Consider the following 113,624-nt stretch of genomic DNA (forward strand, 5'->3'; position numbering starts at 1 on the left):
TGGAGCGGTCGGCCTGCTTCTTGAGCTTGGTGTCGAGTTCACGAAGCTTGCGGGTGCGCTCGGTGACGCAGGTGTCGTAGCCCCCGCAGTCCTGGCGGGCTCGCTGGTAGTTGGGATCGTTGTTGGACCGGTCGGCCTGCTTCTTCACCCTGGTGTTCAGTTCCCGGAGCTTGCGGGTGCGTTCGGTGACGCAGGTGTCGTAGCCGCCGCACTCGACGCGGGCCTGTCGGTACGCGGCGTCGTTGTTGGAGCGGTCGGCCTGCTTCTTGAGCTTGGTGTCGAGTTCACGAAGCTTGCGGGTGCGATCCGTGACGCAGGTGTCGTAGCCGCCGCAGTCCCGGTGCGCCTGGAGGTAGTTGCGGTCGTTCCTGGACCGCTCCGCGATGGTCTCGGCCTCCTGGTACTTGATCAGCGGCAGACCGATCCGCAGGGCCTCGGTCTGCCGGAAGCCCTTCGACGTGTCGAAGTCTCGCAGCGTCTTCTCCCACGGGCTGCGCTCGGCGTACTCCTTGTAGTCGTCGATGATGAGCCGGCGCAGCGCCGGATCCTCCATCGCACGGTGCAGCAGCTTCTCGTCGTTCACCCGGCCGTGCTCGCGGATCTCCTCGGCGATGCCCTGGCCGATCAGCTCGCTGGCCCCGCTGTCGACCCGCGGGCCGCGCGCCCGGAACACCGAGGGCAGGCGACGCGTGATCTTCGGGCCGACGGACTCCGAACGCTTCGGCTCGGTCCTGGTCGCGCCGGTCGGTGGCTTCTTCGGCCCCTTCGGTTCCTTGGGGCCACGGGCGGTGGTGCCGGAGGTGTCGCCGTCGTCGCCCCTGCGGCGGTCCCGGTCGGCCTTGTCCGCCTCGGCCTCGTCCAGTTCCGCCTGGGCGGCGTCGCGCTTCTTCGCCAGCTCCTGCTTAGCGCCCGGCAGCGCACCCCTCCGCTCGGCCTTGGCCAGGTCACGGTCCAGAGCCTTGACCGTGTTCCGCAGCCGCTTGATCTCGGCGTCGTGGTTGGGCTCGCCGGGCTTCGCCTTGAGGTAGTTCCGGCGAGCCTCCTCGAAGTTCTTCCGCTTCTGCGGCAGCTCGGCCGCGGCCCTGGCCCGCTCCTTCGCCGAGCGGGTCTTGTCGTTGGCGATCTTCGTCGCCTTCTGTAGCGCGCGCTCGGCCTGTGTGAACGTCTTCTTCAAGCCCTTGAGGCTCTTCTGCGACTTACGGTGAACCTCTTCGAGGTCCTGGACCAGGGGGTAGACGTCCTTCCAACTGAAGCTGGTCTTGCCCTCCGCCACCCATCCCTGGATCCTCTTGATGGCCTGGTTCGCGATGATCTTCTTCGTGTAGTTCGGGTCGTCCGGAGCCGGCGAGCCCAGGGTCGAGACGTCGTAACCGAGTTGCGCGAGCATCCGCCGAGCGCGCGACATCGGGTCCCGGGAGTCGGCCGGGTCCGGCGTCGGGCTGGCCGCCGCCGGGCGCTCGTCCGGGTCTCCGGGGGCGGCCGACGCTGCCGAGGCCGGGGCGACGAGCATGAGGCTCGCCGCGACGGCCACCACCGCGACAAGTGGCACCAGCCACCCGCGCACCACCACCGCCCACCGCGCCAACAGCCATCCGGTCCGCGTGGAACGGCCTTCCGCACGCCTGGTACCCATCACTGTCCTCCACCTTTCGCCTGCCACGGTCACCCGCCGCCCAGTGGCGGCCGGCCCGGATCACCGGGCCGGTGGGCGTCGACATCGCGGCCGACGCTCACCCGTTCCATGACAGCCGTCCCCACCTCGTCCGAGAAGGGCAGCCGCGGGTCGGGACAGTCCCGGACAGCCCTGGACCGGGTACGCGGCAAGCGGGGGACAGGTAACGACGTGACCGGGTCAGACCCGGCGTCAGCGGCCGTCGCGAGGGGCGAAGACGGCGAGCGCCTCGGCGTCGCTGTGCTGGGACCGCACGTACTCCTCGGCCCACTCGGCGGCGGCCGGGAAGGTCGATCCGGCGGCCACCCGGGCGCACGCGGCGTCGACATCGAAGCGGGTACGACGAAGCTGCACGCCGGGACCGAGCAGAGCCCAGTACGCCCCCGCGCCGCCGTACGGCATGCCGACGCTGCCCGGGTTGACCACCAGACGTCGATCGACAAGCCGGGTGAAGGGCATGTGGGTGTGGCCGCACACCACTGTCGTCACCTCGGCCGGCACCTCGGCGAACACCTCCGCCCAGCGCTCCATCCGGGAGTCGACGAGAACGACCTCCTCGTCGTCGCGCGGAGTGGCGTGACAGAACAGCGTCGGCCCGAGGCCGTCGATCTCGAACGTCGCCGTCGCCGGCAGGGCCGCGAGACGGGCCACCTGGTCGTCGCGGAGCTGCCCGGCGGCCCAGTTCGACACCTCGATGGAGGCGGGGCGGCCGGCGCAGGCCTCGACGAGCTCCCGGTCGGCGTTGCCGCCTACCCAGCAGACCCGGTCGCCGAGATCAGTGAGCAGGTCCAGCACCTCGACCGGTTGTGGGCCGGCCGCGATGTCCCCGGTGAGCACGATCAGATCGGCGGTGGCGACGTCCGGCTCGGCCAGCACCGCCTCCAACGCGGGCAGTACGCCATGGATGTCGGACAGCACAGCAACGCGGTTCGCCATGGCCCCACCCTCACCGCTGGCGTTGCGCCGGGTCCAGGAAATCCGCCCTCGGCAGACAAGAACGTCCCCGCCTACCGTCGCTGACGGAAGGCGGGGACGGAGTGCTGTGCGGTCAGACGCGGGCGCGACGTGCCAGGCGCTCGGGGTCCAGGATGATGATGCTCTTGCCGTCCAGACGCAGCCAGCCACGTGAGGCGAAGTCGGCCAGCGCCTTGTTGACCGTCTCCCGGGAGGCGCCGACGAGCTGCGCGATCTCCTCCTGGGTGAGGTCGTGGGTCACCCGCAGGACGCCACCGTCGCGGGTGCCGAACCGGCCAGCCATCTGGAGCAGGTTCTTCGCGACCCGACCCGGCACGTCCGTGAAGATCAGGTCGGCGAGCGAGTCGTTCGTCCGTCGCAGCCGTCGGGCGAGCACCCGAAGCAGTTGCTCGGCGATCTCCGGGCGGTTGGCCAGCCAGGGCCGCAGCGCCTGCTTGCGCAGTCGTACGAGCCGGGTGTCCGTTACCGCGGTGGCGGTCGCCGTACGCGGACCCGGGTCGAAGAGCGACAGCTCACCGACCATGTCCGACGGCCCCATCACCGCGATCAGGTTCTGTCGGCCGTCCGCTGCGCGGCGACCAACCTTGATCTTCCCGGACAGCAGGATATAGAGGCTGTCACCGGGCTCGCCCTCATTGAAAACGATCTCGCCCTTGCGGACCTCGATCGTCTCCATCTCCTTGGCAAGCGCCTCGGCAGCTTCCGGGTCGACACCCTGGAAGATCCCGCTGCGGGCCAGTACCTCGTCCATCGCGCACCTCCGGTTGCGCGTGCCGTCCGTCGGCCGGGGCCGCCGTCCGCTGATCCCCTCGCGCGCCGCCAAGTCTAGGCGCACGTGAGCTTGAATCAGAGGTCGGCCCTGGAATCTTGATCGTTGGGCGTAACCTGCCCGACGTGCTATGCGAGCCAACTCTGACCAGTCGCCCCGAGGGTGGGTGGGATATTCCGCTGCTCGTCTGGCACGCCGACGGACCCCTGCGAGCGGTCAGCAGCGGCCCACTGGGCGGCGGAATCGGAGTCCGGCACTGGGTGCTGAACGCGACCGTACCGATGTCGTACGACCGGGACGACCCGGCCGCCCACCTGGCCGGGCTGGCCGCCGACCTCGCTCTCGACGGACCCGGCGTTGGTCTGCTGACCGGCGTCGACGTGGCCGAGGTGGTCGCGCGGACCGACACCGGGGTGCGGGCCTGGGCGACGGTCGGGCTCGGCACGCCCGTGCTCGCGGCCGCGCCGGCGCCGGCCGGGCTCGTCCAGCGGGTCGGCACCGTCAACATCGTCGTGTACGTGCCGGCCCGACTCGCCGACTCGGCGCTGGTCAACGCGGTGGCCACGGCTACCGAGGCGAAGACCCAGGCGATCACCGAACTCGGACTGCCCGGCACCGGCACCCCGACCGACGCGGTCACCGTGCTCTGCCCGGTCGACGGGCCGGAGGCCGCCTACGGCGGGCCCCGCTCCACCTGGGGCGCGCCGCTCGCCCGAGCGGTGCACGCCGCGGTGCTCGGCGGGGGCGCGCGGGCCGTCGTGCCCTGGTCAGAGCAGCTTCCCGACTGAACTTCCGACCGATCGGCTGTCGTCGGCGCGTTGACGGCCCGGTAGGGTCGCCAGCGATGTATGCTCCCGCCCCTCTCGTGTCCCGCCCGCGCCGCCGCGTCGTCCTCGGCCTCGCCGCGCTGCTTGCCGCCCTGCTCGTCGCGGGCTGCGGCGACCCCGGCGGCGAGGCCCCCGCGTGGGAGCCAGGCGCCGGGGGCGGTGGCACCGGCGCGCCGGTGACCACGGCCGGTCCGGAGGCCACCGGGTCGGCGGCCTCCGCCGAGGGCGGCGCGATCTCGCTCTCCGCCACCGGCGACATCATCATGGGCAACGCGCCGAGCCGGCTGCCCGCCGCCGGCGGCAAGGGCTTCTTCACCTCGGTCACCGAGGCGCTCAAGGCCGACCTGGTGATGGGCAACCTGGAGGAGCCGCTGACCGTGGACACCGGCACCGGCAAATGCGGTGCCAACTCCACCCGCTGCTTCCAGTTCCGGGCCCCACCGGAGTACGCCGCACACCTGCGCGACGCCGGCTTCGACGTGCTCAACCAGGCCAACAACCACGGCTACGACTACGGGCCGAAGGGCTACGAGAACACCCAACGGGCGCTGGAGAAGTACGACCTGGAGCACACCGGCGCGCCGGACCAGATCACGGTCGTCGACGTCAAGGGCGTCAAGGTCGCGGTGGCCGGCTTCTCGTCGTACGTCTGGTCCAACAGCCTTGTCGACATCGCCAAGGCGAAGACCGTGGTCGCCAAGGCCGCCACCATGGCCGACCTGGTCGTGGTGCAGGTGCACATGGGCGGCGAGGGCGCGGAGAAGACCCGGGTCAAGCCGGGCACCGAGATGTTCCTGGGCGAAAACCGGGGCGACCCGGTCAAGTTCTCACACGCCATGATCGACGCGGGCGCCGACCTGATCGTCGGGCACGGGCCGCACGTGCTGCGCGGCATGGAGTTCTACCAGGGCCGGCTGATCGCGTACAGCCTCGGAAACTTCGCCGGCGGTGGCAACTCGCTGAGCAACGACGGCCGCCTCGGCTGGGGCGGGGTGCTGAAGGTGTCGCTGAAGCCGGACGGCAGTTGGGCCGGTGGCTCGTTCACCTCGACGTACATGAACGACGCCGGTAAGCCGACGATGGACCCGAACGGCCGGGGTCTGGGCCTGATCGGCGACCTGAGCCGCAGCGACTTCCCGAAGAGCGGCGGCCGGTTCGACGGGCAGGGCAGGATCTCCCCGCCGACGGGCGGCTGACCCGAGCAGGAACGTCCGGGGCGCGACGTAGGCTGACCGTCGTGACAAGTAGTCCCCCCGGCGCCGCCGAGACCGACCTCGGGCGCACACGCCGTGCCCGCAAGATCGGCCGGGTGCTGGCCGAGACGCATCCCGACGCGCACTGCGAACTGGACCACTCCAGCGCCCTGGAGTTGTCCGTCGCCACGATCCTCTCCGCGCAGTGCACCGACAAGAAGGTCAACGAGGTCACCCCGAAGCTCTTCGCCCGCTACCCGAGCGCCGCCGCGTACGCCGGGGCCGACCGTGGCGAGATGGAGGAGCTGATCCGGCCCACCGGCTTCTACCGGAACAAGACCGACTCGCTGATCAAGCTCGGCCAGGCTCTCCTCGACCGGTACGACGGCACCGTCCCCGGCCGGCTCGCCGACCTGGTGACGCTGCCCGGGATCGGCCGCAAGACCGCCAACGTGATCCTCGGCAACGCCTTCGACGTCCCCGGCATCACCGTCGACACGCACTTCCAGCGGCTGGTCCACCGGTGGGGGCTGACCGGCGAGACCGACCCGGTCAAGATCGAGCATGCGGTTGGGGCGTTGTACCCGAAGCGCGACTGGACCATGCTGTCGCACCGGATCATCTTCCACGGGCGGCGGGTCTGCCACGCCCGTAAACCGGCCTGTGGCGCGTGCACGCTCGCGAAGCTCTGCCCCTCGTACGGCACCGGCCCGACCGACCCAGCCGCCGCCGCGAAGCTGCTCAAGGGCCCTCGGGCGCGCGACCTCGCGGTGGCCGCCGGGGTCGACCCGGAGCTGGTGCCCGCCCAGGCGGTCGCCGCGGAGGTGCCGTGAACCGCGGTCCCGGCGCGGGTGCGGCGAGTCGGCGCCTCGCCCCGGTGATCCTGCCGCTGCTGCTGACCGTCGCCGCGTGCACAAGCGGCGCGGCCGACGACGGTCCGGCTCCCCGCCGGGCCGGGGCTGAACGCCCATCGCCGTTCCGGGACTGCTCCACCCTGAGCACCCCCGCCGCGGCCGCGTCGCCCGGCTCCGCCACGACTACCACCGGGTCGCCGCGCGCCACGGCTCCCGCCACACCCGGCGCGACGGCTCCCGCCGCCGGTGCCGCCTCGACGGCCCCCGCCACCGGCGCCGGCGCGACGGCCCCCGCCGCCGACGGTAGGGCGCTGCCGGAGCTGACGCTTGCCTGCTTCACCGGCGGCGCGCCCGTCGCCCTGCGGGACGTGGCCGGGCCGGTGGTGATCAACGTGTGGGCCTCCTGGTGCCCGCCGTGCCAGAAGGAGCTGCCCGCCTTCCAACGCCTCAGCGAGCGGGCCGCCGGTCAGCTCCAGGTGCTCGGCGTCAACAGCCGGGACACCCGCAGCGCGGCCCAGTCCACAGGTGAGGACATCGGCATCCGGTTCCCGATCCTGGTCGACCAGGGTGAGGCGCTGCAACGGGAGCTGAAGCGCAATTTCTTCCCCATGACCATCTTCGTCGGCGCCGACGGTCGGATCCGACACATCGACGCCAGCGGTGCGCTCGACGACGCCCAGCTCGCCAAGCTGGTCCGCCAGCACCTCGGCCTGACGGTGCCGGCGTGACCCGTCGACCGCCCGAATGGATCGAGCCGTTGCTGACCCGGCTCGGCACCGCCCGCGCCGAGGACTTCACCCGGCTGACCACCCCGGCGGAGGGCGGTCGGGAGAGCGCCGTGCTGGTGCTGCTCGGCGAACAGCCCGGCGTCGGCCCCGACGTGCTGGTCCTGCAACGCGCCGCCACCCTGCGTACCCACGCCGGCCAGCCGGCCTTTCCCGGGGGTGCGGCCGACCCGGAGGACGCCGACGTCCGGGCCACCGCCCTGCGGGAGGCGAACGAGGAGGTCGGCCTCGACCCGAGCAGCGTGACAGTGCTGGCCGAACTGCCGAAACTGTGGATCCCGGTCAGCGACTTCGTGGTCACGCCGGTGCTGGCCTGGTGGCACGACCCGCACCCGGTGCACCCCCGGGAGCCGGCCGAGGTGGCGCACGTGGCCCGCCTGCCGGTGAGCGAGCTGGTCGACCCGGCCAACCGGCTGCGGGTCCGTCACCCGAGTGGTTGGATCGGTCCGGCGTTCTCGGCACGCGGGATGCTCGTCTGGGGCTTCACCGCCGGGGTGCTGGCCACCCTGTTGGAGATGGGCGGCTGGGCCCGTCCCTGGCCACGTGGTCGGGTGGTGGAGCTGCCGCCGAGTGGAGCGACCCCAGCGCCGTCGGCGGGCACCGACGAGGCCGACGAGACAGCCCTGCGCTGACCGCACCCTCACTTTCCGCAGGCGACGGTCATCTGGCGGGCGCACTGCCCGTACGCTTGACCCGTGTCCGTCGTGGATCTGCTGCTGCTGCTGCTCATGCTCCTGTTCGCGATCAGCGGATACCGCCAGGGCTTCGCCATCGGCATCCTGTCGCTCGCCGGCTTCTTCCTGGGCCTCCTGCTCGGCCTTCAGCTCGGGCCGCTGCTCGCCCGGCAGTTCGTGGATCCCATCGCCCGGGTGCTGATCTCGCTGGTGGCGATCTTCGGGCTGGCCGTGGTCGGGCAGGCGCTCGCCGGCTGGCTCGGTTCACGCCTGCGCAAGACGATCACCAGCGAGGTGGGTAAGCGGGCCGACGACATCGGTGGGGCCGTCGTCTCACTGCTCGCGGTGCTCCTGTTCGCCTGGTTGATCGCCGTGCCGTTCGGTTCGTCCGCGGTGCCCTGGATCGCCTCCGCGGTACGCAACAGCGCGCTGATCACGGTGGTGAACCGGGCACTGCCGAACCAGGCCCACGAACTCACCACGGCGTTGCAGGACACGCTCGACACCGACGGGTTCCCGGACGTCTTCGGTGACCTCGCGCCCACGCGGGCCCGGCAGGTCGAGCCGCCCGATCCGGCGCTGGCCGGCTCCCAGGTGGTGGTCAACGGTCAGCGGTCGGTCGTCAAGGTGCTCGGCTCCGCGCCCAGCTGCTCACGTCGCATCGAGGGATCCGGCTTCGTGTACGCCGACGATCGGGTGATGACGAACGCGCACGTCGTCGCCGGGACCCGGTCGGTCGCGGTGGAGCTGGGCGGCGAGCGGTACGACGGCAAGGTGGTCGTCTACGACCCGGACCGCGACCTCGCCGTGCTGCTCGTGCCCGGGTTGCCCGGTCCGTCCCTGCGGTTCGCCGCCGGCAACGCGGGCAGCGGCTCGGACGCCATCGTGCTCGGGTTCCCCCTCGACGGCCCCTACAACGCGCAGTCGGCACGGGTCCGCGACGTCGATCGGATCAACGGGCCGGACATCTACTCCGCCAAGAAGGTCAACCGGGAGGTCTACACGATCCGGGCGCTGGTGCGCAGCGGCAACTCCGGCGGTCCGTTGCTCTCCGCCAACGGCCTGGTGCTCGGGGTGATCTTCGCGGCGGCGTCCGACAACCCGAACATCGGCTTCGCGGTGACCGCGGCCGAGGCCCGCCCGGTGGCGCTGGCCGGCGCCGAGCGCAACCGGCAGGTCGGCACCGGCGAGTGCACCTGACCGCCGCGGGTCAGCCGGTGGCCGGCGCGGCTCGTCGCGCCGTGGGCAGCTTCGCCCGTCCCCACCGCAGCCCACGGTCCAGTACGGCGCGGGCCATGATCGCGACGCAGGTGCCGCCGTTGAGGAAGGACGCCACCACGTCGCTCGGGTGATGCATCCCCCGGTACATCCGGGTCAACGCCACCCCGAGCGGCACCATCAGCAGCAGCGTCCACCAGGCGACCTTCGCGCCCGTGCTGCGTGCCCGCAGTGCCATCAGCACGGCAATGCCGACGTAGAGCGCCACCGCGGCGGAGGTGTGCCCGGAGGGGAAGCTCGACGTGGGCGGCGAGACGTCCATGTGCTCCACCGCCGGCCGCTGCCTGTCGATCGCCAGCGTGGTCAGCAGGAAGACCAGCGCCTGGGCGGTCACGGCGGCGCACAGGAACAGCGGTTCCCGCCAGCGCTTCAGCCAGAGCCGCAGCGCCAACGCCACCAGGACGGTGACCACGACGATCATCTGGGTGCTGGCCAGGGTGCTGAACACCAGCGAGACGTTGTTCCAGCCGCCGGTGCGGTCGCCGGCCAACTCCCGGTTCACCGCGTCCTCGACGGTGAACGGCCAGGTTCGCACGAAGACCCGGGTGACCAGCACCCCGAGCAGCACCATGACGCCGAGCAGGAGGGACACCGGCAGCAGCACCCGCCGGACGATCTGGACCACGGTGTCGGACATGGGTGGGCCAGTACCCGGTGGGGCTCGTCGGCACGCCTCAGGCCGCGCCGGGGTGCCGCTCGACCTCCGGAGCGACACCGTCGCGGGCCGGCTGGACGGGCCGAAGGCCGGTGTGCGCACGCCAACTGGTGAACGCGGCGGTGGTCGCCGCGACCACCGCCACCGCGAGCATCCAACCGCCCAGCACGTCACTCGTGAAGTGCACACCGAGGGCCACCCGGCTCAACCCGGTCACCACGGTGAGCAGTAGCGCGGCGACCCAGAGCGCGACCCGTGCCACTCCCCGGCCCACGTAAGGCAGAAACACCAGCAGCAGCACCCCGGCGGTCAGGGTGGCGTTCAGCGCGTGACCGGAGGGGAACGAATAGCCGGCGGCCCGCGCCACCGGGTCCAGCAGCTCCGGCCGGTCCCGGCCGACGAGCAGCTTCAGCAACGGGCCGAACAGCCCACCCACCACCATTGTCGTGGTGGCCCACAGGGCCAGTCGGCGGGCTCCCCGGCGCAGCAACCAGATCACCACGAGCAGGGTGGCGGCCCGCAGCGGCATCGGCGCGAACACCTCGCTCCAGGCCCGCATCAGCACGACCCAGGCCGGGTGGTGGGCGGCGTAGCCGTGCAGGGACTCGGTGACCGACGTGTCCAGTCGGTGCAGCGGCGCCCAGGCGCCGAGCACCAGCAGCGCGAGCAGCGTGAAGGGCACCAGCACCAGGAACGCCGCCGTCGCGGCGAGGGTCAGCCGCAGGCCCAGCGAGTGGTCCGGGTCGAGTCGGCGGTGCCGCCAGGACGGGTGCCGGGCGGTGCCGAGGGTACGTGGGCCGGGCGCGCTCATGCGAACGGTTCTACCCCACCGGCCAACCCGTCAGGCCTGCCGGCGGACCTCGATCATCGGGACCGCTGGCGGAACCGGCGCACCAGCAGGGTGGCGCCGCCGGTCAGGGCGACGAGAAACATGAACCCGGTCCACAGTTGCTCCGGTGCCGACGTGTCCTGGCCACCTGCCGCCCGGGCCGTCCATCGGCTCTGCTGCCGGGGAGCGGCGAGACCGAGCGGATTGCTGCCGGCCCCGGCCACCGAGTCGTCGGCCGAGCCGGGCGCCGGGCCGAAACCGGTCACCCCCGGGGACGTCTGATCGTCGAGCGGGTTCGCGGTCACCGGTGGCACCTCCGCGGTCAACGCGGCCACCGGGTCGACCATCCCGTACCCGAAGCGGTCGTCCCGCCCGGTCGGCCCGATGTCCCGGGCGGTCACCAGCAGACGGTTGACCACCTCGCCCGCCGACATCTGTGGATAGCGGGACCGGACCAGCGCGGCGGTGGCCGACACCAGGGGCGCGGCGAAGCTCGTGCCCTGCACCCGCCAGTAACCGTTCGGGGGTTTGGCGCCGACCAGCCCGGTGGCGGGAGCGCTGAGCACCGTCGCCCGGCCGGTGATCGACCCGGACCATAGGTCCTCGCTGCTGCGCTCCAGGCCGGCGACCGCGATCACCCCCGGCTCACGGGCCGGGTACCACACCTTCGTGCTGCTGGAGGTGGCCAGGTTGCCGGTGCAGGCGACCACGACCACGTCCCGGACGAACGCGTAGTCCAGGGCCGCCGCCAGGGCGGGGCTGTCGCCGCTGCCGCCCAACGACAGATTGATCACGCGGGCGCCGTGGTCGACAGCCCAGCGGACCCCCTGGGCCACGATCAGCGCGTCGTCGTAGCGGTTGTCCTCGTCGAGCACCCGGACCGGCAGGATCCGCGCATCCGGCGCGAGGCCGACCACGCCCCGCTTGTCGTCCTTGCGTCCGGCGATCAGGCCGGCGACGGTCGTGCCGTGCCCCACCGGATCCGGGCCCGCACCCCCGCTGACGCCGACGAGATCCTGACCGGGCAGCACCTGGCCGACCAGATCCGGATGGCTGCCGTCCACTCCGGAGTCGACCACCGCGACGGTCACGCCCCGGCCGGTCGAGCTGCGCCAGGCCGTCTCGGCCCGCAACTCGTCGAGCTGCCACTGTTCGTCGCGGACCTGATCGGTGCGAGCGACCGCGTCGCCGGGAGCGAACACCGTCGGCCCGCCGGCCAACTGCCCGCCCCGGCTGGGCGCGGCGACGGGCACGGCCGCCGCGGTCGGCGCGACGACGGCGAGCGCCGCGGCCACACCGAGCAGCGCCCGGACGGTCGCCCGTCGGGCCGCCGACGGACCGCTGTGCCGCACCCCTGTCACATCCCCAGCCATTCATCCCGACGGAACCATGACGATCGGAGATTACCGGTTTCCCCACCCGTCACGGGAAGAACCGGCGAGTCACGTCATTGCGGCGGCAATTGTGCGAGCTGAACAAGGCGTACGCCCTCCCGCCGGGTGACCAACCGACCACGCCCAGGCGGCAGCGGTCCCGGCCGCACCGGCCCGACGAGCGCACCCTCCTCCGGACTGCCCGCCATCACCAGACCGGCGGTGGACAGCTCCCGCAGCCGCTGCACGATCGGCTCGTACTGGGCCCGTCCCGCGCCACCGGACCGGCGGGCCAGCACCAGGTGGAACCCGACGTCGCGGGCGTGCGGCAGGTGCTCCTCCAGCGCCCGCAGCGGATTGGCCGGCCCGGCCGCCACCAGGTCGTAGTCATCCACGAGCACGAACAGCTCCGGCCCGGACCACCACGAGCGGTCCCGCAGTTGTTGTGGGGTGACCTCCGGCCCGGGGGCCCGCCGCTCCAGGTAACCGGCCGCCGACTCGACCAGGTCGGCGGTGTGCGCCGCGGCGGTGCCGTACCCGATCAGGTGCGGCGTCTCGATGGCGCCGAGCAGGCTGCGCCGGTAGTCGACGAGGATCACCCGTGCCTGCTCGGGGGTGAACCGGGTGATGATCGACGTGGCCAGCGCGCGCAGGAACGACGACTTGCCGCACTCCGAGTCCCCGAAGACCACGAAGTGTGGCTCGGTGGCGAAGTCGAGCAGCACCGGGCGCAGGTCCGCCTCCGCGATCCCGATCGGCAGCCGCAGCCCGGTCGTCGCGGCCAGGTCCAGATCGGCGTACGGGAGCACCGGCGGGAGCAGCCGCACCCGGGGCGCCGACGGGCCACCCCAACTGCCGGCGACCCGTTTGACCAGATCGGCGGTGTCCATGTCGTCGGCGAGTTGGGGCAGCGCGGTGAGGAAGTGCAGGCCCTCCGCGGTCACGCCCCGACCGGAGCGCTCCGGCACGTTGGCGGCGGCACGCCGAGCCACGAGCGAGTCGGACGGATCACCGAGGCGCAGCTCCAGCCGGGAGCCGAACAGGTCCCGGATCGCCGGCCGGAAGTCCAGCCAGCGCAGCGCGGTGGCGACCACGTGCAGCCCGTACGACAGGCCCCGGGTGGCCAGGTCGGTGACAAGCGGTTCCAGGTCGTCGTACTCGCCCCGGACCGTGCTCCACCCGTCGATCACCAGGAACACGTCACCGAACGGATCGGTGCCCGGCTGACTGCTCGTTCCCGCAGCGGCCCGGCGCTGCCGGTACGCGGCCATCGACTCCACGCCCAGCTCCGCGAAGCGGCGTTCCCGGTCGGCCAGCAGGGTGCTCATCTCGCCCACGGTGCGTCGGACGGCGGTCGGATCGGCCCGGCCGGTCACCCCGCCCACGTGCGGAAGCTCGCGCAGCGCGGCCAGCCCGCCGCCACCGAAGTCCAGGCAGTAGACCTGCACCTCGACCGGGGTGTGGGTGAGCGCCAGCGCGCAGATCAGCGTGCGGAGCGCGGTGGACTTGCCGCTCTGCGGCGCGCCGACCACCGCGACGTGCCCGGCGGCCCCGTCCAGCGCCAGCCAGAGCAGGTCCCGGCGCTGCTCCAACGGCTTGTCCACGACGGCCAGTGGCACTCCGAGCGCGCCGTGCAGCTCCGGGTTGCCCACGGTGAGCCCGCGCCTCGGGTCCACCTCGACCGGACCGAGCAGCTCGTCCAGGGCCGGTGGCGGACCGAGCGGCGGGAGCCAGACCTGGTGTGCCGGCGGGCCCTGCCCGACGAGCCGGTCCACAAGCAGGTCGAGCAGTGTCTCCCGGCCCTCCTCCTCCGCCACGACGGGCACGACCGGGGTCACCGGCTCGGGCACCGGCACGACGTGCGTGGTGAAGGTGAGCAGCCGGGCGCCGTCCTCGGCGGGCGCGCCGGCCGGCACGGCCCGACGTCGGACGGCGCCGGAGACGTACGCGGCCTTGAACCGGGCCAGGGGGTCGGTGCCGGAGCGCAGGTAGCCGTGACCCGGCGAGCGGGGCAGCTCGTGGGCGTCGGCCACCCCGAGCACGGTGCGGGATTCCAGCGCGGAGAAGGTACGCAACCCGATCCGGTAGGACAGGTGGGTGTCCAGCCCGCGGAGCCGTCCCTCCTCCAGTCGCTGGCTGGCCAGCAGCAGGTGGACGCCGAGCGACCGACCCAACCGGCCGATCTGCACGAACAGGTCGATGAAGTCGGGTTTGGCGGAGAGCAGTTCGGAGAACTCGTCGCAGATCAGCAGCAGCGACGGCAGCGGGGCCAGTGGGCTGCCGGCCGCCCGCGCCCGCTCGTAGTCGCGCACGCTCGCGAAGTTGCCGGCGCGACGCAGCAGCTCCTGGCGGCGGACGAGTTCTCCGTTGATCGCGTCGACCATCCGGTCGACCAGGGGCAACGCGTCGGCCAGGTTCGTGATCACCGCCGCGGTGTGGGGCAGCCTGTCGAACGACGCGAAGGTGGCGCCACCCTTGAAGTCGACGAGCACGAAGTTGAGCTGCTCCGAGCTGTGCGTGGCGGCGAGCCCCAGCACCAGCGTGCGGAGCAGCTCGGACTTGCCGGAACCGGTCGCTCCGATGAGCAGGCCGTGCGGGCCCATCCCGTCCTGGGCGGACTCCTTGAGGTCCAGCTCGATGGCACCGCCGTCCACGCCGACCCCGATCGGCACCCGCAGCCGGTCGCGTGCCGAGCGCGGCAACCAGCCCTGCTCGGCCGTGAAGCTCTCCGGGTCGCCGAGCCCGAGCAACTCGGGAAGACCCAGGTCGGCCTGGAGCGGGGCGTCCGGCCCGCGGGCCGTGCCGGCGAGCCGCAGCGGCGCCAACCGTCGGGCGATCGCCTCGGTGTCGGCGAGGTGGAGCTGGTCGGCGGTGCCCACCTCGGCGTGCCCGTCGGACGACCACGAGTGCAGCCGCCGGCCGTGCAACTCCAGCAGCAGCGCGTACCTGTCGAGCAGCCGGGGCGGCGGAGTGTCCAGGTCCACCACGGTGACCGCGTCGATGCCGCCGTCACCGGTCAGGTCACTGGCGCCGGTCAGGTCGCCGCCATCGAGCACCACCACCACGTGTGGCCCGTCGGTGGCCGGGCCGGCCGGGCTGAACCGCGACCGGCTGGCCAGCACGTCGGCCAGCAGCCGTTCCAGGTCGGCGGCGGAGCTGGTGACCAGCCGTACCGGGCCGAGCGCGTCGGTGCGGCTGGGGTGGTGGGCGTGCGGGAGCCATTTCACCCACTCCCAGCAGGTCCGGCGTTCCGGACCGGCGCAGACCGCGACGAGCAACTCGTCGGGGGCGTGGAAGACGGCGAGTTGGGTCAGCACCGCCCGGACCAGCGCCTGCGCCGCCGGGTCACCGGTGGGCGACCCACCCGTGGTCGGGGTGCCGCCCCCGCCGCGGCCGGCGGGCCGGACGTGCACCCGGGCGAAGCTGCGCAACGACAACGCCACCGGCAGGTCCGGCACCACGGAGTACGCGTCCAGAAAGCGGCGCAGCGCTCCCGCGGTCATCGGCTCCAGCTCCTCCAGCGGCCGGGTGACAGGTGGGACGAGCGGGGTGGCCAGGGTCTGCGGCCCGACGGCGACCCGCACCACCGCGAAGTCCGGGTCGGCGGGGCGTCGTTCCCAGACCCGGTGGCTGTCCACCGTCGACCAGAGCCCGCCCGGGTCCGGGTGCCGGTAGTAGAGCCCGGCCCGCTGCTGTCCCGCGGTCCGTCGGACCCGCCGCCGCAGCGTGGCCAGGTGCCGCAGGTACTCGCGGCGGGCGGCCATCATCTCGGACTTCTTCGGCGTGCCGGAGGCGCTGCCCCAGGAGGTCACCAGCATCGCCAACGAGGAGAGCCCGAACATCCCACCCACCACGTACGAGTAGGCGCCACCGCCCCGGCCGAACATCATCGCCATCGCCACGGTGCCGCCGAGCATGGGCAGCAGCATGAGCATCTGCTGCCACCGCCCGCCGGCCACCACGGGGATCTCCGGCGGCGCCTCGACCGGCAGTTCGCCGGCGGGGATCTCCGGCGCCGGTCTACGTGGCGGGCGCTTGATGACGACTGTCGACACTCGGCCTCCTGACAGCGGTAAGTAACCCGAGCCGGACTCATGGTAGGTAAAGTCCTGTCGTCCGCGCAGCCTCCGATCCCCCTCGATATGGAGTCCAGTCGATGACTACCGGTCTGGCCCGCGTCACGATCAGCGCGCCGCAACGACGGGTGGACGTCGCCCTGCCGGAGCAGGTGCCCCTGGCCGAGCTGCTGCCCGACGTACTCCGGCACGCCGGAGTCGGGCTGGCCGACGACGGCGAGCAGCACGGCGGCTGGGTTCTGCGCCGCACCGACGGCGCGCTGTTGGCGACCGCCCAGGCGCTGCTGCCACAGGGGGTCCGCGACGGTGAGGTGCTGCACCTCGTGCCGGCCCGCGCGCACTGGCCCGAGCTGGAGTACGACGACGTGGTCGAGGCGATCGCCGACGGTGCCCGCCGCCGCGGCGGCGCCTGGTCGCCCACCGCCACCCGGGCCGCCGGTCTGGCCGGTGCGGCCGTGCCACTCACCGTCGCCCTGCTCGCCCTGCTCGTCGGCGGCCCGACGTACCAGGCCGGCTGGCTGGCCGCCGCCGTGGTGGCGCTGCTGCTCACCGTGGCCGGTGCGGTCGCCTCCCGCGCCAACGGCGACGGCACCGCCGGGGCGGCACTCGGTGGCTACGCGCTGCCGTACGCGTTCACGGCCGGCGCCCTCGCGGTCGGCTCCGGCGACCCGGTCGGGCTGTTCGGGCCGGTCCGCTGGGTGGGCGCGCCCGAGTTGCTGGCCGGTTCCGTGGCGCTGTTGTTCGTGGCGCTGCTCGGCCTGCTGGGCGTGGCCAGCCGGCTACGGGTCTTCGTGGCCGGTGTCACGGTCGGCCTGATCGGCGCCGCTGCGGCGCTCGGTGGGCTGCTGCTGACCCCGGCCGGCACGGCGGCGGTGCTGCTCAGCGCACTGGTGTTCGCCGTCGGCGTGATCCCGCTGTTGGCTATCCGGCTGGGCAAACTGCCCCTGCCACCGATCACCCTGCCGACGTCGACCCCCACCGAAGGGCCGGAGCGGGCCCGGGACCTGCCGGACCGGAGCCGGGTACACGCCGCGGTGACCCGCACCGAGGAGGTGCTCACCGGGATGTTGATCGGGCACGCCCTGCTGGCGGTGGCCGCCGCGGTCGTACTCGGGGTTGCCGGGGCGACGGCCGGTCGGGTGCTGCTGGCGGTCACCTCGGCGGTGCTGCTGCTGCGGTCGCGGCTGTTCGTGGCGTTGCGGCACCGGGTCCCGACGGTGCTGGCCGGGCTGGCCGGCTACACCGTGCTGGGCGCGGTGCTCGTCGGCCGGGCCGACGACGTCGGGCGGCTGGCGCTGGTCCTGGGCGGTGCGGCGCTGGCCCTGGTGGCCGCCGCCAGCGGCACCGGATACGCCCGGCGGCCGGTCTCGCCGTACCTCGGTAGGGTCGCGGACCTCACCGACACGGCCCTGGCGGTCGCGGTGGTGCCGATCGCCTGCGCGGTGCTCGACCTGTACGACCGGGCCCGGGGGCTGCTCGGTTGAGCGGCCCACGGGCCCGGTGCGTCAGCAGTCGTCAGTGCATGGATTCGCCGCGCGCCTCGGCGTCGCGGGCCCGCTTGTAGGAGGCGTGGATCTCGGCCTCGGCCTCGGTGCGGCCGACCCAGGTCGCGCCCTCCACCGACTTGCCGGGCTCCAGGTCCTTGTACACCTCGAAGAAGTGCTGGATCTCCAGCCGGTCGAACTCGCCGAGGTGGTGGATGTCGCGCAGGTGCTCCTGGCGAGGATCCTCGTAGGGCACGCAGAGGACCTTGTCGTCCCCGCCCTTCTCGTCGGTCATCCGGAACATGCCGATGGTGCGGCAGCGGATCAGGCAGCCCGGGAAGGTCGGCTCGGGGACCAGCACCAGCGCGTCCAGCGGGTCGCCGTCCTCGCCCAGAGTGCCCTCGATGAACCCGTAGTCGGCCGGGTACTGGGTAGAGGTGAAGAGGGTGCGGTCCAGCCTGATGCGGCCGGTCTTGTGGTCCACCTCGTACTTGTTCCGGTGACCTTTGGGGATCTCAACCGTCACGTCGAAATCCATCTGCACGCTCCCTCGTCTGCCCACGCTGGCTAACGGAACCACTGGCGGCCCCTCCGGACAGGTGAATGCCCACCCGCCGACTCCGGCCGCCGCATAGTCTTCGGACCGAAGTAGTGTCACCCAAGCCGATTTTCGCTGGGGGAGGAGGGGGTCGTGGGGAGGGAAGATTCACACTACCGCCCGGACGGGGGCTCCGCGCACGGTACCGGACGATCCGGCCCCGGCGGCGCCACGGGTCGGGTCCCCGTACCCGAGGCCCACCTGCCCCGGGCGCCCGAGCCGGGGACGCCGGCACCCGCGACACCGCCGCCACTGCCCTGGCGTCCGCCGACCGGCGCACCCCCGAACAACCGTCGCTTCCCGGCGGTCGGCGCTGACCGGCCGACGAGCGGCCCACCGCGCGGCAGTGCGTCGGTTCCGGTGAGTCCGGCTCCGCCCGGCCCGGCCTCGGGTGGCCCGTCGCGCGGCAGTGCGTCGGTTCCGGTGAGTCCGGCTCCGTCCGGTCCGACCTCGGGTGGCCCGTCGCGCGGCAGTGCGTCGGTCCCGGCGGGCCCGGCATCGTCCGGCCCGGCCTCGGGTGGCCCGTCGCGCGGTACCGCGTCGGTCCCGGTGAGCCCGGCTCCGCCCGGTCCGTGGCCTGGCCCGAACGCCGCCCCTGGTGGCGTCCCGCCGCTGGGTCCGCCGATCTCCGCGCTGCCGTCGTCCGCCGGTGCCGCGCCGGCACCCACGCCCGATGCGGCACCTCGTCGTCGGCGGCTGCCGCTGGTGCTGGCCGTCGTGTTGCTGCTGGTGCTGGCCGGCGTCGGAGTCGTCGTCGCCCGACCCGGCCCGGTCGCCGGGTGGCTGGGCGACGATTCCGGGTCCGTCCCGAACGCCGCTGTCGTGCCCCCGGAGCCAAACCCGTCGGACGTGCTGCCCGGCCCGGACCCGAACGCTCCGATTCCCACCCCGGACGGGGTTCGTGCCGCTCTCGACCCGCTTGTCGGAGTCGCCGCCCTGGGCGATCGGGTGAACGTCTCGGTGGCCGACGTCATCTCCGGCCAGACGCTGTTCGGCAAGGGGGCGGACGACGGCACCGTGCCCGCCTCGGTGACCAAACTGGCGACCGCGGTGACGGCACTGGCAGCCCGAGGACCCGGCTACCGGATCCCCACCCGCGCGGTGGCCGGCACGAAGGCCGGCGAGGTGGTGATCATCGGCGGTGGCGATCCCACCCTCGCGATCGGCAAGAAGGGCTACTACCCGGGCGCGGCGCGGCTCGACGAGCTGGCCGCCCAGGTGCGTACGGCGCTCGGCGGCACCACCCCGACAAGCGTCACCGTCGACGGTTCGGTCTACTCCGGCCCGGTCTACGGCCCAGGCTGGGACGACGACATCCCCACCGGTGGGTCTGGTGGCGCGGTGACGGCGCTGATGACCGACGGCGCTCGCCGGGACCCCAGTGTCCCGCACGGGGCCGCGGAGCGGTTCGCCGAGCCGGATCTGGCCGCCGGCAGGTCGTTCGCCCGGTTGCTCGGCGTGCCGGGCGACGCCGTGAAGCGTGGCACGGCGCCAGCGCCCGCCGCAGCCGGTGGCACGTCCGCGCCGGGCACCGAGCTGGGTGTGGTGCAGTCTCCGCCGATGATCCGCCTGGTCGACATCATGATCAGCGAGAGTGACAACCTGGTGGCCGAGGCGCTGGCCCGGCAGGTCGCGTTGGCCCGCAACCAGCCGGCGTCGTTCGACGGCGGCGCTGCCGCGATGGACGCGGAGGTGGCCGAGCTGGGTCTGCCGGCCGACGAGATCACCCTCTCCGACGGCAGCGGCCTGTCCCGCAACAATCGGATCAGCCCGTCGTTGCTGACCGACCTGCTCCGACTGGCGGCCAGCCCGGACCATCCGGAACTGGCCGGTGTCTTCGGAGGTCTGCCGGTGGGGGGCTGGTCCGGGACCCTGAACGAGCGCTACCGCACCGCCGCCGGTACCGCCGCCGGGGCGGGCAGCGTCCGGGCGAAGACCGGCACCCTGACCGCCGTGCACTCCATTGCGGGCCTGGTCACCACCGCCGACGGTCGGCTACTCACCTTCGCGGTGCTCACGGATCGGGTGCCTGGCGAAAAGGAAACCGCCCAACCGGCGCTGGATCGGATCACCGCCGCGTTGGCCGGCTGCGGCTGCCGCTGATCGAGGTCTCCGGCCCCCTTGTCGGGGCGGCCATCGCCGTCGATCGCGGACGCGAGCCCGGGCCGGGGTGTCGCGGCGCGGGTACGGTGGGTTCATGGCGCAGTTCGTGGACTGGGATCTGGCCGCCGCCACCGCGGGGGCGTTGAGCAAGTCGGGCCCTCGGGTGTCGTATGCCGAGGCCACCGACGTGGTCGGTGACCTGCGCCGGCTGACCGAAGAGGCGGCCGGGCACGTGGCCGACTACACGGGGCTGCGGGCTCAGGTGGCGCATCCGCCGGTCCGGGTGGTCGACCGGCGCGACTGGGCCGCGACGAACATCGCCGGCCTCCGCGAGGTGATCACTCCACTGGTGAGCCGGCTGTCCGGCGACAAGCAGCCGAGCGCGTTGACCGAGGCGGTCGGCTCCCGGCTGACCGGGGTGCAGGCCGGCACCGTGCTGGCGTACCTCTCCGGTCGGGTGCTCGGGCAGTACGAGGTCTTCTCGGCCGACCCCGGCCAGCTGCTGCTCGTCGCACCGAACATCGTCGAGGTGGAACGCAAGCTCGGTGCGGACCCGCGGGACTTCCGGCTCTGGGTGTGCCTGCACGAGGTCACCCACCGGACCCAGTTCACCGCCGTCCCGTGGATGCGGGCCTACTTCCTCGGCGAGGTGCAGGCGTTCGTCGACGCCTCGTCCAGTGGCAGCGAGCATCTCGTCGAGCGGCTGCGGCGCGGGGTGGCCACGCTGTCCGAGGCGGTCCGTGACCCGGAGAGCCGCACAAGCGTGCTGGACATCGTGCAGACCCCCGCGCAGCGGGCGGTGCTCGACCGGCTCACCGCGTTGATGACCCTGCTGGAGGGGCACGCCGAGTTCGTGATGGACGGCGTCGGTCCGCAGGTGATCCCGAGCGTGGAGCGGATCCGAGCGTCGTTCAACAGGCGTCGGGAGGCCGGCAACCCGCTGGAGAAGGCGATCCGCAGGCTGCTCGGGGTGGACGTCAAGATGCGCCAGTACGCCGAGGGGCGCAAGTTCGTGCACGGCGTGGTGGAGCGGGTCGGCATGGAGGGTTTCAACTCGATCTTCAACTCGCCACTCACGCTGCCCCGACTGTCCGAGTTGGGTGACCCGGATGCCTGGGTGGCCCGGGTGCACGGCCCGGCCGGCACCATCCCGGCCGCTGGCTGACCGCCCGCCGGTGGCCGCGCTCGCCCCACCACTGGCCGCGATCCGGGTCGCGGTGCGTCGCGCCCTGACCGCTCTGCCGTCCGGTGGGCCGGTGCTCGTCGCCTGCTCCGGCGGCGCCGACTCGCTCGCCCTCGCGGCGGCCACCGCGTTCGTGGCGCCTCGACTGGGCCGCGCCGCCGTGCTGGTCACGGTGGACCACGGATTGCAGGACGGCTCCGCCGAGCGTGCCGAGGCGGTGGCCACCTGGGCCGCCGGGTTCGGGTTCACGTCGACGACAGTCGTGCGGGTGGAGGTGGCGGGGCGTCCGGGCGGGCCGGAGGCGGCCGCCCGGGAGGCCCGTTACCAGGCGTTGACCGAGGCGGCCCGGCAGCAGGACGCGGTCGCGGTGTTGACCGGGCACACCCGCGACGACCAGGCGGAGACGGTGCTGCTCGCGCTCGCCCGGGGCGCCGGCCCACGCGGGTTGGCCGGGATGCCCGCCCGGCGGGACCTGAACGGCGTGCCGCTGCTGCGTCCGCTGCTGGAGATCGGTCGGGAGCAGACGCGCGCCGCCTGTGCCGTGCTCGGGTTGAGCCCGTGGCAGGACCCGCACAACAGCGACCCGTCGTACGCCCGCTCCCGGGTCCGGGTCGACCTGCTGCCGGCGCTGGTGCGGGCGCTCGGGCCCGGCGTGGTGGACAACCTCGCGCGTACCGCCGGGCTGGTGGCGGCGGACAACGCCGCGCTCGACGACATGGCGGCGGCGGCGCTGGCCGGGGCACGGTGCCCCGACGGAGGGCTGTCCGTCCCCGCGCTTGCCGCTCTGGTTCCCGCGGTGCGCGGCCGGGTGTTGCACTCCTGGGTGCGTGAGGTGGGCGCCCGGCCGGGAGCGCTGTCGCACCGGCACGTCAACGCCCTGGACGCGCTCGTCACCGCCTGGCATGGGCAGGGCCCCACCGATCTGCCCGGTGGCGTCCGGGTGCTCCGCCGCGCCGACCGGCTGGCGGCGGTCACCCCCGCCTGACGCAGGTCCCACCGGCACCGGCCCGGATCTCAGCCGCTGTGCGCCCGGTCCCGGAAGGTGGTCCGGTAGCTGTGCGGGGTGGCGCCGACCCGGCGGGTGAAGTGGTGGCGGAGCGCCGCGGCGTCGCCGAAGCCGGACTGGTCGGCGACGGCCTCCACGCTCAACGGGGTCTCTTCGAGCAGTCGCCGGGCGAGCAGCACCCGTTGGTTGGTGAGCCAGTCGTGCGGGGTGGTGCCGGTCTCGGCGCGGAAGCGGCGGGCGAACGTGCGGGGCGCCATGCCGGCGCGGGCGGCCAACTCCTCCACGGTGGTCGTCCGGTCCAGGTGACCCATCAGCCACTCCAGCACCGGTTCCAGGGTCGGTGCCTCGGGCGCCTTCGGGATGGGTGCCTCGACGTACTGGGACTGGCCGCCGTCGCGGTGCGGCGGGACCACCATCCGCCGCGCCAGCCGGGTCGCGGTGGCCGAGCCGTGCTCCTGGCGGATCAGGTGCAGGCAGGCGTCGATGCCGGCCGCCGTGCCGGCGCTCGTGAGCAGCCGGCCGTCCTGGACGTAGAGCGAGTTGCAGCGCACCCGGGCGCGTGGGTGCCGGCGTTGCAGCTCGTCCACGTACCGCCAGTGGGTCGTGCACTCCCGGTCGTCGAGCAGCCCGGCCTCGCCGAGCAGGAAGGCGCCGGAGCAGACGCTGAACAGGTGCGCTCCGCGGGCGTCGGCCCGGCGCAGCGCGTCGAGCACGGGCCCGGGAACGGCGGTGCCCTGGCTGTGCGCGGGGACGGCCACCAGGTCGGCCTCCTCCAGGGGGCCGAGGTCGGCGTGCGGGGTGAGGTGGAAGCCGGACGACGTACGCACGGCCTCGCCGTCCGGGCTGCACAGCTGGAAGCGGTAGCCGGGAAAGCCGTCGGCGGTGCGGTCGGTGCCGAACACCTCGGCGAGTACGCCGAGCTCGAAGGGGGCGACCTGGTCGAGTGTGAGGACGGCGATGGACCGCAGCATGTGACGAGGGTAACCCGACAGGTGGCAGTAAATCGATGACCAATGGCATTGCTGCCACTGTCCGGTCGGCGCGGGAGGTCGCAGACTTGTCTCAGTCCGGTGCGCACCGGCGGCGAAACCGACAGCAATCATGCGAAAGCGAGCGCCGCCATGGAGTTCCTGCTCTTCCTCCTCTTCCTCGTCCTCCTCGTCGCCGCCTCGGCGGCCGGCCTGACCGTCGACAGTCACGATTCGGCGGACTGGAAGCCCAGTGACGACGGCCGCCGCTGGCGGTCACGTACCAACTGATGTCATTAGCGCTGTTTGTGCGGAAAATCCCGGGCGGGACCGCGCCAAAAGGTGCGGCCCCGCCGACGGAGGCCATCCGACGTACGGCAGGCTAGGAGTCATGGCTGACGGCTCCTGGTACGACGCCGACATCGACCACGTGATCATTTCCGAGGCGCAGATTCGCGAGAAGACGGCGGAGCTCGCCAAGCAGGTCTCCGCCGACTACTCCCACGTGAACGACGGGCTACTGCTCGTGTGCGTGCTCAAGGGCGCGGTGATGTTCATGGCGGACTTCGCCCGGGCGCTGGGCCGCAACGGCCCCCCGGCCGAGCTCGACTTCATGGCCATCTCCTCCTACGGCCAGGGCACCACCTCGTCCGGCGTGGTCCGCATCCTCAAGGACCTGGACCGGGACATCGCCGGCCGGCACGTGGTGGTCGTCGAGGACATCGTCGACTCCGGGCTCACGCTCTCCTGGCTGCTGCGCTACCTGGAGTCCCGCTCGGCGGCGAGCGTCGAGGTCGTCGCGCTGTTCCGCAAGCCGGACGCGGTAAAGGTGCCGGTCCCGGTCAAGTACGTCGGCTTCGACATCCCCACCGAGTTCGTGGTCGGCTACGGCCTGGACTTCGGTGAGCGTTACCGGGAGCTGCCGTACGTCGGGGTGCTCAAGCCCGAGGTCTACGCCCGCTCCTGACGCCTGTCGCGAGCCCGCCGGGGTGGCCCCGAAGGGGCGTGAGGTCGACTCGTATCGGCATTCATCGAGCCGACGTTCAGCGCGCTCTCAGCTCTTGCGGCTACCGTGGACCCGGTGGCCCGGAGGTTACTCCGCGCCCGACCCCCTCGGCCGCGTGATCGGGCTCGTCGGGTGGCCGGGTCGGACTCCCCGCCACGCCGGTTTCCACCCGGACCCGCCGTACGCGGGTCGCGGGGCTGGTGGGCCTGCCCACGGTGCGTGCCATCGATATGAAAGGTGCGCCCAGTGCGGGGCTCGCGAGCTCGCTCCTCGCGTACACGGTGTACCGTCGAATGACCGCGGCGCGGCAGTTTCAGCGTCTCGGGGTCGAGGCCGTCCCGCATGGCAGCTCCGACCGCCGCTCACCGCGGCGACACCAATCAGATGGTCAGGACGTCGATCAGGAGGATGCGGGCGCTCCGGCGCTCGACAACAGTATGGAACGTACGCGTTTCTTCCGCCGACCGGTGGTCTGGATCATCCTGGTCATCCTCGGCGCAGTTGTGCTCAGTCAACTGTTCACCGCTGGTCCCAGCTACCACCGCGTGGACACTTCCGTTGCGCTCGATCAGCTTCACACCGCCAAGATCAACAAGGTGGTCTTCCAGGACAAGGAGCAGACGCTCCAACTGGACCTGGCCCAGAAGACCAAGTTCGGCAAGACCGAGACCAACAAGATCGAGGCGCAGTTCCCGTACCAGGTCGGTGACGAGGTCTGGAACGAGGTGCTGGACGCCAAGGCGAACAACCGGGTCACCGGCCCGGCCGACGCCAAGGTCTCGTCGGACAGCATCTGGGTGAGCCTGCTGGTCAACCTGCTGCCGATCGCGCTGCTCGTCCTCCTGCTGCTGTTCTTCATGTCGCAGATGCAGGGTGGCGGCTCCCGGGTGCTCAACTTCGGCAAGTCCAAGGCGAAGATGATCACCAAGGACACTCCGAAGACGACCTTCGCGGACGTCGCGGGCGCCGAGGAGGCCGTCGAAGAGCTGTACGAGATCAAGGACTTCCTGCAGAATCCGGCGAAATACCAGGCCCTGGGCGCCAAGATCCCGAAGGGCGTGCTGCTCTTCGGCCCGCCCGGCACGGGTAAGACGCTGCTGGCCCGCGCGGTCGCCGGCGAGGCCGGGGTGCCCTTCTACTCGATCTCCGGCTCGGACTTCGTGGAGATGTTCGTCGGTGTCGGCGCCAGCCGCGTCCGTGACCTGTTCGAGCAGGCCAAGACGAACGCCCCGGCGATCGTCTTCGTCGACGAGATCGACGCCGTCGGCCGGCACCGTGGCGCCGGCATGGGTGGCGGTCACGACGAGCGCGAGCAGACGCTCAACCAGCTCCTCGTCGAGATGGACGGCTTCGACACCAAGGGCGGCGTGATCCTGATCGCCGCCACCAACCGGCCGGACATCCTCGACCCGGCGCTGCTGCGCCCGGGCCGGTTCGACCGGCAGATCCCGGTGGACGCCCCGGACATGGAGGGCCGCAAGGCCATCCTGCGGGTGCACGCCAAGGGCAAGCCGTTCACCCCCGACGTCGACCTCGACGCGGTGGCGCGACGCACCCCGGGCTTCAGTGGTGCCGACCTGGCCAACGTCATCAACGAGTCGGCCCTGCTCACCGCCCGCAAGGAGCAGCGGGCGATCAGCAACGACTCGCTCGAAGAGTCGATCGACCGGGTGGTCGCGGGACCGCAGCGACGGACCCGCGTCATGAGCGACAACGAAAAGAAGATCACCGCGTACCACGAGGGTGGGCACGCGCTCGTCGCCTGGGCGCTGCCGCACGCCGCGCCTGTGCACAAGGTGACGATCCTGTCCCGTGGTCGCTCGCTGGGCCACACCCTGGTGCTCCCCACCGAGGACAAGTACACCCAGACCCGCGCCGAAATGATCGACACCCTGGCGTACGCGCTGGGCGGCCGGGCCGCCGAGGAGCTGGTCTTCCACGAGCCCACCACGGGTGCCGGCAACGACATCGAGAAGGCCACCCAACTGGCCCGGGCGATGATCACCCAGTACGGCATGAGCTCCAAGCTCGGCGCGATCAAGTACGGCACCAGCGGAGACGAGCCGTTCCTCGGCCGCAACATGGGCCACGAGCGGGACTACTCGGACTCGGTGGCCGCCGAGATCGACGGCGAGATGCGGGCACTCGTCGAGCTGGCGCACGACGAGGCCTGGGAGATCCTGGTGGAATACCGGGACGTCCTGGACAACATCGTGCTCGAGCTGATGGAGAAGGAAACCCTCTCCACCGCCGACATGGCGCGGATCTGCTCCCGGGTGGTCAAGCGCCCGCCGCTGGCGCCGTACAACGGCTTCGGCAAGCGCCAGCCCTCCACCGAGCCGCCCGTGCTCACCCCCTCGGAGAAGGACAAGCTCAAGGCACAGGCCCAGGCCGACGGCGCGCAGGCGTCGGTTGGCGGTGGGGCACCGTCCAACAACTCGGACGGCACGCACTGAGCAACGACCCGACGGCCAGCTCCCCCCACCGGGAGCTGGCCGTCTCCGCGACCGAACCCGACGGCGACGACGAGCTCGACTACGTGGCCGCGCGGCTGATCAGCGGCAAGCTGACCGGCCGCCCGGTCGAGGACGCCGTCGACCTGGGCCGGATCGAGAAGGCCGTCCGCGAGATCCTGATCGCGGTCGGCGAGGACCCGGACCGCGACGGACTCCAGCAGACCCCGGCCCGGGTCGCCCGCGCGTACGCCGAACTCTTCGCCGGCCTGCGGGTCGACCCGGCCCAGGTGCTCAGCACCACCTTCGAGGCCAACCACGAAGAGCTGGTGATCGTCCGGGACATCGACGTGATGAGCCTCTGCGAGCACCACCTCCTGCCGTTCCGCGGCAGCGCGCACATCGGCTACATCCCCGGCCCCGACGGGCGGATCACCGGCCTGTCCAAGCTGGCCCGACTTGTCGAGGTCTTCGCCCGCCGGCCCCAGGTGCAGGAGCGGCTCACCTCGCAGGTCGCCGACCTGCTGATGAGCAAACTCGCACCCCGCGGCGTCGTCGTCGTGCTCGAGTGCGAGCACATGTGCATGGCGATGCGCGGCATCCAGAAATCCGGTGCCAAGACCATCACGTCGGCCGTGCGCGGCATCCTGCAGACGGACTCCAAGTCCCGTGCCGAGGCAATGGCCCTGATCATCCCCCGCTGACAACCCGACGTGCTCCGGCCGGCCGACCCCTGCGGGGGCCGGCCGGCCGTTGCCTTCCCGCCGTCTGCTCTCCTGCCCGGCGCCGACCAGCCGGGCAGGTCAGCCGGCGAGCAGGACCAGCAGCAGGCCCGCCGTCACCAGCACCGCCGGCACCAGGCACACAAGCGCGCCGAAGCGCACCGTGCGGTCCAGCCGCTCGGCAGGACTCACCCGGAACAACCGTCCGATGCCCACCCAACCGGCGACGAACGCGACCGCCGGCATCGGCAACCCACAGATCAACGCGGCGACACTCGCCGCTCCCACTCCCGTCGCCGCGTACACCGCCACCTGGATCAGCGGCACCACAAGCGCCAACGGCCCGTACACCAGAAGGTTGCGCAACCGCGCCGGCCACGACCCGGGCCGCAAGCGGCGCCGCGCCGCCAGGGCCGCGTCCGCCGCCTCGGCCCGACCCCGCGCGGCCCGCAGCGCCGCCAGCACGGCCGCCGGACCGCCCGCCATCGACCGGGACGCCTCGGTCAGCTCCGGCGGTGACGGCACCAAAGACATCGCTGGTACGCCCAACTCGCGCAGCCGTTCCTGCTGGCTCGCCAGCCCGGTACGGACCACCGTCAGCTCCTCCCGGGCGGTCTCCGCCGACCGGGCCTGCTCCCCGGCGGCAGCGGCCGCACTGCGGCGTACCCCGTCCAGCTGGCGGGCCGCGGCCAGGTATTCGGCCCAAGCGGTGCTGGGCTCGGCCGCAGCCTGGGTGACGGCCCCGCTCGCCGCGGCGACCCGCTGCCGTCCCGGCCCGGTCACCGTTGCCTCCGAGCTCATCTCGACACCCCCTGCCCGTGCCACCCGATCACCCGGCCTCGTCGGCGAACGGCACCAGGACCGTGCCCCGCTCGTCCGGACCGTCCCAGAGCACCGCCCGGTCCGGGCGGGCCCGCCACTCCACCGCCCGGCCGAAGACGGGGGTGAGCTGCGCGACCGGCACGTCCAGCACGACCACGGCGGCCAACTTGTCGACCTCGCCCGCCGGCTCGAACAGCGCGGCGAACGGGGGCACCGCACGCCACCAACCCAACAGGTGTCGCCCCGTCGGCGGCCCGTTACGCAGCAGCGCACGCAACCGCTCCACCGGCAACTCCCGGGGGCCCGGCCGGTCCAGCCCGAAGGCCACCAGATAGGTCGGCAGCTCGTCGGCGGGGGCCGCGAGCAGCGTCGGCAGATCCACCAGCTCGGCCGGATGCCGGGCGGCCAACTCCGCGGTCAACGCCTCCGCCAGCGCCCGCGCGCCCGGGTCCGGCACCGCCACCAGGAAACGTGCGGTGCCCGGCGCGTGATGGTCCGCGGTGCTCCGGGCCGCCGTCGCCAGCAACCCGCCCGCCGCGGCACCCGAGCCGAGCACCGCGAGGTTGCGGCCCGCGGCCGGACCCAACGGTACGGCGACAGTCGAGCGGGCCACGTCCACCGCGCGGCCCAGCAGGGCCGCCGGCCCGTGCGACTGCCCCGCCAACGCCGCCCGGTACCGCGGATCGTTGCCGAGCAGCGGGCGGGCATATCCGGCGAAGACGACCGGCGGCACCGACCCGGCCGGCCGTGCCGCCCACAGCTCTTGCCGCAGCCCCTCCACCACCGCCGGGTGGTCCTGCGGATCAGGGTGCCGGATCAGCCGTTCATGACCTCGGATCGCACCCCGGGGGCCTCCGAGCCCGCCTGCGGTGTTCACCACCGCGCTGCCCACCGGCAGCCCGGCGGCCGAGTCGTTCGTCGGCTCCAGCACCGGACTGCCGCCCGGCAGCGCCACCCGCACCGGAAACTGCCCGAGCACCGAATCCCGGTGACCCCCATCGGTACGGGCGCTCAACCCCAACTCGCCCGCACCGGCCAACACCAGGTGCACGCCGTACGCCCGACCAGCCCGAGCCAACCCGTCCAACTGGGCGGACACCTCGGCGGCCAGCCGGTCCCGCTCGGCGAAGAGCAACGGCACGTTGTCCAACACGCAGACGATCCTTGGCAGCGACCGGTGCTGACGTAGCTCGGCGAAGCGTTGACCGCCGGCCCGCGCCCCAGCCTCCGTCCTCCGCTGCACCTCGGCCGTCAACTCGTCGAGCAGGTCCCGGACGTACTCCCGATCGGCGGCCATCGCGGCCGCGCGCACCTGCGGAATCCACGACCGGTCCCGCTCGGTCTGCAGAAACTCCACGAACGACTCACCGTCGCCGAGATCCACCAGGTAGAGCGTCAACTCGTCCGGTCCGTAGCGAGCGGCCAACCCCAGCAACGCGGTGGTCAGGAACGCCGCGCGACCCGCTGCGGACCGTCCACTGACCAGCCAGTGCGGGGTCAGCTCGGTGAAACCCAACGGCACCGACCGGCCCCCGGCATCACCGACAGTTGTGGTCAGCCCGTCCGCGGAATCCGACTCCCACAGATGCTCACCCGTCGGCGGCAGCAGAGCCGCCAACCCCAACCGCGAGCCGGCCTCCACCTGCTCGGCCAGCCGTCGACACACCGCGTCGACCAACTCGACCGGCGGGTCCGCCTCGACGAAGACCGGTGAGTTCAGTCCGCCCGGCGGATCCGCGCCCGGACCCGCGAAGGACGCGCTCGGCGGGTCACCGAGCAACGCGTACGCGTTACGCAGCGCCAGCGATGTGGTGTGCGGCAGCGCGGTCCGGGTCGCGTACGGGCCGGCCGGAGGCCAGCCGGCCACCACCAGATGCAGACCCGCGGCGGGCCCCTGCTCGGCGAGCGCCTCGATGCGCGCCAGATCGGCCGGGCCCGTCGACTCCGGCAGAGCGGCGAACACGAGCAACAGCGTGCGGTCGTGCCGACGTCGCCCGCTGGCCCCCGGAGTCACCCACTGCTCCGCCTCCGTCAGCACCGCGCGCAGCCCCGCCACGTCCACCGCCGGCGGCGGCAGCAGGCCAGCATCAGCGAGCGCTCCGAACGGGGTCAGCGCCGCACCCGTGGCATCCACCGCGCGAATCAACAGCGCACCCGCAGGCGTCGCCGCCAACAACCGCAGGAGTACGGCCCGGAGCAACCCGGCCACCCGTGGCTCCCGAGCGTCAGCGTCCACGCTCAGATGACCGGTGCCCACAAGTGGCACCAACGCGGGAAAGCGGGCATCGTCCAACGGCGCCGCCGTGCCGACCCGGACGAACGGCGGCGGGCCGTCACCCGCCGGAGAGTCCACGGTGAGCGAGTCCAACGCGGCGCCCGCCCACCCCGGGGCCAACCGCGCGGCGGCCGTCCGAAGACGATCGGCCAGCTCGTACTGCCGGCGCTGGTCGGCAGGAGCTGGTCGCGTCTCGTCCAGAATGCCGGCGGCAGCGGTCGCGACGGCCGCCGCCCGGCGATGTAGGGCAGCGGCGCGGTTCGTGCGTGCCTTCGGACCGGCCACCGCATCCACCCCCTCTGCCCGAGGTTGGCAACCCCTCCCGAGCAGAGACGGTATCCCAGCCGAGGCCGCTCCTCCGGGAGGTACCACGGCGCTGCGCCGGTGATGTCGTGGATCTCACCGATGGGTAGGGGTCCGTCACGATCCGCTGGATCTGGGGCATTGGCTCCGGGCCGTCCAGCCGATAGCGTCAGGAGGTGGAATCAGTGCAGCCCCCCGCCGGTTCCCAGGTCTCCCACGTACCGGCCCAACGGGCACCATCCGAGCAGCTGCCACCTGCCCCGGCACCGCCGGCGCCGCAGCCGCCGCGCCGCCGAACGCGGACGGTGCTCACGGTGGTCGCCGGAGTGCTCGCGCTGCTCTGCATCGGCGGGCTCGCCATGGGCCTTGTGCTGTACCACCGCGCGTCCGCCCCGGACCGCAGCGCGCCTGACGTGGTGGTGGACAACTACCTGCGGGCGTTTCTCGTCGATCGCAACGACGCGAGAGCAGACCTTTTTACCTGTGGGGGCGATTCGCAACTGGAGTCGCTTCGCTCGCTACGAGCCGACCTACTGACTCGTGAGCAGGAACTTAACGTCACAATCTTGGTCAGCTGGGGCAGCCTCGAGGTCAAAGGCGAAGGCCATACCGCCTCTGTCGTAACGGTGATCCGGCGTAGCGCCACGGTCGATGGTATTCAGCAGAGCCTGACGGACAGGTGGCAGTTCGAGGTGAGGAAAGAGGATGACTGGCGGGTGTGTGGAGGGGTTGAAATAGGTTAATATCACTCAATCCACAACAGATGGACCGGAACCTCCAGGGTGGTGGGCGACTGGCCGCGCCAGGCCCAGCGGTACCACTCCACCTCCGGCGTGATCCGGACGCAGATGTCCCCCTCGGCACCCGAGTAGGTCTCGGTGACCGCCCGCAGATCCCGGCGCTCCTGACCGCCCTCGACGTGCACCACGCGGCGGCCGGTGACGGCGTCGGCCTCGAAGACGGGCGTGGGGGACCGGTGCGCCGGGCCGTCCAGCGAGACCAACCGGATGCCGGGCTCGCGAGGGCTCTCCGACTCCGGCCGGCTGCCAACGGTCTCGACCCAGACCCGTTCCACCGGCACCAGTGGTGCGAACACCTCGACCTGGTCGGCCTCGGCCCGGTACCACTCGTGCTCGGGAATCACCGGGACATAGGTCCGGGCGCTCTGCACCACCCGGTCGTCCGCGCGTAGGTCCCCTCGCCAACCCAACCCCGGCAGACCGACCAGCACCCGTCGCCCGCGTAGCTCCACCCGCTCGGTGGCGGGAACCATTGCCATCGGGCGGGGCGGCCGGGGCGCCCAGTCGGGCTGGTCGGCGAAGGGGTCCGGCATCGGTCCGGTCATGCCCGTGGTGGCCTCACTCGGCGGCGCGCAGCGGGGCACCCCGCTCGCGCATGAACGGGATCGGATCGATGGCACCGCGGCTGGACCGGTCGCTACGCAGGTGCACCTCGAAATGCAGGTGCGGGCCTGACGAGTTTCCGCTGCTGCCGACCTGCCCGATGACCTCGCCGGCCGGCACGATCTGGTCCGGTGCGACCCGAGGACGGACCACCATGTGGCAGTACCGGGTGATGTTGCCGCCGGCGTGTAGCAGGTCGACGAACCAGCCGCAGCCGCCCTTGCCGGGGTGCCCGTCCACGTCGCAGGTCCGCCGTCCCTGGTTGTCCGGGTCGCAACGAGCCACCAGCACCCGCCCGGCGGCCGCGGCTCGGATCTCGGTGCCCTTGGCCGCCCCGATGTCGACACCGTTGTGGCTGGGGCGTTCGGCGGTCCGGAATCCGGAACCGACGTCGCCGGGAATCGGGGCGGTCCAGCCGGAGGCGGCAATCTCGCCGTGCTCTGCCGCGTTGCACACCGCCTTGCCGTTGATCTCGACGGTGCGCGCCGCGCCGCCAGCAAGGGCGTCAACGATTCTGCTGGCCACCTCCTCGTGCTTGGCGTACGCGTCTGGATAGGCGCTGACCTGCACCTGCTGTGCCACCACGGTCAGCGGCCGGCGTTGCCAGCTCCGCACCTTGACGAGCTTCTCGTAGAACTTGCGAGCGGTGTACGCGGGTGTCATCCGCTCGGCGACCGACCCCCAGCCGGGCCGCTGCTGGAAAAGGCCCAGCGAGTCGTGGTCGGCACCGACTCCCTCGTGTGGCAGGGCCAGAGACTCGGGAACGCCGCTGTTCGCCAGGTTGCGCAGGGCGGACTCCTGCATGGCGGTGGCCAGGGCGACCACCCAGCCCCGCGAGGGCACCCCCAGATCCTGGCCGACCTTGATGATGATCGCGGCGTTGCGGACCTGTGCGTCGCCGTACTCGGTGAACCTCGGCAACTCGCCGGCGATTTCCACCGGACGAATCGGGCCGCAGCCCCAACCAGCCAGTGTGTCCCCGTTCTCCGCGTCGCCACCGAGCCCGCTGAGGAAGAACGCGGCGGTGCCGCCGGTGCAACAGAGCAGGAGCAGCACGCCGGTGAGGATCGTGGCGATCAACCCGATCCGCAGGGACCGGCGCGGGATGGCCGCGCCACCGCCGGCGGTCATTGCCGTTCCCAATCCACCACGTCGACCAGCCAGCCGTCGTCGACGACGACCAACTCCAGCCGGAGCCGACCGCTGTCGAGGGGCAGCAGCACCTCGACGAACGTCTGGGTGCGTGCCCGCACCTCCGGTGGCCCGGTCACCTTCTCGGCCGGAACCCCGCCGGGGTCGACGCCGGACAGCTTCTCGGTCAGCGCCGATGTCGACAGCGGGCGCAGGCCCGCCTGCCATTGTTCGGCGGCCATCCCGGGCTGGCCGAGCCAGGCTTTGGCGAACCGGTCGGCGGTCTGCTCGGGCGTGCGAGCCCCGGCCGGAGTGACCGGCGACGGCGCAGCTTCGGTGGCCTTCACGCCATCATCGCCGGCCGTCGGGTCCACGGTGGTGATCGGCCGCTCCGGTCGGTTGCTCAGCCCGTCCGCCGGACCCGGCGGACCGGAGACCAGGCGGGCGGCCCCGATCACGCCGAAGACGAGCACCGCGATCACCAACGCCACCCCCAGTCGGGACCGCAGCGCTCGGGTGAAGAGGAACTCCAGGGCCCGTCGCATCGCCGTCACCGGGCCTCTGAGCGCACCCGTGGTCCGGTACGGTCCGGCGCGCGCTCAGCGGAGCCCGGTCGGTAAACCACGAACGACGGGTTCTCGGCTGGCACGTCGGGTTCGGTCCAGGTCGCCGGCTGCCGCCGCCGAGGCTGGGGCGGAGCCTTACGGCCCCGGCCACCGGTCTCCTCCGTTGCCTCATCGGCGCGTTCCTGACCGTCCGGGCGCGCGTTGCCGGTCCGCTGGGCCGCCACCGGAGCGGCCGGCGTCGGCACCGGGTCCTCCCTGCGCGCCTCCGGGCGCAGCCGGGTCTGCTCGGCGTCCGGCGACCGACGACGTCCGCCCACCGGCTCCGCCGTGCCGCCGGGCTCCACCACGTCGAGCCGCGCCGCGACCCGCATGTCCCGGAAGAACCGACGGTGCCAGGAGCCGGCCGAACTGACCGCTTCGCTGTTGTCCTTACCGCCGAGCTGGGTTATCCGCCGGTACGGACGCAGCAACAGCCAACCGACCACCCCGCAGAGCCAGACCAGCACCACCTGAAGCCAACCCGCAAGGGTGGGCGTGCTCATGATCAGATCCACGGCAAACAAGTAGATCGCGGCGCCGGTGCCGAAGATGGCGATGTTGAAGATTGCGGCGACTACGGCGTTCGCCAAGCGCCGTAGTCCAGCGCTGGCCGGCCGGAGCAGACCGACCGTGCCCAGGATGGGTGCCGCGATCACCGCCCACCGGAAGATCAGGAAGCCCAGCAGGACCAGCAGCGACGCGGTCAGGTCGAACATGGCGAAGAGCACCGAGGCCAGCACGGCGATGAACCCGGCGCCGACCCGGTCCATGTCCCGCACACCCTGGAGGTACTCGTAGGCCTCCGGATCCTCGGTCTTTATTTGTTCGGCCACCCGCGCCCACTGCTGCTGCTTCGCCTTGATAGTGGGTTCGCGGGTGGCCGGGTTGGCGCGCAGCTTCTCGACCTCGTCCCAGGACAACGCCTTGGCGTCGTAGAGTGCGGGGCCATATTTGCGAGCGGTCTCACTGTCGGCTGAGCCGAGTACCCCTCGCACCCAGTTCCGATAAAGCATCGTCTCGGTCGCGGTGTCGCTGGCTCGGACAGCAGGGGTTCTGAGATCCTCGCATCGGTCGGGATCGATGCATCTTCCGGGAGCAGGTTCCTTCGCCTGCGGGCCGACTGCGTCGTGCACCACCCCGAGACTGGTGACAAGTGCACCATCGGCGACATTGGCCGACTTGACCGGCCAGGCGGCCAGCGCCGTAACCGCGACCATGACCAGCAGGGCCCACCCTGCGGTGGTCATCGCATTGCTCATGTCCGACTGACGGGATCGCCAAAGGAGGTACAGCCCCACTACGCACAGGGTGACGATCCCGAAGACACTGAATACCTTCTCGTACACGGCCTTCGTCGCTTGCTCCACCAGCGGGTCAGCCCAACCCCACATCGAACCGGGATCCCAGGCGCGCTCTCTGAGCGCGTTTGACGCACCGATGATGGCCGTGGCGGCCATGAACTCGCCGTTCGCGATCGTGGTGGTGAACTTGTAGTCCGGATGTAGCACGCTCGACGCGCAGCCACCGTCTATGTCGTAGGTGTTGTAGCTGTAGCCCGCATATCCGTAGAGGCTGTAGCGACCAGCTACTCCGTTCGCAGCCTCTGTTGGTGGTGCGGCGGCGAACCAGCCGGCGAGGCCGGAGTCTGGCGTGCCCGGGGTCGGCGCGTTACGGCACTTGACCTCGTCCTCGCTGACCGCCTGCAGTTTCCCCACGCAGGCACGGAAGTCGGCCTGCCACTCCTTGGTCGTGCAGAGGTCGGCGCGGGCCTGGGCGGCGGGCGGTGCGGCGGCTGCGGCGTCCGCGCCGATCAGCGGCCAGGAGAGGGTGGCCCCGGCCAGTACGCCGAGGGCGAGCAGGAACGACGCGATCCGTGCCCAAGCCCTCGCCATGTCACGCCTCCAGATCCGGCAGGGAGATGCTCGGTAGCACCCCGGCCGCCGCGGCGATCGCGGCGGGCGTGGTGTCGAGGTGGTCCAACAGCCCTTCGACGTACGAGACGTCGACGCGGACCTTCTGCACGCGGCCGTCGACGTCGCGCATGACGAACTCGCGGAAGCCGAGGCGGGTGGCCGAGCTGGTGTCGGCGGCGGAGAGCGAGGCGAGGGTGGCTTCGTACCCGTCGTTCACCGGCACCCGTAGCAGCCGTAGCGCTTCGGAGGCGATCTCGGCGTCTTCGGCGATCCGGCCGACGAAGACCGTGGAGACCAGGTTTTGCACGTCGAGGCCGAGGATGTCGCGCGGGTTCTGCGAGGCGACCAGGGCTGCGAGGTTCCATTTGCGGGAGTCCCGGGCGAGCCGGACGAGGAACGAACGCCCGGACCGCCAGCCCTCCATGAAGTGCGCCTCGTCGAGGCCGACGAGCTTGCGGGACGACATCGACCCGCCGTAGCAGCGGCGGACGGCGAGCCGGTGCGCGGTGTGCAGCATCGGCAGGGCCAGCGCCTCCTCGGCGGACCAGTACTCGCGTTCGATCTTGAGGTCGGGCAACCGCAGCCCAGCCATGGTGATCACGGTGAGTGCGGCGTCGGCACCGAGCAGCCCCTCGGGTGGCCTGCCGAAGAACAGCATGGCCAGTGGCATCTCGGCGGTGTCCAGCAGGAGGTTGGCCAGCTCCTTGCCGGCGTCGTCGTCGAGACGACCGAGGCAGCTCACCACGTCGTCCAGGGTGGACGTCTCCTCGGCGGGGACTTGTCGGACCGCGTGCCGGAACAGGGTGGCGGTCGACGCCTCGCGGGCCACCTGCGGCGGAACGAGCATCATGCAGATGTCCTGGACCAGCATCCGCCGCTCGGCCCGGGCGTTGGAGACCGCGATCTCGAACTCCCGGTCGCCGGCCGCGCCGGCGGCGAACTCGGTACGCAGTGGTGTGGGAATGAGTGAGTAGGGCGCCAGGGTGCCGTGCTCCGAACCGGTCAGGTTCAACACCCGGGAGTACGGTCGCAGCTCGGGCATCGCGCAGAGTCGGGCCAGCGGACCGGACGGGTCGAGCAGGGTCACCTGGACACCTCTGCGGGCTGCCAGGTAGCCCAGCGCGCCGAGCAGGGTCGACTTGCCGCCGCCTGGTTCGGCGACGAAGACCGCCAGCCCGGAGCGTTCGCGGACCTCCATGGGGAAGTGCAGGTCGAGGAAGACCGGCCGGCGGCAGGTGCCGGCGGTCCGGCCGATCAGGTCGCCCCGTCGGTCGCCCACGTTCGAGGCGGCCTGGGGGAGCGCGGCGGCGAGCAACGGCACCGGCATCCGGCGGACGTAGCCGGTGTTGGCGATCGGTTCGCCGGGGATGAACTCGCGGGCCAGCCAGTCCTGGTTCTTGGGGTGTTGCAGGGAGATGCGCAACTCCCGGGAGTAGAGCTGGATGAGCCGGCGGGCACGTTCCAGGCATTCCTCCCTGGTCCGGCCGCCGACGGCGATTCGGTGCCAGCCGTGTGCACGGGCCGAGTCGACCGGCAGGCCGGTGGTCATCTCGTCGCCGATCACCAGCGCGCGCTTGGCCAGTCGCTCCAGCTCCGGGGGTGCGTCGATGCCGTGCTCGGCGTAGTCGAGTTGCTGTGAGCGGATCATGCGCAGCCGGTGTTCGAGATTGCGGAAGGAGTCACCGGAGCCGAGGATGTCGACGCGGGTGGAGATCTCCATCGGCCACGGCAGCCGCTCGTGGAAGTGCAGCCAGGGCTCGTGCCGCTCGGGGATCTCCAGCGGCTCCATCCGGCCGACGGCGAGCACGGCCACGTGCCGTTCCTCGCCGGTCATCCGGTTGACGAGTTTCACCGTCGAGCCGTACGGGGTGCGGTAACGCTCCACCTGTTCGGTCAGGGCAAGCAGGTCACCGCGTTCCCAGTGCCCGTCGGTGACGGGAGAGAGGGTGCCGGGCGGGGACATGCACAGTGCCACCGAGCGGTAGAGCAGCCACTCCAACTCCTGGGCGGTGACCCGCCGGCCGCGCATGCCGAACGCGCCGAGCACCTCGTCGAACTGTTCCACGGTGCGGCCCAGCTTGCGGCGTTCGCCGTCGGCGGTGCCCCGGCCGAAGGTGCGCAGCAGCCGCTCGGTGAGCGAGTCGCCCAGGGAGCGGCGGGCGAAGGTGACGCCCAGGTAGGTCTGGCCCTCGGCGTGGTTGACAGCCATCAGGTGCCGCTGGGCGGCGACCAGGTGGTCGGCCCAACCGGTGGTGCCGGCGACGTCGGCGAGCGGCGCGGGGGTGTGTGCGTCGATGGTGCGCGCCCACTCGTCGGCGGGGAACGGCCGGGTGGTGCGGCGCAGGTGCAGCCGGAAGCCCGCCAGGCCGGCGTACTGCTCGGAGATGGCTGACAGCAGCGCTTCGCGTTCGGCGTCCGGCCGGAATGCCCAGCGGACCTCGGGCAGCCAGTACCAGGCGGTCACGGTGTTGGGGGTGAAGGTCAGGTGACCGGCGATCTCGGTGATGGCCAGCTCGACCGACGGGTCCCGATCACCAAATTTGATCTTCGGAGCGCGGACCCGGGTCGGTTTGGTCGGTCGGCTCGCGGCCCGCTGCCGGGACGGGGCGATCTCCCGGCCGGTCGGCTGGGTGTCAGGGCCCTCGGGCCGGTCCGAGTCCGCGGCGCGCCGCGACGTGCGCTCCAGCGCCGGCCGTTCGGTGGGCCCGGTGTTGGGCGGCTGCTCAGCCGGGGCGGTCGGCCGGGCCGGTTGAGCTGCCGGTCGGCCCGTCTGCGTCGTTGACCGACTCTCCGGAGCGGGCGCCGGACGGCGGCTCGGTGTGGTGCTCGCCGGCCCGCTGACGGGACCGGTGCTTGCCGGTGGTGTGGTGGGGGTCCGGTCGGGCTCAGCCGATGGACGGAGCATCGGCAGCCGGTCGCCGGCCTGGTGCGGCACCCGGGACTCGCTGGCCGGGTGGCCACCGCCGTGGCGTGGCTCGACGGGCCGGCGGCCGCCGCGGGGCTGGTCGTCGGGCGTCCATGGTGGTTCCAGCTCGGGAACCGGACGGGCCGGCGTCGCGCTGACCTGCGGCGGCGCCGCGCCGACCTGCGGCGGTGCCTGCGGTGGGCTCGCCGGCTGCTCCTGGGTGCTCGGGCCGGCCGTGACAGCTCGCGCGGCACCGGGCCGTGCCCCACCGAAGAGGTCGAGGAAGGGGGAGTCGATGTCGGCGTTCTCGCCGGCCGACACCGCGCTGGGCTCGGCGGGTGGCGTCCGGCGGGGGATCGGCCGGGGCGCCTGGAACACGCCCACCGCCCCGTGACCGGGCGACGTCACGAGCGCGGGATCGAGCGTCACCTCGTCCTCGTCTTCGGCGTAGTCGAACGATTGCGCACGGTGACCGGCTGGCACGGCCGGGTGGCCGGCCGGAGAGCCCGGCGTGGACGAGCGACTCATGCGACCGCCTTAAGGCCTGTTTCAGAAGAACTGGCCGCCCTTGTGAAACAGCCCCTGGTGTAGGGCGGCAGGCTCGCACCCGCGTCGTGTGACGAACCGATCGACGTACGCCCGGTCATGCCAGCTCCTCCCGGATCCTGATCCGGCTGCCGACCAGGCGCGGGTCGCGCTGCTCGATCGCCGGCTCCCGGGTGCGCCGCCAGTCGGTCAGCGCGGTGCGGATGACCACCCGCGCCGGCCGATCGGGGTCGACGTGCCGGAAGATGAACGACGTGGTCACGATGGCGAGCGCGATCTCCCAGGCCGGGAAGAGCTCGACCGTAAACGTGAACAGCCAGTGGATGAACATGTAGAGGGGGACCAGCAGCATGAAGAGCCCGTACTGGGCGTAGGGCAGGTGAACCGGAAGGGTGTAACCGGGCGGCCCGAGGTAGACCAGGCGGGCCCGGTAGATGTCGTCGTCGGTGCGCAGCCGCATCTGGTGAACGCGCCTATTCGAAGATCAGGTCGATCAGGTAATCACCGACGAAGAAGAGTGTTGCCGCGCCGGCGATGAAGGCGAGCCCGACGATGGCGATCGCGGAGCTGGTCAGCACCTTGGAGATCTCGCCCCGGCTGGCTCGGCCGATGAAGATGACGCCCAGGACGGCGAGCAGGATCGGCGCGATCTTGCCGGCGAAGAATTTGACCACACCGTCGGTGTCGATCCCCTTCGGAGCCGGCTCCGCGAGCGGAGTCGACGCCAGGGTGGAGAGCGCGTGGGCGACGCCTGACGACGCCGTCTCCATGAGCTCGAAGGCGATCACTGGAACCTCCCCATAGCGCGGCCGGCGGTGCCGCGGCGGTGCGATAGGCAAGCCGAACGGGAAATCTGCTCCACAGGGCATGGCGTTCTTGACCCTGCGTTCGTTACTCACCACGGAGGGTGGCGAGGTTTGGGCGGATTTTCCCCGCTTCGGCCCTCCCTCCAAGCTTCGCCATCTCGATGCTGGCCAATTCCAAAGCGTACGGGCCGCCCCGGATTGCGACAAGCCGCGAAGGGACGGCCCGATCCTGCCTGAATGACCGATCGTACACCTGTTCTAATGAGCACGTCAGGGGTGGTCGGGTGAGTCGACCCGGGCCGGTTGGCGCCGCCGCCGCGACCGGTACCGTCTAGTCGTGACCGATCTGGTGCGGGCCTCGGGCCCGGTGGTGATGGGCGTCCTCAACGTCACACCGGACTCCTTCTCCGACGGCGGACGGTACGCCGACCTCGACTCGGCCGTCGGACACGGCGTCCGTCTGCGCGACGCCGGCGCGCACCTGATCGACATCGGCGGTGAGTCCACACGTCCCGGCGCCGAACGGATCGACGCCGCGACCGAGGTCGCCCGGGTGTTGCCGGTCATCCGCGAGCTGACGGCCGCCGGCGTGGCGGTCAGCATCGACACCAGTCGCGCCCGGGTGGCGGAGGCCGCGCTGTCGGCCGGGGCGGCCGTGGTCAACGACGTCTCCGGCGGGCTGGCCGACCCCGACATGGCCCGCGTGGTCCGCGACGCGCGCTGCCCCTGGGTGTTGATGCACTGGCGGGGCCACTCCCGCGCGATGCGCGAGCTGGCCAGCTACGGCGACGTGGTGGCCGACGTCCGGGCCGAGCTGGCCCAACGGATCGACGCGGCGCTGGCCGCCGGAGTCGCCGCCGACCGGCTCATCGTCGACCCGGGGCTCGGTTTCGCCAAGACGGCCGCGCACAACTGGGAACTCAGCGCCCGCCTGCCGGAGCTGCTGGATCTCGGCTGTCCGCTGCTCTTCGGAGCCAGCCGCAAGTCGTACCTCGGTGGGTTGCTGGCCGCCCCGGACGGCACCCCACGACCGACCGCCCAGCGGGAGGCGGCCACAGTGGCCACCAGCCTGCTGGCGGTCGCCGCGGGAGCCTGGGGCGTACGCGTGCACGACGTACGAGCCACAGTCGACGCGCTGGCCGTCTGGGCCGCGACCGGCAGTCCGCGCCTGGCCCGGTCGTCGCGGGACACGGAGCGCGCACACCACGATCACGAGCAGGGGGTACGGCGATGACGACGGACCGGATCCAGCTGACCGGCCTACGGGCGCACGGCCGGCACGGGGTGTACGACTTCGAACGCGAGCAGGGGCAGGACTTCGTGGTCGACGCCGTCCTGGAGCTGGACCTCGGCCCGGCGGCCGCCAGCGACGACGTCGCCGACACCGTCCACTACGGCGAGCTGGCCGAACGCCTGGTCGCGGTGGTGACCGGCGAGCCGGTGAACCTGATCGAGACGCTCGCCGATCGGCTCCTGATGGTCTGCCTGGCCGACGAGCGGGTGCGCACCGCCACCGTCACCGTGCACAAACCGGAGGCCCCGGTGCCGCACACCTTCACCGACGTGGCCGTCACCATGACCCGGACGCGGACCCGTTGACCAGGGCCGTGCTGTCGCTCGGCAGCAACCTGGGCGACCGGCTGGGCCACCTACGCACGGCCGTCGCCACGTTCGGCGACGCCGTACTCGTGCTCTCCGGGGTGTACGAGACTCCACCGTGGGGTGACGCCGACCAGCCCGCGTACCTGAACGCGGTGTTTCTCGCCCAGGACGCGACCGCGACCCCCCGCGACTGGCTGGAGCGGGCCCGCGACGCGGAGCGGGCAGCCGGCCGGGTCCGTGACCCGCGGCGCCGGTTCGGGCCGCGCACCCTCGACGTGGACGTGATCGCGGTCTGGGGTGACGACGACGAGCCGGTGATCAGCGAGGACGAGGAGCTGACCCTGCCGCACCCCCGGGCGCACCTGCGGGCCTTCGTGCTGCGGCCGTGGATCGACATCCAGCCGTACGGTCGGCTGCCCGGCCACGGCTGGCTGACCGACCTGCTCACCACCGGCCCCGCGGCCGACGACGCGCTGGAACTGCGTCCCCGGCCGGAGTTGGCGTTAGAGTCGACGGCATGACCGAGCGGAGTCGGCCGGCATGACGCAGGCGAAGTCCCCACCACCGGGCGGGTCGGGCCCGGACCGGTCCCGGATGGGCCCCACCCGGATTTCGACACTCGTCGTGGCCGCCCTGGCCGCGGCGGCGGTGGCCTGGCTGCTGATCAGCGGCCTCTACTACAGCGGCGTCCCCCGGCTGCCCTGGCTGCCGGTGGTGACGCTGGCCGGGCTCGCCGTGCTCGAGGGGTACGCCGCGATCAACACCCGGGGCCGGATCGAACGCAAGCCCGGCCGGGACGCGGTCGATCCACTGCTGGTGGCCCGCCTCGTGGTGTTGGCCAAGGCGTCGGCGCTGGCCGGGGCCATCTTCGCCGGCTTCTACGCGGGGCTCACCGGCTGGCTCTTCCTGGAGACCACACGCGCGGCACTGGACGATCGACCGGCCGCGGGTGGGGGTCTGCTCGCCTCGCTGGCTCTGGTGGGCGCCGCGCTGTGGCTGGAGCGCTCCTGTCGGGTGCCGGAGCGCCCGGACGACGACCACGAGCAGGACCCACGGGAGAGCCGCCCCGGCCAGCGCTGAGCAGGGGGTTACGCCCGGCTCCGAGCGCGGGTACGGTGCCTGCGATCGGAGAGCAAGGGCCGCCCACGGTCCGTCCGCGCGCCGGACCGGGACGGCCGGCCACTGGGGAGGCGGCGTGATGGGGTACGAAGAAGCGGGCCGGGACCGCTCGGCCGAGCCCTCGTCCGGGGTGCCGGTCGCCGTTCTGGAGAACGTCTTCGACGACCCCACCCACGGTGAGCCCGGCCGGGACCGGATCGGTGTGCAGCTGGTCTGGGAGCTCGTGCTGCTGGCCGCGCTGGCCACGGTGGGCTGGCTGCTCTGGCAGGAGGACCAGAACGCCGTGCGCGCCGACAACCTGCGCGCGCTGCTCGTCGACGCGGTCGGGTTGGGGCTGCTCGCCCTGGCCGCCGGGTTGAGCCTGCGGACGTCGGCGCCGAACCTGGCCGTCGGGCCGGTCGCGGTCGCCACCGCCCTGCACTACGCTGAGCAGGGTGATCGGGGCCTGCCGGCGTCGGTCGGCCCGGCCGTGGCGGTCGCCGCGCTGGGCGGGCTCGCGCTGGCGCTGACCGTGGTGGTGCTGCACGTGCCGGGCTGGGCTGCCAGCCTGGCCGGCGCGGCCGGTGTGGTGGTGTTCATCGAACGCCGTTCGGCGCCCGTGCTGGTGCAGGGCGACTACGACCCGGGGCGCAGCGCCGGATACCTGTTCGCGGGCTTCGCGGCGGTGGCCGTCCTCGGCGGGTTGTTCGGCGCGACCCGGGCGATCCGCCGGCTGGTCGGCAGGTACCGGCCGATCGCCGACCCGGCTCGCCGGCGGGGCGCGGTGGCCGCCGTGGTCACCGGGGCCGCGCTTGTCTTCTCCACCGTGCTGGCCGCCCTCGCCGGTGTTCTCGTCGCCGCCAACCACCCCGGCTCGGCCACCGACCCCGGGTCGGTCGCGCCCACCTCGGGGCTGGACTGGACGGTCCTCGCGATCGGGGTGGCACTGCTCGCCGGCACCAGCGCGTACGGGCGTCGCGGCGGCGTGTTCGGCACGCTGCTGGCGGTCAGCCTGGTCACCGTCTTCCAGGCGTACGCGCCGGAGCGTGGTTGGACGCTGAGCACCTGGGCGGTGGGTGGCGCCGCGCTCGGCGTCGGGTTGCTCGTCACCCGGCTGGTCGAGACGTTCGGCCGACCCCGACCGGGCAGCACCGACCGACCCGAGCCGGTCACCGACGGCACGATCAGCACGGGTTGGACCATGCCGCAGTCGCAGTCGGTGGAGAACTGGCCGCCGACGTTGCCGACGCCGGCCGCGCCGCAGCCGGTGGACCCGTGGCGGGATCCGCGTTGGGAGGACAGCCCGCGTCGGTGGGACGCCGACGAGCGGTGATCAGGGCGGCGTCCGCCGAGCCGGAGCTGATCTCGACCGTTAGGCTCGGCGCATGACCGACACACCTGCCGCCACCCCCGGCGGAACCTCGTTCGCCGAGCTCGACGCGCTGTCCACCGAGGAGCTGCGGGAGCGGGCGTTCGCCCTGGCCCGGGAGCGTCGCGACGTCAAGTTCTACTGGTCGGTGCTGCGGCACCTGCCGAACGCGGACGAGGCCACGGTGCTGGACGGCGCACCGAACTCGATTGGCCCGACCATCGACGAGGCCAACGCGCTGTGGCGGGAGCTGACCGGTCACGGTTACGAGGAGTCCGCGCCGCTGCTGCGGGCCGCCTTCATCGACTACCTGCTGAAGCACTGAACCGCTCGGGGCAGCCCAGGTCCGCCCGGACGACGGGTTCGGGGCCTGGGCGGATGGCGTCGCTCTTCCACCGCTCCGGTCCGGTCAGCCGCTACGGCACGGCCGCCGGCACCGGTGCCCTCGCCGTGTTGTTGCTGGTCGGGATCTGTGGCAGCCCGGCGTACACCGGTTGGGCCGCCACCCAGACCGACCCGGAGTCGGCCGGTGCCTTCTATCTGCGCCTGCTGGCGTGGCCGGCCTGGCGGCTCGACGCGGACGGGCAGGCCGGCGGCCTGTTCGCCGCCGACCTGCGGGCCGTGCTGCTCGTGGTGTTCGCGGTCGCCCTGCTCTACCTGTTGCCCGCCGCGCAGGTGGCCCGGGTGCCCGGCTCGGTCAGCCAGTTCCTCTCCGGCTGGGCCGCCTACGTGCTCGCCGGCGGGCTCGCCGCCGTGCTGGCGGCGCTGCTCGGCCCGGATCCGTCGCTGCTGAAAGCCCTGCAGGACGCCAGCACCGGCGCCGGCTACGGCTTCCTCACCGGGTGGATCATCGGCACCGCCAGCCTCGGCGGTCGCGCCTGAGCTGGCCCGGCGTGGTCGCGCCTGAGCTGGCCCGGCGTGGTCGCGCTTGAGCTGGCCCGGCGTGGTCGCGCTTGAGCTGGCCCGGCGTGATCGCGCCTGGGGCGGTCGGGACCGGGCCGCCGGCGGCGGCAGCCCGGTCGCCGTCAGGTCAGTTCGCCGGTCGGCCCAGGTCGAGCAGGCGGTGTCGGCTGAGCGTGCCCACCGGTCGGCCGGCGTCGGTCACCACGAGCTGGTCCCGCCCCGAGGTGAGCAGCACCGCCAGCGCGTCGTAGGCGGTGCCGTCAAGTGCCACGGTGGGCAGGTCCGCGGCGGCGTCGCCGGGTACGGGCTCCAGCGACTCCCGGTCGAGTGGGGTTACCGCCAACCGGCGGATGCCCCGGTCGGCGCCGACGAACTCGCGGACGAACGGCGTGGCGGGTGCGCCGAGCAGTGCGGCAGGCGTGTCGTACTGCTCCAGGTGCCCACCCTCGGAGAGGACCGCGATCCGGTCGCCGAGCCGGACCGCCTCGTCGAGGTCGTGGGTGACCAGGACCGTCGTCTTGCGGACCTCGGCCTGGAGGCGGAGGAACTCCTCCTGTAGGCGGGTCCGGACGATCGGGTCGACGGCCGAGAACGGCTCGTCCATCAGCAGCACCACCGGGTCGGCGGCGAGCGCGCGGGCCACCCCGACCCGTTGTCGCTGCCCACCGGAGAGCTCGTGCGGGTAGCGCCCGCCGAACTGGGCCGGGTCCAGGCCGACCAGGTCGAGCAACTCGTCGACCCGGTCGCGGGTCTGGCGCTTGGGCCAGCGGAGCAGGCCCGGCACGGTGGCCACGTTGGCCCGGACCGTCTGGTGTGGAAAGAGGCCGACGTTCTGGATCACGTATCCGATGCGGCGGCGCAGCCGCACCGGGTCGACGTCGGTGACGTCCTCGTCGCCGAGCGTGATCCGGCCGGCGGTCGGCTCGATCAGGCGATTGATCATGCGCAGCACGGTCGACTTGCCGCAGCCGGACGGGCCGATCAGCACGACCAACTCGCCGGCCCGGACGTCCAGGCTGAGTTCCCGGACGGCCTCGGTGCCGTTCGGGTAGCGCTTCTGGATGCCCTGTAGGGAGATCGACGCCGCGCGAGGGGATCGGGCCGCGTCGGCAGCCTTCGGGGTAACGTCCACGTATGTCCTTCCGCCTGAGCTACCGGGCCGACCCGGGTAACCCCTGGTTCTCCTGGCAGTACGTGCGGGACAACTCTGACACGATCCTCGCCGCCGTGCGCGAACACGCCTCCCTCACCGGGCGGGCGGTGCTGCTCGCGGTGTTGATCGCGCTGCCGTTGTCCGTGCTGGCGTACTGGTTCCGGCCGCTCGCCGGTCCGATCCTGGCTGTCAGCGGGGTCGTCTACACCATCCCGTCGTTGGCGCTCTTCGCGTTCATCGCCCCCTACCTGGGCACCGGGAGCACCACAGTGCTTGTCGGGCTGGTCCTCTACGCGCTGCTGCTGATCGTCCGCAACGTGGTGGCCGGCCTCAACCAGGTGCCCCCGGAGGTCGGCGAGGCCGCCGAGGGCATGGGTTACGGCCGGTGGGGGCGGCTGTTCCGGATCGATCTGCCGCTGGCGCTCCCCGGCATCGTGACCGGCGTACGGCTGGCGACCGTCTCGACCGTGGCGTTGGTCACAGTCGGCGTGCTGGTCGGGCATGGCGGCCTCGGGCAGTTGATCTTCGCGGGCTTCCAGAACAACCTCTACAAGGCCGAGATCATGACCGCCGCGCTGCTCTGCGTGGCGCTCGCGCTCGTGCTCGACCTCCTGCTCGTCCTGGTCGCCCGGCTGGTGACCCCCTGGTCCGCCCGGAGGGCACGGTGACCGTCGCGGAGAATCCGATCGGCCAGGGGATCACCTGGATCAACGACCCACTCAACTGGACCAACCCCGGCGGCATGCTGGACCGGCTCGGTGAGCACCTCACCATCTCGGCCCTGGCGGTGGCGCTGGGCTGCCTGGTGGCCTGGCCACTCGGGCTCTGGCTGGGGCACCTCGGCCGGGGCGGTGGCCTGGTGGTGCTGGTGTCCAACGCCACCCTGGCCATCCCCACCCTGGCCCTGCTGACGATCCTGCCGGTGGCCTTCGCCAGCGGCTTCGGGCGGACGCCGGTCGTGGTGGCGCTTGCCGTCTTCGCCGTGCCGCCGCTGCTGGCCAACGCGTACACCGGAGTGCGGCAGGTGGACCCGGAGGCCCGCGACGCGGCCCGGGGGATGGGCCTGTCCGGCGGGCAGTTGCTGCGCCGCGTCGAGTTGCCGCTCGCGGTGCCCTACCTGGCGGCCGGCTTCCGGACCGCCGCGGTGCAGGTGATCGCGACCGCCGCACTTGCCTCGTTCGTCAACGGCGGAGGCCTCGGCCAGATCATCCGGACCGGCTTCGGCATCGGTATCGCGGCCGGTGGCGGGCAGATCGTCGCCGGCGGCGTGCTGGTGGCTGGCCTGGCGCTGCTGGCCGAGGTGGTCCTCGGCGGGGTCGAACGCCTGGTCACCCCCCGCCCGCTGCGACGCGGGCGACAGCGGCTGGGTCGGCCCCGCGCCGCGGACGCCACCGGGCGCGCCTGACCCGTCCGGGTGAGCCCCGCGTCAAGCCGGCCACCGACGCCGGTCCGATCGGTGACGATGAGGTGACGAAGTCCATCCCAGGTTGTCGGTCGGTTGCGGAGCATGTTGGGTGGATATTCGCGGGCGACCGACAGTCAGGATCGCCCGTCGGACACGCGGCCGGCCCGGGACGGGCCGCGCCGGGACACGGAAGGCGGGCACATGCGCGCACGTACACGTCTGGCGATCGGCGCGATAAGCGCCGTCGCCGGGGCAGCACTTCTCACCGGTTGCGGTGACGCCGGCTCGTCCGGCACCGACGCGCCCCAGTCGAGCGCCTCCGGCGCCGGCTGCGCCCCGGTGGCCGGCAAGCAGCTCATCGCTCTGCAGGACGACAAGAAGCTCCAGAACTCCGACAACGTCATTCCCGCGGTCAACAGCAAGGCGGCCAACCCGCAGTTGCTCGCCGCGCTGGACAAGGTCTCCGCCGTGCTCGACACCCCGAAGCTGGTCCAGCTCAACAAGGCGGTCAACGAGGACCGCAAGACCGCCAAGGTGGCGGCCGAGGAGTTCGCCAGCGCCAACAACGTCACCGCGGGCATCGCCAAGGGACCGGGCGGCGACATCGTGGTGGGCGCCGCCAACTTCGCCGAGAGTCAGATCCTGGGCGAGCTGTACCGGATCGCGCTCACGGCCGCCGGCTACCAGGTCAAGGTGCAGCAGATCGGCAACCGCGAGCTGTACGAGCCGGCGCTGGTGAAGGGCGAGATCCAGGTCGTCCCGGAGTACGCGGCGACGATGGCCGAGTTCCTCAACACCAAGGACAAGGGCGGCACTCCTCCGCCGATCTCCTCGCCCGACATCAACACCACGGTGACCGCGCTCAAGGCCGAGGGCGACAAGGTGGGCCTCACCTTCGGCACCCCGGCCGCCGCCCAGGACCAGAACGCCTTCGCCGTCACCAAGGAGTTCGCCGACAAGTACGGCGTGCGGACCCTGTCCGAGTTCGCCGCCAAGTGCTCCGGCAGCGCGACGAAGCTGGGTGGCCCGCCGGAGTGCGAGCAGCGGGCCTTCTGCAAGCCGGGCCTGGAGAAGACGTACGGGCTGAAGGTCGGCTCGTTCTCCTCCCTGGACCAGGGTGGACCGCTCACCAAGAGCGGTCTGCGGGACGGCTCGATCAGCGTGGGCCTGATCTTCTCCTCGGACGGCGCGTTCGCCACCAGCTGAGCCCTGCCCCCGGGCGTGCCGCGGACGCCCCCGCCCCGACCGGGCGGGGGCGTCCGCGCATCCCGGGACCCCGTTCCCTCCGGTGAAGCTCGTCGGTAGGCTGCACATCCATGCCAGCCCCGGCCACCTCAGACGCCCGGCGTCGACCATCGCTGCTGACCGTGCTCTTCTGGGCGGGGGTCGCTCTCGCCCCGGTGGCGGCGCTGATCCTGCTCGTCGCCGACGGTAACGGCCCGCTGCGCTTCGCCGCGGTGCTCGCCATCGTCGCGGTGGTGCTGATCGGCCTGTCCATCGCGCTGCGGCCCGACGACGAGGGCGCGCGAGCCGACGAGCTGCTGGATGAGATCGAGGAGCTTCGCCGGGAGCTGCGGACCGAGATCGCCACCGCCACGCAGCGCGGTAGTCAGGCGCTCGACCAGGCGCACCGGGCACAGGAGGGGATCGCCGCCGTCCGTCGCCGGCTGGACGCCAGCGGTGCCGCTCTCGCCGGTGCCGCTCCCGTCGGCGCTGCCGCCGCCGCTCCCGTCGCCGCCGCCGCTCCCGTCGCGGAGCCGCCGGGCCCCGGCCGGGCGCGGGTGCCGAGTGTCGCGCCGCAGGTGGACAACGCGCCGGTGGCCCGTAGCCGCGTCCAGGTGCCGGGTGACGCGCCGCCGGTCCGGGCCCGAGCGGCCGGCCCGGACGACGCGTCCCGGTGGGGCCGTCCCGCGCACCCGGACGACGACGAGCCGGCCTACCCACGGGAGGCCGCCGAGCCGCGGGCGGCCGCGAGGACGTACGGCGCGGCGCGCCCAGCCGACACCGCGCACGGCTCGGCGCGTCCCCGGGAGCACGACCGCCCCGAGCCGGCGCACCGGCCGGGCGGCGTGGTCCGGCACACCGAGACCGTGCACGTCACCACCCGGCACACGGTCGTGGACGGCGGGCCGGCCGAGCCGACCGGGCGTTACGACGGCGAGTACCCGGGCCGGTGGACGCCACCGGCGCAGGAGTGGACCCGGGGCGGCGGCGCGGACGAGCGTGGCCGTTCGGCCGGCCGATCGAGGGGCGAGCCGGTGGAGCACCCCCGAGCCGGGTACGACGCCGACCGGCACCCCGGCGACGACCGGGCACGCTCCGGCGACGACCGGGCCCGCTCCGGTGATGACCGCGCGTGGGAGGCGTCGGGTCGGCGTGCCGACCGGAACGGTCCGGACGGCAACGAGCCGGGTTGGACGGGTCGCCGCGACGAGCCGGAGTGGACCGATCCACGCGACGCGTACGCCGAGCCCGACGAGCCCGGCCCGGCGGCCAGGTCGCACCACGCGCCGGAGCGGCCGACCTCGGGCTCCTGGGACAGCCCGGACGATCGCGGTTGGCCGGAACAGCGTGATCGGGCGGGTGCGGCCGCTCCCCAGCCCGGTCCGGCCCTGCGGGCCGACGACACGGGCGAGTACTGGTCGCAGCTGCGGGCCGGTGATCGGTGGGCCGCCGTCCGCGACGACGAGAACGGCCGTGAGCTGCGCGTCGGCGAGCGCCGGGCCGAGGTGCGCGCCGACGCCACCGGCACCGAGTACCGGGTGGCCGACCGTTGGGCCGAGGTCCGCCATGAGGAACCCCGCCAGCACGAGCAACCGCGCCGCTACGAGGAGCCGCGCCAGCACGCCGAGCCGCGCCGCCCTGAGGAGCCGCGCCGGCGCGAGGAGCCGCGCCGCTACGACGAGCCGCGCCGCCCGGAGGAGCCGCGCCGCTACGGGGAGCCGCGTCGGCACGAGGAGGGCGAGTCGTACCACCGGGCCGAGCCGACGGACCGGCCGGCGCTGCCGGTGGGCGGCGTCCCGGTGCCGGACGAGTGGCGGCCACCGCGCCCGCGCGGTCAGCAGGCCGAACCCGCACCCGAGCGGACCGGTAGGCGCCGGGTCGACGAGCGCTACGGCTACCCGCCGCAGGACGACGCACCGCGCGCCGGCGGCACCCCGCCCGGCGACCGCTGGCGCTGACCGGTCAGCCGGCTAGCGTCACTTGTCGATGTCGCCGACCACGAAGAACATCGAACCGAGGATCGCGATCAGGTCCGGCACCAGGCAGCCGGGCAGCAGGGTGGCCAGCGCCTGCACGTTCGCGTACGAGGCGGTGCGCAGCTTCAGTCGCCACGGCGTCTTCTCACCCCGGGACACCAGGTAGTAGCCGTTGATGCCGAGCGGGTTCTCCGTCCAGGCGTACGTGTGCCCCTCCGGCGCCTTGAGCACCTTCGGCAGTCGAGTGTTGATCGGCCCGGTGAGCTGGTCCACCCGGTCCAGGCACTGCTCGGCGAGGTCCAGCGACGCGTACACCTGGTCCAGCAGCACCTCGAAGCGGGCGTGGCAGTCCCCGGCGGTCTTGGTGACCACCGGCACGTTCAGCTCGTCGTACGCCAGGTAGGGGTCGTCGCGGCGCAGGTCCAGGTCGAGCCCGGAGGCGCGGGCCACCGGCCCGGACGCGCCGAACGCGGCGGCGTCGGCGGCGGAGAGCACACCCACGCCCACGGTACGGGCCAGGAAGATCTCGTTGCGCCGGATCAGGTGGTCCAGGTCGGGCAGCCGTCGGCGAACCTCGCCGATCGCCGCGCGGGCCCGACCGGTCCAGCCGTACGGCACCTCCTCCTTGAGGCCACCGACCCGGTTGAACATGTAGTGGATCCGGCCGCCGGAGACCTCCTCCATCACCGCCTGGATGGTCTCCCGTTCCCGGAAGGCGTAGAAGATGGGCGTGATCGCCCCGATCTCCAGCGGGTACGAGCCGAGGAACATCAGGTGGTTGAGCACCCGGTTCAACTCGGCGAGGGCCATCCGCAGCCAGGTGGCCCGCTCCGGCACCTCCATGCCCATCAGGCGTTCCACCGCGAGCACCACACCCAGCTCGTTGGAGAACGCCGAGAGCCAGTCGTGCCTGTTGGCCAGCACGATGATCTGCCGGTAGTCGCGCACCTCGAAGAGCTTCTCCGCCCCCCGGTGCATGTAACCGACGATCGGCTCGCAGGCGACCACCCGCTCGCCGTCGAGCACCAGCTTCAACCGCAGCACACCGTGCGTGGAGGGGTGCTGCGGGCCGATGTTCAGCACCATGTCGGTGCCGAGCTGCTGATCGCCGGTGCCGGCGACCAGGCCGGCCCCGGTGCCGACGGTCAGTTCACGGAGGTCCCCGGCGTCGGTGGTCATGCCCGTCATCGTGCCACGGCCGGGCCGAGCGGGATGCCGACCGGTTGGCGCAACCACAGGTGCCCACCGAGCCCGGCCGGATCGGTCAGCTCGGCGACCGCCGACGCGGCGGCCAGCGCCCGCACGTACCCCGCCGGGTCGGTGCCGGCCATGCTCAGCGGGGGTCGGCCGCCGTCGGCCCCGAGCGCCCGCAGCGCCTCGGCCTGCGAGACCAGGGAGTACGCACACCTGGCGACCGCCGCACCGGCGGAGGCGACGGAGTCCATGGCCACGTGGGCGGTCACGTCACTCGACCCGTCCGGCACCGGAGGCACCTGCCGCCCGGCCCGGTACCCGGTCAACGTCCCGTGCACGGGCCTGTTCTCCCGCAGGTGCCCGTAGTCGACCGCGACCGCCAGCCCGCGTTCGATCCTGCCTATCGCGTCGGCCCACGCCTCATCTCTGCTGCGGCCGATCTCGGCTCGTAGGTGGTCACTGTGGGGGGTTTCGGGGCAGCCCGGCCGGCTCCGGGCGGTCAGGCTTGATCCCTGCGCCGGCCGGGCTGCCCCGAAACCCGACTCGCTTTCGCTGGTCGGGTCTGTCCCGGCCACCCCCGGACTCGGGTCGCTGTCCGTGCTGGGCGGGCTCGCGGGGTTCAGCCACCACCTCGCCAGCCACTCAAGATCAGCGGGACTGACCGGGTCGCCGATCGTCTCTGTGCCGCTCTCGGGGTCGACCAGTACGTATCGCCAGCCCTCTTCGGTGTGTGCCGCTATGTCCAGGGGGACGTTGTCCAGCCACTCGGTGGCCAGGAGCACTCCGGTGATCTTGGTGGGGATCTCGGCTGTCCAGTTGATCTCTTCGGGCAGGTTCTCGGGGCGGTGGGCGTACTCGACCGCTGTGAAGCGGACCCGCTGCGCAAGCGGCGGGCGGACGGTGACCGACGACGGCTCGTCGGGTGACGGACGGGCGGACGCCGTGGGAGTCGGGGTTTCCGGGGAGCCCGCCCGCGCAGGGATCAAGCCTGACCGCCCGGAGCGGGTGGGCTCCCCGGAAACCCCCACCGCGACCCCGACGGCCTGGTGGATCGCTCGCAGCAGTTCTCCTCGCCCGGCACCCACGTCGACCACGTCGAACCGTGGCGGGTGGCCGAGTGCCGAGTCCACCTCCGAGATCAGGCGCAGCAGGGCGCTCGTGAACGCGGGTGAGGCGTGCACGCTGGTGCGGAAGTGGTCGGCCGGCCCGGTGCCGGCGACGAAGAAGCCACCCGGCCCGTAGAGGGCTCTGCTCATGGCGTCCCGCCACGCGATCGACATCCACCCACTCCGATTCCGGCCCCACGTCACGATCATCCGCGCCCCGCTCGGCAGCGGAGGGCGCGCGGTGATCAGTTGCTGAAAAGTAGGTCAGGAAAGCTCCCGGTACCTACTTTTCATCATTTGATCAAGGTGGGCTCCCCGGAAATGTGTTCAGGCCTGGAAGTAGTGCCCCTCGTTCAGGTCGGCGATCAGGTCGGGGTGGGTGGGGACCCAGCCCAGCAGTTCGCGTGTGATCGCGGATGACGTCGGGTTGTCCATCTGCGCGAACGACCCGAGGAAGCCGAAGAAGTTGTCTGCCTCGTCGGGGCTGATGCTTCGGACCGGGATGTCCAGGTTGCGCCCGATGGCGGTGGCGATCTGCCGGAAGGAGACTCCTTCGTCGGCGGCTGCGTGCAGGCGTGCACCGGCCGGGGCCTTTTCCAGGGCGAGCCGGTAGAGCTCGGCCGCGTCGAGCGTGTGCACGGCCGGCCACCGGTTGGTGCCCTCGCCGACGTATGCGGCGTACCCGTGCTGCCGGGCGGCGGCGATGATGGCGGTGATGAAGCCGTAGTGGTCGAGCGTGCTGTGCACGGTGGGCGCGAGCCGGACGATGGAGGAGCGCACACCGCGGGCGGCGAGGTCGACGACGAAGTTCTCCGCGTCGATCCGGTAGCCGCTCGGGAAGGCGTCGCGCTCGGTGCCGGGGCGACCGACGATGCCGCCCATCGCGAGCATGGCTGTCCCGCTGGTGCCGACCAGGGGTTTGCCGGAGCCGTCCAGGCCGTCGGCGAGTGCCCCGAGGGCGGCCAGGTCGGTTTCGGCTGCGCCGGCCATGTCGCCGTTGATCATGAGGTCGTGGCGGAACGCCAGGTGGATCACCCCGTCGGAGGTGGCGGCTTCCTGGCGGAGCACGTCGAGGTCGGACAGGTCGCCGCGGCGTACGTCGGCGCCGAGCTTCTCGATCGCGGCGGCGGACGTGTCGGAGCGGGCCAGGCCGACGACGTCGTGTCCGGCGGAGATCAGCTTCGGTACGACCGCGGAGCCGAGGTGGCCGGAGGCGCCGGTGACGAATACACGCATGGCAGTTCCTTTGCGAGAAGCGGATGTCGCCTTGTGACATCACCGTAGCTCACGATGTCGCAAGGTGACATGGGTCAACGAAAATAATGTCGCAACGTGACATCGGATACCATCGCCGCATGGCCCGCTGGCAACCGGACGCGCGCGGCCGCCTGGAGGCGGCCGCCTTCGAGCTGTTCCGCGAGCGCGGCTTCGAGCAGACGACTGTCGCCGACATCGCCGCCCGGGCCGGCCTCGACAAGCGCACCTTCTACCGGCTCTTCGGCGACAAACGCGAGGCGCTCTTCAGCGGCGGCGAGCAGTTGGAGGAGGTTCTGGTCAAGGCGGTGGCCGAGACGGACGCCGGGCCGTTCGAGGCGGTCGTCGCCGCCTTCCGCCAGGTGGGGGAGCAGATCTTCACCGACCGCCTCGAACTGGTCCGGATGCGCCAGTCGATCATTGCCAGTAGTCCCGAGTTGCAGGAGCGTGAGCTGGCCAAGACGAGCTCGCTGACGGCCGCGCTCACCGCCGCTCTGCGTGCCAAGGGCCTCAGCGAGACGACCGCCGCCCTGGCGACCGAGTCCGGCGTCATGGTCTTCCGGGTCGCGCTCGCCCGCTGGGTCGCACCCGAGAGCGAGGGCGGCTCGCTAGCCGACCTGATCGCCGAGGTGGCCACCGAACTACGCACGATCACGTCGGCCCCGGTCTGAGCCCGACCCGTCACCACCGGGCCTTTCCTTCGGTGGTGAACGTTTTCACACCTCCTGTTTCGGCCCGTGACGCGGGCGCATACTTGCGATCGACCGGTACCCCTTCTCGAGGACTGGATCGTCGTCATGAGCGCACCGTTGCGCCCGCGCCCGGCCGCCCCGTTTGGGCCCCCCGCATCGCGGGATCGCGCCGTCATCGGCGCCCCCTCCTCCCGTCTGCTCACCGTCGGCGTCGTCGGCGCCGGTCGGGTCGGTGCCGTCCTGGGCGCCGCGCTCGCCGCCGCCGGGCACCGGGTGGTGGCCGTGGCGGGCGACTCCGGGGCCAGCCGCGCTCGTCTCGCCCTGCTGCTGCCCGAGGTGCCGCGCAGCCCGGTCACCTCCGTCGCCCGCGCCGCCACCGACCTGCTGCTGATCGCGGTGCCGGACGACGCGCTGGCCGGAGTCGTCGCCGACCTCGCCGACCGGGGCGCCCTGCACCCGGGCCAGGTGGTCGCGCACACCTCCGGCGCGCACGGCCTGACCGTGCTGTCGCCGGCCGTCGCGGTCGGTGCCCGCCCGCTGGCCCTGCACCCCGCCATGACCTTCACCGGTACGCCGGACGACCTGCCCCGGTTGGCCGGCATCTCGTACGGGGTGACCGCCCCGGCGGAGCTGCGCCCGCTTGCTGCCCGGCTGGTCGCCGACCTGGGTGGCGTGCCGGAGTGGGTGGCCGAGTCGGACCGCCCGCTCTACCACGCCGCGCTGGCCCACGGCGCGAACCACCTGGTGACCCTCGTGAACGAGGCGACCGACCGGCTGCGCGACGCCGGGGTGGCCCGGCCGGAGAAGGTGCTCGCCCCGCTGCTGCGGACCGCCCTGGAAAACGCGCTGCGGCTCGGTGACGACGCGTTGACCGGCCCGGTCTCCCGGGGCGACGCGGGCACCGTCCAGCGGCACCTGGCCCGGCTGGCCGCCACCGCGCCGGAATCCGTCCCCGCCTACCTCGCGTTGGCCCGGCGTACCGCCGACCGGGCGATCGCCGCCGGCCGGCTGCGGCCGGTGGACGCGCAGTCGCTGCTCGGCGTGCTCGCCGACACCGCCCGGGAGGTGGCCGCATGACACAGCTCGTCCACACGCGCGCCGAGCTGGCCGAGGCCCGGGCCGGGCTGAAGGGCACGGTCGGGGTCGTGATGACCATGGGCGCCCTGCACTCCGGGCACGAGACGCTGCTGCGTACGGCCCGGGAACAGGCCGACCACGTGCTGGTCACGGTCTTCGTGAACCCGTTGCAGTTCGGGCCGAACGAGGACTTCGACCGCTATCCGCGCACCCTCGACGCCGATCTTGAGGTGTGCCGGCGGGCGGGCGCGGATGTCGTCTTCGCCCCGTCGGTGGCGGACATGTACCCGGACGGCCAGCCCCGCGTACGCCTCGACCCGGGCCCGCTCGGCGCGGAGTTGGAGGGCGCGAGCCGTCCCGGCTTCTTCCACGGGGTGCTCACCGTGGTGCTGAAGCTGCTCCAGCTCACCCGGCCGGACCTGACGTTCTTCGGCGAGAAGGACTACCAGCAGCTCACCCTGGTCCGGCGGATGGCCCGGGACCTGGACGTACCGGTCGAGGTGGTCGGCGTGCCGACCGTCCGGGAGCCGGACGGGTTGGCGCTGTCCAGCCGCAACCGCTACCTGAGCGAGTCGGAGCGGGCCGCGGCGCTGAGCCTGTCCGCCGCGTTGCGGGCCGGCGCGAGCGCCGCCGAGGACGGCCTGGACGCGGGAGCGGTGCTGACCGCCGCGCACGCCGCGTTCGGCGCCGGCACGCCTGGTGCCCGCCTCGACTACCTGGTGCTCACCGACCCCGAGTTGGAGCCGGGGCCGGTCAGCGGGCCGGCGCGGCTGGTGATCGCCGCCTGGGTGGGCGCCACCCGCCTGATCGACAACGCGGCGATCCACCTCGCCCCCCGCCCCTGACCGGGCCGCACCACCCTCCACCACTTCGTGAAAGGCCACCCCGATGCTGCGGACCATGCTCAAGTCGAAGATCCACCGGGCCACGGTGACCCAGGCCGACCTGCACTACGTCGGTTCGGTGACAGTGGACGAGGATCTGCTCGACGCCGCCGACCTGCTCCCCGGCGAGCAGGTGGCGATCGTGGACATCACCAACGGCGCACGGCTGGAGACGTACGTGATTCCCGGCGTGCGGGGCAGTGGCGTGATCGGCATCAACGGTGCCGCCGCGCACCTGGTGCACCCCGGTGACCTGGTCATCCTGATCTCGTACGCCCAGATGGACGACGCCGAGGCGCGCTCGTACCGCCCCCGGGTGGTGCACGTGGACACCGACAACCGGGTGCTCGAGTTGGGTGTCGACCCGGCCGCGGTGGCACCCGGCACGGCCGGCCACCCGGTGCCCAGCCCGTTGGCCGTGTCCGGAGTCTGATCCCGCACGAGGCGATTCCGGTCTGTCACCGGAAGGTCATTTCCGGTTACCCTTGGCGCGCTGGCGAAGGCCGGTCGGTGGCTGGGGGAGGCCGCTATGCGCAGTGCCAGGACGACCGTGTTCGCCGCTGCCGTGACGGCGGTGCTGCTGGCGGGCTGCGCCGGGTCGGGTGACCTGGACGGTGACCTGACCGACGACTGGGCGGCGCTGCCGCAGGCGTCGGCGTTCACCCCGGCCGCAGGTGTCTGCCAGGCCGCCGACTTCACCGATGTGGTCACCCTTGCCGCCTACGAGCCGGTGGACTGCGCCGGCCCACACCGGCTGGAAACGGTGCATGTCGGGGCGTTCCCGGTCGAGCGGGCGAGCGCGCCGGCGGGTGGCTCGGCGGAGTTGCGGGGCGCGTTCACCGAGTGCGACACCCGGGCGACCGGGTACGTGGGCGACGACTGGCGGGCCGGCCGGCTGCGGTTGTCGGTGGCGTTGCCCTCGGGGCCGGGCTGGGCGGCCGGTTCCCGGTGGTTCCGGTGCGACCTCACCGAGCTGACCACCGTCGAGGCCGCGGCCACGGTCGTGGTCCGGTCGGGCAGCCTGCGGGACGCGTTGAAGGGGGCGGCCGGGCTGCGGCTCGGTTGCCAACAGACCCGCACCGGGGCCGGTGCCGGGGTGCGGACGCTGATCCCGGTGGAGTGCGCGCAGAAGCACGACGCGGAGTTCGTCGGGGTGTGGCGCGCGCCGGACATGGCGTATCCGACCCGGGACGCCGACTGGGCGCCGCTCTACGACGGCTGTCGCAGCGTCCTCGGCCGCTACGTGGGCGTGCCGGACGACGTCAACCTGCGCTTTCGGAGCGGGTTGGTGGTCCGCCCGCCGGGTGCGGGGCGCTGGCGGGTCGGTGACCGGGGTGTCCGCTGCTACCTGTGGCTCAGCGACCGTACGGTGACCGCCTCGCTGAAGGGCACGGGTCCGGCCGGCCTTCCGGTCCGGACGAAGTGACCACGGGCTGACGGTCGGCGCGGCGCCGGACGGGGTAGCCCAAAACACTCGTCCCGCCCCCGCCGCCCCGGCCGAGGATGGTTCGGGTTGACTGGGGGGATGGACCTTCCAACCGTCGACCTGCCGGCCCTGCCCGCGTTGCTGGCCGCGCCCGCGCCCGGCTGGGTGGAGACCACCGACGTGATCGTGGTGGGTTCCGGGGTGGCCGGGTTGACCGCGGCGCTGCACCTGCGTGAGGCGGGCCTGCACGTCACGGTGGTCACCAAGGTCAACATCGACGACGGCTCGACGCGGTGGGCGCAGGGCGGCATCGCCGCCGTGCTCGACCCGACGGACACCCCGGCGGCGCATGCCCGCGACACCCAGATCGCCGGGGTCGGGCTCTGCGACCCGGCGGCGGTCCAGGTGCTGGTCGAGGAGGGCCCGACCCGGCTGCGGGAGCTGATGCGCATCGGTGCCGAGTTCGATCGCCATCCGGACGGCTCGTTGATGCTGACCCGCGAGGGCGGGCACCGGGCGGACCGGATCGTGCACGCCGGTGGTGACGCCACCGGCGCGGAGGTGCAGCGGGCGTTGCACGCCGCCGTGCAGCGTGACCCGTGGATCCGCCTTGTCGAACACGCCCTGGTCCTGGACCTGCTGCGGGCGCCGGGCGACGGCCCGGACGGGCTCGGCCCGGCCTGCGGAATCACCCTGCACGTGCTCGGCGAGGGCAGCGAGGACGGCGTCGGAGCGCTGCTGGCCCGGGCGGTGGTGCTCGCCACCGGCGGGATGGGGCAGATCTTCGCGGCCACCACCAATCCGGCGGTCTCCACCGGCGACGGGGTGGCGCTGGCGATGCGGGCCGGCGCGGCGGTGACCGACGTGGAGTTCGTCCAGTTCCATCCGACCGCCCTGATCACGCCGCCCGGCGCGGGAGTGCCAGGTGCCGGGCACGCGCAGCAGCCGCTGGTCTCCGAGGCGCTGCGCGGTGAGGGCGCGTACCTGGTGGACGCGGACGGTAAGCGGTTCATGGTGGGCCAGCACGAGTTGGCCGAGCTGGCACCCCGGGACGTGGTGGCCAAGGGCATCCACCGGGTGTTGTTGGCCACCGGCGCGGACCACGTCTTCCTCGACGCGCGGCACCTGGGCGGGGACTTCCTGGCCGGTCGGTTCCCCACGATCGTGGCGTCCTGCCTGGCGATCGGCGTGGACCCGGCGACCGACCTGATCCCGGTGGCGCCGGCCGCCCACTACGCCTCCGGCGGTGTCCGCACCGACCTGCGCGGCCGCACCTCGATCCCCGGCCTGTACGCCTGCGGCGAGGTGGCCTGCACGGGTGTGCACGGCGCGAACCGGCTGGCCAGCAACTCGCTGCTGGAGGGTCTGGTCTTCTCCCGGCGGATCGCCGAGGACATCGCGGCCGGCCTGCCCGAGCAGGTGCAGCCGGCGGACACCGGCGCCTGGCGCGGGGGTGCGGGCTGGGTGCTGCCCGCGGCGGCGACGCCGACCCTGCAGCGGGCGATGACCCGGGGGGCCGGGGTGCTCCGGTCCGCGGCGACGCTTGCCGAGGCGGCCGGGACGCTGCGGGAGTTGGGCGTTGCCCGGGGCCGGCCCCGGCTCGCGGACTGGGAGGCGACAAACCTGCTCACCGTGGCGTCGACGCTTGTCGCCGCCGCGTACGCGCGTGGTGAGACCCGCGGTTGTCACTGGCGGGAGGACTTCCCGACGGCCGACGAGCGGTGGCTCGGTCACCTGGTCGGGTCGGTCGGGGCGGAGGGCCGGGTGGGCCAACTGTGGGAGGGGAACTCATGACGGGGTCGACAGAGGCGGCGTTGCGGGCGGCCGGGCTGGATCCGGCGCGGGTGCGGCAGGTGATCGAGACCGCGCTGGTCGAGGATCTGGGCCCCGACTTCCTGGACGTGACGAGCGTGGCCACCATTCCGGCGGAGCAGACCGACACCGCCGACCTGGTGGCCCGCGCGGATGGTGTGCTGGCCGGGATGGCGGTGGCGGCCGCCGTGTTCGAGCTGGTGGGCGAGGTGACCGGCTTCGGTCGTACGGTCGAGGTGTCGGTGTTGGCCCGCGACGGCGAGCGGGTGGCCCGCGGTGCGGTGCTGGCGACGGTGACCGGCCCGACCCGGCTGCTGCTGACGGCCGAGCGGACGGCGCTGAACCTGCTCTGCCGGATGTCCGGGGTGGCCACCCACACCCGCGCCTGGGCGGACGCGTTGGCCGGCACGAAGGCGATGGTGTTGGACACCCGCAAGACGACGCCGGGCCTGCGGGCGTTGGAGAAGTACGCGGTGCGGGCCGGCGGGGGCACCAACAAGCGGATGGGCCTCTACGACGTGGCCATGATCAAGGACAACCACAAGCTGGCGGCCGGGGGCATCACGCCGGCGTACCGGCGGGTCCGGGAGGCGTTCCCGGAGGTGCCGGTGCAGGTCGAGGTGACGACCGTCGACGAGGCGGTCGAGGCGGTGGAGGCCGGGGCGGATTTCCTGCTCTGCGACAACATGACGCCCGAGACGTTGGCCGAGGCGGTGGCCGCCGTGGGTGACCGGGCCGAGTTGGAGGCGACCGGCGGGTTGACCCTGGAGGTGGCGGGTCGCTATGCGGCGACCGGCGTCGACTTCCTCTCGGTGGGCGCGCTGACCCACTCGTCGCCGATCCTGGACATCGCCCTGGACCTGCGGACCGAATAGCGGGCCGGGGCCGGCGTCTCAGACGGTGGTGAGCGAGCTGGCGGCCAGGTTGAAGATCACCCGGTTCTCGGTGTCCTGCCGGCCGTCCAGGCCGTACTTGGCGCGGAAGAGCTCCAGCACCCGGTTGTAGACCTCCGGCGGCAGCTCGTCGGCCTCGCCGATGGCGAAGATCTCGCCGGCCGCCTCGGGCCGGTCCAGCACGACGGTGAGCCCGGCCAGGCCGTGCCGGGCCACGTTGCGCACCAGGTCGGTGCCGGCGATGTACCAGTCGCCGTCGGAGCGTACGTAGAGCGCGTCGCAGGTCTCCAGGTCCCGACCGGCCTGGCGCAGGCAGAGCCGCAGCGTGAGGCAGGCCGCCAGGTCCTCCAGCGGAGCGGTGTCCCACAGCTCGGCGAACCGGTCGTCGACGAACTCGCCCAACGGGGTCGAGACGAACGCCTCGATCTGCTGGGTGTCGAAGGTGCTGCCCTGCACCGGGAAGAACGAGATGAAGGCCTTGCCGTCCCAGCGGTACATCTGCACGGAGGGGGCGGCGCTGTAGACCCGGACCTGAAGCCGGGCGCGGGCCGACTCGGGCAGCTCCTCGCTGAGCCGCGCGAGGTGCCACAGGTTGTTGAGGATGGCGACCGAGGCGTCCCGCCGGCGCAGCTCCTCGCCGCGCAGCCGGACCGCCGGCGAGTCCGGGTCGAGCAGCAGCACCTTGACGACGGCGCCGTTGGCGAGCGCGGAGCGCAGCGCGGCCACGAACCGGGCCGCGTACGGGCCCTCCAGCATGCTGGTCCAGGTCTCCAGGATGGCCACGATCTCGCGGGACTGGGCGACCCGTTCGATCAGGGCGTCCCGGTCCAGGCGGGGATGCTCGATGATGCTCACCGTCTGGAGCTCACGGAAGAGCGGGTTGAGCACCACGTACGTCAGCAGCGTCATGATCAGCGCGGCGCCGATGTTGAGGTAGAGGTCGCCGGCGAAGCTGCCGGTCTCCCGAACGGACGCCCGCCAGGCCTGCACGACCATCCAGATCGCGCCGCCGGCCAACGCGATCAGCACGAACACGTGTCGTCGACGACGGCGCAGGGTGTTGCGGCCCCGCATCCACCACGTCCCCGACATGTCCGCTCCCCGTCCGGCCCCGCCGTGGATTGATCCATGCTCATGTCGCGATACGACAAGGATACGGTCCGTCGCCCGGTCCGCACCCGCCCGTACGGTCGTTGTCTAGGCTGCGTGCGTGCTGCTCTGCATCGACATCGGAAACACCAACACCGTGCTGGCGACCTTCGACGGTGACAAGCTCGTGCACTCCTGGCGGATCAAGACCGATGCCCGCTCGACGGCGGACGAGTTGGGCCTCATGTTCCGGGGCCTGCTCGCCGGGGACAACGTCGAGATCACCGGCGTGGCCGCCTGCTCGACAGTGCCTGCCGCGCTGCGCTCGCTGCGTACCATGCTCGGCCGTTACTACGCGGACCTGCCGAGCGTGATCGTCGAGCCGGGCGTACGGACCGGGGTGCAGTTGGCGATCGACAATCCGAAGGAGGTGGGCGCCGACCGGGTGGTGAACACGCTTGCCGCGTACTCCCTCTACGGCGGGCCGTCGATCGTCGTGGACTTCGGCACCACCACGAACTTCGACGTGATCAGCGGTCGGGGCGAGTTCCTCGGCGGGGCGTTCGCCCCGGGCATCGAGATCTCCTTCGACGCGTTGGCCGCCCGCGCCGCCCAGCTACGCAAGGTCGAGGCCACCAAGCCCCGTTCGGTGATCGGCAAGAACACCGTGGAGTGCCTCCAGGCCGGCCTCTACTTCGGGTTCGCCGGGCAGGTGGACCGCATCGTCGAGCGGATGACCGAGGAGTTGGGCGAGGTGAAGGCGGTGATCGCCACCGGTGGCCTGGCCTCCCTGGTGATCAACGAGTGCCGCACCATCACCCACCACGAGCCGATGATCACGCTGATCGGCCTCCGGATGGTCTACGACCGCAACCTGTGACCCGTCAGTGCCGCCGGGCGCGCAGCACCACCGTCCGGTACGGCAGCTCGACTGTCTCCCGGCCGGCCAGGTCGGGGTGGGTGGCCAGGAGTTCGGCCAGCTCCCGCTCGACCCGCCGCCGGTCCGCGCTGGAGGCGGTGAGCCAGTACGACCGGGTCCGGACCATCCCGAGCACCTCGTCCGGGGTGAGCGTCGTGCGGTGCGCGAACTCGTCCAACTCGATCGGCTCGAAGGCGGGGCCGAAGTCCTTGTACTTCTCGACCAGGTTGCCGGACCGGTATCCGATGTGGGCGATCCTGCTCAGCTCCGCCACCCACTCGTCCCGATCGTCCCGGACGTTCCAGATGGGGGCGAAGGTGCCGCCGGGGCGGAGGACCCGGGCGATCTCGGCGTGCGCCGGCTCCCGGTCGAACCAGTGGTAGGCGGTCCCGACCAGCACCGCGTCCGCCGCGCCGTCTGGCAGCGGCACGGCCTCGGCGCTGCCCGCGAGCGCCGTCGTGCCCGGCGTCGCTTCCGCGAGCTGGGCCCGCATCCCCGGATCGGGCTCCACGGGTACGACCTCGTGACCCAGGGCCTGCACGGCGCGGGTCAGGATGCCGGTGCCCGCGCCGAGATCGACGACCCGGGCGTTGCTCAACCCGTCGAGGGCCCAACCGACCGCCCGCTCGGGATAGCGGGGTCGAAACCGGTCATAATCGCTCGCTGCGGCCCCGAACGAGAGGGCGTGAGTGTGATCGACCATGGCGGGCAGGTTATCCGGTAACGGCCCCCGGACGGCTTGAGTACGCTCGGCCCTGACCCCCTGAATCTTCGTGACGAGGAAGCGTGCCGTGAGCGAGCAGAACGCCGTGCCAGTGGACCCCGCCGACGACCTTCCCGAGCAGATGAAGGTCCGCCGGGAGAAGCGGGACCGGATGCTCGCCGAGGGCGTCGAGCCCTACCCGGTCGGTTTTCCCCGGACGACCACCCTGGCGCAGGTCCGGGCCCGCTACGCCGACCTGCCGACCGACACCGCGACCGGCGACCAGGTCGCGGTCACCGGCCGGGTGATCTTCGTACGCAACACCGGCAAGCTGTGCTTCGCGACCCTGCGCGACGGCGACGGCACCGAGTTGCAGGCGATGCTCTCCCTGGACCGGGTCGGTCCGGAGCGGCTGGAGGCGTGGAAGCGCCTGGTCGACCTCGGTGACCATGTCGGCGTCACCGGTGAGGTGATCACCAGCCGCCGGGGTGAGCTGTCGGTGCTGGCGCAGCAGTGGGAGATGACCGCCAAGGCGCTGCGACCGTTGCCGGTGGCGCACAAGCCGCTCTCCGAGGAGGCCCGCGTCCGGCAGCGTTACGTCGACCTGATCGTCCGGCCGCAGGCTCGGGAGATGGTCCGTACCCGAGCCGCCGCCGTGCGCAGTCTGCGCGATTCACTGCACGGGCAGGGCTTCATCGAGGTGGAAACGCCGATGCTGCAACTGCTGCATGGTGGTGCGACGGCCCGACCGTTCGTGACCCACAGCAATGCGTTGAGCACCGATCTGTATCTGCGAATCGCTCCGGAACTGTTTCTCAAGCGCGCTGTGGTTGGCGGCGTCGACCGAGTCTTCGAGATCAACCGCAACTTCCGTAATGAGGGTGTCGACTCTTCGCACTCGCCGGAGTTCGCGATGCTGGAGACGTACCAGGCGTACGGCGACTACGACACGATCGCCGACCTGACCCGTAATCTCGTGCAACAGGCGGCGATCGCGGTCAGCGGTTCGACGGTGGTGACCCACGCCGACGGACGGGAGTTCGACCTGGGTGGCGAGTGGCGGTCGGTGACACTCTTCGGCGTGCTTTCCGAAGCGCTCGGCGAGGAGGTCACGGTCCGCACCGACCGAACCCGCCTGGTGGAGTACGCGGACAAGGTGGGATTGGCCGTCGACCCGAAGTGGGGGCCGGGCAAGCTGGCCGAGGAACTGTTCGAGGAGCTGGTGGTCCCCAGTCTGGTGGCGCCCACCTTCGTGCGGGACTACCCGGAGGAGACCAGCCCGCTCACCCGGGCCCACCGCAGTGAGCCGGGGCTGGCCGAGAAGTGGGACCTCTACGTGCTCGGTTTCGAGCTGGGCACCGGCTACTCCGAGCTGGTCGACCCGGTCGTGCAGCGGGAGCGGCTGGTGGCCCAGGCGCGGCTCGCGGCCCGGGGCGACGACGAGGCGATGCGCCTCGACGAGGACTTTCTCCGGGCGATGGAGTACGGAATGCCGCCGGCCGGGGGCATGGGAATGGGAATCGACCGGATGTTGATGGCCCTGACCGGCCTCGGAATTCGGGAAACGATCCTCTTCCCGTTGGTCCGCCCGGAGTAGGGGTTCGCCCGGCTCACCCCACGCCGTAACGGCATCCTATTGACGCGGCAAGCACTGCGGGGGTTATTGTGCTCTCGTTAGCAGGAGTGCCCTGCTCGAAAGGAATGTGGGACGTGGCCAAGCAGATCATTCACAAGCTGGTCGATGACCTGGACGGCGGGGACGCGGACGAGACCGTCAAGTTCGCCCTCGACGGCGTTCAGTACGAGATCGACCTGTCGAGTGCCAACGCCGCTAAATTGCGCGACGCTTTTGCCTCGTACGTGGGTGCCGGCACGAAGGTCGGCCGGGGCGGCGTCGTGATCGGTGGGCGGGCTGCCCGTGGTCGGGGTGGCGCGACCGCCGATCGGGAACAGAACAAGGCGATCCGGGAGTGGGCCAAGAAGGCCGGTAAGGACATCTCGGACCGGGGTCGTATCCCGCAGGAGATCGTTGACGAGTACCACGCGAAGCGCTGATCCATCAGCTTTGGTGGCCAGTCGCCACCGCAGGCGACACCGACGCCGGGCCGGAGGGGTTCTCCGGGCCGGCGTCGCCGTGTCCGGGTGCGGGACGGGGGTCGAGGGGCGGGGAAGCATTCCGTGCCCACCGACGTTGTCCACAACCAGTGGAGCAACTATCCACAGCCTGTGGACAACCCCGTCGCGGCCCCCGGCACCCCTCCGAGGGCTTCCGGAGCGCTTCCGAGGCCCGGATCGGGCTCCGGTCGTGCCAGTCGGATTTCGCTCTGCGCGTAGCGACAGGACTACCGGAACACCTCCTGAGCGCGGACGGTTGTCCAAAACGACGTGGAACTGACCCAGAGCAGAGACACACGACCTCAGCTGAGTCGGTCAGCGACGATAGAGTAAGGAGGCACGGACGCCCGTCCCGGACGTTCGTGCACCGGCCCCGCCAAGATCTTGACCATCAAGGCGCACGGCACGTGAGGAGCACGAGGGCATGTTCGAGCGGTTCACCGACCGAGCGCGACGGGTTGTCGTCCTGGCCCAAGAAGAGGCCCGGATGCTCAACCACAACTACATCGGTACGGAACACATCCTGCTGGGCCTGATCCACGAAGGTGAAGGCGTCGCGGCAAAGGCCCTGGAGAGCCTCGGCATCTCCCTGGAGGGCGTCCGCCAGCAGGTCGAGGAGATCATCGGCCAGGGTCAGCAGGCGCCGAGCGGGCACATCCCGTTCACGCCGCGGGCCAAGAAGGTGCTGGAGCTGTCGCTGCGCGAGGCGCTGCAGCTCGGCCACAACTACATCGGCACCGAGCACATCCTGCTCGGGCTGATCCGCGAGGGCGAGGGCGTTGCCGCCCAGGTGCTGGTCAAGCTCGGCGCCGACCTCAACCGGGTCCGCCAGCAGGTGATCCAGCTGCTCTCCGGCTACCAGGGCAAGGAGCCCGCCGCTGCGGGCGCCGCGCCGGGTGAGGCCGCGCCGTCGACAAGCCTGGTGCTGGACCAGTTCGGTCGCAACCTGACGCAGGCCGCCCGTGAGGGCAAGCTCGACCCGGTCATCGGGCGCGAGAAGGAAATCGAGCGGGTCATGCAGGTGCTCTCCCGCCGTACCAAGAACAACCCGGTCCTGATCGGTGAGCCCGGCGTCGGTAAGACCGCCGTGGTGGAGGGGCTTTCCCAGAAGATCATCAAGGGCGAGGTGCCCGAGACTCTCAAGGACAAGCAGCTCTACACGCTCGACCTCGGTGCGCTGGTCGCCGGTTCCCGCTACCGCGGTGACTTCGAGGAGCGCCTCAAGAAGGTGCTCAAGGAGATCCGCACCCGCGGCGACATCATCCTGTTCATCGACGAGATCCACACCCTGGTGGGTGCGGGTGCCGCCGAGGGCGCGATCGACGCCGCGAGCATCCTGAAGCCGATGCTGGCCCGTGGTGAGCTGCAGACCATCGGTGCCACCACCCTGGATGAATACCGCAAGCACCTGGAGAAGGACGCCGCTCTCGAGCGCCGGTTCCAGCCGATCCAGGTGGGTGAGCCGTCGCTGGCGCACACCATCGAGATCCTCAAGGGCCTGCGCGACCGGTACGAGGCCCACCACCGCGTGAGCATCACGGACGCGGCCCTGGTGGCTGCCGCAACTCTGGCCGACCGGTACATCTCCGACCGCTTCCTGCCGGACAAGGCGATCGACCTGATCGACGAGGCCGGCGCCCGGATGCGGATCCGTCGGATGACCGCGCCGCCAGACCTGCGTGACTTCGACGAGCGCATCGCCCAGGTGCGTCGCGACAAGGAGTCCGCGATCGACGCTCAGGACTTCGAGCGCGCCGCGCAGCTGCGTGACAAGGAGAAGCAACTCCTCGGTCAGAAGGCGCAGCGGGAGAAGGAGTGGAAGGCCGGTGACCTGGACGTCGTCAGCGAGGTTGACGACGAGCAGATCGCCGAGGTGCTCGGCAACTGGACCGGCATCCCGGTCTACAAGCTGACCGAGGAGGAGACCTCCCGCCTGCTGCGCATGGAGGACGAGCTGCACAAGCGCGTCATCGGTCAGGAGGACGCGGTCAAGGCGGTCTCGAAGGCGATCCGGCGTACCCGGGCCGGCCTGAAGGACCCGAAGCGCCCGTCGGGGTCGTTCATCTTCGCCGGCCCGTCCGGTGTCGGTAAGACCGAGCTGTCCAAGGCGCTCGCCGAGTTCCTCTTCGGCAGCGAGGATGCTCTCATCCAGCTGGACATGTCCGAGTTCCACGACCGTTACACGGTCTCCCGGCTCGTGGGTGCCCCTCCCGGCTACGTCGGTTACGACGAGGGCGGGCAGCTGACCGAGAAGGTGCGGCGTCGGCCGTTCTCGGTGGTCCTCTTCGACGAGATCGAGAAGGCCCACCCGGACGTGTTCAACACGCTGCTCCAGATCCTGGAGGATGGTCGGCTCACCGACGGTCAGGGTCGGATCGTGGACTTCAAGAACACGGTCATCATCCTGACCACCAACCTGGGCACCCGTGACGTCGCCAAGGCGGTGTCGCTGGGCTTCCAGCAGTCGGAGGACTCCGAGTCCAACTACGACCGGATGAAGCAGAAGGTCAACGACGAGCTCAAGCAGCACTTCCGGCCTGAGTTCCTCAACCGGATCGACGACACCATCGTCTTCCACCAGCTGCGTCAGAGCGAGATCCTCTCGATCGTGGACATCATGATCCAGCGGATCGAGGGCCAGCTGCGCAACAAGGACATGGGTCTGGAGCTGACCGACAACGCCAAGAAGTACCTGGCGGCGAAGGGCTTCGACCCGGTGCTCGGTGCCCGTCCGCTTCGTCGCACGATCCAGCGCGACATCGAGGACAACCTCTCCGAGCGCATCCTGTTCAACGAGCTGACCCCGGGTCAGATCGTCGTGGTGGACTGCGAGGGCGACCCGAACGACATCGACAAGTCCAAGCTCGTCTTCCGGGGCGCGGAGAAGCCTGTCGAAGTTCCGGACGCCGTGCCGGCCGATCTCGGTGGCACCGCCGCTGGCACCGCCGCAGCGGCCACGGACGAGGTGGCATAACCAGCAGCAAGGGCGGGGCCCCGGTGGCATGAGCCACCGGGGCCCCGCCTTCTTTGCGCCATCCCCCAGGACCCACACGCCCGCTCCGCCTGCCCCGCCTTCCCGCGCTGCCTGCGCCTGCCCGGATCGTGCTTGTGCTGGTGGGGCCTGCCGTGACCGTGTCGGCCTGATCGTGCTTGTGCTGGTGGGGCCTGCCGTGACCGTGCCGCCCCGATTGCGCTTGTCCCGATCGCCCCTGTCCCGATGGCGCGCCTGATCGCGCCCGCCCGGCCTGTCCGGGCCTTCCCGCACCTCTGCGCGCCCGCCCGGCTTCACTCGCCGTGCGGCGTCCCGCAAGATCCGCGCAACATCAGGGAAAGTGCTGGCTCACGACGTCCGGAGGTAGCAACTTCCCTGATGTTGTGGGGCACAGTGAGGCCTACGGCGTGGACTGGTCGGGGGCTTGGGCGTCCCGCGGAGGCTTGCGACCGCAAGATCGCGCAGCATCCATGATGTAGTGGCCTCCAGCCCGCGCGAGACCACTAATTCCAGGATCGAGCACGATCTTGTAGCCCAGCCCAGCCCAGCCCAGCCCAGCCCAGCCCACAGCGCGGCGCGCGGCGGGCGGCGCGCGGCGCGGTGCGGGGCACGGCGCGCGGCGCGGTGCGGGGCACGGCGCGCGGGCGGGGCGCGGCACGGCACGGCACGGCCCATGCGGGGCACGGTGCGTGGCCCGGTGCGGGGCACGGCGCACGGATCGGGGCGGGGCGCGGCACGACGCATGGCACGGGGCGGGGCACGGCGCACGGCGCGGTGCCGGACACGGCGCGGTGCGGCGGGGCGGCGCACGGGGCGGTGCCGGACACGGCGCGGTGCGGCGGGGCGGCGCACGGGGCGGCGGGGCGGCGCACGGTGCGGCGGGGCGGCGGGGCGGCGGGGCGGCGCACCATGCAGCCGGGTGGGACGCGGTGCGGCGGGGGGCGGCGCACGGCGCGCCACACGGTGGGGCCGCGGCGGCGTGGCCGGTCGGGGTGGTTCAGGTGGTCAGGTCGGCGGTGGGGTGGGACGGGCCGTCGCCGGCGAGGCGGAAGGAATCGGTGCCGGCTGGTTCGACCAGCCCGTCCTGCACCAGGCCGGCCAGGGCTCGGGCGCGCTGCACGTCATCGGTCCAGACCTGGTCCAGGCGTTGGTGCGGCACCGGACCGGTGGTCTCCCGAAGCATCTTGAGCAGCAGGCCGCGTACCTGCCGGTCGGTGCCCGCGTACCGCTGGGGTCGGCGGGTTGGCCCCGTTGGGGCCTCCTGGCCGGAGGCCCGCCACGCGCAGGTCGACTCGACCGGGCAGGCCGTGCAGCGCGGTGACCGGGCGGTGCAGATGACCGCGCCCAGCTCCATGAACGCGGCGCTGGCCAGCGCCGCCGCGGCCGGTTCCGCCGGGAGTAGCTCTTCGGTGGCGACCAGGTCGGCCGGTCGGGTGACCGGCCCGGCGTCGGGCTCGCCGGCTACCGCCCGGCAGACCACCCGCCGTACGTTGGTGTCGACCACCGGGTGCCGCTGCCCGTACGCGAACGCCGCCACCGCCCGTGCCGTGTACGTGCCGACTCCCGGCAGGGCCAGTAGTTGTTCCAGGCGGTCCGGCACCCGGCCGCCGTGTCGGTCGACGATCGCTACCGCGCATTCTCGCAGCCGGACGGCCCGACGGGGGTAGCCGAGGCGTCCCCACATCCGGATCGCCTCGGCGGGGGTGTCCGCCGCCAACGCTGCCGGATCCGGCCAGCGGGTCAGCCACGCCTGCCAGGCCGGCACGACCCGGACCACGGGTGTCTGTTGAAGCATGACCTCGCTGACCAGGATGGCCCACGGGCTGGTGTCCGGTGCCCGCCAGGGGAGGTCACGGGCGTGTTGCTGGAACCACCTGCTGACCAGGGTCGCGAAATCGGGTTGAGTCATGGCATCCCCGATGATGTCACGCGCCGTGGTCCCGCTGGGTGGGCGGCTCGGGCGGGGTGTCACGGCGGCGCTGCCCGGATCGGAGACAATGCGCGGATGAACGAGCTCGCGATCACCGTCATCGGTCGGGACCGGCCGGGCATCGTGGCCGACGTCGCCGAGGTGTTGGCCCGACTGGGCGCGAACCTCACCGACAGCACGATGACGCGGCTGCGGGGGCATTTCGCGATGACCCTGATCTGTACCGGGCCGGCCGCCGCCGAGGTTGAGGCCGCGCTGGTGCCGCTGGCCGCCGAGGGTCAACTGCTGGCGACGGTACGCGCGGTCACGCCCGACGGTGAGGTGCCGGCGGCGGGTGAACCGTACGTGCTGGCGGTGCACGGTTCGGACCGGATGGGCATCGTCGCGGCGATGACCCGGGTGCTCGTCGACGCCGGCGGGAATGTCACGGACCTGAGTACCCGCCTGGCGGGTTCGCTCTACGTGGTGCTGGCCGAGGTCGAGTTGCCGGCCGGCGTGGCCGACGCGCTTGTGGACCGGCTGCACCGGACGGCTGCGGAGCTGGGCGTGGAGGTCACGCTCCGCCCTGCGGACCCGGATCTGTTGTGAGCGGCGCGGAGAGCGTGCCGGCCGCCGAGACGTACGCGGGTCTGGGCGGTTGGACACCGGAGGCGCTTGCCGTGTCGGGCGCGGTGCGGGCGGTGTTGTCCGCCCCGCATCCGGTGTTGAGTCGGGCCGCCGGTGAGGTCGATCCGACGGCGGCCGAGACAGTCCAGCTCGCGGCCGATCTGGTCGCGACGATGCGGGTTTCGCCAGGCTGTGTCGGGTTGGCGGCGCCGCAGGTCGGGGTTGGTGCTCGGGTGTTCGCTGTCGATGTGACCGGGCACCCGAAGGCGGTGACGGTGCACGGGACCTTCGTGCTGTGCAACGCCCGCGTGGTGGAGGCGACCCGGTGGAGACCGGGCCGGGAGGGTTGCATGTCGGTGCCGGACCTGACCGGTGACGTGAAGCGGGCCAGCCGGCTGGTGGTGGAGGGTGACCTGCCGGGCACCGGCGGGCCGGTCCGGTTGGTGACCGACGGCTTCGAGGCGCGGGCGTTGCAGCACGAGATCGACCACTGCGCGGGGCTGCTTTTTCTGGATCGGGTGGCCGGTGCGCACGCCGTCTACCAGCGCAAGGTCTACCTCTGAGCGGGTGGCGGGCGACCGGGGCCTCCGTCCATAGGGGACGGTTGCGCCGGCGTCCCGGTGGGGCTCCGGCGCGTCGCGCCGTACTGGTGGGGGCAGCGCGGCTACGGTGGGGGGCATCATGCGTCTGACGGTCGGCCCCCTGCCACCCGCCGTGTACTGGCGGCGTCGCGTCGTCGTACTCGGAGCGGGGCTTCTCTTCCTGATTGTCCTGCTCTATTCCTGCACCAACTCGGGTCGCTCCGGCGACGACTCGAAGGCCGCGGGGTCGCCGACGGCCACGCCCACCGGGACGACCGGTCCGGGCGCTCCTGTGCTGACGCCGCAGACGGGTAGTCCGCAGCCGTCGGCGTCCGGCGATGCGGGCGCGGCGAATCCGGATGCGACGACCCCGAGCCCCGCGATCACCAGCAACGATCCTCCGCCGGATGCGGTGGGCGGTTCGGTGGACGACGGCACCTGCACCGACGCGGAGATCCGCGTGGTCTCGATGGCGAGCCCGACCTCGGTCCAGCGCGGGGCGCTTGTCGACCTGCAACTCAAGATCAAAAACACCTCGGACCGGACGTGCAGCCGCAACGTCGGCGCCGACCTGCAGGAGATCTTCATCAAGTCCGGTGCCGAGAAGGTCTGGTCCTCGGACACCTGCGGCAAGGTCCAAGGCTCGGACGTGGTGTCCTTCACGCCGAACATCGAGCGCTCCTACCAGGTGCAGTGGAACGGGCGGGACACCAGCCGGTGTGACGGCCAGTTGGCCGGTGGGCCATTCCCGCCGGTCGGGTCGTACGAGGTGTTCGCCCGGGTCGGCACGAAGCTCAGCGCGCCGGTGAAGCTCACCGTCACCGGCTGAGCCGGATCAGACGTACCGTTCCAGGATCGACGCCTCGGCGAGCCGGGACAGCCCTTCCCGGACACCGCGTGCCCGGGCGTCACCGACCCCTTCGACGGCCTGCAGGTCCTCCACCGTCGCGCCCAGCAGCCGTTGCAGGCTGCCGAAGTGCACCACCAGGCGGTCGACCACCGCCACCGGCAGCCGTGGCACCTTGGCCAGCAGCCGGAAGCCGCGAGGGCTGACCGCCGCGTCCAGCGCGTCGGACGCGGCCGGGTAGCCGATCGCCTTGGCCACCGACACCAGATCGATCAGCTCGGTGGCACCGAGCAGGTCCAGCTCGACGAGTGCCTCGTCCAGGGTGCGCGACTTGCGGCCGACCGGCAGGTAGTCGCGGATGACAAGCGTCCGGTCGGCGTCCACGCCGGCCATCAACTCGTCGAGTTGCAGGGCCAGCAGGCGGCCGTCGGTGCCCAGCTCGACCACGTAGCCGGCGATCTCGTCGGCGATCCGGCGCACCATCTCCAGGCGCTGCACCACGGCCACCGCGTCCCGTACGGTGACGAGATCCTCGATCTCCAGTGCGGAGAGCGTGCCGGAGACCTCGTCGAGCCGGAGCTTGTAGCGCTCCAGGGTGGCGAGCGCCTGGTTGGCGCGGGAGAGGATCGCCGCCGAGTCGTCGAGCACGTGTCGTTGACCGTTGACGTAGAGGCTGATGATCCGCATGGACTGGCTGACCGAGATGACCGGGTAGCCGGTCTGCCGGGCCACCCGCTCGGCGGTGCGGTGTCGGGTGCCGGACTCTTCGGTCGGGATGGACGGGTCCGGCATCAGGTGCACGGCGGCCCGGACGATCCTGGTGCCGTCGCTGGAGAGCACGACGGCGCCGTCCATCTTGCACAGCTCCCGGACCCGCGTCGCGGAGAACTCCACGTCCAGCGGGAAGCCACCGGTGCACAGGCCCTCGACGACCTTGTCGTAGCCCAGCACGATGAGCGCACCCGTGCGGCCCCGCAGAATGCGCTCCAGCCCGTCGCGCAGGGCGGTGCCAGGGGCCATCAGGGCGAGGTTGGCGCGCAGTGGGTCCCCGGCGCTCCCGGCGGCCCCCGCCGTCACGCTCACGCTGATCGGGCGGGCGGGCGAGCCCACGGCGCCGGTGCGGGCCTGGGGCGGCGCGCTGGCGGGCTTGGTGGTATCGCGGTCGATCGGCACGGACACAGTCTACGGACTGCCGTGCGGTGGGTGCTGTCGTGGTTACTGTGATGTGTCACGATGCGGCCCTTCCAACCCGTTTCCCGCTTGCGGCGTGCTGTCCGGTTTTGCCGTCCCCGTCGGCACGGTGGGTCACTCGGCGGACGCGCGGGCCGCATGGTGCAGCGCCGAACGGACGTCCGTGACCTCGGTCACCCGCATCTGCTCGGGACCGGCGCCGGTGCTCGCCGGGCCGCAACCGGGCGGCACCAGTGCCATCTTGAACCCCAGCCGGGCCGCCTCGGCCAGCCGGCGGGGCACCGCCCCGACCCGACGCACCTCGCCGGTCAGACCCACCTCACCGATCGCCACCAGGTGCGGCGCGATGGCCAGGTTGAGCCCGCCGGAGGCGACCGCCAACGCCACCGCGAGGTCCGCGGCCGGCTCCACCACCCGGATGCCGCCGACCGTGGCGGCGAAGACCTCCCGGTCGTGCAGGGTCAGCCGCTCGGTGCGCCGTTGCAGCACCGCGAGCACCATCGCCAGTCGTGCCGAGTCGAGGCCGGAGACGGTGCGCCGGGGAGAACCGGCCACCGTCGCGCCGATCAGCGCCTGCACCTCGGTGACCAGGGCCCGTCGCCCCTCCATGGCCACCGTGACGCAGGTGCCCGGGACCGGCTCCGCGTAGCGGGTCAGGAACAGCCCGGACGGGTCGGCCAGGCTGCTGATGCCGCCCTCGTGCATCTCGAAGCAGCCGACCTCGTCGGCCGCGCCGAACCGGTTCTTCACACCGCGCACCAGGCGCAGCGAGGAGTGCTTGTCACCCTCGAAGTGCAACACCACGTCGACCAGGTGCTCCAGCACCCGCGGCCCGGCCACCTGGCCGTCCTTGGTGACGTGCCCGACCAGCACGGTGGCGATGCCCCGCTCCTTGGCGACCGAGACCAGCGCGGCGGTGACCGCGCGCACCTGGGTCACCCCACCGGGCACCCCCTCGGTGCCGGTGGTCGAGATGGTCTGCACCGAGTCGAGCACCAGCAGGCCCGGCTTGACCGCGTCGAGGTGCCCGAGCACCGACCCGAGGTCGCTCTCCGCCGCGAGGTAGAGCCTGTCGTGCAGGGTGCCCATCCGCTCGGCGCGCAGGCGCACCTGACTGACCGACTCTTCCCCACTGACCACCAGCGAGGGGCTGCCGGCACCGGCCGCCCAGTGCTGGGCCACGTCCAGCAGCAGGGTCGACTTGCCGACGCCGGGCTCGCCGGCGAGCAGCACCACGGCACCGGGCACGAGACCGCCGCCGAGCACCCGATCGAGCTCGCTCACCCCGGTGGGCACGGCGCGGGCCGGGGCGGCGCTGATGGTGGCGATCGGCCGGGCCGGCTCGGACGGAAGCCGGGAGCTGACCACCCGACCGGCCACGGTCGGGCCGGTCACCGTGCTCTCGACCACCGCGCCCCACTCGCCGCACTCCGGGCAGCGCCCCACCCACTTGGGCGGCTGGTGCCCGCAGGCGTCGCACTCGTAGGCCGGGCGCGGCTCGCGGGCGGCGGACCGGCCACGGGCGGCGCCGGCCGTGGCGCCACGCGAGGGAGTCGATCGGGAGGTGGTCACATCAGGACGCTAGCCCTCTCGTACGACGAAAACACCCCGGCGTGGTGGTCACCACGCCGGGGCGTCCGTCGATACGGAGGTCGTGTCACCCGTGGGTCGTGCCGCCCTCGTCGCCCTCGTAGCCGCCCTCGCGCTCGATGAGCGGTGAGGGACGCGCCGCCGGGGTGAGCGGCACCGCGATCGGCGCCTGGCCGGTCACCGTGTTGCCGTTGCCGAAGTCGAAGGTCACCGAGACGTTCTGGCCGGAGCGCAGCGCCTCGGTCAGGCCGATCAGCCGCAGCTGCGAGGTGGCCTCGGAGTTGAGCTGGATGTAGCTCAGCGGAGCCAGCTCGATCCGGGCCAGCTGGCCGGGGGCGGCCGGGCTGGCCGAGCCCGATGCCCGCGCCGACTCCGGGGCGGACGGCGTGGCCGAGGACGAGCCGGTCTCGGACGGGGTCGCCGACGGGCTGGCCGAGCCGGACGCGGGCGTCGACGGGCTCTGCGAGCCGGACGGAGACGCGCTGCCGGACGGGGACGCGCTGGCCGAGGCGGAGCCGGACTCCGAGGCGGTCGGCGTCGCGCTCGCCGAGCCGTCGCTGATCCGCACCTCGCGAGCGGTCTCGGGGGCGACGGTGACGGTGACGGTGACCGTCTGCTTCGAGTCGTTGTAGATCACGGCGTTCAGCGGAGCGTCCTGGCCGGCCCGGTAGCCCTCGGTGCCCGGGTAGGCCACAAGCAGGCCGCGAACCGAGAAGGATCCGTTGTTGGTGGTGAGGTTGACGCCCTGGATCGACGGCTCCTTCAACGCGGTCTCGGCGATCTGACCGGTGCCGCATCCGGACGCCAGCAGGCCGGTTGCCGCAATCCCGGACAGCAACAGGGCCGCCCGCCGGGATCCCCTGATCGAGCGCGTCACGTCGGTCCTCCTCGTCACAATCCCCACCCGGGCCGCACGCCCGGGCACGGTGGCCATACCCGCGCAGACCGCGCTCCAGGGTAGTTGGGGCTGATCGAGGCCCGCACGCGGACCCGGCAATGCCACCTGGCCGGGTGCCGCTCACACCACCCGACCGCTCGCCACCAGCAGGACCACGTCGATCAGGGCCACCAACATGACCGCCCGGAAGGCCGCCACCGGCCGCCGGCCGGCCCGGACCGCCGAGCGTCCCGCGTACCAGCTCAGTGCCGGCACCACGGCGGCCGTGCCGACGGCGGCCAGCCCGACCGCCGACGGCGGCCCGGGTGGTCCGAGGACCAGGGTCGCGGTCGCCGCGAGGAGCAGACCGGCCGCCGCCGCCCGGCTGCCGGTGGACCCCAGCCGATGGGGTAGGCCGCGCACTCCGGTCCGGGCGTCGTCGGCCAGGTCGGGGAGCACGTTGGCGAAGTGCGCGCCGGCCCCCAGGCAGGCCGCCGCCACCAGCAGCCAGGTGGGTGGGGCCGGCTGACCGGGCAGCGCGAGGACCACGAAGGCGGGCAGCGCGCCGAAGGAGACGGCGTACGGCACCACCGAGAAGGCGGTGGCCTTGAGCGGCCAGTCGTAGAGCAGCGCCGAGATCAGGGCGATGGTCAACCAGAACGCCGCCGTCGGGTTCGTGGTCAGCGCCAGCAGCGGACAGGCCACCGCGGCCGCCGCCGCGGCCCAGGCCGTGGTGCGCCGGCCGACCGCGCCGGCGGCGACCGGTTTGTCGGTACGCCCCACGGTGGCGTCCCGCTCGGCGTCCAGCGCGTCGTTGGTCCAGCCCACGGCGAGTTGGCTGGCCAGCACGGCGAGCACCACCGAGACGATTCCCGACGGCCGGTGGCCCACTCCCCACGCCAGCAGACCGGCGACCGTGGTCACCGCCGCGGCCGGTTCCGGGTGGCTCGCCCTGACCAGCCCTAACACCCTCGGCGACATAAGGGAAGTCTGGTCGTTACCGAGCAGTCGTGCCACTCTCGGTGCCATGCGAGACGTGGCTGCGTCCGCGGCGTCCACCGGCCCCCGGGTGCTGCCGCGAAACGACCCGCGCCAGTACGACGACCTGGCCGGTGAGTGGTGGCGGCCGGATGGCGCGTTCGCGATGCTGCACTGGCTGGCCGCGGCACGCGCGGCGCTGGTGCCACCGGCGACCCGCCCCGGCGAGCTGCTGGTGGACCTGGGCTGCGGCGCCGGCCTGCTCGCGCCGCACCTGACCGGCAAGGGCTACCGCCACGTCGGTGTGGATCTGACCCGCTCGGCGTTGCTCCAGGCGGCCGAGCACGGAGTACGCGTCGTCCAGGGTGATGCGACAGCGGTCCCGCTCCCGGACGGCTGCGCCGACGTGGTCTCCGCGGGCGAGTTGTTGGAGCACGTGCCGGCCTGGCCGCGGGTGGTCGCCGAGGCGTGCCGGCTGCTGCGTCCGGGCGGCCTGTTGGTGCTGGACACCCTGAACGACACGGCACTGGCCCGGCTCGTCGCGGTACGGATCGCCGAGCGGCTGCCGACGGTGCCGCGCGGCATCCACGATCCACGGTTGTTCGTGGACGCGCGGGAGTTGGTGGCCGAGTGCGCCCGGCACGGCGTCGACCTGCGGGTGCGCGGCATCCGTCCGCAGGTGGGCGGCCTGGTGGTCTGGTTGCTGCGGCGAGCCCGCATGGGCCGGCCGGGCACGATCTCGACCGGCCGCGGACCGCGCATCGTGCCGACCCGGTCCACCGCGGTGCTCTACCAGGGGTGGGGGGTCCGAAACGGATAGTCGGGCCGGGACGGGGTACGGCACTGTGAGGAGGAGGCGACATGACGGTGCACGCGCTTGAGGCGGCCCGCCGGTTGGCGCCGCGGTTCGCCGCGCGGGCCGCGCAGCACGACCGGGACGGTTCCTTTCCGGTGGACGACTTCCGCGATCTGCGGGAGGCCGGCCTGTTCGGGTTGATGGTGCCCCGCGCGCTGGGAGGCATGGGAGCCACCTTCGCCGAGTACGCCGCAGTGGCCACTGAGCTTGCCCGGGGCAACGGGGCGACCGCCCTGGTGTTCAACATGCACGCCTCGGTGACCGGCGCGCTGGGCGCGGTCACCGAGGAACTGGCCGAGGCGTTGGGTGTCCCGGACGAGGCGCTTGCCGCCCGGGACCGCCTGCTCACCGCCGCCGCCGAGGGCTCCTGGTACGCGGTCGCGATGAGCGAGCGAGGGGCCGGCGCCCGGCTGTCCCAACTGAGCACGGTCTACGAGGCCACCGACGAGGGCTGGCATCTCAAGGGCAGCAAGACCTTCTGTTCCGGTGCCGGGCACGCCGACGGTTACCTGGTGGCGGCGCGCAGCGTGGCCGACCAGTCGGTGGTCTCGCAGTTCCTGGTGCCGGCCGGCGACGGTCTGACCGTGGAGCCGACCTGGGACGCGCTCGGCATGCGCGCCACCTCCTCACACGACCTGCACCTGGACGTCACGGTGCCCACGGACCGGCTGCTCGGCGGGGTCGAGGGCCTGGCGTTGGTGGTGGCCCAACTGATGCCGCACTGGCTGGTGGCCAGCTACGCGGCCGTCTACGTGGGGGTCGCCCGGGCGGCGATCGACGCGGCGGTCGAGCACCTCAACGAGCGCCGGCTGGCCGGTCTGCCGGCGGTGCGGGCACGACTGGGCCGGGCGGACGCGGCCACGGCGGCCGCCCAACTTGTGGTCGCCGAGGCGGCCCGCCGGGTGGACGAGGTGCCGGGCGACGAGGAGACCAACCGCTGGGTGTGGCGGGCGAAGCTGCTCGCCGGCACTACGGCCGCGGAGGTGGCCGCGTCGGTGTTGGAGGCGGCGGGCACCTCGGCGACCCGCCGTGGCCACCCGTTGGAGCGGCTCTACCGGGATGCCCGCTGCGGCTCACTGCACCCGGCCACGTCGGACGTCTGCGCCGACTGGCTCGGCATCGCCGCGCTGGGCGGCGACCCGGATCGTGACGGATCGGCACCGCGTTGGTGAGCCGGCCGGACGAGGCTCGCAGGAAAGAACGGCCAGCCGAGGTGGCTGGTGGGACGGCCAGGGGGAGGACAGCATCTGACGAGAGGTGGGGATCGTGTCCGTACCAGTGATCGCGGGGCTCGGGGCTGCGCAGCCGCCGTCCGCTTCGCAGGACGAGTTGTGGGAGGGCTTCTTCTCCCGGCACTTCTCCGGCACCACCCGGTCGTTGGCCCAACGGATCTTCGCCAACTCGGGGGTGACCCGGCGGCAGGCCGCGGTCAATCCCCTGCTGGAGGACGTCTCGGACTGGCCGACCGAGCGCCGGATGCGCCGCTACCAGGTGGAGGCGCTGCCGTTGGGCAAGGAGGCGGTGGGCCGCGCGTTGACCGCCGCCGGGTTGGGCGCCGGTGACATCGGGCTGTTCATCGTCTGCTCCTGCACCGGCTACGCCACCCCAGGGCTGGACATCCTGCTCGCCCGGGACCTCGGCATGGCGGCGGACACCCAGCGGATGGTCATCGGCCACATGGGCTGCTACGCGGCGCTGCCGGGGCTCGGCGCGGCGAGTGACTTCGTCACCGCGCGGGGGCGACCGGCGCTGCTGCTCTGCGCGGAGCTGACCAGCCTGCACATCCAGCCGTCAAGTGCCAGGGTGGACACCCAGCAGATCGTCTCGCACGCGCTCTTCTCGGACGCCGCGGTCGCCGCCGTGGTCGTGCCGGGTGGTCCGGGGTACGCGTTACGCGAGGTCACCTCGGTCACCGACACCTCGACCGCCGACCACATGACCTGGGACGTCACCGATGCCGGCTTCCGGATGGGGCTGTCGCCGAAGGTGCCGCAGGTGCTGTCGAAACACGTACGCGGGTTGGTCGACGACCTGTTGGCCCGGCACGGCGTCACCAGTTCCGAGGTGGATGGGTGGGCCGTGCACCCGGGCGGGCCGCGGATCCTCAACGTGGTGGAGCGGGAGTTGGCCCTCCCCCCGGAGGGGCTGGCGGCGTCCCGGGCGACGCTCGACGAGCACGGCAACTGCTCGTCGCCGACCGTGTTGCTGATCCTGGACCGGTTGGGCCGCTCGACGCCGGCGGCTCGACGCGTCGTCATGCTGGCCTTCGGCCCCGGCCTCACCCTCTACGCTGCTCTGCTCGATCGACAGGAGTAATCATCCGGCGGCCGCGGCGTTACGCTCGATGGATGGGTACGACGGTGGACGAGCGGCTGCGCTCGGCGGTGCTGTTCGGTGCGACGGTGGCCGTCCTGGTCGGCGGTGGCTGGTGGTGGCGCTCGGCCGCGCCCTCCCCGGTGACCCGGCTGCCTGGCGCGGCGGTGACACCGATCGCGGGGCCCGGCGTCAGCTCGTCCTTGGCTCGCGTCCTGGTCCGGGGTGACGAGGTGACCGCGCGGGTCGATGGAGAGACGGGGGCGGTCGACCGGGCGGTGAATGTCCCGCGGGCGGTGATCGACCCGGGCAGCGGTGAGATCCTCGACATCGAGGGTGATCCGAGCTGGCTCTTCTTCCTGGGTGGGCTGCCCTCGTTCCGCGAGACGATCTGGCGGGAGCAGAAGACGCTCGTGCCGGGGCAGCGCGTCGTCCGGCAGGGAGGAGGCGGTGACTCCCGATACCTCCTGCAGTACCGGTGTACCAGGCCGGGCACCCTGATGGTGACGGTCTTCGACGCCGAGCTGGACGGGCCGTCCGAGATCGACTGCGACGGCACGACCACAGGTGCCCAGCTGTTCTCGCACGGCAGGCCGTTCCGGGTGTCGCTGTCGACGGTCGGGGTGCGCGAGATCGACGTCGAGGCGCAACTCGTCGGCCTGCCCCGCTAGGGCGTGTGTCAGAGCCCCTGGCCGGCCTGCGGCGGGCCCAGACGACGACCGGCCGCGTTGGAGATTGGTCCGGATACAACACCGGTATCCGGACCAATCTCCGCCTTGCCGGACCGCCGCCTGGACTCCGCCTCGGCTCGACCGAGGACTTTGACACACGCCCTAGGGCGGGTTTTCGGCAGTCGTGGCGTCAGCCGGCGAGGGCGCTCAGGTCGTCCCGGTAGGAGTCGACAGACTCCAGGTCGGGCAGCACCCGGGTCACTGTGCCGGTGCGATCGACGAGCAGCGCGGTCAAGGTGCCGGGGTGGACCGGTTGACCCAGGAACGACCGCAGGCCGCCGGCGGGGTCGGCAAGTGCCCGGACGCCCGTGCTCGCCGGCGGCGGGGTCGCGACCGTCCGCCCTCCGGCGACGGTGATCACCGCGATTCCCGGGGGCGCGGCTGCCACCGCCTCGTCGATCCGCTCCGGGCAGGGGCAGCCGTCCACCAGGATGATCATGGCGGGGAGCAGGCCGCGCAGCGGCACCGGCGCCTGGGCTGCGTCGACCAGGTCCAGCGCGGGCAGTGCCCGGCCGGCGACGGTCGCGGGAGGCGCGTACGGGGCCGGTGTCGGTCGGTCGGTGCTCCGGCTGGCGCGGGGCCAGGCGACGGCGAGCAGGCCGGCCATCGTGGTGAGCAGGGCGACAAGCAGCACCAGCGCTGGCAGGGCCAGGCGGCCGGGGTGGTCGCCGGCGGCGCGGCGCAGCTCGCGACGAAGCTGGGCGGCCTCGTCGGCGAGCGCGGAGGCGTCGTCCGGGACCACGATGCGGCCCCACTCGGGCGGTAGGCCGGGCAGGCCGTCGGCTGGCCCGTGACCCTCGGCATCCGGCTTGCCCATCGGACCTCCTGGAAGGGGCTCGAGAGCGGTGTGCGGCTCGGCCTCCAGGGTCCCGCACCAGGGGCACCTCCCGCTACACCTGGGCGCATTCCCGCCGGCCGCGATACCATGGGAGGAGCGCATAGCCCTTGATCTCGACGTTCTGTTCACCCGTGCCGGGCAGTCATCCGCACGTTACGGAGCGTGTTCGAACCATTGGTTTGACCGCCTGTCAAGCTGAAGCAAGACCTCTCACAGGGCCCCTGAGCTGCGCCAACGGTCAGGACATCGGTGAGACATCGGTGCCTGAGCGTGTTACCCTAGACACAGCGAAAGGGGTTTCGAACCTATGGTTTTCAGTGTCGGCGAGACCGTTGTCTACCCCCACCACGGGGCCGCACTCATCGAGGCAATCGAGACTCGGGTCATCAAGGGCGAGCCTAAGCAATACCTCGTCCTGAGGGTCGCGCAGGGTGACCTGACTGTCCGGGTGCCGGCCGAGAACGCCGAGATCGTGGGCGTGCGTGAGGTGGTCGGCGAAGAGGGCCTCGGTAAGGTCTTCGACGTTCTGCGGGCTCCGCACACCGAGGAGCCGACCAACTGGTCGCGGCGTTACAAGGCTAATTTGGAAAAGCTGGCCTCCGGCAACCCGCTGAAGGTCGCCGAGGTCGTGCGTGACCTGTGGCGCCGGGAGCGGGAGCGGGGCCTCTCTGCGGGCGAGAAGCGGATGCTTGCCAAGGCCCGCGACATTCTCGTCGGCGAGGTCGCGCTGGCCGAGAAGAGCACCAAGGATGAGGCGGAGACGCTGCTCGACAAGGTCCTCACTGAGGCCTAGTCCGCACAGCATCGTCGTCCCACCACACAGCGAAGAAACCACTGAGGACCGCGACGTGACCGCGCAGCTCAACCCGCGCGGTGACGTCGCGGTCCTCGTGCCTGCGGCGGGTGCCGGCGTACGGCTCGGCCCCGGCCGACCCAAGGCGCTGCGCCTGCTCGCTGGCGAGCCGCTGTTGGTGCACGCCGTGCGTCGACTGGCCGCCGCGCCGTCGGTGCACACGATCGTGGTGGCCGCGCCGGTCGCCGACGTGCAGGCAGTCCGTGAGTTGCTGGCCCCGGTCGCACCGGTGATCGTGGTCCCCGGCGGTGCGGAACGGCAGGCGTCGGTGGCCGCCGCGCTGGCCGCGGTGCCCGCCGGCCCGACGATCGTCCTGGTGCACGACGCCGCCCGCGCGCTCACCCCACCCGAGCTCGTCGAATCCGTCGCGGCGGCGGTTCGCGACGGGCGGGACGCGGTGATCCCGGTGCTGCCGGTCGTCGACACGATCAAGGAAGTCGGCGCCGGCGAGGTGGTGCTCGGCACCGTCGACCGTTCCGCCCTGCGTGCGGTGCAGACCCCGCAGGGTTTCCGCCGGGCCGTCCTCAGCGCCGCGCACGCCGCGGCCGGCGACCCCCTCACCGACGACGCCGGGCTCGTCGAGAAACAGGGCGTCACGGTGAGCTGCGTGCCGGGCTCGGAGTACGCCCTGAAAATCACCAGACCGTTCGACCTGGCGCTGGCCGAGCACCTGCTTGGCGCCTCCGGTTGACGCGTACCCTCTGCTCATGATCGTTCCCCGGGTGGCCATCGGCACCGACGTGCACGCGTTCGAGCCCGGCCGGCCCTGCTGGGTCGCGGGCCTGCTCTGGCCCGACCAGGACGGCCTCGCCGGGCACTCGGACGCCGACGTGGTCGCGCACGCCGCCTGCAACGCGCTGCTCTCCGCCGCCGGTCTCGGTGATCTCGGTTCTGCCTTCGGGGTGGACCAGCCGGAGTGGGCCGGCGCGTCCGGGGTGGCGCTGCTGACCGAGACGGCCCGCCGGGTGCGCGCCAGCGGCCTGGAGATCGGCAACGTGTCGGTGCAGGTCATCGGCAACCGACCCAAGATCGGCCGCCGTCGGGCAGAGGCCCAGGAGGTGCTGTCCTCGGCCGTCGGCGCCCCGGTCACCGTCTCCGCCGCGACCACCGACGGGCTCGGCTTCACCGGCCGCGAGGAAGGGCTGGCCGGTGTCGCGGTGGCCCTGGTGTACGACGCGTCGGCCGCCTAAGCTCGCCGCGATGTCCAGCGACCCAGTCCCCGACCGTTCCGCCGCCGACGGCTACCTTCAGCGGGCCCAACTCCTCGCCGAACTCGGCCGCCACGACGAGGCGGTCGGTGAGCTGACCTACGGGTTGGCCCTGCAACCGGATGACGTGGCCGCCCTCACCGCGCTGGCCCGGGTGCACCTGGCCGCCGGCCGCCCGGCCGAGGCGCTCACCGCCGCGGACACCGCCGTGGCGGCCGCACCGGAGGCTTTCCCGCCGCTTGTCGTCAAGGGCATGGCGCTGGCCGACCTGGAGCGTTACCCCGAGTCGGCGGCCACCGCCGACCGGATCCTCGCCCTCGGCCCGGCCGACGCGTACGCCCAGTGGAGCGCGGCGGCGCTCCTGGCGGACGCCCGCAACGGCCAGCCGGCGCTGAACGCGGCCTGGCGTGGCGTCGAACTGGCACCGGAGGAGCCGCAGGCGCACCTGGTGCTCAGCCTGGTCGCCGCCCGGCTGAACCTGTTCGACCTGGCCGAGCGGGCCTACCGGGAGGCGTTACGGCTCGACCCGCGCGTCGCCGAGGCCGGGCACGACGTGGGTGTCCTGCGGTTGGAGCAACGCCGTTGGTCGCAGGCGTTGGCGCAGGTCGCCGAGACCGTCGCGATCACCCCGAGCCGCATCGACTCGCCGCGGACGCTCGCGCACGGCCTGCACCGCCTGGTGCTCTACGGGGCGGGCTGGTCGCTGGTGGCGGCGGTGCTGGTGGCCTTCGCGGCGTCGGCGAGCGGCGGGTTCTCCCGCGTCCTGGCGGTGCTCGCCGCGCTCACCGGGGGGATCGTCGTCTGGCAGCTCGCGGCCCGGTTGCCGGGGCTGACCCGGACCGTCCTGCCGGCCCTGCTGCACTCCGACCGGGCGATCGCGCTGTCGATCTACGCCGTGGCCGCCGCGCCGCTGCTGCTACTGGTGTACGCGGTGGTCGGCTCCCCGTGGCCCCTGGTGCTGGCCATCGCCGCCACGGCGGTAGCCGAGTTCGCCATCTTCACCAGAACCGCACTCCGCTAGCCACCCCACTCCGCTGACCCAACGTCCGGCGTAACCCCTAAAGATCACCAGCGTCGCTTAGCCCGACCAGGTCAGGGTTTCGCCGGAGCCCGACCCGCGCAGGGATCAAGCCTGACCGCCCGGAGCGGGTCGGGCTCCGGCGAAACCCCAAAGGCGACTAACCGCGACGCGCCCACGTCCAGGCGTATCCCTCGTCTTCGCAGGTGTTGGCGGCGTCGCAGAGATCCAGGGGGCGGAAGGTGTCGACCATGACGGCCAGCTCGTCGAAGTAGTCGGCCCCGATGGAGCGCTCGGCGGCACCCGGCTGGGGGCCGTGGGTGAAACCGGACGGGTGCAGCGAGATCGAGCCCTGCTCGATGCCGGAGCCGCGGCGGGCCTCGTAGTTGCCGCCGGTGTAGAAGAGCATCTCGTCGGAGTCGACGTTGTGGTGGTTGTACGGCACCGGGATCGAGTCCGGGTGGTAGTCGACCTTGCGGGGCACGAACGAGCAGATGACGAAGTTGGGGCCCTGGAAGGTCTGGTGCACCGGCGGGGGCTGGTGGATGCGGCCGGTGATCGGCTCGAAGTCGTGGATGGAGAAGGCCCACGGGTAGAGGTGGCCGTCCCAGCCGACCACGTCGAACGGGTGGTTGGCGTAGACGTAGCGGGTCCAACCACGCCGGTGGCGGACCAGCACCTCGACCTCTTCGCCGTCGACGAGCAGCGGGGCGTCGGGGCCGCGGACGTCGCGCTCGCAGTACGGCGAGTGTTCCAGGAACTGGCCGCGTACGGAGAGGTAGCGCTTGGGTGGGCCGATGTGGCCGGAGGCCTCGACGGTGAGCAGCCGGACCGGTTGGTCGCCGGTGGGCACCAGCCGGTGGATGGTCGAGGTGGGGATGACGACGTAGTCGCCGGCGACCGCGTCCAGCGCCCCGAACGGGGACTCGACCCGCAGGGTGCCCGACTCGACGTAGAGGCAGTGGTCGCCGGTGGCGTCGCGGAACAACGGCGAGGGCCGGTCGGCGAGCACGTACCCGATCCGGACGTCGTCGTTGGCGAGCAGGTACTGCCGGCCGAGGATCGGGTCGGCGCCGCCGGTGTCCAGCTTGTGGGTGCGCAGGTGGCGGGGCTTGAGCGGCAGGTTCGGGGCCCTGATGAACGCGGGTGGGGTGAACTCGTCGGCGGCCAGGATCGCGGTGGGCGCGTGCCGGTGGTAGAGCAGGGACGAGTCGGAGGAGAAACCCTCCTGGCCCATCAGCTCCTCGGCGTAGAGGCTGCCGTCGGGTTGACGGAACTGGGTGTGGCGCTTGCGCGGCACCTCGCCGACGCTGCGGTAATACGGCATTTCGCCTCCCGATATGTCCCGTCCACCGGCCAGGTGTGTCCGATAATCGGACGTTGTTGTCCGTTCCTCGTAGCGTCCCGTACATTCTTGTTCCGTGTCAACGCAGGTGCCCGCACTCCTGACCGGCCTGGTGGACGACGCTGCCGTCTTCCCGCCGGGCAGCGCCGCGCTGCACGACGCCCTGGCCGCCCACCGCCAGCACCGCGCCGCCTGGTACGCCGACCTGGTCGGCCCGCTGCTGGTCCCCGCCTCGACAGTCGCGGCCGGCAAGCTGAGCGGTCTCGTCGACAGGGGCGAGGGTCTGGTGATCGGTCTCATCGGGGACACCGGTGTCGGTCGGCTGCCCCTCGCCCTCTCCTTCCTCGCCCCCGACGGCGTCACCGCGCGGCAGGTCGAGGTGGCGGTCGCCAAGCGTGGCGAGGACCCGCTGCCCGGAATCGCCGAGCTGCTGCGGCTGACCGACGCGCTCCCGGGCGTGGAGACCGTCTACGCCGAGCTTCCGTTGACCTTCGGGCTGACCGGCGCGCTTGACGCGCTCGCCGCCGCCCGCGCCGACGGTGTGCCGATCGCCGCCAAGTTCCGCACCGGCGGACTGGCCGCCGAACTGTTCCCCACCCCGGCCGAACTGGCCGCGGTGATCTGCGCCTGCCGGGACCGGGACCTGCCGTTCAAGCTCACCGCCGGGCTGCACCAGGCGGTCCGCCACCTCGACCCGGAGACCGGCTTCACCCACCACGGGTACGCGAACGTGCTGGCCGCGACGCTGGCCGCCGCCGACGGTGAGGGTGTGGCCCGGGTCGGCGAGCTGTTGACGGCTCTCGACCCACGCCCCCTGTTGGAGCGCGCGACGACACGGCTGCACGAACCTCGTCCACTCTGGGTCGGCTTCGGCTCGTGCAGCATCCTGGAACCACTTACCGATCTGATCCGGCTGGGGCTGGTGAACGGGGGCTACGACGCATGACCTGGGTGACCGGCGTTGACGGTTCGCCGTACGGGGTGACGAACCTGCCGTACGGGGTCTTCCGGCGCGACGGGGGCCGGCCGCGGATCGGCGTACGGATCGGGTCGTGGGTGTTCGACCTGGCCGCCGCGGAGACCGCGGAGCTGGTGCTGGCCGCCGGCGCGTTGTGCCGACCCACCCTCAACGAGTTCATGGCGCTGGGGCGTCCGCAGTGGGTCGCGGTGCGGCAGCGGATCACCGAGCTGTTGACCGACCCGACGCACCGGGCCGCCGTGGAGCCGATGCTCGTGCCCCTCGACGACGTGGAGCTGGTGCTCCCGATCGAGGTGGCCGACTACGTCGACTTCTACTCCTCCGAGCACCACGCGTCGAACGTCGGGCAGATCTTCCGCCCCGGTCAGCCGCCGCTGCTGCCCAACTGGAAGCACCTGCCGATCGGCTACCACGGGCGGGCCGGCACGGTTGTCGTCTCCGGCACGCCGGTGACCCGGCCGACCGGCCAGCGGTCCTCCGCCGAGGGCCCGGTCACCGGCCCGTCGGTACGCCTCGACATCGAGGCCGAGGTCGGTTTCGTGGTGGGCGTACCCAGCCGGTTGGGTGATCGGGTGTCGGTCGACGACTTCGCCGACCACGTCTTCGGGGTGGTGCTGGTCAACGACTGGTCGGCCCGGGACATCCAGGCCTGGGAGTACCAGCCGCTCGGCCCGTTCCTCGGCAAGTCGTTCGCCACCTCGGTCTCGGCCTGGGTGACGCCGCTGGACGCGCTCGGCGACGCCTTCGTCCCGGCCCCCGACCAGGACCCGCCGGTGGTCGACTACCTGCGCGACGTGCCGCACCTGGGTCTGGACCTCCGGCTGGCGGTGGAGTGGAACGGCGCGCTGGTGAGTGAGCCGCCGTTCGCCACCATGTACTGGACGCCGGCACAGCAGTTGGCCCACCTCACCGTCAACGGCGCGGCACTGCGCACCGGCGACCTGTACGCCTCCGGCACCGTCTCCGGCCCCGACCGCGCGCAGGTCGGCTCGTTCCTGGAACTGTCCTGGGGTGGGGCCGAGCCGGTCCCGGTGGGCGACGAGAGCCGCACCTTTCTGGCCGACGGCGACACGGTGACCATCACCGCCACCGCTCCCGGCCCGGACGGCACCACAATCGCCCTGGGCGAGGTCAGCGGCACCATTCGTCCGGCCCACTGAGCGGTCGCATTCCATCCGTCTCGTGCACGGGACCGGTTATCGCACAGCCGGTGCGATAACCGGCCCGGGTTGACCCGTTGATCGTCCGGATCCCGTTGCCTCGCCGCGCGATCCGAGCCGGGCTCAACCCGGCTGCCAGCGGTGGGGCCCATCGCACACGGAGGTAACGACGATGCACGAACTTGCGGGCGCGATCTGGCGTACCAGCAGCCGTTCCAACGACCAGGGGCTCTGCGTGGAAGTGGCGGACAACCTGGTCGACGTCCATGGTCTGGTCGCGATCCGCGACTCCAAGGACCAGACCGGCCCCACACTCGCGGTCAGCCCGCCTGGGTGGACGGCGTTCATCGGCGCGATTCGGGTCGGTCGCTTCGAACACTGACCGGAGCATCGGCACCGGTCGGCGACGGCCGGTGCCGAGCGGTCGTCCGGGGCCCGTCCTGTCCCGAGTGCTCGTCCGGGACTATCCCAGCCAGCGGATTGCTTGCCGAGATCAATTCGTACAACTGCAGTGGTGGACATGAGAACCCATTCGGTTGAGGGCGGAATTCGCCCCACCACACGCAACGCGATCCTCGGCATCATCTCCCTGCTCGCCGCGCTCAGCGTGATCCTCGCCCTGGTGACCGGCTCGGGCGACAACGCCAACGCCGCCAAGAGTCGGGTGCAGGTCATCCAGCCCGCAGCCGTTGGCTCCGGTGACACGGTGGCCCAGGGCAACGACGGCACCACCGACCGGGCCATCGCCGAACGGTCCAGTGGCGAACCGACCCAGAGCGACGAGGTCACCGCCGATCGGGCCGCCGCCGACGGCAGCGAACTGGCCCAGGGCGGCGACGTCGCCGCCGACTCCGACCAGGCCGCCGAGGACAGCGGCGAACCGGCCGAGGGCAACGAGGTCACCGCCGACCGGGCCGCCGCCGGTGCCACGAAGGCCAGGCCGTGTGAAGGACACGGATACAAGCGGTACAACCCGCGCCGCACGTTCGCGTGGCAGAAGACGTCGGGGTGGCTGTGGGCGACCCGCAACTCGAAGCCGGGCGACACGTACGTGCAGTTCCGCTCCGGAGGCGGCGAGTACGTCTACAAGGAGTTGACGAACTGCAGCAACGTCCGTGGTTGGATGGCCGGGGCCGGCTCCTACCGCTACAAGCACTGCGGTGACCTGCGCGCGTGCACCTTCACGTCCTGGAAGACCATCACGACGAAGGGCAGTTGCTCCCGGGTCTACAACAAGATCATGGCGTACGACCCCGGGCACCACAAGTGCTTCACCTACTAGTCGGCGCACCGTCGAGGGCTTCGCTCAGGTGACCCCCGCCGGCTCTCCGACCTGATCATCAACCGTACCGACTTGAAACGTTCCCACCGCCCGGCCATGCTCAATCGGCCGGGCGGTGGGTCGTCCACTGTCGACACGGCCCGACCAGCACCGAGCGGAGTCGACGCTCGGATGCCCAGCGGGTGTGTCGGGCTGGCTGAGCGCGGGGGAGAAACGGTCGATGGCGAACGAGCATCCCACCGTCGGTGGGCCGCCTGACCCACAGGCCGCCGGCTCGGCGGCCGAGTTCGTGGCCCAGATGCGGGCGCTACGTCAGTGGTCCGGACTGACAATTCGGCAGGTCACGAGGAAGGCGCAGGAGGCCGGCGACGTGCTGCCGCACAGCACGCTGAACACGGCGTTGGGCCGGGCCACCCTGCCGAGGGAGGAGTTGGTCGCGGCCTTCGTCCGGGCCTGCGGCGGCGACCAGGACACGGTGGACGCCTGGATCACGGTGCGCAAGGGGCTTGCGGCGGCCGCCGCCGGTCAGCCCGAGCCGGTCACCGCCGTCGCCACCACGACCGCCGGTGCCGACTCGATCGCCGACGAGCCAAGGGTCCGCCCACCGTGGGGGCTGCTCGACGAGGCACCGCCCCTACCGGCCGAACTGTCGCAGGTGACCGACTGGGAGCGCGACGGCACGCGGCCGCCGGAGGCGACCGGCGACGAGCTGGACAGCAGCGAGACGGTGACAAGTGCGTCGGCTGTCGCCGGGTCGAGCAGCGACGAGCCGGCCGCCGCCGTCGGCGAGCCGGCCGCCGCCGTCGGCGAGCCGCGCCGATACGCGGTCGAGCCGGATCCGTCCGCCACGCGCGAACCGACACCGTCGCCCCGAGGGTCCGAGCCGGCTGCCGCGCGGTCCGAGCCGGTCGCGGGCGAGTCGGTCGCGACTCCGGACCGGCCAGTGCGCGTTCACGCGTACGCCGAGGGGCCGCTGGCGACGGCCGTGCGGAACCGGCGCGGCAGCGCCTGGTCGGGACTGCACCGCAAGCGGGCCGCGGAGGCCGACGGGGTGGCCGTCGCACCGCTGCGGCTGCGCGACTTCGTGCCGCCGCTGGCTTTTCGGGCTGGCTGGTCGACGCGTGTGCTCCTCGGCGCAATGGTTGTCCTGCTGGTCCTGGTAGCCGTCGGCGTGGCGGTCCGGGCGCTCCGTGATTCGCAGCGGGGTGAGGGTCCGGCAGGTGTGCAGGCGGGGCCGACCGCAGGCCAGGACGACGGGGAGCAACTGCTGTCGAAGGATCGCGGTGGAAGGACAGCCAGCCCCAGCCCTCCGTCGAGCATCGTCGTCCCGGCGCCCACGACCAGGGCGCCGAGGTCGCCCAAGGCGTCTCCGACGAGGGCTGCCGCCGCCGCGCTGCCCGCGGCCGGCACGTACCGCATGATGCCGGCGGCCACCGGCGGTGGGTCCAACTGTGTGGGCGTGGGTCCGGAACCCGGCAACGACCGGCCGGAGGTGGCCGTGATCGTCTCGTGTGCCGAGGCCGAGCCCGCCGCCAGCGAGCTGCGGAAGGTGGCGGCCAACACGTACCAGATCTATTGGGCGCGCCCATCCGGCGGTGGCGGATGCCTACAGGTCGACCCCGACCCGAACGGCGAACCATCGACCGCCCACGGGCAGTTGGTGGCGCCGCGCGGCTACTGCAACCGTCCGGATCAGCGGTTCATCCTCGAACCGGTCCAGACGGACGTGGGCCAGGGTTACCGGCTGCACGCCGCCACCGCACCGAAGATGTGCATCGGCCCGATCGGCGGTGGCCGAACGGCGGGCACCGCAGTCGCCCAGGTGTCCTGCTTCAACGACGACGTGCAGGTGTTTCTCTTCAAGCCGTAGTGCCCCCGGTCCGCAGCTGTGGAAAATTCGTTCCCGGGGCCACGGCCGGCCCTTACTCCGCGTACCGTCGGGGATACGGGAGGCTGGCATGTCGACGGTGGCGGTTACCAGGTTCATCGAGGCGCACGCTGTCGATGTCTGGTGTCTGCTGACCGACCTGCCCGGCCGCGCGGCCCGGCTGACCGCCGCCGGCCCGATCGAGGTGCTCACCCCGGGTCCGTTCGGGCCGGGCACCGCCTGGCGCGAGGAGCGATCCCAGCCCGGCGGCGGCACGCTCACCGAAGAGTTCCTGGTGGTGGAGGCAGTCGCGCCGCACCGGTTGGTGCTCTGTTCCTCGGGTGCTGGCGTGGACTACCGGATCACCTGGAGTTTGCGGCAGGTCAAGCGTCGCCGTCGAGGTTGCACGGCGGTCACCGTCACCCACGAGGCCGCGCCGACCGCTCCGTACGGTCGGGTGGTGGCGCTGCTGCTCGGTGGCCTCGCCGCGCGGGCGGTCGAGGTGGCACTCGGGCGCGACCTCGCCGACCTGGCCGTGGCGGCCAGTGCCGGCGCCGTCGAAGCCGCCTGAGCACCGGCTGGTCACCTCCGCCTCCGCCTCCGCGCGTGGTCGCCGTGACCTGCGCGGGGTCCGGCCGGTTCCGCTGGGTAGGGTGCCGGGCGGAGGTGCGGCATGGGGATCCCGAGAGGCCGACGACGGCTCGTGATGGCGGTCGCGGCGCTGCTCGCGACCGTGGCCGTCGCGGTCATCGCCTATCGGGTGCTCGCGCCGGCCGAGGTGAGCACAGTGGCCCACGCCGCGTATCCACCGCCGGCCCAACCGGCCGCCGGTGTGGTCGGCCGGCTGCCGGTCGCCCCGTTGATCGTGGACGGGAGACTGCGGGTGTACGCCGCACACCGCCAGGTCTACGCCGACCGGCCGGTCGACGGTCGGCACCGGACCACCCCGTACTGGTCGTACCGGCGCTGGCCGGCGGAGTTGACCGGGGTGGTCGCCAGCGGCAGGACTGTGGTCAGTCGCTGGTCCGACGGGAAACTTGTCGCGCTCGACGCGCCCACCGGTCGGGTGCTCTGGCGGCTCGACGGCCCGGAGCCCGCCGAGACTGAGGCGGTGGTACGTCGTACCGGTGCGGCCACCGTCTGGGACCCGCGCGGGCTGCACCTCGCCGACCTCTCGGACGGCCGCACGGTGGTGGTGGCGAGCGGCGACGCCGAGGCGCGCGGGGTCGAGGTGAGCGGCGGTCAGCAGTTGTGGCGGGCCGAGTTGCCCGGCCGGTGCCGCAGCGACCTCGGCACCACCGCCAGCGGACAGCTGATCGGTCTGGACCGGTGCGCCGGACCGGCGACCGTCGAGTTCCGGGACGCGGCGACCGGAGTGGTGCACGAACGGTGGCGACCGCCGGGTGGCCCGGACGAGTTGGTGGTGACTCCGCTCGGATGTCGTACCGGCCGGTCGGACTGCCCGGCCCTGCGCACCTCCGGGCCGGGCGACGCGGCCGGTCGGGGATGGCTGGTGGGCCCCGGCGAGCCGGTCGCTGCCCCCGTGCTCGATCCGGCCGGGGCCACGGTGGTGGGTGACCAGGTTGTCGTGGTGCTCGACGGAGCGGTGGTGGGTCGGTCGGCGCGTACGGGTGCCGAGTTGTGGCGGTCGGCCGATCTCGGCGCGGTGCGGGTCCTGGCCGTGCAGCCCGGCCGGGTGCACCTGCTGAGCGAAGCCAACAGCCTGGTGACGCTGGACCCGGTGACCGGCAGGCAACTGTCCCGCTTCTCGCTGAACGTCGGACGGGACGGGACGGGCTGGGTGCCCGGGGCGGTGGGGGCCGAGGGCGGCTACGTCGCGGTGGAACGTCTCCGCCGGCCGGTCGACCCTGCCGCGGACGACAGGCGCTACTACCTGACCGCCGAAGCGGTGATCCTGGCCGCCACCTGATCGTGGTGTCTCCGCTGCCCGGAAATCCGAACCGTACATACCCTTTGTCGGTAAAAGGTATGTTTTTCATGGTTCAGGTTTCCTCGGGAAGGGGTCCACGCATGGGCAGGACAGCAGCCAACTACCTCGTGGGTGGCGCACTGGCCGCCGCGGCGAGCCTCGCGCTCGCGGTTCCGCCGGTGCTCGACGCCGATCCCGCGTCGGCGCGCGGGTTCACTGCCGCCCGGGTCGCGCCGTCGGCGGACACCGGCGTCACCTTCGAGATCCTGCCGGCGTCACCGACGCCCACGCCGACGCAACCCGCACCACCCACGCCCACGCCGACACAACCCGCGCCACCCACGCCCACGCCGACACAACCCGCGCCACCCACGACGGCGCCACCCCAGCCCACGCCCAGCCACGGTCAACTGCCGGTCACCGGTTCCGGCGGGTCGACGTTGCTGCTCATCGGACTGGGCGTGATCCTGCTGATCGTCGGTGGCCTGGCCGCCAGTCGTCGGCGGCGAGTGTGACGTACGCCGGCCGTCGGCGGTTGGCGGAGGCCCGCCGCCGGCGGCCGATGTGCTGCGCGGCAGCCGGTGTGTCAGCGTCCGGCCGGGACTCGCTCCCGTGGCCTGCCGGTCGGAGGTCGAGGCGACTGGCGGGACCGGCGGCGGACCAGCACCGCGAGGCCAGCGAGGAGCAGGAGGCCCGCGACGACCGCCGCCACGGTCCAGCCGGACGTCATCCGGGAGATGACGCTGCCCCGCTTGCCGACCTGACCCGCGTCGGGAAACTGGATCTGCGCGCTGACGCTGCGCTTCACCAGACCGCTCTCCAGGTTCACCTCGATCTTCCAGGGCCCGTTCGGCAACGCGGCCGGCAGTCGGGCGATGACCTGCCCGGAGCCACCCGGCGGTAGCGTGACGCCCTGCCCGACCTGGAAGGGGCCGGCCCGGCTGTCGGCTGGTCCGTCGCTGAGGGTGACCGTGCCGGTCAGGTCGATGGCACGGCCGCCGGTGTTGGTGACCTGGGCGGTCACCGAGGGCTCGCCCTCGGGGCTGCGGGCCGGGCGAAGCTCACCGATCGAGAAGTCGGAGACCGGTTCACCTCCGGGTCCGATGTCGAGGTACATCCGGACGCCGACCCGGTGGATCTGGGTGACCTCCCCGCCGGCCCGGGGCGCGGAGGTGGCGGACGCCCAGACCACTCCGTACCGCTCGCCGCGCGAGGCGGGCGGCGGCACCGTGATGGTCGCCAGGACCCGGGCCTCGCCCCACGCTTTCACCTCGACAGCCGAGGTGTCGAGGGTGACCCAGGAGGTCAGCTCGTTGGTGGCGCGACCCTCGCCGAACCTGAACTCCGAACCCTCGACGGTCGCCGCCGCCGGGTAGACGTCGATGCGGCGGGCCTCGTCGGTGCGATTGGCGATCAGCAGTTGCCGTTTGATCGTGGTGCCCGGCGGCAGGTGATCGACGATGTAGCGCAACGCCCGGGGGTCGTCGCGGCGATTGGTGGGTGCCTCCAGCAGCCGGATTCCGAGGCGGTCGTCGGCGTCTGGCTCGGCCGCGCCGGCCCGGGTCGACAGACCCGGACCGGCGAGGGAGAGCAGCGCCAGTGCGACCGCGACGGTCGACCGGCCGTGGCGGCTAGGCCACCGAATGCGTCACCGTCCCGGTGTAGACGCCCGCGATGCTGTCCAGCGGCACGTTGACGACCAGGGTGGGGTTCCAGGCCGCGGTGTTGCCGCCCGTGCCACCGGTGTGGGTGAACGCCGTGAGTGGGGTGACGCTGTCCAGCGGCGCGGCGGCCGCGGCGTTGACCTGACCGGGCGTGAAGGTGCCGGTGCCGGTGGTCGCCGTCGCCGGGCCGGACCAGTAGTCGATCTCGCCCGGGAGGACCGTCTCGGCGGGGGTGCCGCCGCCGGTCTGGAAGACGGTGGCGGTCACCGAGGCCACCCAGGAGGCGTCCGCGGCACCCCGGGAGTCGGTGACCGTGACCGTGCCGAGTTGGCCGGTGATGACGCTGCCGGGCGCACCGCTGCCCAGATCGGCGGTGGCCGGCGCGTCGATGTCGAGGGTGCCCGCCTCCACCTCGAAGGTGACGGTCGTGTCGTCGGTGGGCGCGGCGGCGGCCGGTGCGGCGAGGAAGCCCACCATCGCGGCGGCGGCCGCTCCGGCGAGGCAGATCTTGGCAGTACGCACTGTTTGTTACCCCGTTCTCGAAGTGAGCCGGTGTGATTCCTCGATACAACCGGCTACTTCGGAAGATAGGGCAGTTAGCAGGCGTAAGCGGACAAACCGAACTTATGACCCGATCCGGGTCAGGTCAGTGCCGACTCGGCGGCCGCCAGGAACGCGTCGTTCTCGGCGGGGGTGCCGATGGTGACCCGAACCCCGTCCCCGGCGAACGGCCGCACGATCACGCCACGCGCCTCACACGCCTTGCCGAACGCCACCGCCCGCTCGCCCAGCGGCAACCAGACGAAGTTGGCCTGGCTCGCCGGCACCTCGGGCACGAACTTGCGCAACGCCTCGGTGACCCGGTCCCGCTCGGCGACGACCAGGGCGCAGCGGCGCTCCATCTCCGTCACCTGCGCCAGCGCGGCGAGCGCCCCGGCCTGGGCCGCAGTGCTGCTGGAGAACGGGGTGGCCACCTTGCGGATGGCCGCCGCCACCACCGGCTGGGCAACCAGCCAGCCCATCCGCAGGCCAGCCAGACCCCACGCCTTGGACAGGGTGCGCAACACCGCCACGTTCGGCCGGTCCAGGTAGTCGAGACCGTCCGGCACCTCCGGGTCGGTGACGAACTCCCGGTACGCCTCGTCGATCACCACGAGCACGTCGTCCGGCACCGCGTCGAGGAACCGGTCCAGCTCGGCCCGGCGCACCGCCGTACCGGTGGGGTTGTTCGGGTTGCAGACGAAGATCACCCGGGTCCGGTCGGTCACCGCCGCGGCCATCGCCGCCAGATCGTGCCCGTGCCCGGCGTCGTTGGGCACCCGCACGCTCGTCGCGCCGCTGGTCGCCACGATGATCGGGTACGCCTCGAAGGACCGCCACGAGTAGAGCACCTCGTCGCCGGGCAGGCAGGTGGCCCGGACCAGGTGCTCGGCGAGCGCCACCGACCCGCAGCCGGTGGCGATCCGGTCGGCGTGCACCCCGTACCGCTCGGCAAGCGCGTCACGCAGCGCGACCACGCCCATGTCCGGGTAGCGGTGCGAGGTGGTGATCGCCTCGGTGACCGCCTCCACCACGCCCGGCAGCGGCCCGTACGGCACCTCGTTGCTGGCCAGCTTGATGGCCTCCGGCAGGCCCAACTCCCGAGCCAGGTCGGCGGGACTGCGCCCCGGCACGTAGTTGGGCAGCGCGTCCAGGTCGGCGCGGGTCAGCCGCAGCGCCGGCTGGTGACGTCCGGAGTCGGTCATGGGGTGTCTCCCGAGGGCTGGTTGCGGTCGTTCGAGGGGGTGGGATCGTGCGGAACTTCGACGACGACCGTCTGCGCGCGCTTGTCGTGAAGCGCCTGACGCAGCGGATGGTCGAAGAGCGGGGAGAGGGCGTCGACGAGTTGCAGCACCAGACCGATCCCGGCGCAGTACCAGAGCAGAGTGGGCAGACCCAACGTGCTCCACCGGCTCAGCGACCGACCCATGCCCAGCGGCTGGTCGGCGGCGATCGGCACCGCCCGGATCCGCATCAGCCGCTTGCCGACGGTCTGTCCGTTGGCGGCCATGGCCGGCACCTCGTACGCCAACCAGAGCGCGGCGGCGACAAGCAGGATCACCAGCAGGAGCGATTCGGCCTGCGGGCCGGGCAACGGCAGGTCCTCGGTGGAGGTCTCGCTCCGCGCCGCCCGCCGGAAGACCTCCTGCCAGTACGGGGCCCACTCCTGCGCCAGACGCCAGACGAACCAGCCGTTGGCCACGATGTTCAGCGCGAAGACGAGGCCGAAGTCGATCAGCCGGGCAACGAACCGGCGGCCGTAACCGGCCAGCACGAGGCCGTGCGGCCGTGGCTCGGGCGGTCGCACCGGCACACCCGGGTGGCCGGGCGGGGGCGCCCAGCCCGGTTGGCCGCCCGGAGGCGCCCAGCCCGGCGGACTGCCCTGCGGACCCCAACCAGGCGGGCCGGCGGCCGGTCCCCAACCTGGACCGGGGCCGGGCTGCGGGCCGTACCCAGGTGGTGGGCCGTACCCCGGTGGTGGACCCTGCTGCGGCGGCCCGCCGGGCACGACGGTCGCCGGGCCCGAGGTGCCCACCGCGACGGGCGCGGTCGGGGTGACCGGCGCCGGCGGCGGCTCGACCGGCGGAGGGCCGTCCGGCGGGGTGGCATCGACGGGGATGGGCGCGCCGAGCCAACCCTCGCCGTCCCAGTAACGCCGGGTGTCGGTGTCGGCCGGGTCCACATACCAGCCGGGTTGAACGCTCACGCCGCCGCTCCGCTTCGCTGCGCGTCGGCGCGAGGCGCCACGCTTCTGAGCCTGATGGTTCGCTCGCTCACGCCGCCGCTCCGCTTCGCTGCGCGTCGGCGCGAGGCGCCACGCTTCTGAGCCTGATGGTTCGCTCGCTGCGCTCGCTCACGCCGCCGCTCCGCTTCGCTGCCTGCTGTTTCGGTCGTTGCGCTCGCTCACGAGGACACCTTAACGACGACCGTCTCGGCGAACTTGTCGTGGAGGCACTGCTGCCACGGCTTGTCCCAGACCTGCCACAACCCGTCGACGTAGGTGCCGGCCGGGACCAACGAGCCCCCCAGGTACTGCACGAGCCAGCGGCGGCCGGCCATCCGCCGGTCCAGCGTGCGGCTCGGGTCGATCGGCACCACGCGCAGCTTGAGCGCCCTCTTGCCCACCGTCTGACCGTCGCGCTTGAGGTATTCCACGTGGTAGAGCCAGTAGAACCCGAGCATCACGACGAGGAGCCCGAGCTGGAGCAGCAGGAGCGGCAGGAAGAACTCGACGAAGAGGGTGGCCATGTCCGGTTCCACCAGCGAGCCGTCCGGGTTGGTCCGGGTGATCTCGGTGAACATCCGCCACCAGAGGACGAGGAAGAACGGCAGGAACAGCACGAGCGACACGGCGCTGGCCAACGCCGTGTCGATCAGCCAGGCCAACAGCCGGTCGGCGAAGCTCGCCAGCGGCTGACCGGCCGGGCTCAGCGGCGGAGGCAGCGGACCGGGGGGGCCGGCGGGCCACGGTGGCGGGGCGTACCCGGGCGGGGCGTACTGCGGCGGGACGGCGTACCCGTGGGGGTGTGGTCCGGGCGGCGGCGCGACGCCGCCGGCGGCGGGCTGAGGCCCACCGGCCGGCGGCGTCGGGTACGACGGAGGCTGCGTCACGCTCGCAAGTGTTACAGGTTGCCGCGGGCTTCCTGCTCCCGCTCGATCGCCTGGAAGAGCGCCTTGAAGTTGCCCTTGCCGAAGCCCAGCGAGCCGTGCCGCTCGATCAGCTCGAAGAAGACCGTCGGGCGGTCCTGCACCGGCTTGGTGAAGATCTGGAGCAGGTAGCCGTCCTCGTCCCGGTCGACCAGGATCTTGCGGGCCTTCAGCTCCTCGATCGGCACCCGCACCTTGCCGATGCGGGCGCGCAGCTCGGGGTCCTCGTAGTACGAGTCCGGGGTGTCCAGGAACTCCACCCCGGCGGCCCGCATCGCGTCGACGCTGGCCAGGATGTCGTTGGTGGCGACGGCGATGTGCTGCGCGCCGGGGCCCTGGTAGAACTCCAGGTACTCGTCGATCTGGGACTTCTTGCGGGCGATCGCCGGCTCGTTGAGCGGGAACTTCACCTTGCGGGTGCCGTTCGCGACGACCTTGCTCATCAGCGCCGAGTAGTCGGTGGCGATGTCGTCGCCGACGAACTCCGCCATGTTGGAGAAGCCCATCACCCGCTTGTAGAACTCGACCCACTCGTCCATCCGGCCCAGCTCCACGTTGCCGACCACGTGGTCGACGGCCTGGAAGAAGCGCTTCGGCTGGATGCCGGCGTCGATCATCGGCTGCCGGTCCACGATCGGGCCGCGAGCGGCGAAGCCGGGCAGGAACGGGCCGGTGTAGCGCGACCTGTCGACGAGGGTGTGCCGGGTGTCGCCGTACGCGGCGATGGCGGCCATCCGGACGGTGCCGTGCTCGTCGGTCACCTCGTGCGGCTCCACGACGCTGGCGGCGCCCTGCGCGATGGCGTGCGCGTACGCGGCGTCGACGTCCGGCACCTCCAGCGCGATGTCGCTGATCCCGTCGCTGTGCTTCGCCACGTGCTCGGCGCCGTCGGCGTCCGGGCGCACCGCGCCGGTCAGCACGAACCGGGCCGAGCCACTGGTGAGCACGTACTGGGCGTGGTCCCGGTAACCCTGCTCGGGGCCGCGGTACGCCACGCAGGTCATGCCGAACGCGGTGGAGTAGTAGTGCGCGGCCTGCTTGGCGTTGCCGACCAGGAAGTGCACGTGGTCGAGGCCCCGGACCGGGAACGGGTCGTGGCTGATGTCGTGGTCGACAGCGCCGACGAGCCGGTCGACGTCGACGTCCTCGGTCGACTGGGGTCGGTCGATCGCCTGGGTCATGGTGGTCTCCCTCGCGTACCGGCCGGCCTCGTGGGCCGGTTCCTGTCCGAAGGATCGCGGGACGGGCATCGAGTGGGCAACTGTCGGCGTAAATGCTGGTCAGGTTGTGCATTCGGTATGGTGTTGACCCATGAATGGTGAGCAGGCTGTACAGCTCGACGCGCTCGACGTGCGCTTGATCGAACTGCTCGCCGAGGAGCCGCGGATCGGGGTGCTGGAATGCTCCCGCCGGCTCGGGGTGGCCCGGGGCACCGTGCAGGCCCGGCTGGACAAGCTCGTCGACCGGGGTGTCGTCGGCGGCTTCGGCCCGGAGATCGCACCGGCCGCGATCGGGTTCGGGGTGACCAGCTTCGTCACCCTGGAGATCAGCCAGCGGCACGGCCACGACCCGGTCACCGCCCACCTCGCCGCCATCCCCGAGGTGCTGGAGGCGCACACCATCACCGGCTCCAGCGACCTGCTCTGCCGGATCGTGGCCCGCTCCAACACCGACCTGCAACGGGTCATCGACCAGATCGTCTCCTCGGCCGGCATCACCCGGGCCTCGACGATCATCGCGCTGGCCGAGCAGATCCCGTACCGCACGCTGCCGCTGGTACGCAGCTCCGTGCGGGGGTCCTCGTAACACCTTCGCGCGCAGAAAGCGCGGCGACACGGCGGCGCGGGCGTACGGAAGTTCCGTGATCGTGGCTACGGTGTGCGGGTGGCGAAGGGGAGCGTGCGCGGTGGGCTGCTGCTCGGCCTCGCCGTGGTCGTCGCGCTCGCCGCGACCGGCGTGTGGAACCCCTTCCCCGGTCTGTGGGACTGGGTGGACCGCAGCGAACCCATCTCCGAGCCGGACGTGGTCTGGCAGCAACGGATCGGCGGCACCCCGCGCAGCGTGACGATCGCCGGCGACGCCGTCGTGGTCGAGCAGCGTACCCGGGTGGAAGCCCGCAGCCTGGCCACCGGCGCCCAGCTCTGGGAGCGCAAGGCGGACTGGTCGGCGGTCGCGGGCGGTGACCGGGACGCGGTCGTCGCCGTCGGCAAGCTCCTGGTCAAGGGGTACGAGCTGCTCGACCCGGCCACCGGGGCGACCCGGCGACGCGACGCCGACGCGGTGGCCGTCTGGACGTACCGCAACCTGCTCCTCGACGCCCGCTGCACGGACGCGACCGACTGCACCCTGAGCGCCTGGGACCCACGCGGCACCACGCCACTCTGGACGGCGTTCCTGCCCGGGGTGCACAGCGGCCTGCTCGCCGACAACCCCGGCCTGCGCGGCACCCGTCGGCTCACCGCCACCCGCATCGACGACGGGGTGGCCGGGGCGGAACCAGCGCCACCGCTGCTCGGCTTCCCGGTGGACGGTCGGGTGCACGTCGTCGACACCGCCACCGGTCGCGTGTTGCAGAACGTCGAACCCGGGCGGGACGAGCGGCTGTCCGTGGTGGGCGGCCGGATGCTGCGGATCGCCGCCCGATCCCAGGACGGCACCTGCTACTTCGCCATCTCCGCCCGGGACCCGGCGACCGGTCAGGAGGCCTGGCAGCGTGCCGGGGTCAACCTGCGGACCGCCGACAGCGCCGGCTGCGTGCAGCGCGAAGATCCGCAGGGCGCGCGGAACGTGCTGATCGGTGTCGGCCCGGACGGCCGCGAGGCGGTCGTCGACGGGTACGACGGCCGGCTGCTCTGGGTCGGCGAGGCGGGCACCAAGCTGATCGCTGTCGACGACCGCTACGCGGTGTTCCGCGCCGCCGACAAACGTTCGGTGGTCGCCCGTCAGCTCGGCACCGACCGGGTGCTGTGGAGCCGGCCCGCCACCGGCAAGGCCGGTGCCGCGCTGACCCCGTACGCGGCGGTGGTCACCGACGAGAAGCCGTCCCGGTTGGTCGCTGTGGACCCGCGCAACGGGCGGGAGTTGGCCATGCTGCGCACCTCGGCCAACGCCCTCGCCGTCGGGTCGCAAGGCATGATCATCGGCGAGGGACGCGAGATCGGCTACGTCCGCTTCGGCGCTGCCGGGGGCTCACCGGCCCGCCCGCCCGGCGACGGTGGGAACCCCGCGCCGGGCGGCACCGGCCCCGGCGGGCCGACCAACGGCGACTGCGGGCCGAAGGGCGAACTCTGCCCCGACCCGGACGGCGGCAAGGACGGCTGAGGGCCTGGTCACCCGCTGGATGAGCGGGCGGCGGGCCCGCGGGATGAGAGCGGCGTCCCAGGACCCGCCCGGCGGGTGGGAGTGATCGACCGGTCTGCCCTAGGCTTGCCGCTCATGAGCAGTGCCGCCGCATTCTCGTACGCCCCCCTGCTGCCGACCGGCCCCGACCAGACGGACTATCGCCTGGTCACGGACGAGGGCGTCGACGTCGTACACGGCCCGGGAGGCCGTCGGTTCCTCACCGTGGAGCCGGCCGCGCTCACCGCGCTGACCGCCGAGGCGATGCACGACATCGCGCACTTCCTCCGCCCCGCGCACCTGGCCCAGCTCCGGGCGATCATCGACGACCCGGCGGCCTCGCCGAACGATCGGTTCGTCGCGCTGGACCTGCTGCGCAACGCCAACATCGCCGCCGGCGGGGTGCTGCCGATGTGCCAGGACACCGGCACCGCGATCGTGATGGGCAAGCGTGGCCGGCACGTGCTCACCGACGGCGCGGACGCCGAGGCCATCTCCCGGGGCGTCTACCAGGCCTACACCAAGCTCAACCTGCGCTACTCCCAACTCGCCCCGCTGACCATGTGGGACGAGCGGAACACCGGCAGCAACCTGCCGGCCCAGGTCGAGCTGTACGCCGAGGACCCGGACGGGCACCCCGACGCGTACAAGTTCCTGTTCATGGCCAAGGGCGGTGGCTCGGCCAACAAGTCGTACCTCTACCAGGAGACCAAGGCGCTGCTCAACCCGACGCGGATGATGCAGTTCCTGGAGGAGAAGCTGCGGCTGATCGGCACCGCCGCCTGCCCGCCGTACCACCTGGCCATCGTCATCGGCGGCACCTCCGCCGAGTACGCCCTGAAGACCGCGAAGTACGCCAGCGCGAAGTATCTCGACGCGCTGCCCACCTCCGGCTCGATGAGCGCGCACGGCTTCCGCGACCTGGAGCTGGAGGCGGAGGTGCTGGAGCTGACCCGCAACTTCGGCATCGGGGCCCAGTTCGGCGGCCGGTACTTCTGCCACGACGTCCGGGTGGTCCGGCTGCCCCGGCACGGCGCGTCCTGCCCGGTGGCGATCGCCGTCTCCTGTTCGGCGGACCGGCAGGCGGTCGCCAAGATCACCCCGTCGGGTGTGTGGCTGGAGCGACTGGAAACCGACCCGGCGCGGTTCCTGCCCGACGTCACCGACGACGCGCTCGACGCCGAGATGGTCGTCCGGGTCGACCTGAACCGGCCGATGGACGAGATCCGCGCCGAGCTGTCGAAATACCCGGTGAAGACCCGGCTGTCACTGTCCGGCCCGCTCGTGGTGGCCCGGGACATCGCGCACGCGAAGATCGCCGAGCGGCTGGACGCCGGTGAGCCGATGCCGCAGTACCTGCGCGACCACGCGGTCTACTACGCCGGCCCGGCGAAGACCCCCGAGGGCTACGCCTCCGGCTCCTTCGGCCCGACCACGGCCGGCCGGATGGACGCCTACGTGGAGCAGTTCCAGGCCGCCGGCGGCTCCCAGGTGATGCTCGCCAAGGGCAACCGGTCCGGCCAGGTGACCCGTTCCTGCCAGCGGCACGGCGGTTTCTACCTCGGCTCCATCGGCGGCCCCGCCGCCCGCCTCGCCCAGGACTGCATCAAGCACGTCGAGGTGCTCGAATACGCGGAGCTGGGCATGGAGGCGGTCTGGAAGATCGAGGTGGAGGACTTCCCCGCCTTCATCGTGGTCGACGACAAGGGCAACGACTTCTTCGCCGAGGTCACCAAGCCGGTGCTCACCGTCGGCCGCCGCTGACCCGACCGGCACGGCAAGGGGCGTCGAGCGAATCCGCTCGACGCCCCTTCTGTCGCCCGTGCTGAACCGACATCGGTGCGCCCGCCCCCGGTGGGGGTGATGGGACGTGCGCACCGCCCCCGTCGGATGCCGTCACCGACAACCCGGAGTGAGTGTCCGATGGACCGCTGCCGATCCGCTCTCACATCGCTATCGCCTGACTGAGCCGATCTGTCACCGCCGGACTACGCTGCTGAAAGTCGGGCCAGTGATGCGGGGGAGCAGATGCGGTTCGGGATCCTGGGGCCTCTGCGGGTCGGCGGTGGCGAGGCCACCGTCACCGCTGGTCGAGACCGGATCGTGCTCGCCACGCTGCTGTTACGGGCCGGCCGGCTCGTGCCCGTGGAAGAGCTTGTCGACGCGGTGTGGGAGGAACGCCCCCCGGCGACCGCCCGGGCTCAGCTACAGACCTGTGTGTCGCGACTGCGACGCCGGTTCGCCGAACTGGGGCTGACACCGGAGGCCATCGTCACCGATCCGGCGGGGTACGGCGTCCGTACCGGGCCGGACGACCTGGACGTCGAGGTCTTCGCCAGGGGGGTGGAGGCGGCCCGTGCCGCCGCCGAGGCCGGTTGGCTGGACGACGCGCGGACGGAATACCGCGCCGCCCTGGCGCTCTGGCGCGGGCCGGCCCTCGGCGGCATCCCGAGCCGCAGCGTCCGCCGCCGCGCGCAGGCCCTCGACGAGCAGCGCCTGACCGCGTTGGAGGAGTGCGTCGACGTCGAGCTGCGTCTCGGCCGAGGCGCCGAGTTGATCGACGAACTCACCGAGAGCGTCGACCAGCATCCGCTGCGGGAGCGACTGCGCGGCCAACTGATGCTCGCCCTCTCCTCGGTCGGTCGACAGGCCGACGCGCTCGGGGTCTACCGGGAGGGTCGGCGGTCCTACGCCGAGGAACTGGGCATCGAACCGGGCGCCGAGCTCCAGAAGCTGCACCAACGCGTACTCGCCGGCGATCTGGTCCTGGCCGGTCGAGCGTCGTCGCCGATCCAGCCGGTCCGCTCACTGCCCCGGGCGATCGGCGACTTCACAGGTCGGCAGCAGACGCTGGCCCGCCTGATCAAGGACGTGGAGGCCGGCGCGCGCATCCAACTCATCGACGGAATGGCCGGCAGCGGTAAGACCACCCTCGCGGTGCACGTCGCCACCGCCCTCGCCAACGACTACCCGGACGCCCAGCTCTACATCGACCTGCACGGGCACAGCGAGCGCACCCCCCTGACACCCGCCGCGGCGGTGGCCACACTGCTGCGGCAGCTCGGTCTGCCGGCCGAGCGGGTGCCGACGAACCAGGACGACCGGTTGGCGCTCTGGCGCACCGAGCTGGCCGGACGACGCGCCCTGCTGGTGCTCGACAACGCGGCCACCGCCGACCAGGTGACACCCCTGCTGCCAAACGGTTCGCACTGCCTGGTCCTGATCACCAGCCGTCGCCGGTTGGTCGGGGTGGACGAGGGACGGCCGTCCTCACTGCCCGTACTCGACACGGACGAGGCGATCGAACTGCTCGGGCACGTGGTCGGCGTCGACCGGGTGGCGGCCGAACCGGAGGCGGCGACCGAGGTCGTCCGCCGTTGCGGCCACCTGCCACTCGCCATCCGGCTGGCCGGCGCCCGACTGGCGCACCGGCCCCGTTGGCGCATCGCCGACCTGGCCGAGCGGCTGATGAGCCGACCCGACCCGTTGGCCGAGTTCGAAGCGGGCGACAGGTCCGTCGCGCGGGCCTTCGCCCTGTCGTACGCCCAGGTGTCGCCGACGGCGCAGCGTGCGTTCCGGCTGCTCGGCCTGCACCCGGGGGTACGGTTCGACAACTCGGTCGCCGCCGTCCTCGCCGAACTGCCCCTACCCGACGCCCAGGACCTGCTCGACGAGTTGGTCGACGCGAACCTGGTGGAGGAGGCCGAGCCGGGCCGGTACCGGTTGCACGACCTGGTCCGGGAGTACGCGCGGACCCTGGTGTCCGAGCCGGGTCGAGAAGCCGAGCGGCGGGACGGCATCGAACGTCTGCTCGACCACCACCTGCACGTCGCCACGGCGATCGCCCGCAAGAAGGAGCTCTCCTCGCTCCACTCGCTGATCGTGGTGGCGGAACCGCTCCGCCCCGACCTGGTCGCGCTCGTCGCCGAGCAGGGCCAGGCCTGGCTCGACGAGAACCTGGCGGTGTGGACCGCCCTGGTCCGGTTGGCGGAGACCGAGGCATTCCCCCGCTACTGCTGGCAGTTGGCGAGGGCGTGCTGGTTCGCCCAGTTCGAGGGCGGTCGGCTGGATGAGCTGATCGAGACACACACCATCGGCCTGCGCGCCGCCGAGGCGTTGGGCGACGACCGGGCAGTGGCGACGGTGCTCAACTATCTGGCCTCGGCCCACTACCGGCTGGGTGATTTTCCGGAGTCGATCCGGGTCATGGAGAGGTCACTCGGGATCTTCCGCGAGCTGGGTCTGCGCAGCGGGTTCCGCAACTCGCTCGGCAACCTGGGCAGCTCGTACGCCGCCAACTTCGAGTTTCGCCGCGCCCGGGAGTGCTTCGACGAGGCCCGCGCGTTGGCGACGCGGATGCGCGACAAGGAGGCGCTGACCAACGAACTCAACAACCTGTCGATGACCCTGCTGCTGTGGGGACGGCTCGACGAGGCGCTGCTCCTTGCCCGACGGCACCTGGGCATCGCACGCGAGATCGGCGGCCCGCGCCGACTCGGCAACGCCCTCGGGCATCTCGGGATGATCCGGCATCGGATGGGTGACGTGGGGCCGGCCAGCCGGTTGCTGCACGTGGCTCTGCGTTTCAAGCGGCAGATGGGCACCCGGTTCGGTGAGGGTGAGGTGTTGAACGAGATCGGGATGATGGAACGGGAGGCTGGGCGCCCGGAGCAGGCCGCCGACCTGCACCGCGCGGCACTTGTCGCGATGACCGAGGTGGGGGACCGCGTCGCCCAGTGCGGCTCGCGCAACCTGCTGGCCCGAGCCATCCTGGACCAGGGGGACGTGACAAGCGCCCTCGACCTGCATCGCCGGGTGCTCGCCGACGCCACAGGGCTGGGAGCCCGAAACGAGCAGGGCCGGGCGCTGACAGGCATCGCCCGCTGCCTGCTTGCGAGCGACCCGGCGGCGGCGCGAGCGCACTTGACCCGGGCGCTGTTCCTGTTCCGCCAGATCGAGTCGCCGGACCAGCACGAGGTGGAACGGCTGCTCGCCGAGTTGGGCTGACGGATCATCTGCGAGTCGGCCACGGGCGCGGCAGGATGGTACGTGTGACGACTCCAGAGGCGACCGGTTACCGGATCGAACGCGACTCGATGGGCGAGGTGGAGGTGCCCGCCGAGGCGCTGTGGCGGGCACAGACCCAGCGGGCGGTGCAGAATTTCCCGATCTCCGGCCGGGGCATCGAACCGGCCCAGATCAAGGCCCTGGCCCAGATCAAGGGCGCGGCGGCCGAGGTCAACGGCGAGTTGGGCGTGATCGAGGCCAACGTGGCAGCCGCCATCGCCGCAGCCGCCGCGCACGTGGCCGACGGCGGCTACGACGACCAGTTCCCGGTGGACGTGTTCCAGACCGGTTCGGGCACCTCGTCGAACATGAACGCCAACGAGGTGATCGCCACCCTGGCCGGCCGGGAGCTGGGCTCACCTGTGCACCCGAACGATCACGTCAACGCCTCCCAGTCCAGCAACGACGTCTTCCCGTCCTCGATCCACCTGGCCGCCACCCAGTTCATCGTGGAGGACCTGCTGCCGTCGCTGGGCCACCTGGCAGCGGCGTTGGAGGCCAAGGCGGCGGAGTTCGAGACGGTCGTCAAGGCCGGACGCACCCACCTGATGGACGCCACCCCGGTCACCCTGGGCCAGGAGTTCGGTGGGTACGCCGCCCAGGTCCGCTACGGCATGGACCGGCTGGAAGGCGCGTTGCCCCGGCTGGCCGAGCTGCCACTCGGCGGCACCGCCGTCGGCACCGGGATCAACACCCCACTCGGCTTCGCCGCTGCCGTGATCGGCAAGCTCCGCGAGTCGACCGGGCTGCCGCTGTCCGAGGCGCGCAACCACTTCGAGGCGCAGGGTGCCCGGGACGCGCTCGTGGAGACGTCGGGGCAGCTACGTACCGTGGCGGTCGGCCTCTACAAGATCGCTAACGACATCCGGTGGATGGGTTCCGGTCCGCGTGCCGGCCTCCGCGAACTGCGTATCCCCGACCTTCAGCCCGGCTCGTCGATCATGCCCGGCAAGGTCAACCCGGTGGTCGCCGAGGCGATGCGGCAGGTCTGCGCACAGGTGATCGGCAACGACGCGACAGTCGGCTTCGCCGGCTCCCAGGGCGACTTCGAGCTGAACGTGATGCTCCCCGTGATGGGTCGCAACCTGCTGGAGTCGATTCGGCTGCTCTCCGCGGTGAGCCGGCTGTTCGCCGACCGGCTGGTGGCCGGCCTGGTCGCGGACGCCGAGGTCTGCCTGGCGTACGCCGAAGGCTCACCGTCGATCGTCACCCCACTCAACCGCTACCTGGGGTACGACGAGGCCGCCTCGATCGCCAAGGAGGCGCTGGCCAAGCAGATCTCCATCCGCGAGGTGGTGATCTCCCGGGGCCACGTCGACTCCGGCAAGCTCACCGAGACCCAGCTCGACGAGACGCTCGACCTGCTCCGGATGACCCACCCCTGACCCCGCTGAGCGCTGCCCGGCCGCCGCCCGGCCGCGGTCTGTCCCGCTCAGGGCGTGTGTCGTGGTCTGTCCCGCTCAGGGCGTGTGCCGTGGTCTCGCCCAGCCGAGGAAGCGGGTGAAGAGTGCGGCGGGGTCCGGGCCGTCGTGCGGGTTCAGGCGGTACAGGTCGGCAGCCGCCTCGTGCAGGACCGCGCACAGGTAGACGCTCAACCCGATCCGGTCGTGCGCGTACTCCCGGCGCAGGGTGAGTCGGGCGACCGGGCACGGCCACGGTGCGGCGCAGACCCGGCAGAGCCACAGCGGGCGCAGGGCCAGGTGCTTTCGAGGTGGAGTCGTGGCACGGTCGGTCGGGGTGGTCCGGGACATGCGACGGCCTTCCTTTCGACCTGAATCGTTTGTGGCATCACGCCGCGCTCCCCGCGCGTCCCGGGCCGGGCTGCGCGTCCGGGTCGGGCTGCGCGTCCGGGCCGGGCCGTGCGTCCGGGCCGGGCCGTGCGTCCGGGCCGGCTGCGCGTCCGGGCCGGGCTGCGCGTCCCGGGCCGGGCCAAGATCGTGCTCGAACCAGGATGTAGTGGCTTCCGCACGCCGGGACCCCACTGTTTCCACGATCGAGCACGATCTTGCGCGGCCAGTCGGGGTGACCGGCGTGATGGGGATATGGGAGGTGGGACCGCCCGGCACGGGGGAGCGGGCGGTCCCGTGCGGCGCCGGCAGATCCCGGGGGACGGGGAGCGGTGCCGCGCTTCACAGTCTGGTGATCAGGCGACTACGGTCGGAAGGGTTTGGCCGCGTCGTCATAGTCGCCCTGTTTCGGGTGGCACCGCCGCTGGCGGCCGGCTGGAGATGATCGTCGGCGGGGTGGAGGGCGGGTACGGCATGGCCGATGGACAGATGACGGCGGCGGCGTTCCTGATCGCGGAGCTGCGCCGGGCACGGGCTCGGCGGGGTTGGAGTCAGGACGAGTTGGCCAAGGCGGTGAACTACTCGGCGTCGATGGTCAGCGCCGTAGAGCTGGGCCAGCAGGCGCCGACCGCCAAGTACCTGGAACTCGTCGACCGCGCCCTGGACACCGGCGGCCTCTTCGGCCGGATGTCCACCGAACTGGTCAGCCTGGACCGGGCACAGCCCTGGCTACGTGGCTGGCAGGCGATCTTCGAGCAGGCGCGCGCGGTCCGGTTGTATGAGCACTGCTACGTGCCGGGGCTCTTTCAAACGGAGACCTATGCGCGAGCGGTCTTCGAGGCGGGCGGCCTGCTCGCTCGCGACGAGGTCGACCGGCGACTGGCCGCCCGGATGGAGCGTCAGGACGTGCTGCACAGCGAGCGTGCGCCGCAGATCGTGGCGGTGCTGGACGAGGCCGTGCTGCGGCGACGGGTGGGCGGGCGGAAGGTGATGCGCGACCAGACGCTGCACCTGGTGGGCATCGCCAACGGGCACCCCCGGGTCCGGTTGCACGTAGTGCCGCGATCCGCCGACGAGTACCCGGGGCTCGGTGGGCCGTTCGCGCTCGCTGCCCTGCCCGACGGCACGGAACTGGCCTATCTGGAGTGCCAGGTCCGCGGCCAGGAGCTGGACCAGCCGCAGGATCTGTTGCGGTTGCAGCGGGTCTGGGAGGCTACCTTGGGTGAGGCCCTGCCCCCGCAGGCGTCCATCGAGTTGATGAACGAGGTGGCCGAGTCGTGGAGTTGACCGACGCTCGCTGGCGCAAGAGTAGTCGCAGCAACCAGGACAACTTTTGCGTCGAGGTGGCGACGAATCTTGGGGACGTGGTCGGGGTGCGAGACAGTAAGGACTCGGACGGGCCCGTGTTGGTTGTCGACGCGTACTCCTGGCGGCTCTTCGTGGTCGCGCCCCCGCGCTGACGCGACCGCCTCGCCCGCGACGGTGGTCGCGGGGTTTCTTTGGCAGCAACTTCGGCGATGTTGCTGCCTCGTCACGGTCTGAGGCAGCAACTTCCCCGATGTTGTGCGGATCTTGGATACGGCGGCGCGGGTAAACGGCTCGACGGTGGTGTGTGGTGGCGGGATGATCCCGTTATGAGGGACCTGCCCTGCACCGAGCGGTTGCGGTTTCGGCGGTTGACCATGGCGGACGTCGACCTGCTTGTCGAGTTGGACGGTGATCCCGAGGTGATGCGGTTCCTCAGCGGTGGTGTCGCCACGCCGCCGGCCACGGTCCGCGACGAGCAGTTGCCGAGGCTCCTCGGTCAGTACGAGCGGCATCCCGGGCTGGGGCGGTGGGCGGCGCACGATCGGAAGTCGGGCGAGTTCCTGGGCTGGTTCGCGCTCGACCCGTCGGCGGACGGCACCGAGGCCGAGTTGGGCTACCGGCTGCGGCGCTCGACGTGGGGGCGGGGGCTGGCCACGGAGGGTTCGCGGGCGTTGGTCCGGTACGCCTTCGACACCGTCGGGGTGCGTCGGGTCTGGGCCGAGACGATGGCTGTCAACGAACGCTCGCGGCGGGTGATGGCCAAGGCGGGTCTGCGCTATGTGCGGACCTTCCACCTCCGGTGGGACGATCCGATTCCGGGGACCGAGCAGGGCGAGGTGGAGTACGAGTTGCGGGCCGAGGAGTGGGCGGCCACCGCTCAGGAGCGGCCGGCGGCGCGTCGGGCGCGGTAGGCGGTCACCGCGGCGCGGTTGCCGCAGCCGGCCTCGCAGAACCGCCGCGACCGGTTGCGAGACAGGTCAACGACCACGTTGTCGCAGTCCGGGTACTCGCAGATCCGCAGTCGGCTCAGCTCGCCCATCCGGACCAGGTCGGCGATCGCCATCGCCGCCTCCACCGCTATCCGGGTGGCCAGCGGCGCGTCGCGGGGCGTGGCGTGCAGGTGGTACGGCTCGTCGTCGTGCTCGATGAGCTGCGGCAGCGCCTTGTGTTCCAGTAGTAGGCCGTTGACGATGGCGACGATCTCGGGCGGTTCGGCGGACCAGATGCGGCGCAGCCGGGGCCGCAACTGCTGGACGCCGCGCAGCTCCGCGTCGGTGTGCTCGTGCCGCCCGCTGTAGGAGTAGCGGACGAAGAAGGCGTCCAGCGCGGCAATGTCGGGCAGCAACTCGCCGTCCCGGCCCGCGGTGTTGACCAGCGCGGCGGCGGCGATCAGGGAACATTCGGTGTCATGAGCAAATAGCACCTTGACTCCTGTCATAGCTTCCGCCTAGCGTCATCAGCACAAGGATAGTTTGCTCATGACACGGTGCCGACCCGAGGAGCGCGACATGCACTCACGACCTGCCGCCGGCGCCGCCTTGGCGGTGCTCTCCGCAGTCACCTTCGCCACCTCCGGCACCTTCGCGCGATCACTCATCGAGGCCGGCTGGTCCGCCGAGTCGGCAGTGATCGCCCGGGTCGGTATCGCCGCCCTGGTGCTGGCGATCCCCGCCCTGCTGTCGCTGCGGGGCAGGTGGGCCGTGCTGCGGAGCAACGCCACGGCCATCGGGCTGTTCGGGCTCCTCGGGGTGGCGCTGGCCCAGGTCTGCTTCTTCAACGCCGTGCGCTATCTGCCGGTCGGTGTCGCGCTGCTGCTCGAATACCTGGGCATCATCCTCGTCGTGGGGTGGATGTGGCTACGGCACGGGCAGCGACCCCGCCGGCTCACCGTGGCCGGGTCGGTGGCCGCCCTGGTCGGGCTGGCGTTCGTGCTCGACCTCGCCGGCACCGCCGACTTCCACCCCGTGGGTGTGCTCTGGGGTCTGGGTGCGGCATTCGGCCTGGCCGGGTACTTCGTGCTCGCCGGGCGGGTCGACCCCCGACTGCCCTCGGTCGCCCTGGCCAGCGGCGGAATGGCCGTCGGCGCCGCCGTGCTGCTCCTCATCGGGCTGACCGGCCTGCTCCCGCTGCACGCCACCTTCGGCGAGGTCACCTTCGCCGGGCAGCCCACCAGCTGGTTGCTGCCGATCGCCGGGCTCTCGCTGGTGGCCGCCGTCATCGCGTACCTGGCCGGCATCGCCGGCACCCGGATCCTCGGCCCCCGGCTGTCGTCGTTCGTCGGGCTGACCGAGGTGCTCTTCGCGGTGCTGATCGCCTGGCTGTTCCTGGACGAGCTGCCCACGGGGTGGCAACTCCTCGGCGGCGCGTTGATCGTCGCCGGGGTCGCGCTGGTCCGACTCGACGAGCTGCGCGGAACTCCGTCGGCACCCGCGCCCGTCTCGCCCGAGCCCGCGCTGGCGCTCGACGGTCGATGAGACAGTGGGCAGCGTGCTGACCACAGTGGTGTTCGACGCCGACGAAACCCTGCTCGACCTGCGCCCCGCGGTGACCGGCGGGCTGGTGGCCGTCCTCGACGAAATGCGGCGGCGTAGCCAGGCGGCGAACGAGGTGACCCTCGCCGAACTGGAATCGGACTGGGACGCGGTCTTCGGTGACCTGTCGGCCGCCCCGGTCGTGGAGATCCGCCGCGCCGCCCTGGCCCGGTCGCTGGCCCG

104 protein-coding genes and 1 pseudogene (1 of these 105 cut by a window edge) are annotated in these 113,624 nt (G+C 72.2%); 66 read left to right on the top strand and 39 right to left on the bottom strand.

Features of this window, described 5'->3' with window-relative positions; genetic code table 11:
• The 3 genes from ACPXBU_RS22805 to ACPXBU_RS22815 all read right to left on the bottom strand — a co-directional run.
• Positions 1-1,633 (bottom strand): hypothetical protein (locus tag ACPXBU_RS22805; RefSeq protein ID WP_425759591.1); only part of this gene is annotated, 1,633 nt, incomplete at its 3' end.
• A 231-nt stretch (positions 1,634-1,864) separates the two neighbouring features.
• Positions 1,865-2,608: a metallophosphoesterase family protein gene (locus ACPXBU_RS22810; protein ID WP_393369364.1), complete on the bottom strand. Its 744-nt coding sequence runs from the start codon at positions 2,606-2,608 to the stop codon at positions 1,865-1,867.
• A gap of 112 nt (positions 2,609-2,720) precedes the next feature.
• Entirely contained in the window at positions 2,721-3,398 is a 678-nt protein-coding gene (locus ACPXBU_RS22815) for a Crp/Fnr family transcriptional regulator (RefSeq protein ID WP_110563686.1), read from the bottom strand.
• Between the two features lie 143 nt (positions 3,399-3,541).
• Here ACPXBU_RS22815 and ACPXBU_RS22820 point away from each other — a divergent pair, with 143 nt between their 5' ends.
• The 6 genes from ACPXBU_RS22820 (at position 3,542) to ACPXBU_RS22845 (ending at position 8,949) form a co-directional block, all read left to right on the top strand.
• Positions 3,542-4,204, top strand: coding sequence for an adenosylcobinamide amidohydrolase (locus ACPXBU_RS22820; RefSeq protein ID WP_393369367.1), 663 nt, complete (start codon positions 3,542-3,544; stop codon positions 4,202-4,204).
• Positions 4,205-4,260: 56 nt separating this feature from the next.
• Complete coding sequence (locus ACPXBU_RS22825; RefSeq protein WP_425759592.1) at positions 4,261-5,439, top strand: CapA family protein; 1,179 nt, start codon at positions 4,261-4,263, stop codon at positions 5,437-5,439.
• Between the two features lie 41 nt (positions 5,440-5,480).
• Complete coding sequence (nth, locus tag ACPXBU_RS22830) at positions 5,481-6,269, top strand: endonuclease III (RefSeq protein WP_393369372.1); 789 nt, start codon at positions 5,481-5,483, stop codon at positions 6,267-6,269.
• A complete protein-coding gene (locus ACPXBU_RS22835) occupies positions 6,266-7,018 on the top strand; it encodes a TlpA family protein disulfide reductase (protein WP_425759593.1) in 753 nt (250 codons plus the stop codon). Before nth ends, ACPXBU_RS22835 begins: the two co-directional genes overlap by 4 nt.
• Positions 7,015-7,707, top strand: coding sequence for an NUDIX hydrolase (locus tag ACPXBU_RS22840; protein WP_393369376.1), 693 nt, complete (start codon positions 7,015-7,017; stop codon positions 7,705-7,707). The genes ACPXBU_RS22835 and ACPXBU_RS22840 overlap by 4 nt, the downstream gene beginning before the upstream one ends.
• A gap of 63 nt (positions 7,708-7,770) precedes the next feature.
• Positions 7,771-8,949: a MarP family serine protease gene (locus ACPXBU_RS22845; protein WP_393369378.1), complete on the top strand. Its 1,179-nt coding sequence runs from the start codon at positions 7,771-7,773 to the stop codon at positions 8,947-8,949.
• 10 nt (positions 8,950-8,959) lie between these two features.
• Here ACPXBU_RS22845 and ACPXBU_RS22850 read toward each other — a convergent pair whose 3' ends face one another.
• The 4 genes from ACPXBU_RS22850 to eccCa all read right to left on the bottom strand — a co-directional run bounded on the left by ACPXBU_RS22850 (position 8,960) and on the right by eccCa (position 15,939).
• A complete protein-coding gene (locus ACPXBU_RS22850) occupies positions 8,960-9,664 on the bottom strand; it encodes a phosphatase PAP2 family protein (protein ID WP_425759594.1) in 705 nt (234 codons plus the stop codon).
• A 37-nt stretch (positions 9,665-9,701) separates the two neighbouring features.
• Entirely contained in the window at positions 9,702-10,493 is a 792-nt protein-coding gene (locus tag ACPXBU_RS22855) for a phosphatase PAP2 family protein (RefSeq protein ID WP_425759595.1), read from the bottom strand.
• A gap of 53 nt (positions 10,494-10,546) precedes the next feature.
• The gene (gene mycP, locus ACPXBU_RS22860) at positions 10,547-11,884 is read right to left on the bottom strand and encodes a type VII secretion-associated serine protease mycosin (protein WP_425759596.1); all 1,338 of its coding nucleotides are present in this window, start codon (positions 11,882-11,884) and stop codon (positions 10,547-10,549) included.
• Positions 11,885-11,958: 74 nt separating this feature from the next.
• Positions 11,959-15,939, bottom strand: coding sequence for a type VII secretion protein EccCa (gene eccCa / locus ACPXBU_RS22865; protein WP_425759597.1), 3,981 nt, complete (start codon positions 15,937-15,939; stop codon positions 11,959-11,961).
• 101 nt (positions 15,940-16,040) lie between these two features.
• On the opposite strand from eccCa, the gene eccD reads away from it, so the two are divergent.
• Positions 16,041-17,444: a type VII secretion integral membrane protein EccD gene (gene eccD / locus ACPXBU_RS22870; RefSeq protein WP_425759598.1), complete on the top strand. Its 1,404-nt coding sequence runs from the start codon at positions 16,041-16,043 to the stop codon at positions 17,442-17,444.
• Between the two features lie 31 nt (positions 17,445-17,475).
• Here the strand turns inward: eccD and ACPXBU_RS22875 are convergent, their stop codons facing one another.
• Positions 17,476-17,982, bottom strand: a complete 507-nt coding sequence (locus ACPXBU_RS22875) for an inorganic diphosphatase (RefSeq protein WP_099849144.1) — start codon at positions 17,980-17,982, stop codon at positions 17,476-17,478.
• Positions 17,983-18,675: 693 nt separating this feature from the next.
• Here ACPXBU_RS22875 and dacB point away from each other — a divergent pair.
• From dacB to tilS, 3 genes are all read left to right on the top strand, one after another.
• Positions 18,676-20,145, top strand: a complete 1,470-nt coding sequence (gene dacB / locus ACPXBU_RS22880) for a D-alanyl-D-alanine carboxypeptidase/D-alanyl-D-alanine endopeptidase (RefSeq protein ID WP_425759698.1) — start codon at positions 18,676-18,678, stop codon at positions 20,143-20,145.
• A 94-nt stretch (positions 20,146-20,239) separates the two neighbouring features.
• On the top strand, positions 20,240-21,310 hold the full coding sequence (locus tag ACPXBU_RS22885) for a zinc-dependent metalloprotease (protein ID WP_393369392.1): 1,071 nt from the start codon (positions 20,240-20,242) through the stop codon (positions 21,308-21,310).
• A 10-nt stretch (positions 21,311-21,320) separates the two neighbouring features.
• Positions 21,321-22,313 carry a tRNA lysidine(34) synthetase TilS gene (gene tilS, locus ACPXBU_RS22890; RefSeq protein ID WP_425759599.1) on the top strand — a complete coding sequence of 331 codons (993 nt, stop codon included), beginning with the start codon at positions 21,321-21,323 and terminating at the stop codon, positions 22,311-22,313.
• Between the two features lie 29 nt (positions 22,314-22,342).
• On the opposite strand, the gene ACPXBU_RS22895 is transcribed toward tilS, so the two are convergent.
• Positions 22,343-23,305: a GlxA family transcriptional regulator gene (locus ACPXBU_RS22895; RefSeq protein ID WP_393369396.1), complete on the bottom strand. Its 963-nt coding sequence runs from the start codon at positions 23,303-23,305 to the stop codon at positions 22,343-22,345.
• A gap of 150 nt (positions 23,306-23,455) precedes the next feature.
• On the opposite strand from ACPXBU_RS22895, the gene ACPXBU_RS22900 reads away from it, so the two are divergent.
• From ACPXBU_RS22900 to folE, 4 genes are all read left to right on the top strand, one after another.
• Positions 23,456-23,593, top strand: a complete 138-nt coding sequence (locus ACPXBU_RS22900) for a hypothetical protein (protein ID WP_238659545.1) — start codon at positions 23,456-23,458, stop codon at positions 23,591-23,593.
• Between the two features lie 100 nt (positions 23,594-23,693).
• Complete coding sequence (gene hpt, locus ACPXBU_RS22905) at positions 23,694-24,269, top strand: hypoxanthine phosphoribosyltransferase (RefSeq protein ID WP_357252898.1); 576 nt, start codon at positions 23,694-23,696, stop codon at positions 24,267-24,269.
• Between the two features lie 476 nt (positions 24,270-24,745).
• Complete coding sequence (ftsH, locus tag ACPXBU_RS22910) at positions 24,746-26,764, top strand: ATP-dependent zinc metalloprotease FtsH (protein ID WP_425759600.1); 2,019 nt, start codon at positions 24,746-24,748, stop codon at positions 26,762-26,764.
• Between the two features lie 35 nt (positions 26,765-26,799).
• Positions 26,800-27,465: a GTP cyclohydrolase I FolE gene (gene folE / locus ACPXBU_RS22915; RefSeq protein WP_030328001.1), complete on the top strand. Its 666-nt coding sequence runs from the start codon at positions 26,800-26,802 to the stop codon at positions 27,463-27,465.
• A 99-nt stretch (positions 27,466-27,564) separates the two neighbouring features.
• Here the strand turns inward: folE and ACPXBU_RS22920 are convergent, their stop codons facing one another.
• Together ACPXBU_RS22920 and ACPXBU_RS22925 are read right to left on the bottom strand one after the other, a co-directional pair.
• Positions 27,565-28,284, bottom strand: coding sequence for a hypothetical protein (locus tag ACPXBU_RS22920; RefSeq protein ID WP_425759601.1), 720 nt, complete (start codon positions 28,282-28,284; stop codon positions 27,565-27,567).
• Positions 28,285-28,312: 28 nt separating this feature from the next.
• On the bottom strand, positions 28,313-30,874 hold the full coding sequence (locus ACPXBU_RS22925; RefSeq protein ID WP_425759602.1) for an FtsK/SpoIIIE domain-containing protein: 2,562 nt from the start codon (positions 30,872-30,874) through the stop codon (positions 28,313-28,315).
• A gap of 194 nt (positions 30,875-31,068) precedes the next feature.
• Here ACPXBU_RS22925 and ACPXBU_RS22930 point away from each other — a divergent pair, with 194 nt between their 5' ends.
• Entirely contained in the window at positions 31,069-31,626 is a 558-nt protein-coding gene (locus ACPXBU_RS22930) for a hypothetical protein (protein WP_425759699.1), read from the top strand.
• Positions 31,627-31,628: 2 nt separating this feature from the next.
• Here the strand turns inward: ACPXBU_RS22930 and ACPXBU_RS22935 are convergent, their stop codons facing one another.
• The 7 genes from ACPXBU_RS22935 to ACPXBU_RS22965 all read right to left on the bottom strand — a co-directional run bounded on the left by ACPXBU_RS22935 (position 31,629) and on the right by ACPXBU_RS22965 (position 40,174).
• Positions 31,629-32,228 carry a hypothetical protein gene (locus ACPXBU_RS22935; RefSeq protein ID WP_425759603.1) on the bottom strand — a complete coding sequence of 200 codons (600 nt, stop codon included), beginning with the start codon at positions 32,226-32,228 and terminating at the stop codon, positions 31,629-31,631.
• 13 nt (positions 32,229-32,241) lie between these two features.
• Positions 32,242-33,417 (bottom strand): M23 family metallopeptidase, encoded by a 1,176-nt coding sequence (locus ACPXBU_RS22940; protein WP_425759604.1) that lies wholly within the window; start codon positions 33,415-33,417, stop codon positions 32,242-32,244.
• Positions 33,414-33,971 (bottom strand): hypothetical protein, encoded by a 558-nt coding sequence (locus tag ACPXBU_RS22945; protein ID WP_425759605.1) that lies wholly within the window; start codon positions 33,969-33,971, stop codon positions 33,414-33,416. Before ACPXBU_RS22945 ends, ACPXBU_RS22940 begins: the two co-directional genes overlap by 4 nt.
• Positions 33,968-35,914 (bottom strand): MFS transporter, encoded by a 1,947-nt coding sequence (locus ACPXBU_RS22950; protein WP_425759606.1) that lies wholly within the window; start codon positions 35,912-35,914, stop codon positions 33,968-33,970. Before ACPXBU_RS22950 ends, ACPXBU_RS22945 begins: the two co-directional genes overlap by 4 nt.
• 1 nt (position 35,915) lies before the next feature.
• Positions 35,916-39,368, bottom strand: coding sequence for an ATP-binding protein (locus tag ACPXBU_RS22955; RefSeq protein WP_425759607.1), 3,453 nt, complete (start codon positions 39,366-39,368; stop codon positions 35,916-35,918).
• A 115-nt stretch (positions 39,369-39,483) separates the two neighbouring features.
• The gene (locus ACPXBU_RS22960; protein WP_357252872.1) at positions 39,484-39,846 is read right to left on the bottom strand and encodes a hypothetical protein; all 363 of its coding nucleotides are present in this window, start codon (positions 39,844-39,846) and stop codon (positions 39,484-39,486) included.
• A 13-nt stretch (positions 39,847-39,859) separates the two neighbouring features.
• Positions 39,860-40,174, bottom strand: a complete 315-nt coding sequence (locus ACPXBU_RS22965; RefSeq protein ID WP_393369418.1) for a hypothetical protein — start codon at positions 40,172-40,174, stop codon at positions 39,860-39,862.
• A 355-nt stretch (positions 40,175-40,529) separates the two neighbouring features.
• Between ACPXBU_RS22965 and folP the strand changes: the two genes are divergently transcribed.
• The 7 genes from folP to ACPXBU_RS23000 all read left to right on the top strand — a co-directional run bounded on the left by folP (position 40,530) and on the right by ACPXBU_RS23000 (position 45,143).
• On the top strand, positions 40,530-41,426 hold the full coding sequence (folP, locus tag ACPXBU_RS22970; RefSeq protein ID WP_425759608.1) for a dihydropteroate synthase: 897 nt from the start codon (positions 40,530-40,532) through the stop codon (positions 41,424-41,426).
• Entirely contained in the window at positions 41,423-41,791 is a 369-nt protein-coding gene (folB, locus tag ACPXBU_RS22975; RefSeq protein ID WP_393369424.1) for a dihydroneopterin aldolase, read from the top strand. The genes folP and folB overlap by 4 nt, the downstream gene beginning before the upstream one ends.
• On the top strand, positions 41,788-42,315 hold the full coding sequence (folK, locus tag ACPXBU_RS22980) for a 2-amino-4-hydroxy-6-hydroxymethyldihydropteridine diphosphokinase (protein WP_393369427.1): 528 nt from the start codon (positions 41,788-41,790) through the stop codon (positions 42,313-42,315). Before folB ends, folK begins: the two co-directional genes overlap by 4 nt.
• Before the next feature lie 19 nt (positions 42,316-42,334).
• Entirely contained in the window at positions 42,335-42,874 is a 540-nt protein-coding gene (locus ACPXBU_RS22985) for a DUF3180 domain-containing protein (RefSeq protein ID WP_393369430.1), read from the top strand.
• Positions 42,875-42,992: 118 nt separating this feature from the next.
• Complete coding sequence (locus ACPXBU_RS22990) at positions 42,993-44,225, top strand: ABC transporter permease (protein WP_425759609.1); 1,233 nt, start codon at positions 42,993-42,995, stop codon at positions 44,223-44,225.
• A gap of 52 nt (positions 44,226-44,277) precedes the next feature.
• Positions 44,278-44,586: a hypothetical protein gene (locus ACPXBU_RS22995; RefSeq protein ID WP_355032626.1), complete on the top strand. Its 309-nt coding sequence runs from the start codon at positions 44,278-44,280 to the stop codon at positions 44,584-44,586.
• A gap of 53 nt (positions 44,587-44,639) precedes the next feature.
• On the top strand, positions 44,640-45,143 hold the full coding sequence (locus tag ACPXBU_RS23000) for a hypothetical protein (RefSeq protein ID WP_393369436.1): 504 nt from the start codon (positions 44,640-44,642) through the stop codon (positions 45,141-45,143).
• A gap of 148 nt (positions 45,144-45,291) precedes the next feature.
• Here the strand turns inward: ACPXBU_RS23000 and ACPXBU_RS23005 are convergent, their stop codons facing one another.
• Complete coding sequence (locus ACPXBU_RS23005; protein ID WP_425759610.1) at positions 45,292-46,296, bottom strand: ABC transporter ATP-binding protein; 1,005 nt, start codon at positions 46,294-46,296, stop codon at positions 45,292-45,294.
• A 2-nt stretch (positions 46,297-46,298) separates the two neighbouring features.
• Between ACPXBU_RS23005 and ACPXBU_RS23010 the strand changes: the two genes are divergently transcribed.
• From ACPXBU_RS23010 to ACPXBU_RS23025, 4 genes are all read left to right on the top strand, one after another.
• Positions 46,299-46,985, top strand: a complete 687-nt coding sequence (locus ACPXBU_RS23010; protein WP_425759611.1) for an ABC transporter permease — start codon at positions 46,299-46,301, stop codon at positions 46,983-46,985.
• On the top strand, positions 46,982-47,722 hold the full coding sequence (locus ACPXBU_RS23015) for an ABC transporter permease (protein ID WP_393369445.1): 741 nt from the start codon (positions 46,982-46,984) through the stop codon (positions 47,720-47,722). Before ACPXBU_RS23010 ends, ACPXBU_RS23015 begins: the two co-directional genes overlap by 4 nt.
• A 201-nt stretch (positions 47,723-47,923) precedes the next feature.
• Positions 47,924-48,928, top strand: coding sequence for a glycine betaine ABC transporter substrate-binding protein (locus tag ACPXBU_RS23020; protein ID WP_425759612.1), 1,005 nt, complete (start codon positions 47,924-47,926; stop codon positions 48,926-48,928).
• 110 nt (positions 48,929-49,038) lie between these two features.
• Positions 49,039-50,904, top strand: coding sequence for a hypothetical protein (locus ACPXBU_RS23025; RefSeq protein WP_425759613.1), 1,866 nt, complete (start codon positions 49,039-49,041; stop codon positions 50,902-50,904).
• An 18-nt stretch (positions 50,905-50,922) separates the two neighbouring features.
• Here the strand turns inward: ACPXBU_RS23025 and ACPXBU_RS23030 are convergent, their stop codons facing one another.
• The 3 genes from ACPXBU_RS23030 to ACPXBU_RS23040 form a co-directional block, all read right to left on the bottom strand.
• Positions 50,923-52,110, bottom strand: a complete 1,188-nt coding sequence (locus tag ACPXBU_RS23030; protein WP_425759614.1) for an NADH-quinone oxidoreductase subunit D — start codon at positions 52,108-52,110, stop codon at positions 50,923-50,925.
• The gene (locus tag ACPXBU_RS23035) at positions 52,107-53,396 is read right to left on the bottom strand and encodes an SAM-dependent methyltransferase (protein WP_425759615.1); all 1,290 of its coding nucleotides are present in this window, start codon (positions 53,394-53,396) and stop codon (positions 52,107-52,109) included. The genes ACPXBU_RS23030 and ACPXBU_RS23035 overlap by 4 nt, the downstream gene beginning before the upstream one ends.
• A gap of 153 nt (positions 53,397-53,549) precedes the next feature.
• Positions 53,550-54,458: an SDR family oxidoreductase gene (locus tag ACPXBU_RS23040; RefSeq protein WP_425759616.1), complete on the bottom strand. Its 909-nt coding sequence runs from the start codon at positions 54,456-54,458 to the stop codon at positions 53,550-53,552.
• Between the two features lie 119 nt (positions 54,459-54,577).
• Here ACPXBU_RS23040 and ACPXBU_RS23045 point away from each other — a divergent pair, with 119 nt between their 5' ends.
• From ACPXBU_RS23045 to nadC, 7 genes are all read left to right on the top strand, one after another.
• Positions 54,578-55,147, top strand: coding sequence for a TetR family transcriptional regulator (locus ACPXBU_RS23045; RefSeq protein WP_425759618.1), 570 nt, complete (start codon positions 54,578-54,580; stop codon positions 55,145-55,147).
• A gap of 126 nt (positions 55,148-55,273) precedes the next feature.
• A complete protein-coding gene (locus tag ACPXBU_RS23050) occupies positions 55,274-56,245 on the top strand; it encodes a Rossmann-like and DUF2520 domain-containing protein (RefSeq protein WP_425759619.1) in 972 nt (323 codons plus the stop codon).
• Positions 56,242-57,090, top strand: a complete 849-nt coding sequence (panC, locus tag ACPXBU_RS23055) for a pantoate--beta-alanine ligase (RefSeq protein WP_425759620.1) — start codon at positions 56,242-56,244, stop codon at positions 57,088-57,090. Before ACPXBU_RS23050 ends, panC begins: the two co-directional genes overlap by 4 nt.
• Before the next feature lie 43 nt (positions 57,091-57,133).
• Positions 57,134-57,562: an aspartate 1-decarboxylase gene (gene panD, locus ACPXBU_RS23060; RefSeq protein ID WP_393369466.1), complete on the top strand. Its 429-nt coding sequence runs from the start codon at positions 57,134-57,136 to the stop codon at positions 57,560-57,562.
• A gap of 96 nt (positions 57,563-57,658) precedes the next feature.
• Entirely contained in the window at positions 57,659-58,555 is an 897-nt protein-coding gene (locus ACPXBU_RS23065) for a septum formation family protein (RefSeq protein WP_393369469.1), read from the top strand.
• Between the two features lie 99 nt (positions 58,556-58,654).
• Complete coding sequence (locus tag ACPXBU_RS23070) at positions 58,655-60,349, top strand: L-aspartate oxidase (RefSeq protein WP_425759621.1); 1,695 nt, start codon at positions 58,655-58,657, stop codon at positions 60,347-60,349.
• On the top strand, positions 60,346-61,242 hold the full coding sequence (gene nadC, locus ACPXBU_RS23075; RefSeq protein ID WP_393369475.1) for a carboxylating nicotinate-nucleotide diphosphorylase: 897 nt from the start codon (positions 60,346-60,348) through the stop codon (positions 61,240-61,242). Before ACPXBU_RS23070 ends, nadC begins: the two co-directional genes overlap by 4 nt.
• Before the next feature lie 18 nt (positions 61,243-61,260).
• On the opposite strand, the gene ACPXBU_RS23080 is transcribed toward nadC, so the two are convergent.
• Positions 61,261-62,352 carry a hypothetical protein gene (locus tag ACPXBU_RS23080; RefSeq protein WP_425759622.1) on the bottom strand — a complete coding sequence of 364 codons (1,092 nt, stop codon included), beginning with the start codon at positions 62,350-62,352 and terminating at the stop codon, positions 61,261-61,263.
• A 118-nt stretch (positions 62,353-62,470) separates the two neighbouring features.
• Between ACPXBU_RS23080 and ACPXBU_RS23085 the strand changes: the two genes are divergently transcribed.
• The gene (locus tag ACPXBU_RS23085) at positions 62,471-63,229 is read left to right on the top strand and encodes a type III pantothenate kinase (protein WP_357404064.1); all 759 of its coding nucleotides are present in this window, start codon (positions 62,471-62,473) and stop codon (positions 63,227-63,229) included.
• A gap of 4 nt (positions 63,230-63,233) precedes the next feature.
• Here the strand turns inward: ACPXBU_RS23085 and ACPXBU_RS23090 are convergent, their stop codons facing one another.
• The gene (locus tag ACPXBU_RS23090) at positions 63,234-63,971 is read right to left on the bottom strand and encodes a class I SAM-dependent methyltransferase (RefSeq protein WP_425759623.1); all 738 of its coding nucleotides are present in this window, start codon (positions 63,969-63,971) and stop codon (positions 63,234-63,236) included.
• A gap of 88 nt (positions 63,972-64,059) precedes the next feature.
• On the opposite strand from ACPXBU_RS23090, the gene lysS reads away from it, so the two are divergent.
• From lysS to ACPXBU_RS23105, 3 genes are all read left to right on the top strand, one after another.
• Complete coding sequence (lysS, locus tag ACPXBU_RS23095) at positions 64,060-65,568, top strand: lysine--tRNA ligase (protein WP_393369483.1); 1,509 nt, start codon at positions 64,060-64,062, stop codon at positions 65,566-65,568.
• A 113-nt stretch (positions 65,569-65,681) separates the two neighbouring features.
• Positions 65,682-66,026, top strand: coding sequence for a histone-like nucleoid-structuring protein Lsr2 (locus ACPXBU_RS23100; protein WP_110563841.1), 345 nt, complete (start codon positions 65,682-65,684; stop codon positions 66,024-66,026).
• A gap of 484 nt (positions 66,027-66,510) precedes the next feature.
• Positions 66,511-69,060: an ATP-dependent Clp protease ATP-binding subunit gene (locus tag ACPXBU_RS23105; protein WP_393369486.1), complete on the top strand. Its 2,550-nt coding sequence runs from the start codon at positions 66,511-66,513 to the stop codon at positions 69,058-69,060.
• 1,015 nt (positions 69,061-70,075) lie between these two features.
• On the opposite strand, the gene ACPXBU_RS23110 is transcribed toward ACPXBU_RS23105, so the two are convergent.
• Positions 70,076-70,987, bottom strand: coding sequence for an A/G-specific adenine glycosylase (locus ACPXBU_RS23110; RefSeq protein WP_425759624.1), 912 nt, complete (start codon positions 70,985-70,987; stop codon positions 70,076-70,078).
• A gap of 96 nt (positions 70,988-71,083) precedes the next feature.
• Here ACPXBU_RS23110 and ACPXBU_RS23115 point away from each other — a divergent pair, with 96 nt between their 5' ends.
• The 3 genes from ACPXBU_RS23115 (at position 71,084) to ACPXBU_RS23125 (ending at position 73,024) form a co-directional block, all read left to right on the top strand.
• Positions 71,084-71,596 (top strand): glycine cleavage system protein R, encoded by a 513-nt coding sequence (locus tag ACPXBU_RS23115; protein ID WP_425759625.1) that lies wholly within the window; start codon positions 71,084-71,086, stop codon positions 71,594-71,596.
• On the top strand, positions 71,593-72,177 hold the full coding sequence (locus ACPXBU_RS23120) for a peptide deformylase (protein ID WP_425759626.1): 585 nt from the start codon (positions 71,593-71,595) through the stop codon (positions 72,175-72,177). The genes ACPXBU_RS23115 and ACPXBU_RS23120 overlap by 4 nt, the downstream gene beginning before the upstream one ends.
• Before the next feature lie 118 nt (positions 72,178-72,295).
• On the top strand, positions 72,296-73,024 hold the full coding sequence (locus ACPXBU_RS23125) for a hypothetical protein (protein WP_393369496.1): 729 nt from the start codon (positions 72,296-72,298) through the stop codon (positions 73,022-73,024).
• Between the two features lie 6 nt (positions 73,025-73,030).
• On the opposite strand, the gene disA is transcribed toward ACPXBU_RS23125, so the two are convergent.
• From disA to ACPXBU_RS23145, 4 genes are all read right to left on the bottom strand, one after another.
• Positions 73,031-74,215 carry a DNA integrity scanning diadenylate cyclase DisA gene (gene disA / locus ACPXBU_RS23130; protein WP_393369498.1) on the bottom strand — a complete coding sequence of 395 codons (1,185 nt, stop codon included), beginning with the start codon at positions 74,213-74,215 and terminating at the stop codon, positions 73,031-73,033.
• Positions 74,216-74,347: 132 nt separating this feature from the next.
• Entirely contained in the window at positions 74,348-75,805 is a 1,458-nt protein-coding gene (radA, locus tag ACPXBU_RS23135) for a DNA repair protein RadA (RefSeq protein WP_393369501.1), read from the bottom strand.
• An 85-nt stretch (positions 75,806-75,890) separates the two neighbouring features.
• Positions 75,891-76,700: a hypothetical protein gene (locus ACPXBU_RS23140; protein ID WP_425759627.1), complete on the bottom strand. Its 810-nt coding sequence runs from the start codon at positions 76,698-76,700 to the stop codon at positions 75,891-75,893.
• 141 nt (positions 76,701-76,841) lie between these two features.
• Entirely contained in the window at positions 76,842-77,681 is an 840-nt protein-coding gene (locus tag ACPXBU_RS23145; protein WP_425759700.1) for a UbiA family prenyltransferase, read from the bottom strand.
• Positions 77,682-77,727: 46 nt separating this feature from the next.
• On the opposite strand from ACPXBU_RS23145, the gene ACPXBU_RS23150 reads away from it, so the two are divergent.
• The 4 genes from ACPXBU_RS23150 (at position 77,728) to ACPXBU_RS23165 (ending at position 81,518) form a co-directional block, all read left to right on the top strand.
• On the top strand, positions 77,728-78,498 hold the full coding sequence (locus ACPXBU_RS23150) for a methyltransferase domain-containing protein (protein WP_425759629.1): 771 nt from the start codon (positions 77,728-77,730) through the stop codon (positions 78,496-78,498).
• A 41-nt stretch (positions 78,499-78,539) separates the two neighbouring features.
• A complete protein-coding gene (locus tag ACPXBU_RS23155; protein ID WP_393369511.1) occupies positions 78,540-79,706 on the top strand; it encodes an acyl-CoA dehydrogenase family protein in 1,167 nt (388 codons plus the stop codon).
• A gap of 94 nt (positions 79,707-79,800) precedes the next feature.
• Positions 79,801-80,850, top strand: coding sequence for a type III polyketide synthase (locus ACPXBU_RS23160; RefSeq protein ID WP_393369514.1), 1,050 nt, complete (start codon positions 79,801-79,803; stop codon positions 80,848-80,850).
• A 32-nt stretch (positions 80,851-80,882) separates the two neighbouring features.
• A complete protein-coding gene (locus tag ACPXBU_RS23165) occupies positions 80,883-81,518 on the top strand; it encodes a hypothetical protein (RefSeq protein WP_393369517.1) in 636 nt (211 codons plus the stop codon).
• A 190-nt stretch (positions 81,519-81,708) separates the two neighbouring features.
• Here ACPXBU_RS23165 and ACPXBU_RS23170 read toward each other — a convergent pair whose 3' ends face one another.
• Positions 81,709-82,395 carry a hypothetical protein gene (locus tag ACPXBU_RS23170; protein ID WP_425759630.1) on the bottom strand — a complete coding sequence of 229 codons (687 nt, stop codon included), beginning with the start codon at positions 82,393-82,395 and terminating at the stop codon, positions 81,709-81,711.
• Between the two features lie 328 nt (positions 82,396-82,723).
• On the opposite strand from ACPXBU_RS23170, the gene ACPXBU_RS23175 reads away from it, so the two are divergent.
• The 4 genes from ACPXBU_RS23175 to ACPXBU_RS23190 are packed head-to-tail and all read left to right on the top strand — an operon-like array spanning position 82,724 to position 85,498.
• Positions 82,724-83,209, top strand: coding sequence for a CarD family transcriptional regulator (locus tag ACPXBU_RS23175; RefSeq protein WP_007073334.1), 486 nt, complete (start codon positions 82,724-82,726; stop codon positions 83,207-83,209).
• A 55-nt stretch (positions 83,210-83,264) separates the two neighbouring features.
• Positions 83,265-83,960 carry a 2-C-methyl-D-erythritol 4-phosphate cytidylyltransferase gene (ispD, locus tag ACPXBU_RS23180; protein ID WP_425759631.1) on the top strand — a complete coding sequence of 232 codons (696 nt, stop codon included), beginning with the start codon at positions 83,265-83,267 and terminating at the stop codon, positions 83,958-83,960.
• Between the two features lie 16 nt (positions 83,961-83,976).
• Positions 83,977-84,459: a 2-C-methyl-D-erythritol 2,4-cyclodiphosphate synthase gene (gene ispF, locus ACPXBU_RS23185; RefSeq protein ID WP_393369526.1), complete on the top strand. Its 483-nt coding sequence runs from the start codon at positions 83,977-83,979 to the stop codon at positions 84,457-84,459.
• A 10-nt stretch (positions 84,460-84,469) separates the two neighbouring features.
• A complete protein-coding gene (locus ACPXBU_RS23190; protein WP_425759632.1) occupies positions 84,470-85,498 on the top strand; it encodes a tetratricopeptide repeat protein in 1,029 nt (342 codons plus the stop codon).
• 157 nt (positions 85,499-85,655) lie between these two features.
• On the opposite strand, the gene ACPXBU_RS23195 is transcribed toward ACPXBU_RS23190, so the two are convergent.
• Positions 85,656-86,822 (bottom strand): homogentisate 1,2-dioxygenase, encoded by a 1,167-nt coding sequence (locus tag ACPXBU_RS23195; protein ID WP_425759633.1) that lies wholly within the window; start codon positions 86,820-86,822, stop codon positions 85,656-85,658.
• A 94-nt stretch (positions 86,823-86,916) separates the two neighbouring features.
• Here ACPXBU_RS23195 and ACPXBU_RS23200 point away from each other — a divergent pair, with 94 nt between their 5' ends.
• The 8 genes from ACPXBU_RS23200 (at position 86,917) to ACPXBU_RS23235 (ending at position 94,573) form a co-directional block, all read left to right on the top strand.
• Complete coding sequence (locus ACPXBU_RS23200; RefSeq protein WP_393369533.1) at positions 86,917-87,786, top strand: hypothetical protein; 870 nt, start codon at positions 86,917-86,919, stop codon at positions 87,784-87,786.
• Positions 87,783-88,979: a fumarylacetoacetase gene (gene fahA / locus ACPXBU_RS23205; protein ID WP_425759634.1), complete on the top strand. Its 1,197-nt coding sequence runs from the start codon at positions 87,783-87,785 to the stop codon at positions 88,977-88,979. The genes ACPXBU_RS23200 and fahA overlap by 4 nt, the downstream gene beginning before the upstream one ends.
• 172 nt (positions 88,980-89,151) lie before the next feature.
• Entirely contained in the window at positions 89,152-89,361 is a 210-nt protein-coding gene (locus ACPXBU_RS23210) for a DUF397 domain-containing protein (RefSeq protein WP_425759635.1), read from the top strand.
• A gap of 138 nt (positions 89,362-89,499) precedes the next feature.
• Entirely contained in the window at positions 89,500-90,261 is a 762-nt protein-coding gene (locus ACPXBU_RS23215; RefSeq protein ID WP_425759636.1) for a hypothetical protein, read from the top strand.
• Between the two features lie 220 nt (positions 90,262-90,481).
• Complete coding sequence (locus ACPXBU_RS23220; protein WP_425759637.1) at positions 90,482-92,131, top strand: helix-turn-helix domain-containing protein; 1,650 nt, start codon at positions 90,482-90,484, stop codon at positions 92,129-92,131.
• 88 nt (positions 92,132-92,219) lie between these two features.
• The gene (locus ACPXBU_RS23225) at positions 92,220-92,699 is read left to right on the top strand and encodes an SRPBCC family protein (RefSeq protein ID WP_393369547.1); all 480 of its coding nucleotides are present in this window, start codon (positions 92,220-92,222) and stop codon (positions 92,697-92,699) included.
• Between the two features lie 102 nt (positions 92,700-92,801).
• On the top strand, positions 92,802-94,058 hold the full coding sequence (locus tag ACPXBU_RS23230; RefSeq protein ID WP_425759638.1) for a PQQ-binding-like beta-propeller repeat protein: 1,257 nt from the start codon (positions 92,802-92,804) through the stop codon (positions 94,056-94,058).
• 101 nt (positions 94,059-94,159) lie between these two features.
• Positions 94,160-94,573, top strand: coding sequence for an LPXTG cell wall anchor domain-containing protein (locus ACPXBU_RS23235; protein WP_425759639.1), 414 nt, complete (start codon positions 94,160-94,162; stop codon positions 94,571-94,573).
• A gap of 71 nt (positions 94,574-94,644) precedes the next feature.
• Here the strand turns inward: ACPXBU_RS23235 and ACPXBU_RS23240 are convergent, their stop codons facing one another.
• The 6 genes from ACPXBU_RS23240 to hppD form a co-directional block, all read right to left on the bottom strand.
• Complete coding sequence (locus tag ACPXBU_RS23240) at positions 94,645-95,529, bottom strand: hypothetical protein (protein ID WP_425759640.1); 885 nt, start codon at positions 95,527-95,529, stop codon at positions 94,645-94,647.
• 160 nt (positions 95,530-95,689) lie between these two features.
• Positions 95,690-96,244 (bottom strand): hypothetical protein, encoded by a 555-nt coding sequence (locus ACPXBU_RS23245; protein WP_425759641.1) that lies wholly within the window; start codon positions 96,242-96,244, stop codon positions 95,690-95,692.
• A 119-nt stretch (positions 96,245-96,363) separates the two neighbouring features.
• Positions 96,364-97,467 carry a histidinol-phosphate transaminase gene (gene hisC / locus ACPXBU_RS23250; RefSeq protein WP_425759642.1) on the bottom strand — a complete coding sequence of 368 codons (1,104 nt, stop codon included), beginning with the start codon at positions 97,465-97,467 and terminating at the stop codon, positions 96,364-96,366.
• Entirely contained in the window at positions 97,464-98,468 is a 1,005-nt protein-coding gene (locus tag ACPXBU_RS23255; protein ID WP_425759643.1) for an RDD family protein, read from the bottom strand. Before ACPXBU_RS23255 ends, hisC begins: the two co-directional genes overlap by 4 nt.
• Positions 98,469-98,665: 197 nt before the next feature.
• Entirely contained in the window at positions 98,666-99,373 is a 708-nt protein-coding gene (locus ACPXBU_RS23260) for an RDD family protein (protein WP_425759644.1), read from the bottom strand.
• Positions 99,374-99,384: 11 nt separating this feature from the next.
• Entirely contained in the window at positions 99,385-100,590 is a 1,206-nt protein-coding gene (gene hppD, locus ACPXBU_RS23265; RefSeq protein ID WP_425759645.1) for a 4-hydroxyphenylpyruvate dioxygenase, read from the bottom strand.
• 130 nt (positions 100,591-100,720) lie between these two features.
• On the opposite strand from hppD, the gene ACPXBU_RS23270 reads away from it, so the two are divergent.
• From ACPXBU_RS23270 to ACPXBU_RS23290, 5 genes are all read left to right on the top strand, one after another.
• On the top strand, positions 100,721-101,215 hold the full coding sequence (locus ACPXBU_RS23270; RefSeq protein ID WP_393369563.1) for an Lrp/AsnC family transcriptional regulator: 495 nt from the start codon (positions 100,721-100,723) through the stop codon (positions 101,213-101,215).
• Positions 101,216-101,320: 105 nt separating this feature from the next.
• A complete protein-coding gene (locus tag ACPXBU_RS23275; RefSeq protein ID WP_425759701.1) occupies positions 101,321-102,730 on the top strand; it encodes a PQQ-binding-like beta-propeller repeat protein in 1,410 nt (469 codons plus the stop codon).
• Between the two features lie 114 nt (positions 102,731-102,844).
• The gene (locus ACPXBU_RS23280) at positions 102,845-104,512 is read left to right on the top strand and encodes a fumarate hydratase (protein WP_425759646.1); all 1,668 of its coding nucleotides are present in this window, start codon (positions 102,845-102,847) and stop codon (positions 104,510-104,512) included.
• Between the two features lie 264 nt (positions 104,513-104,776).
• Positions 104,777-107,755, top strand: a complete 2,979-nt coding sequence (locus ACPXBU_RS23285) for a BTAD domain-containing putative transcriptional regulator (RefSeq protein ID WP_425759647.1) — start codon at positions 104,777-104,779, stop codon at positions 107,753-107,755.
• A 35-nt stretch (positions 107,756-107,790) separates the two neighbouring features.
• Positions 107,791-109,200, top strand: a complete 1,410-nt coding sequence (locus ACPXBU_RS23290) for a class II fumarate hydratase (RefSeq protein ID WP_425759648.1) — start codon at positions 107,791-107,793, stop codon at positions 109,198-109,200.
• A gap of 75 nt (positions 109,201-109,275) precedes the next feature.
• On the opposite strand, the gene ACPXBU_RS23295 is transcribed toward ACPXBU_RS23290, so the two are convergent.
• The gene (locus tag ACPXBU_RS23295; RefSeq protein ID WP_425759649.1) at positions 109,276-109,566 is read right to left on the bottom strand and encodes a hypothetical protein; all 291 of its coding nucleotides are present in this window, start codon (positions 109,564-109,566) and stop codon (positions 109,276-109,278) included.
• Positions 109,567-110,076: 510 nt separating this feature from the next.
• On the opposite strand from ACPXBU_RS23295, the gene ACPXBU_RS23300 reads away from it, so the two are divergent.
• The 3 genes from ACPXBU_RS23300 to ACPXBU_RS23310 all read left to right on the top strand — a co-directional run bounded on the left by ACPXBU_RS23300 (position 110,077) and on the right by ACPXBU_RS23310 (position 111,821).
• Positions 110,077-110,889, top strand: a complete 813-nt coding sequence (locus ACPXBU_RS23300; protein WP_425759650.1) for a helix-turn-helix domain-containing protein — start codon at positions 110,077-110,079, stop codon at positions 110,887-110,889.
• Positions 110,880-111,062, top strand: a complete 183-nt coding sequence (locus ACPXBU_RS23305) for a DUF397 domain-containing protein (protein WP_112674237.1) — start codon at positions 110,880-110,882, stop codon at positions 111,060-111,062. Before ACPXBU_RS23300 ends, ACPXBU_RS23305 begins: the two co-directional genes overlap by 10 nt.
• A 174-nt stretch (positions 111,063-111,236) precedes the next feature.
• Positions 111,237-111,821 (top strand): GNAT family N-acetyltransferase, encoded by a 585-nt coding sequence (locus tag ACPXBU_RS23310; RefSeq protein ID WP_425759651.1) that lies wholly within the window; start codon positions 111,237-111,239, stop codon positions 111,819-111,821.
• Here the strand turns inward: ACPXBU_RS23310 and ACPXBU_RS23315 are convergent.
• Positions 111,788-112,348 (bottom strand): CGNR zinc finger domain-containing protein, encoded by a 561-nt coding sequence (locus ACPXBU_RS23315; protein WP_425759652.1) that lies wholly within the window; start codon positions 112,346-112,348, stop codon positions 111,788-111,790. The two genes, ACPXBU_RS23310 and ACPXBU_RS23315, sit on opposite strands and share 34 nt — an antisense overlap.
• A 70-nt stretch (positions 112,349-112,418) precedes the next feature.
• Between ACPXBU_RS23315 and ACPXBU_RS23320 the strand changes: the two genes are divergently transcribed.
• A complete protein-coding gene (locus ACPXBU_RS23320; protein WP_425759653.1) occupies positions 112,419-113,384 on the top strand; it encodes an EamA family transporter in 966 nt (321 codons plus the stop codon).
• Positions 113,385-113,397: 13 nt separating this feature from the next.
• Positions 113,398-113,624, top strand: a pseudogene (locus tag ACPXBU_RS23325) (HAD family hydrolase) (its annotated part continues 445 nt past the right edge of the window); the annotation flags it as partial.

The sequence above is a fragment of the Micromonospora sp. DT231 genome (genome assembly GCF_049847025.1).
In the GTDB taxonomy this organism is placed as follows: Bacteria; Actinomycetota; Actinomycetes; order Mycobacteriales; family Micromonosporaceae; genus Micromonospora.

Excerpts from the sequence above, each read along its gene's own strand:
- ACPXBU_RS22940 (WP_425759604.1), bottom strand. The coding sequence starts at position 33,417 with ATGACCGCCGGCGGTGGCGCGGCCATCCCGCGCCGGTCCCTGCGGATC.
- ACPXBU_RS23220 (WP_425759637.1), top strand. The coding sequence starts at position 90,482 with ATGGCGAACGAGCATCCCACCGTCGGTGGGCCGCCTGACCCACAGGCC.
- ACPXBU_RS23105 (WP_393369486.1), top strand. The coding sequence starts at position 66,511 with ATGTTCGAGCGGTTCACCGACCGAGCGCGACGGGTTGTCGTCCTGGCC.
- ACPXBU_RS23050 (WP_425759619.1), top strand. The coding sequence starts at position 55,274 with ATGAGCGCACCGTTGCGCCCGCGCCCGGCCGCCCCGTTTGGGCCCCCC.
- hppD (WP_425759645.1), bottom strand. The coding sequence starts at position 100,590 with ATGACCCAGGCGATCGACCGACCCCAGTCGACCGAGGACGTCGACGTC.
- ACPXBU_RS23170 (WP_425759630.1), bottom strand. The coding sequence starts at position 82,395 with ATGGGCAAGCCGGATGCCGAGGGTCACGGGCCAGCCGACGGCCTGCCC.
- ACPXBU_RS22895 (WP_393369396.1), bottom strand. The coding sequence starts at position 23,305 with ATGCTGCGGTCCATCGCCGTCCTCACACTCGACCAGGTCGCCCCCTTC.
- ACPXBU_RS22960 (WP_357252872.1), bottom strand. The coding sequence starts at position 39,846 with ATGCGGCTGCGCACCGACGACGACATCTACCGGGCCCGCCTGGTCTAC.
- ACPXBU_RS22955 (WP_425759607.1), bottom strand. The coding sequence starts at position 39,368 with ATGAGTCGCTCGTCCACGCCGGGCTCTCCGGCCGGCCACCCGGCCGTG.
- ACPXBU_RS23115 (WP_425759625.1), top strand. The coding sequence starts at position 71,084 with ATGAACGAGCTCGCGATCACCGTCATCGGTCGGGACCGGCCGGGCATC.
- ACPXBU_RS23020 (WP_425759612.1), top strand. The coding sequence starts at position 47,924 with ATGCGCGCACGTACACGTCTGGCGATCGGCGCGATAAGCGCCGTCGCC.
- ACPXBU_RS23145 (WP_425759700.1), bottom strand. The coding sequence starts at position 77,681 with ATGTCGCCGAGGGTGTTAGGGCTGGTCAGGGCGAGCCACCCGGAACCG.
- ACPXBU_RS23315 (WP_425759652.1), bottom strand. The coding sequence starts at position 112,348 with ATGACAGGAGTCAAGGTGCTATTTGCTCATGACACCGAATGTTCCCTG.
- ispF (WP_393369526.1), top strand. The coding sequence starts at position 83,977 with ATGATCGTTCCCCGGGTGGCCATCGGCACCGACGTGCACGCGTTCGAG.
- ACPXBU_RS23175 (WP_007073334.1), top strand. The coding sequence starts at position 82,724 with ATGGTTTTCAGTGTCGGCGAGACCGTTGTCTACCCCCACCACGGGGCC.
- ACPXBU_RS23030 (WP_425759614.1), bottom strand. The coding sequence starts at position 52,110 with ATGACGGGCATGACCACCGACGCCGGGGACCTCCGTGAACTGACCGTC.
- ACPXBU_RS23295 (WP_425759649.1), bottom strand. The coding sequence starts at position 109,566 with ATGTCCCGGACCACCCCGACCGACCGTGCCACGACTCCACCTCGAAAG.
- ACPXBU_RS23280 (WP_425759646.1), top strand. The coding sequence starts at position 102,845 with ATGAGCAGTGCCGCCGCATTCTCGTACGCCCCCCTGCTGCCGACCGGC.
- ACPXBU_RS22850 (WP_425759594.1), bottom strand. The coding sequence starts at position 9,664 with ATGTCCGACACCGTGGTCCAGATCGTCCGGCGGGTGCTGCTGCCGGTG.
- hisC (WP_425759642.1), bottom strand. The coding sequence starts at position 97,467 with ATGACCGACTCCGGACGTCACCAGCCGGCGCTGCGGCTGACCCGCGCC.
- ACPXBU_RS22920 (WP_425759601.1), bottom strand. The coding sequence starts at position 28,284 with ATGAGCTCGGAGGCAACGGTGACCGGGCCGGGACGGCAGCGGGTCGCC.
- ACPXBU_RS23225 (WP_393369547.1), top strand. The coding sequence starts at position 92,220 with ATGTCGACGGTGGCGGTTACCAGGTTCATCGAGGCGCACGCTGTCGAT.
- ACPXBU_RS23195 (WP_425759633.1), bottom strand. The coding sequence starts at position 86,822 with ATGCCGTATTACCGCAGCGTCGGCGAGGTGCCGCGCAAGCGCCACACC.
- panC (WP_425759620.1), top strand. The coding sequence starts at position 56,242 with ATGACACAGCTCGTCCACACGCGCGCCGAGCTGGCCGAGGCCCGGGCC.
- ACPXBU_RS23065 (WP_393369469.1), top strand. The coding sequence starts at position 57,659 with ATGCGCAGTGCCAGGACGACCGTGTTCGCCGCTGCCGTGACGGCGGTG.
- ACPXBU_RS23270 (WP_393369563.1), top strand. The coding sequence starts at position 100,721 with ATGAATGGTGAGCAGGCTGTACAGCTCGACGCGCTCGACGTGCGCTTG.
- folB (WP_393369424.1), top strand. The coding sequence starts at position 41,423 with ATGACGACGGACCGGATCCAGCTGACCGGCCTACGGGCGCACGGCCGG.
- ACPXBU_RS22935 (WP_425759603.1), bottom strand. The coding sequence starts at position 32,228 with ATGACCGGACCGATGCCGGACCCCTTCGCCGACCAGCCCGACTGGGCG.
- ACPXBU_RS23045 (WP_425759618.1), top strand. The coding sequence starts at position 54,578 with ATGGCCCGCTGGCAACCGGACGCGCGCGGCCGCCTGGAGGCGGCCGCC.
- ACPXBU_RS22855 (WP_425759595.1), bottom strand. The coding sequence starts at position 10,493 with ATGAGCGCGCCCGGCCCACGTACCCTCGGCACCGCCCGGCACCCGTCC.
- ACPXBU_RS23190 (WP_425759632.1), top strand. The coding sequence starts at position 84,470 with ATGTCCAGCGACCCAGTCCCCGACCGTTCCGCCGCCGACGGCTACCTT.
- eccD (WP_425759598.1), top strand. The coding sequence starts at position 16,041 with ATGACTACCGGTCTGGCCCGCGTCACGATCAGCGCGCCGCAACGACGG.
- ACPXBU_RS23080 (WP_425759622.1), bottom strand. The coding sequence starts at position 62,352 with ATGTCGGGGACGTGGTGGATGCGGGGCCGCAACACCCTGCGCCGTCGT.
- ACPXBU_RS22990 (WP_425759609.1), top strand. The coding sequence starts at position 42,993 with ATGGGGTACGAAGAAGCGGGCCGGGACCGCTCGGCCGAGCCCTCGTCC.
- ACPXBU_RS23125 (WP_393369496.1), top strand. The coding sequence starts at position 72,296 with ATGCGTCTGACGGTCGGCCCCCTGCCACCCGCCGTGTACTGGCGGCGT.
- ACPXBU_RS23215 (WP_425759636.1), top strand. The coding sequence starts at position 89,500 with ATGAGAACCCATTCGGTTGAGGGCGGAATTCGCCCCACCACACGCAAC.
- ACPXBU_RS22825 (WP_425759592.1), top strand. The coding sequence starts at position 4,261 with ATGTATGCTCCCGCCCCTCTCGTGTCCCGCCCGCGCCGCCGCGTCGTC.
- ACPXBU_RS23025 (WP_425759613.1), top strand. The coding sequence starts at position 49,039 with ATGCCAGCCCCGGCCACCTCAGACGCCCGGCGTCGACCATCGCTGCTG.
- ACPXBU_RS22995 (WP_355032626.1), top strand. The coding sequence starts at position 44,278 with ATGACCGACACACCTGCCGCCACCCCCGGCGGAACCTCGTTCGCCGAG.
- ACPXBU_RS23235 (WP_425759639.1), top strand. The coding sequence starts at position 94,160 with ATGGGCAGGACAGCAGCCAACTACCTCGTGGGTGGCGCACTGGCCGCC.
- nadC (WP_393369475.1), top strand. The coding sequence starts at position 60,346 with ATGACGGGGTCGACAGAGGCGGCGTTGCGGGCGGCCGGGCTGGATCCG.
- ACPXBU_RS23090 (WP_425759623.1), bottom strand. The coding sequence starts at position 63,971 with ATGGTCGATCACACTCACGCCCTCTCGTTCGGGGCCGCAGCGAGCGAT.
- ACPXBU_RS23155 (WP_393369511.1), top strand. The coding sequence starts at position 78,540 with ATGACGGTGCACGCGCTTGAGGCGGCCCGCCGGTTGGCGCCGCGGTTC.
- ACPXBU_RS23285 (WP_425759647.1), top strand. The coding sequence starts at position 104,777 with ATGCGGTTCGGGATCCTGGGGCCTCTGCGGGTCGGCGGTGGCGAGGCC.
- ACPXBU_RS22875 (WP_099849144.1), bottom strand. The coding sequence starts at position 17,982 with ATGGATTTCGACGTGACGGTTGAGATCCCCAAAGGTCACCGGAACAAG.
- ACPXBU_RS22815 (WP_110563686.1), bottom strand. The coding sequence starts at position 3,398 with ATGGACGAGGTACTGGCCCGCAGCGGGATCTTCCAGGGTGTCGACCCG.
- ACPXBU_RS23035 (WP_425759615.1), bottom strand. The coding sequence starts at position 53,396 with ATGTCGATCGCGTGGCGGGACGCCATGAGCAGAGCCCTCTACGGGCCG.
- ACPXBU_RS23040 (WP_425759616.1), bottom strand. The coding sequence starts at position 54,458 with ATGCGTGTATTCGTCACCGGCGCCTCCGGCCACCTCGGCTCCGCGGTC.
- ACPXBU_RS22885 (WP_393369392.1), top strand. The coding sequence starts at position 20,240 with ATGGCGCAGTTCGTGGACTGGGATCTGGCCGCCGCCACCGCGGGGGCG.
- panD (WP_393369466.1), top strand. The coding sequence starts at position 57,134 with ATGCTGCGGACCATGCTCAAGTCGAAGATCCACCGGGCCACGGTGACC.
- ACPXBU_RS23290 (WP_425759648.1), top strand. The coding sequence starts at position 107,791 with ATGGTACGTGTGACGACTCCAGAGGCGACCGGTTACCGGATCGAACGC.
- ACPXBU_RS22810 (WP_393369364.1), bottom strand. The coding sequence starts at position 2,608 with ATGGCGAACCGCGTTGCTGTGCTGTCCGACATCCATGGCGTACTGCCC.
- ACPXBU_RS23165 (WP_393369517.1), top strand. The coding sequence starts at position 80,883 with ATGGGTACGACGGTGGACGAGCGGCTGCGCTCGGCGGTGCTGTTCGGT.
- ACPXBU_RS23300 (WP_425759650.1), top strand. The coding sequence starts at position 110,077 with ATGGCCGATGGACAGATGACGGCGGCGGCGTTCCTGATCGCGGAGCTG.
- ACPXBU_RS22985 (WP_393369430.1), top strand. The coding sequence starts at position 42,335 with ATGACGCAGGCGAAGTCCCCACCACCGGGCGGGTCGGGCCCGGACCGG.
- ACPXBU_RS23070 (WP_425759621.1), top strand. The coding sequence starts at position 58,655 with ATGGACCTTCCAACCGTCGACCTGCCGGCCCTGCCCGCGTTGCTGGCC.
- ACPXBU_RS23010 (WP_425759611.1), top strand. The coding sequence starts at position 46,299 with ATGTCCTTCCGCCTGAGCTACCGGGCCGACCCGGGTAACCCCTGGTTC.
- ACPXBU_RS23230 (WP_425759638.1), top strand. The coding sequence starts at position 92,802 with ATGGGGATCCCGAGAGGCCGACGACGGCTCGTGATGGCGGTCGCGGCG.
- ACPXBU_RS23310 (WP_425759651.1), top strand. The coding sequence starts at position 111,237 with ATGAGGGACCTGCCCTGCACCGAGCGGTTGCGGTTTCGGCGGTTGACC.
- ACPXBU_RS22900 (WP_238659545.1), top strand. The coding sequence starts at position 23,456 with ATGGAGTTCCTGCTCTTCCTCCTCTTCCTCGTCCTCCTCGTCGCCGCC.
- ACPXBU_RS22950 (WP_425759606.1), bottom strand. The coding sequence starts at position 35,914 with ATGGCGAGGGCTTGGGCACGGATCGCGTCGTTCCTGCTCGCCCTCGGC.
- fahA (WP_425759634.1), top strand. The coding sequence starts at position 87,783 with ATGACCTGGGTGACCGGCGTTGACGGTTCGCCGTACGGGGTGACGAAC.
- ACPXBU_RS23110 (WP_425759624.1), bottom strand. The coding sequence starts at position 70,987 with ATGACTCAACCCGATTTCGCGACCCTGGTCAGCAGGTGGTTCCAGCAA.
- ACPXBU_RS23320 (WP_425759653.1), top strand. The coding sequence starts at position 112,419 with ATGCACTCACGACCTGCCGCCGGCGCCGCCTTGGCGGTGCTCTCCGCA.
- ACPXBU_RS23210 (WP_425759635.1), top strand. The coding sequence starts at position 89,152 with ATGCACGAACTTGCGGGCGCGATCTGGCGTACCAGCAGCCGTTCCAAC.
- hpt (WP_357252898.1), top strand. The coding sequence starts at position 23,694 with ATGGCTGACGGCTCCTGGTACGACGCCGACATCGACCACGTGATCATT.
- ACPXBU_RS23000 (WP_393369436.1), top strand. The coding sequence starts at position 44,640 with ATGGCGTCGCTCTTCCACCGCTCCGGTCCGGTCAGCCGCTACGGCACG.
- ftsH (WP_425759600.1), top strand. The coding sequence starts at position 24,746 with ATGGAACGTACGCGTTTCTTCCGCCGACCGGTGGTCTGGATCATCCTG.
- mycP (WP_425759596.1), bottom strand. The coding sequence starts at position 11,884 with ATGGCTGGGGATGTGACAGGGGTGCGGCACAGCGGTCCGTCGGCGGCC.
- ACPXBU_RS23150 (WP_425759629.1), top strand. The coding sequence starts at position 77,728 with ATGCGAGACGTGGCTGCGTCCGCGGCGTCCACCGGCCCCCGGGTGCTG.